General features: G+C 45.1%; 107 protein-coding genes, 4 tRNA genes, 2 rRNA genes and 1 riboswitch. Of the genes, 46 read left to right on the top strand and 67 right to left on the bottom strand.

The window, feature by feature from the left end; genetic code table 11:
- The 8 genes from HRQ85_RS24570 to HRQ85_RS24535 form a co-directional block, all read right to left on the bottom strand.
- Window positions 1-891 (bottom strand): 23S ribosomal RNA (locus tag HRQ85_RS24570); the annotation flags it as partial.
- A gap of 368 nt (window positions 892-1,259) precedes the next feature.
- Window positions 1,260-1,335 (bottom strand) — tRNA-Val (locus tag HRQ85_RS24565).
- 33 nt (window positions 1,336-1,368) lie between these two features.
- Window positions 1,369-1,444: transfer RNA gene (locus HRQ85_RS24560), tRNA-Lys, on the bottom strand.
- A gap of 2 nt (window positions 1,445-1,446) precedes the next feature.
- Window positions 1,447-1,522: transfer RNA gene (locus HRQ85_RS24555), tRNA-Glu, on the bottom strand.
- Between the two features lie 121 nt (window positions 1,523-1,643).
- Window positions 1,644-3,198, bottom strand: a 16S ribosomal RNA gene (locus HRQ85_RS24550).
- Window positions 3,199-3,822: 624 nt separating this feature from the next.
- Complete coding sequence (locus HRQ85_RS24545; RefSeq protein WP_172380822.1) at window positions 3,823-5,076, bottom strand: HD-GYP domain-containing protein; 1,254 nt, start codon at window positions 5,074-5,076, stop codon at window positions 3,823-3,825.
- A gap of 83 nt (window positions 5,077-5,159) precedes the next feature.
- Window positions 5,160-5,567, bottom strand: coding sequence for a VOC family protein (locus tag HRQ85_RS24540; RefSeq protein ID WP_048605864.1), 408 nt, complete (start codon window positions 5,565-5,567; stop codon window positions 5,160-5,162).
- A gap of 244 nt (window positions 5,568-5,811) precedes the next feature.
- A tRNA-Leu gene (locus HRQ85_RS24535) sits at window positions 5,812-5,896 on the bottom strand.
- Window positions 5,897-6,090: 194 nt separating this feature from the next.
- Between HRQ85_RS24535 and HRQ85_RS24530 the strand changes: the two genes are divergently transcribed.
- On the top strand, window positions 6,091-6,567 hold the full coding sequence (locus HRQ85_RS24530; protein WP_017058939.1) for an RDD family protein: 477 nt from the start codon (window positions 6,091-6,093) through the stop codon (window positions 6,565-6,567).
- Window positions 6,568-6,631: 64 nt separating this feature from the next.
- Here HRQ85_RS24530 and lptG read toward each other — a convergent pair whose 3' ends face one another.
- Window positions 6,632-7,702, bottom strand: coding sequence for an LPS export ABC transporter permease LptG (gene lptG, locus HRQ85_RS24525; RefSeq protein ID WP_017058938.1), 1,071 nt, complete (start codon window positions 7,700-7,702; stop codon window positions 6,632-6,634).
- A 3-nt stretch (window positions 7,703-7,705) separates the two neighbouring features.
- Window positions 7,706-8,806, bottom strand: a complete 1,101-nt coding sequence (gene lptF / locus HRQ85_RS24520; RefSeq protein WP_017058937.1) for an LPS export ABC transporter permease LptF — start codon at window positions 8,804-8,806, stop codon at window positions 7,706-7,708.
- A gap of 192 nt (window positions 8,807-8,998) precedes the next feature.
- Between lptF and pepA the strand changes: the two genes are divergently transcribed.
- The 5 genes from pepA (at window position 8,999) to HRQ85_RS24495 (ending at window position 15,716) form a co-directional block, all read left to right on the top strand.
- Window positions 8,999-10,519: a leucyl aminopeptidase gene (gene pepA, locus HRQ85_RS24515; RefSeq protein WP_017058936.1), complete on the top strand. Its 1,521-nt coding sequence runs from the start codon at window positions 8,999-9,001 to the stop codon at window positions 10,517-10,519.
- 99 nt (window positions 10,520-10,618) lie between these two features.
- On the top strand, window positions 10,619-11,068 hold the full coding sequence (locus HRQ85_RS24510; RefSeq protein WP_122082825.1) for a DNA polymerase III subunit chi: 450 nt from the start codon (window positions 10,619-10,621) through the stop codon (window positions 11,066-11,068).
- 102 nt (window positions 11,069-11,170) lie between these two features.
- Window positions 11,171-14,044, top strand: a complete 2,874-nt coding sequence (locus HRQ85_RS24505) for a valine--tRNA ligase (protein ID WP_172380821.1) — start codon at window positions 11,171-11,173, stop codon at window positions 14,042-14,044.
- Window positions 14,045-14,272: 228 nt separating this feature from the next.
- Window positions 14,273-14,677: a DUF2061 domain-containing protein gene (locus HRQ85_RS24500; protein WP_050643245.1), complete on the top strand. Its 405-nt coding sequence runs from the start codon at window positions 14,273-14,275 to the stop codon at window positions 14,675-14,677.
- Between the two features lie 133 nt (window positions 14,678-14,810).
- Window positions 14,811-15,716 (top strand): bifunctional helix-turn-helix transcriptional regulator/GNAT family N-acetyltransferase, encoded by a 906-nt coding sequence (locus HRQ85_RS24495; RefSeq protein WP_172380820.1) that lies wholly within the window; start codon window positions 14,811-14,813, stop codon window positions 15,714-15,716.
- Window positions 15,717-15,765: 49 nt separating this feature from the next.
- Here HRQ85_RS24495 and HRQ85_RS24490 read toward each other — a convergent pair whose 3' ends face one another.
- Together HRQ85_RS24490 and rraB are read right to left on the bottom strand one after the other, a co-directional pair.
- The gene (locus HRQ85_RS24490) at window positions 15,766-16,560 is read right to left on the bottom strand and encodes a glycosyl hydrolase 2 galactose-binding domain-containing protein (RefSeq protein ID WP_172380819.1); all 795 of its coding nucleotides are present in this window, start codon (window positions 16,558-16,560) and stop codon (window positions 15,766-15,768) included.
- Window positions 16,561-16,685: 125 nt separating this feature from the next.
- A complete protein-coding gene (gene rraB, locus HRQ85_RS24485; protein ID WP_017058930.1) occupies window positions 16,686-17,102 on the bottom strand; it encodes a ribonuclease E inhibitor RraB in 417 nt (138 codons plus the stop codon).
- Between the two features lie 586 nt (window positions 17,103-17,688).
- Between rraB and arcA the strand changes: the two genes are divergently transcribed.
- The 5 genes from arcA (at window position 17,689) to HRQ85_RS24460 (ending at window position 22,288) form a co-directional block, all read left to right on the top strand.
- Window positions 17,689-18,909, top strand: coding sequence for an arginine deiminase (arcA, locus tag HRQ85_RS24480; RefSeq protein ID WP_172380818.1), 1,221 nt, complete (start codon window positions 17,689-17,691; stop codon window positions 18,907-18,909).
- A gap of 157 nt (window positions 18,910-19,066) precedes the next feature.
- On the top strand, window positions 19,067-20,071 hold the full coding sequence (locus tag HRQ85_RS24475) for an ornithine carbamoyltransferase (protein WP_048612610.1): 1,005 nt from the start codon (window positions 19,067-19,069) through the stop codon (window positions 20,069-20,071).
- 287 nt (window positions 20,072-20,358) lie between these two features.
- Complete coding sequence (gene pyrB / locus HRQ85_RS24470; protein ID WP_172380817.1) at window positions 20,359-21,288, top strand: aspartate carbamoyltransferase; 930 nt, start codon at window positions 20,359-20,361, stop codon at window positions 21,286-21,288.
- Window positions 21,289-21,300: 12 nt separating this feature from the next.
- The gene (gene pyrI, locus HRQ85_RS24465) at window positions 21,301-21,762 is read left to right on the top strand and encodes an aspartate carbamoyltransferase regulatory subunit (RefSeq protein ID WP_017058927.1); all 462 of its coding nucleotides are present in this window, start codon (window positions 21,301-21,303) and stop codon (window positions 21,760-21,762) included.
- 136 nt (window positions 21,763-21,898) lie between these two features.
- The gene (locus HRQ85_RS24460) at window positions 21,899-22,288 is read left to right on the top strand and encodes a RidA family protein (RefSeq protein ID WP_004735319.1); all 390 of its coding nucleotides are present in this window, start codon (window positions 21,899-21,901) and stop codon (window positions 22,286-22,288) included.
- 125 nt (window positions 22,289-22,413) lie between these two features.
- On the opposite strand, the gene HRQ85_RS24455 is transcribed toward HRQ85_RS24460, so the two are convergent.
- The 8 genes from HRQ85_RS24455 to mlaF form a co-directional block, all read right to left on the bottom strand.
- Window positions 22,414-23,139 carry a 1-acylglycerol-3-phosphate O-acyltransferase gene (locus HRQ85_RS24455; RefSeq protein ID WP_017058926.1) on the bottom strand — a complete coding sequence of 242 codons (726 nt, stop codon included), beginning with the start codon at window positions 23,137-23,139 and terminating at the stop codon, window positions 22,414-22,416.
- Between the two features lie 152 nt (window positions 23,140-23,291).
- Window positions 23,292-24,557 (bottom strand): UDP-N-acetylglucosamine 1-carboxyvinyltransferase, encoded by a 1,266-nt coding sequence (gene murA, locus HRQ85_RS24450; protein ID WP_172380816.1) that lies wholly within the window; start codon window positions 24,555-24,557, stop codon window positions 23,292-23,294.
- Window positions 24,558-24,565: 8 nt separating this feature from the next.
- The gene (gene ibaG, locus HRQ85_RS24445; protein ID WP_017058924.1) at window positions 24,566-24,820 is read right to left on the bottom strand and encodes a BolA family iron metabolism protein IbaG; all 255 of its coding nucleotides are present in this window, start codon (window positions 24,818-24,820) and stop codon (window positions 24,566-24,568) included.
- Window positions 24,821-24,833: 13 nt separating this feature from the next.
- Window positions 24,834-25,142: an STAS domain-containing protein gene (locus HRQ85_RS24440; protein ID WP_019821470.1), complete on the bottom strand. Its 309-nt coding sequence runs from the start codon at window positions 25,140-25,142 to the stop codon at window positions 24,834-24,836.
- Entirely contained in the window at window positions 25,142-25,771 is a 630-nt protein-coding gene (locus HRQ85_RS24435; RefSeq protein WP_120459707.1) for an MlaC/ttg2D family ABC transporter substrate-binding protein, read from the bottom strand. The genes HRQ85_RS24440 and HRQ85_RS24435 overlap by 1 nt, the downstream gene beginning before the upstream one ends.
- 52 nt (window positions 25,772-25,823) lie before the next feature.
- Entirely contained in the window at window positions 25,824-26,315 is a 492-nt protein-coding gene (gene mlaD, locus HRQ85_RS24430) for an outer membrane lipid asymmetry maintenance protein MlaD (protein WP_046224439.1), read from the bottom strand.
- 2 nt (window positions 26,316-26,317) lie between these two features.
- Window positions 26,318-27,097, bottom strand: coding sequence for a lipid asymmetry maintenance ABC transporter permease subunit MlaE (mlaE, locus tag HRQ85_RS24425; protein WP_172380815.1), 780 nt, complete (start codon window positions 27,095-27,097; stop codon window positions 26,318-26,320).
- A 1-nt stretch (window position 27,098) separates the two neighbouring features.
- Complete coding sequence (gene mlaF / locus HRQ85_RS24420) at window positions 27,099-27,893, bottom strand: phospholipid ABC transporter ATP-binding protein MlaF (protein WP_172380814.1); 795 nt, start codon at window positions 27,891-27,893, stop codon at window positions 27,099-27,101.
- 265 nt (window positions 27,894-28,158) lie between these two features.
- Here mlaF and HRQ85_RS24415 point away from each other — a divergent pair, with 265 nt between their 5' ends.
- From HRQ85_RS24415 to mgtE, 12 genes are all read left to right on the top strand, one after another.
- Window positions 28,159-29,124, top strand: coding sequence for a calcium/sodium antiporter (locus tag HRQ85_RS24415; RefSeq protein ID WP_050622165.1), 966 nt, complete (start codon window positions 28,159-28,161; stop codon window positions 29,122-29,124).
- Window positions 29,125-29,158: 34 nt separating this feature from the next.
- Complete coding sequence (gene kdsD, locus HRQ85_RS24410; RefSeq protein WP_172380813.1) at window positions 29,159-30,130, top strand: arabinose-5-phosphate isomerase KdsD; 972 nt, start codon at window positions 29,159-29,161, stop codon at window positions 30,128-30,130.
- A complete protein-coding gene (gene kdsC, locus HRQ85_RS24405) occupies window positions 30,130-30,687 on the top strand; it encodes a 3-deoxy-manno-octulosonate-8-phosphatase KdsC (RefSeq protein ID WP_017058916.1) in 558 nt (185 codons plus the stop codon). The genes kdsD and kdsC overlap by 1 nt, the downstream gene beginning before the upstream one ends.
- Window positions 30,684-31,247 (top strand): LPS export ABC transporter periplasmic protein LptC, encoded by a 564-nt coding sequence (lptC, locus tag HRQ85_RS24400; RefSeq protein WP_046224443.1) that lies wholly within the window; start codon window positions 30,684-30,686, stop codon window positions 31,245-31,247. Before kdsC ends, lptC begins: the two co-directional genes overlap by 4 nt.
- Complete coding sequence (lptA, locus tag HRQ85_RS24395) at window positions 31,228-31,722, top strand: lipopolysaccharide transport periplasmic protein LptA (protein ID WP_048605896.1); 495 nt, start codon at window positions 31,228-31,230, stop codon at window positions 31,720-31,722. Before lptC ends, lptA begins: the two co-directional genes overlap by 20 nt.
- A gap of 2 nt (window positions 31,723-31,724) precedes the next feature.
- Window positions 31,725-32,450 (top strand): LPS export ABC transporter ATP-binding protein, encoded by a 726-nt coding sequence (gene lptB / locus HRQ85_RS24390; protein ID WP_004735304.1) that lies wholly within the window; start codon window positions 31,725-31,727, stop codon window positions 32,448-32,450.
- A 52-nt stretch (window positions 32,451-32,502) separates the two neighbouring features.
- Window positions 32,503-33,963: an RNA polymerase factor sigma-54 gene (locus HRQ85_RS24385; RefSeq protein ID WP_172380812.1), complete on the top strand. Its 1,461-nt coding sequence runs from the start codon at window positions 32,503-32,505 to the stop codon at window positions 33,961-33,963.
- A gap of 62 nt (window positions 33,964-34,025) precedes the next feature.
- Window positions 34,026-34,313: a ribosome hibernation promoting factor gene (gene hpf / locus HRQ85_RS24380; RefSeq protein ID WP_009847742.1), complete on the top strand. Its 288-nt coding sequence runs from the start codon at window positions 34,026-34,028 to the stop codon at window positions 34,311-34,313.
- Between the two features lies 1 nt (window position 34,314).
- Window positions 34,315-34,773 carry a PTS IIA-like nitrogen regulatory protein PtsN gene (gene ptsN, locus HRQ85_RS24375; protein WP_048605899.1) on the top strand — a complete coding sequence of 153 codons (459 nt, stop codon included), beginning with the start codon at window positions 34,315-34,317 and terminating at the stop codon, window positions 34,771-34,773.
- A 4-nt stretch (window positions 34,774-34,777) separates the two neighbouring features.
- The gene (rapZ, locus tag HRQ85_RS24370) at window positions 34,778-35,647 is read left to right on the top strand and encodes an RNase adapter RapZ (RefSeq protein ID WP_172380811.1); all 870 of its coding nucleotides are present in this window, start codon (window positions 34,778-34,780) and stop codon (window positions 35,645-35,647) included.
- Between the two features lie 2 nt (window positions 35,648-35,649).
- Window positions 35,650-35,925, top strand: a complete 276-nt coding sequence (locus HRQ85_RS24365) for an HPr family phosphocarrier protein (protein ID WP_017066670.1) — start codon at window positions 35,650-35,652, stop codon at window positions 35,923-35,925.
- Between the two features lie 148 nt (window positions 35,926-36,073).
- Window positions 36,074-37,429, top strand: a complete 1,356-nt coding sequence (gene mgtE / locus HRQ85_RS24360; RefSeq protein WP_048605905.1) for a magnesium transporter — start codon at window positions 36,074-36,076, stop codon at window positions 37,427-37,429.
- Between the two features lie 127 nt (window positions 37,430-37,556).
- On the opposite strand, the gene pmbA is transcribed toward mgtE, so the two are convergent.
- Entirely contained in the window at window positions 37,557-38,900 is a 1,344-nt protein-coding gene (gene pmbA, locus HRQ85_RS24355; RefSeq protein WP_017058910.1) for a metalloprotease PmbA, read from the bottom strand.
- 118 nt (window positions 38,901-39,018) lie between these two features.
- Between pmbA and yjgA the strand changes: the two genes are divergently transcribed.
- Complete coding sequence (gene yjgA / locus HRQ85_RS24350; RefSeq protein ID WP_017058909.1) at window positions 39,019-39,543, top strand: ribosome biogenesis factor YjgA; 525 nt, start codon at window positions 39,019-39,021, stop codon at window positions 39,541-39,543.
- Between the two features lie 108 nt (window positions 39,544-39,651).
- On the opposite strand, the gene thiQ is transcribed toward yjgA, so the two are convergent.
- From thiQ to mpl, 5 genes are all read right to left on the bottom strand, one after another.
- Window positions 39,652-40,356: a thiamine ABC transporter ATP-binding protein gene (gene thiQ, locus HRQ85_RS24345; protein WP_017071293.1), complete on the bottom strand. Its 705-nt coding sequence runs from the start codon at window positions 40,354-40,356 to the stop codon at window positions 39,652-39,654.
- Complete coding sequence (thiP, locus tag HRQ85_RS24340; protein ID WP_172380810.1) at window positions 40,356-41,969, bottom strand: thiamine/thiamine pyrophosphate ABC transporter permease ThiP; 1,614 nt, start codon at window positions 41,967-41,969, stop codon at window positions 40,356-40,358. Before thiP ends, thiQ begins: the two co-directional genes overlap by 1 nt.
- 82 nt (window positions 41,970-42,051) lie before the next feature.
- Window positions 42,052-43,044, bottom strand: coding sequence for a thiamine ABC transporter substrate binding subunit (gene thiB / locus HRQ85_RS24335; RefSeq protein ID WP_172380809.1), 993 nt, complete (start codon window positions 43,042-43,044; stop codon window positions 42,052-42,054).
- Window positions 43,045-43,097: 53 nt separating this feature from the next.
- A riboswitch (TPP riboswitch) is annotated at window positions 43,098-43,217 on the bottom strand.
- 43 nt (window positions 43,218-43,260) lie between these two features.
- Window positions 43,261-43,884, bottom strand: coding sequence for a flavin prenyltransferase UbiX (locus HRQ85_RS24330; RefSeq protein WP_016787846.1), 624 nt, complete (start codon window positions 43,882-43,884; stop codon window positions 43,261-43,263).
- A 38-nt stretch (window positions 43,885-43,922) separates the two neighbouring features.
- Window positions 43,923-45,281 (bottom strand): UDP-N-acetylmuramate:L-alanyl-gamma-D-glutamyl-meso-diaminopimelate ligase, encoded by a 1,359-nt coding sequence (gene mpl / locus HRQ85_RS24325; RefSeq protein WP_172380808.1) that lies wholly within the window; start codon window positions 45,279-45,281, stop codon window positions 43,923-43,925.
- Window positions 45,282-45,552: 271 nt separating this feature from the next.
- Between mpl and fbp the strand changes: the two genes are divergently transcribed.
- Entirely contained in the window at window positions 45,553-46,563 is a 1,011-nt protein-coding gene (gene fbp / locus HRQ85_RS24320) for a class 1 fructose-bisphosphatase (protein ID WP_017097551.1), read from the top strand.
- A 92-nt stretch (window positions 46,564-46,655) separates the two neighbouring features.
- Here the strand turns inward: fbp and HRQ85_RS24315 are convergent, their stop codons facing one another.
- The 4 genes from HRQ85_RS24315 to tamA all read right to left on the bottom strand — a co-directional run bounded on the left by HRQ85_RS24315 (window position 46,656) and on the right by tamA (window position 52,937).
- A complete protein-coding gene (locus HRQ85_RS24315) occupies window positions 46,656-47,012 on the bottom strand; it encodes a DUF2799 domain-containing protein (RefSeq protein WP_048618645.1) in 357 nt (118 codons plus the stop codon).
- 82 nt (window positions 47,013-47,094) lie between these two features.
- Window positions 47,095-47,451, bottom strand: coding sequence for a gamma-glutamylcyclotransferase family protein (locus tag HRQ85_RS24310; RefSeq protein ID WP_172380807.1), 357 nt, complete (start codon window positions 47,449-47,451; stop codon window positions 47,095-47,097).
- 18 nt (window positions 47,452-47,469) lie between these two features.
- On the bottom strand, window positions 47,470-51,228 hold the full coding sequence (gene tamB / locus HRQ85_RS24305; RefSeq protein ID WP_172380806.1) for an autotransporter assembly complex protein TamB: 3,759 nt from the start codon (window positions 51,226-51,228) through the stop codon (window positions 47,470-47,472).
- On the bottom strand, window positions 51,225-52,937 hold the full coding sequence (gene tamA, locus HRQ85_RS24300) for an autotransporter assembly complex protein TamA (protein WP_048605926.1): 1,713 nt from the start codon (window positions 52,935-52,937) through the stop codon (window positions 51,225-51,227). The genes tamB and tamA overlap by 4 nt, the downstream gene beginning before the upstream one ends.
- A gap of 195 nt (window positions 52,938-53,132) precedes the next feature.
- On the opposite strand from tamA, the gene msrA reads away from it, so the two are divergent.
- A complete protein-coding gene (msrA, locus tag HRQ85_RS24295; protein ID WP_017058899.1) occupies window positions 53,133-53,762 on the top strand; it encodes a peptide-methionine (S)-S-oxide reductase MsrA in 630 nt (209 codons plus the stop codon).
- A 110-nt stretch (window positions 53,763-53,872) separates the two neighbouring features.
- Here msrA and HRQ85_RS24290 read toward each other — a convergent pair whose 3' ends face one another.
- The gene (locus HRQ85_RS24290) at window positions 53,873-54,073 is read right to left on the bottom strand and encodes a DUF1107 family protein (RefSeq protein WP_019821424.1); all 201 of its coding nucleotides are present in this window, start codon (window positions 54,071-54,073) and stop codon (window positions 53,873-53,875) included.
- A gap of 253 nt (window positions 54,074-54,326) precedes the next feature.
- On the opposite strand from HRQ85_RS24290, the gene HRQ85_RS24285 reads away from it, so the two are divergent.
- The 7 genes from HRQ85_RS24285 (at window position 54,327) to HRQ85_RS24255 (ending at window position 60,089) form a co-directional block, all read left to right on the top strand.
- Window positions 54,327-54,878: a YtfJ family protein gene (locus tag HRQ85_RS24285; RefSeq protein WP_172380805.1), complete on the top strand. Its 552-nt coding sequence runs from the start codon at window positions 54,327-54,329 to the stop codon at window positions 54,876-54,878.
- 90 nt (window positions 54,879-54,968) lie between these two features.
- On the top strand, window positions 54,969-55,259 hold the full coding sequence (locus tag HRQ85_RS24280; protein WP_172380804.1) for a DUF2607 family protein: 291 nt from the start codon (window positions 54,969-54,971) through the stop codon (window positions 55,257-55,259).
- A 41-nt stretch (window positions 55,260-55,300) separates the two neighbouring features.
- The gene (gene zrgA / locus HRQ85_RS24275) at window positions 55,301-56,023 is read left to right on the top strand and encodes a zinc uptake protein ZrgA (protein ID WP_172380803.1); all 723 of its coding nucleotides are present in this window, start codon (window positions 55,301-55,303) and stop codon (window positions 56,021-56,023) included.
- 140 nt (window positions 56,024-56,163) lie between these two features.
- Entirely contained in the window at window positions 56,164-56,880 is a 717-nt protein-coding gene (locus tag HRQ85_RS24270) for an ABC transporter ATP-binding protein (RefSeq protein WP_172380802.1), read from the top strand.
- Window positions 56,877-58,136, top strand: a complete 1,260-nt coding sequence (locus tag HRQ85_RS24265) for an ABC transporter permease (RefSeq protein ID WP_048605937.1) — start codon at window positions 56,877-56,879, stop codon at window positions 58,134-58,136. The genes HRQ85_RS24270 and HRQ85_RS24265 overlap by 4 nt, the downstream gene beginning before the upstream one ends.
- A gap of 14 nt (window positions 58,137-58,150) precedes the next feature.
- Window positions 58,151-58,666, top strand: a complete 516-nt coding sequence (locus HRQ85_RS24260; RefSeq protein WP_017058892.1) for a DUF3299 domain-containing protein — start codon at window positions 58,151-58,153, stop codon at window positions 58,664-58,666.
- Between the two features lie 514 nt (window positions 58,667-59,180).
- Window positions 59,181-60,089 carry a TIGR03899 family protein gene (locus tag HRQ85_RS24255; protein ID WP_172380801.1) on the top strand — a complete coding sequence of 303 codons (909 nt, stop codon included), beginning with the start codon at window positions 59,181-59,183 and terminating at the stop codon, window positions 60,087-60,089.
- 163 nt (window positions 60,090-60,252) lie between these two features.
- On the opposite strand, the gene cysC is transcribed toward HRQ85_RS24255, so the two are convergent.
- From cysC to cysD, 4 genes are all read right to left on the bottom strand, one after another.
- Entirely contained in the window at window positions 60,253-60,873 is a 621-nt protein-coding gene (gene cysC, locus HRQ85_RS24250) for an adenylyl-sulfate kinase (RefSeq protein WP_172380800.1), read from the bottom strand.
- A 24-nt stretch (window positions 60,874-60,897) separates the two neighbouring features.
- Entirely contained in the window at window positions 60,898-62,622 is a 1,725-nt protein-coding gene (locus HRQ85_RS24245; RefSeq protein WP_017067554.1) for an SLC13 family permease, read from the bottom strand.
- 65 nt (window positions 62,623-62,687) lie between these two features.
- Window positions 62,688-64,118, bottom strand: coding sequence for a sulfate adenylyltransferase subunit CysN (gene cysN / locus HRQ85_RS24240; protein WP_172380799.1), 1,431 nt, complete (start codon window positions 64,116-64,118; stop codon window positions 62,688-62,690).
- Between the two features lie 19 nt (window positions 64,119-64,137).
- The gene (gene cysD / locus HRQ85_RS24235) at window positions 64,138-65,082 is read right to left on the bottom strand and encodes a sulfate adenylyltransferase subunit CysD (RefSeq protein ID WP_258954156.1); all 945 of its coding nucleotides are present in this window, start codon (window positions 65,080-65,082) and stop codon (window positions 64,138-64,140) included.
- 414 nt (window positions 65,083-65,496) lie between these two features.
- Here cysD and HRQ85_RS24230 point away from each other — a divergent pair, with 414 nt between their 5' ends.
- From HRQ85_RS24230 to HRQ85_RS24180, 11 genes are all read left to right on the top strand, one after another.
- On the top strand, window positions 65,497-67,473 hold the full coding sequence (locus HRQ85_RS24230; RefSeq protein WP_052880340.1) for a bifunctional 2',3'-cyclic-nucleotide 2'-phosphodiesterase/3'-nucleotidase: 1,977 nt from the start codon (window positions 65,497-65,499) through the stop codon (window positions 67,471-67,473).
- A 283-nt stretch (window positions 67,474-67,756) separates the two neighbouring features.
- Window positions 67,757-68,344, top strand: a complete 588-nt coding sequence (locus tag HRQ85_RS24225) for a DedA family protein (protein WP_172380798.1) — start codon at window positions 67,757-67,759, stop codon at window positions 68,342-68,344.
- The gene (locus HRQ85_RS24220; protein ID WP_052880338.1) at window positions 68,341-69,474 is read left to right on the top strand and encodes an ATP-grasp domain-containing protein; all 1,134 of its coding nucleotides are present in this window, start codon (window positions 68,341-68,343) and stop codon (window positions 69,472-69,474) included. The genes HRQ85_RS24225 and HRQ85_RS24220 overlap by 4 nt, the downstream gene beginning before the upstream one ends.
- Window positions 69,475-69,493: 19 nt before the next feature.
- Complete coding sequence (locus tag HRQ85_RS24215) at window positions 69,494-70,036, top strand: hypothetical protein (RefSeq protein ID WP_048618622.1); 543 nt, start codon at window positions 69,494-69,496, stop codon at window positions 70,034-70,036.
- A 2-nt stretch (window positions 70,037-70,038) separates the two neighbouring features.
- Window positions 70,039-70,788 carry an NRDE family protein gene (locus HRQ85_RS24210; protein WP_052880337.1) on the top strand — a complete coding sequence of 250 codons (750 nt, stop codon included), beginning with the start codon at window positions 70,039-70,041 and terminating at the stop codon, window positions 70,786-70,788.
- Between the two features lie 12 nt (window positions 70,789-70,800).
- On the top strand, window positions 70,801-71,238 hold the full coding sequence (locus HRQ85_RS24205; protein ID WP_052880336.1) for a YHS domain-containing (seleno)protein: 438 nt from the start codon (window positions 70,801-70,803) through the stop codon (window positions 71,236-71,238).
- Between the two features lie 10 nt (window positions 71,239-71,248).
- On the top strand, window positions 71,249-71,692 hold the full coding sequence (locus HRQ85_RS24200) for a hypothetical protein (protein WP_052880335.1): 444 nt from the start codon (window positions 71,249-71,251) through the stop codon (window positions 71,690-71,692).
- A 12-nt stretch (window positions 71,693-71,704) separates the two neighbouring features.
- Window positions 71,705-73,459, top strand: coding sequence for a lysophospholipid acyltransferase family protein (locus tag HRQ85_RS24195; protein ID WP_172380797.1), 1,755 nt, complete (start codon window positions 71,705-71,707; stop codon window positions 73,457-73,459).
- A gap of 71 nt (window positions 73,460-73,530) precedes the next feature.
- Window positions 73,531-74,097, top strand: a complete 567-nt coding sequence (locus tag HRQ85_RS24190; RefSeq protein WP_004735262.1) for a Crp/Fnr family transcriptional regulator — start codon at window positions 73,531-73,533, stop codon at window positions 74,095-74,097.
- A 57-nt stretch (window positions 74,098-74,154) separates the two neighbouring features.
- The gene (locus HRQ85_RS24185; RefSeq protein ID WP_172380796.1) at window positions 74,155-74,607 is read left to right on the top strand and encodes a GNAT family N-acetyltransferase; all 453 of its coding nucleotides are present in this window, start codon (window positions 74,155-74,157) and stop codon (window positions 74,605-74,607) included.
- Window positions 74,607-75,455 carry a DMT family transporter gene (locus HRQ85_RS24180; protein WP_172380795.1) on the top strand — a complete coding sequence of 283 codons (849 nt, stop codon included), beginning with the start codon at window positions 74,607-74,609 and terminating at the stop codon, window positions 75,453-75,455. The genes HRQ85_RS24185 and HRQ85_RS24180 overlap by 1 nt, the downstream gene beginning before the upstream one ends.
- Window positions 75,456-75,514: 59 nt before the next feature.
- Here HRQ85_RS24180 and HRQ85_RS24175 read toward each other — a convergent pair whose 3' ends face one another.
- Window positions 75,515-76,099: a LysM-like peptidoglycan-binding domain-containing protein gene (locus HRQ85_RS24175; protein WP_172380794.1), complete on the bottom strand. Its 585-nt coding sequence runs from the start codon at window positions 76,097-76,099 to the stop codon at window positions 75,515-75,517.
- Window positions 76,100-76,312: 213 nt separating this feature from the next.
- Between HRQ85_RS24175 and HRQ85_RS24170 the strand changes: the two genes are divergently transcribed.
- Together HRQ85_RS24170 and HRQ85_RS24165 are read left to right on the top strand one after the other, a co-directional pair.
- Window positions 76,313-76,933 carry an FKBP-type peptidyl-prolyl cis-trans isomerase gene (locus HRQ85_RS24170; protein WP_008220519.1) on the top strand — a complete coding sequence of 207 codons (621 nt, stop codon included), beginning with the start codon at window positions 76,313-76,315 and terminating at the stop codon, window positions 76,931-76,933.
- Between the two features lie 133 nt (window positions 76,934-77,066).
- Complete coding sequence (locus HRQ85_RS24165; protein WP_050643269.1) at window positions 77,067-77,561, top strand: DUF2780 domain-containing protein; 495 nt, start codon at window positions 77,067-77,069, stop codon at window positions 77,559-77,561.
- Between the two features lie 313 nt (window positions 77,562-77,874).
- Here HRQ85_RS24165 and rplQ read toward each other — a convergent pair whose 3' ends face one another.
- From rplQ to HRQ85_RS26510, 31 genes are all read right to left on the bottom strand, one after another.
- Entirely contained in the window at window positions 77,875-78,255 is a 381-nt protein-coding gene (rplQ, locus tag HRQ85_RS24160) for a 50S ribosomal protein L17 (protein WP_004729812.1), read from the bottom strand.
- A gap of 24 nt (window positions 78,256-78,279) precedes the next feature.
- Window positions 78,280-79,272, bottom strand: coding sequence for a DNA-directed RNA polymerase subunit alpha (locus HRQ85_RS24155; RefSeq protein ID WP_004729813.1), 993 nt, complete (start codon window positions 79,270-79,272; stop codon window positions 78,280-78,282).
- A gap of 22 nt (window positions 79,273-79,294) precedes the next feature.
- A complete protein-coding gene (gene rpsD / locus HRQ85_RS24150) occupies window positions 79,295-79,915 on the bottom strand; it encodes a 30S ribosomal protein S4 (protein ID WP_004738777.1) in 621 nt (206 codons plus the stop codon).
- Window positions 79,916-79,946: 31 nt separating this feature from the next.
- On the bottom strand, window positions 79,947-80,336 hold the full coding sequence (rpsK, locus tag HRQ85_RS24145; protein WP_004738778.1) for a 30S ribosomal protein S11: 390 nt from the start codon (window positions 80,334-80,336) through the stop codon (window positions 79,947-79,949).
- Between the two features lie 19 nt (window positions 80,337-80,355).
- A complete protein-coding gene (rpsM, locus tag HRQ85_RS24140; RefSeq protein WP_004738779.1) occupies window positions 80,356-80,712 on the bottom strand; it encodes a 30S ribosomal protein S13 in 357 nt (118 codons plus the stop codon).
- 148 nt (window positions 80,713-80,860) lie between these two features.
- On the bottom strand, window positions 80,861-80,974 hold the full coding sequence (gene rpmJ, locus HRQ85_RS24135; RefSeq protein ID WP_000868186.1) for a 50S ribosomal protein L36: 114 nt from the start codon (window positions 80,972-80,974) through the stop codon (window positions 80,861-80,863).
- A 41-nt stretch (window positions 80,975-81,015) separates the two neighbouring features.
- Window positions 81,016-82,350, bottom strand: a complete 1,335-nt coding sequence (secY, locus tag HRQ85_RS24130; protein WP_004738781.1) for a preprotein translocase subunit SecY — start codon at window positions 82,348-82,350, stop codon at window positions 81,016-81,018.
- A 20-nt stretch (window positions 82,351-82,370) separates the two neighbouring features.
- Window positions 82,371-82,805: a 50S ribosomal protein L15 gene (gene rplO, locus HRQ85_RS24125; RefSeq protein ID WP_004736758.1), complete on the bottom strand. Its 435-nt coding sequence runs from the start codon at window positions 82,803-82,805 to the stop codon at window positions 82,371-82,373.
- Window positions 82,806-82,810: 5 nt separating this feature from the next.
- A complete protein-coding gene (rpmD, locus tag HRQ85_RS24120; protein WP_004736756.1) occupies window positions 82,811-82,987 on the bottom strand; it encodes a 50S ribosomal protein L30 in 177 nt (58 codons plus the stop codon).
- 7 nt (window positions 82,988-82,994) lie between these two features.
- Window positions 82,995-83,495 (bottom strand): 30S ribosomal protein S5, encoded by a 501-nt coding sequence (gene rpsE / locus HRQ85_RS24115; RefSeq protein WP_004736754.1) that lies wholly within the window; start codon window positions 83,493-83,495, stop codon window positions 82,995-82,997.
- Window positions 83,496-83,509: 14 nt separating this feature from the next.
- A complete protein-coding gene (gene rplR / locus HRQ85_RS24110) occupies window positions 83,510-83,863 on the bottom strand; it encodes a 50S ribosomal protein L18 (protein WP_048605977.1) in 354 nt (117 codons plus the stop codon).
- Window positions 83,864-83,872: 9 nt separating this feature from the next.
- Window positions 83,873-84,406: a 50S ribosomal protein L6 gene (rplF, locus tag HRQ85_RS24105; protein ID WP_017063712.1), complete on the bottom strand. Its 534-nt coding sequence runs from the start codon at window positions 84,404-84,406 to the stop codon at window positions 83,873-83,875.
- Window positions 84,407-84,416: 10 nt separating this feature from the next.
- A complete protein-coding gene (rpsH, locus tag HRQ85_RS24100; RefSeq protein WP_017061309.1) occupies window positions 84,417-84,809 on the bottom strand; it encodes a 30S ribosomal protein S8 in 393 nt (130 codons plus the stop codon).
- A gap of 29 nt (window positions 84,810-84,838) precedes the next feature.
- A complete protein-coding gene (gene rpsN, locus HRQ85_RS24095) occupies window positions 84,839-85,144 on the bottom strand; it encodes a 30S ribosomal protein S14 (RefSeq protein ID WP_004738789.1) in 306 nt (101 codons plus the stop codon).
- Window positions 85,145-85,160: 16 nt separating this feature from the next.
- Window positions 85,161-85,700 (bottom strand): 50S ribosomal protein L5, encoded by a 540-nt coding sequence (rplE, locus tag HRQ85_RS24090; RefSeq protein WP_004738790.1) that lies wholly within the window; start codon window positions 85,698-85,700, stop codon window positions 85,161-85,163.
- Between the two features lie 24 nt (window positions 85,701-85,724).
- On the bottom strand, window positions 85,725-86,042 hold the full coding sequence (gene rplX, locus HRQ85_RS24085; RefSeq protein WP_004738792.1) for a 50S ribosomal protein L24: 318 nt from the start codon (window positions 86,040-86,042) through the stop codon (window positions 85,725-85,727).
- Between the two features lie 11 nt (window positions 86,043-86,053).
- Window positions 86,054-86,425: a 50S ribosomal protein L14 gene (gene rplN / locus HRQ85_RS24080; RefSeq protein ID WP_004736740.1), complete on the bottom strand. Its 372-nt coding sequence runs from the start codon at window positions 86,423-86,425 to the stop codon at window positions 86,054-86,056.
- A 162-nt stretch (window positions 86,426-86,587) separates the two neighbouring features.
- Window positions 86,588-86,842, bottom strand: a complete 255-nt coding sequence (rpsQ, locus tag HRQ85_RS24075; RefSeq protein ID WP_004736739.1) for a 30S ribosomal protein S17 — start codon at window positions 86,840-86,842, stop codon at window positions 86,588-86,590.
- Window positions 86,842-87,033, bottom strand: coding sequence for a 50S ribosomal protein L29 (gene rpmC, locus HRQ85_RS24070; protein WP_004736737.1), 192 nt, complete (start codon window positions 87,031-87,033; stop codon window positions 86,842-86,844). Before rpmC ends, rpsQ begins: the two co-directional genes overlap by 1 nt.
- Entirely contained in the window at window positions 87,033-87,443 is a 411-nt protein-coding gene (gene rplP / locus HRQ85_RS24065) for a 50S ribosomal protein L16 (protein WP_004736736.1), read from the bottom strand. The genes rpmC and rplP overlap by 1 nt, the downstream gene beginning before the upstream one ends.
- An 11-nt stretch (window positions 87,444-87,454) precedes the next feature.
- On the bottom strand, window positions 87,455-88,153 hold the full coding sequence (gene rpsC, locus HRQ85_RS24060; RefSeq protein WP_004736734.1) for a 30S ribosomal protein S3: 699 nt from the start codon (window positions 88,151-88,153) through the stop codon (window positions 87,455-87,457).
- 18 nt (window positions 88,154-88,171) lie between these two features.
- Window positions 88,172-88,504, bottom strand: a complete 333-nt coding sequence (gene rplV, locus HRQ85_RS24055) for a 50S ribosomal protein L22 (protein ID WP_004736732.1) — start codon at window positions 88,502-88,504, stop codon at window positions 88,172-88,174.
- A 10-nt stretch (window positions 88,505-88,514) separates the two neighbouring features.
- Window positions 88,515-88,793: a 30S ribosomal protein S19 gene (gene rpsS / locus HRQ85_RS24050; protein WP_004736729.1), complete on the bottom strand. Its 279-nt coding sequence runs from the start codon at window positions 88,791-88,793 to the stop codon at window positions 88,515-88,517.
- A 19-nt stretch (window positions 88,794-88,812) separates the two neighbouring features.
- Complete coding sequence (rplB, locus tag HRQ85_RS24045; RefSeq protein WP_017076297.1) at window positions 88,813-89,637, bottom strand: 50S ribosomal protein L2; 825 nt, start codon at window positions 89,635-89,637, stop codon at window positions 88,813-88,815.
- Between the two features lie 14 nt (window positions 89,638-89,651).
- Window positions 89,652-89,954 (bottom strand): 50S ribosomal protein L23, encoded by a 303-nt coding sequence (rplW, locus tag HRQ85_RS24040; protein ID WP_004736765.1) that lies wholly within the window; start codon window positions 89,952-89,954, stop codon window positions 89,652-89,654.
- Window positions 89,951-90,553, bottom strand: coding sequence for a 50S ribosomal protein L4 (rplD, locus tag HRQ85_RS24035; RefSeq protein ID WP_004738803.1), 603 nt, complete (start codon window positions 90,551-90,553; stop codon window positions 89,951-89,953). The genes rplW and rplD overlap by 4 nt, the downstream gene beginning before the upstream one ends.
- A 16-nt stretch (window positions 90,554-90,569) precedes the next feature.
- A complete protein-coding gene (gene rplC, locus HRQ85_RS24030; protein ID WP_004736763.1) occupies window positions 90,570-91,199 on the bottom strand; it encodes a 50S ribosomal protein L3 in 630 nt (209 codons plus the stop codon).
- 14 nt (window positions 91,200-91,213) lie between these two features.
- A complete protein-coding gene (gene rpsJ, locus HRQ85_RS24025; RefSeq protein ID WP_004736761.1) occupies window positions 91,214-91,525 on the bottom strand; it encodes a 30S ribosomal protein S10 in 312 nt (103 codons plus the stop codon).
- A gap of 424 nt (window positions 91,526-91,949) precedes the next feature.
- Window positions 91,950-92,432, bottom strand: coding sequence for a bacterioferritin (gene bfr / locus HRQ85_RS24020; RefSeq protein ID WP_048605981.1), 483 nt, complete (start codon window positions 92,430-92,432; stop codon window positions 91,950-91,952).
- Window positions 92,433-92,513: 81 nt separating this feature from the next.
- Window positions 92,514-92,702, bottom strand: a complete 189-nt coding sequence (locus tag HRQ85_RS24015; RefSeq protein ID WP_017629804.1) for a (2Fe-2S)-binding protein — start codon at window positions 92,700-92,702, stop codon at window positions 92,514-92,516.
- A 314-nt stretch (window positions 92,703-93,016) separates the two neighbouring features.
- Window positions 93,017-93,552 (bottom strand): EF-Tu/IF-2/RF-3 family GTPase (locus HRQ85_RS26510; protein WP_253918880.1); only part of this gene is annotated, 536 nt, incomplete at its 5' end.

Genomic DNA, 93,552 nt, shown 5'->3' with positions numbered 1-93,552 from the left:
GGGTTGGTAAGTCGGGATGACCCCCTAGCCTTAACAGTGCTCTACCCCCAGTAGTATTCGTCCGAGGCGCTACCTAAATAGCTTTCGGGGAGAACCAGCTATCTCCAGGTTTGATTGGCCTTTCACCCCTAGCCACAAGTCATCCGCTAATTTTTCAACATTAGTCGGTTCGGTCCTCCAGTTGATGTTACTCAACCTTCAACCTGCCCATGGCTAGATCACCTGGTTTCGGGTCTAATCCTAGCAACTGTACGCCCAGTTAAGACTCGGTTTCCCTACGGCTCCCCTAAACGGTTAACCTTGCTACTAAAATTAAGTCGCTGACCCATTATACAAAAGGTACGCAGTCACACCACGAAGGTGCTCCTACTGCTTGTACGTACACGGTTTCAGGTTCTATTTCACTCCCCTCACAGGGGTTCTTTTCGCCTTTCCCTCACGGTACTGGTTCACTATCGGTCAGTCAGTAGTATTTAGCCTTGGAGGATGGTCCCCCCATATTCAGACAGGATATCACGTGTCCCGCCCTACTCGTTTTCACTGATGATGAGATGTCGATTACGGGGCTATCACCCTTTATTGCGGCACTTTCCAGAGCCTTCATCTGTCTCATTAAAAGCTTAAGGGCTAATCCAATTTCGCTCGCCGCTACTTTCGGAATCTCGGTTGATTTCTCTTCCTCGGGGTACTTAGATGTTTCAGTTCCCCCGGTTTGCCTCCTGTTGCTATGTATTCACAACAGGATACTTACTTATGTAAGTGGGTTTCCCCATTCAGGAATCCCAGACTCAAAAGGCTATTACTACCTAATCTGGGCTTATCGCAAGTTATTACGCCTTTCATCGCCTCTGACTGCCAAGGCATCCACCGTGTACGCTTAGTCACTTAACCATACAACCCGAAAGGGTCTTAGCGTATGGCAACTAACCAAGGTTTTTGGTTGTCATCAAGAAGGGTTAATTCCTGATAACTGTTTGCCGGACTCAATTGTGAATCAAACTAACGTTTGATTCGAATACAAGACACTTGAATGTGTTTGTTGTGTTTATCTAATGAAAGATAAACATTGAGAACTTTTAAATTTGATTGAATTACTCGTAAGTAAATCAATCAGTCAGCTTTCCAAATTGTTAAAGAGCATGAGATTTTAAGAACTAATGTTCTAAATTCACATTTTCTAAAGACTCTCACAGTCGAAAAATCCAACCAGCGACATAAGAAGTGGTTTGGAGGTTTAACTTCCAAGAATATTTAGAGAATGGTGGGCGATACCGGGCTCGAACCAGTGACCCCCTGCTTGTAAGGCAGGTGCTCTCCCAACTGAGCTAATCGCCCACTAAAAGTTTTAATTCCTTCGTGGAGAAAGAATGGTGGGTCGTGCAGGATTCGAACCTGCGACCAATTGATTAAAAGTCAACTGCTCTACCAACTGAGCTAACGACCCAATGGTATCCCGTAGGGGAGTCGAACCCCTGTTACCGCCGTGAAAGGGCGGTGTCCTAGGCCTCTAGACGAACGGGACACTGCAATTCATCTCTACTTTAAAAGTAGAAACAAACTTCGAAGAACTTGGGAGTTCTTCATCTCTTTGCTTTTCTAAACCTRATCAATCTGTGTGGGTACTCATCAAAGATATCTTCGTATAAGGAGGTGATCCAGCCCCAGGTTCCCCTAGGGCTACCTTGTTACGACTTCACCCCAGTCATGAACCACAAAGTGGTGAGCGTCCTCCCCGAAAGGTTAAACTACCCACTTCTTTTGCAGCCCACTCCCATGGTGTGACGGGCGGTGTGTACAAGGCCCGGGAACGTATTCACCGTGACATTCTGATTCACGATTACTAGCGATTCCGACTTCATGGAGTCGAGTTGCAGACTCCAATCCGGACTACGACGCACTTTTTGGGATTCGCTCACTATCGCTAGCTTGCTGCCCTCTGTATGCGCCATTGTAGCACGTGTGTAGCCCTACTCGTAAGGGCCATGATGACTTGACGTCGTCCCCACCTTCCTCCGGTTTATCACCGGCAGTCTCCCTGGAGTTCCCGACATTACTCGCTGGCAAACAAGGATAAGGGTTGCGCTCGTTGCGGGACTTAACCCAACATTTCACAACACGAGCTGACGACAGCCATGCAGCACCTGTCTCAGAGYTCCCGAAGGCACWCCTGCGTCTCCGCTGGMTTCTCTGGATGTCAAGAGTAGGTAAGGTTCTTCGCGTTGCATCGAATTAAACCACATGCTCCACCGCTTGTGCGGGCCCCCGTCAATTCATTTGAGTTTTAATCTTGCGACCGTACTCCCCAGGCGGTCTACTTAACGCGTTAGCTCCGAAAGCCACGGCTCAAGGCCACAACCTCCAAGTAGACATCGTTTACGGCGTGGACTACCAGGGTATCTAATCCTGTTTGCTCCCCACGCTTTCGCATCTGAGTGTCAGTATCTGTCCAGGGGGCCGCCTTCGCCACTGGTATTCCTTCAGATCTCTACGCATTTCACCGCTACACCTGAAATTCTACCCCCCTCTACAGTACTCTAGTTCACCAGTTTCAAATGCAGTTCCGAGGTTGAGCCCCGGGCTTTCACATCTGACTTAATGAACCACCTGCATGCGCTTTACGCCCAGTAATTCCGATTAACGCTCGCACCCTCCGTATTACCGCGGCTGCTGGCACGGAGTTAGCCGGTGCTTCTTCTGTTGCTAACGTCAAGAGATAGCGCTATTAACRCTACCCCCTTCCTCACAACTGAAAGTACTTTACAACCCGAAGGCCTTCTTCATACACGCGGCATGGCTGCATCAGGCTTTCGCCCATTGTGCAATATTCCCCACTGCTGCCTCCCGTAGGAGTCTGGACCGTGTCTCAGTTCCAGTGTGGCTGATCATCCTCTCAGACCAGCTAGGGATCGTCGCCTTGGTGAGCCATTACCTCACCAACTAGCTAATCCCACCTAGGCATATCTTGACGCGAGAGGCCCGAAGGTCCCCCTCTTTGGCCCGTAGGCATTATGCGGTATTAGCCATCGTTTCCAATGGTTATCCCCCACATCAAGGCAATTTCCTAGGCATTACTCACCCGTCCGCCGCTCGACGCCCATTAACGCACCCGAAGGATTGTTARTGTCGTTTCCGCTCGACTTGCATGTGTTAGGCCTGCCGCCAGCGTTCAATCTGAGCCATGATCAAACTCTTCAATTTAAGATTTTGTGACTCAACGAATACTGACTTCAAAACTAATATTCATGTAAATATGAACATGTAATTCTAAAGCTATTACCATTCCAACAGAATGGTAATGAATTGACTGTGCCAAATAACCCCTCTCTATAAAGAAAGTAATTATTCGTATTGGTCACTCAGTTCATTGAAATCAATTTTGTTACCGAAGTAACTGTTATTACGCTCTTTCGAAAAAGAACCAATAACGTTTTGATATTCATCAACGAGTGCCCACACAGATTGATAGGTTTAAATTGTTAAAGAGCTTCTCTTCGTTGTGACTTGCATCACTTCGGAAGAGGCGGCCATTCTAGCGATTTAATTCTCAGTGTCAAACACTTATTTGGAATTAATTCCTACTTTCTAAAAGTAGAAGCGAATCATCGCTTAAAGCTAGTTGCCTTACTAACATTCTTCGCTGAAGCCTTGTGGCGTCTGCCGTGTCAGTGAGGCGGCATTATAGAGATGCCGCTCATATTGGCAAGCAATAAATGCGTTTTTTATTGAAAAAAGCGGTTAAGCGAAGACATTTCAACCAAGGGCTTATTTATACCACTTTCACCCCAAGTTTCGAACAAATTACCCACAACGACCTGTGGATAACTACTCTCCACTATCAAAAAAGTAAGATAAACGAGCCCTAGGGTTTAGATACTCTCGAACTTGTTCAGGTAATTTGCTTGGATGAACGGCATTAACGATTTTGATCTCTTTAATAAAGAGGTCAATGATCGGGGCTTGGGTTCTTGGCACGCTAGGATCATAGATAAGTACATTTGGATAAAGCATATGTTTAGCGTTAACGGATATCACAATCCCAATCGAATCATTTGAAAGCTGTACTACGGTTCCTGGTGGGTAGACTCCCATGAACTTAACCAACAGCCCCAAGTTATCTTGGCTATATAGATGCTTGCAGCTCTTATATAAGTGGGACAGTGCCAAATACGGGATCATTTGTTGAGATTGCGCTTTACCATGACAAAGGTTATCAAATGCATTAGCCACAGCGACTATCTTGGCAAACTCATCAATCTCATGTTCTTTTAAGCCCTCGGGGTAACCAGAACCATCATTCATCTCATGATGTTGAGCGATTACCTTTTTAGCGTTTTCCGGAAAGTCATCAATCCCCGCAACGATATCCGCACCGTATTTGGTATGAAGCTTCAGGTAGTTCTCTTCAGGGATTGTCAGGGCGCTCTGCTTTCTTAGTATCGCGACTGGTATTTTGATCTTGCCTACATCGTGAAACAACGCTGCGAATGAGAGGTCTTTCAATTGCTGTGTGTTATAGCCTTTGGCCTTACCTATCATCAGTGCAACAACCGAAACATTTAGAGTATGAAAGTAAATGTCTTCGAAATCCGCTTTAGCATTCATAAGGTGCAAGGTGACGTTATCATCGCTCACTAGAGTTTCAACGATATCATCAACAAGAGCCTTAACCTCCCCTACCGCATCTAAAGGTCTGTTACGGATCTTGGTCATCACAGATCGCATTCGAGCAAGCGAACGTTCAAACTCTCTCTCACAATGACTCACCCTGCGGCGGTAAGAGCTAAGGGTTTCGATACGCTCATGCTTATCTTTCCACATTCTTTCCGCTTCAAGGCTTACCTGTGAATCAATATCGACTTCTTGTTCACCTACGTGATTAACAGGTAAAGGTGAGGTATCACTTTGACTCAGGTTTATATAGACGTGCTTAATCCCAAGATGTCGAATTACTTTTACTTGAGCGTCATCTTTGATTTTAAAGCTGTTGAATAAAAATGGGTGTTCATTCCATTTTACGGGGAGTCGTATATGCAGACCGGGCTGAATGCGATCTACGGTAATCTTTATGCTGCCCATTTTTATATATAATATTGATGATTATTCTCTATTTATAATTCTAATAAAACCAAGCAGCAATTTCACTATCCAATTTCACAGGTTCAACTTAAAGAGTCGCAGTGCACCATCCAGCGTATACCGAATTTATCTTCTACTTTGCCAAATCGAGCCCCCCAAAACGTATCTGCGAGTGGAGTCATTATCCGCCCTCCTTTCTTAAGCTTTTCAAAAATTTGTTCTTGAGTCGCGGTATCTTCAGTTACAAGAGAAAGAGCGAGATTGTTGCCTTCGAGTTCTTTTGCCTTAACACCATCAGACATCATCAGCTTCATACCAAACGCTTCGAACTCAGCATGCATAACCCAATCAGGTTGAGCTCCCTCTATTACCTGTGGTGCATCACTAAAAAGTTGCTTAGATAAAACCACACCACCAAAGCACTTGTGATAAAAATCCAACGCTTCACTACAACGACCATCAAAAAATAAGTAAGGGGTTACTGTCAGCATATTTCTCTCCTCTGTTAGTCCTTTAAACATAGACAATAGAATAGAGAATGACAGGTAACATAATGATTTAAGATGATTAATTCATTATCAGATCGAATAGCGAAGGGAAATTATGGGATTTAGGAATGAAACATCAAGATCTGTCTGATTAAGAAGCTTTCCTGCCCTGCCGCCACCGCGACTCTTCCTATATCCCAGATACAACAAAGCCCCGACCATTTCTGATCAGGGCTTTATCTAAATATGGTACCGGTAGGCGGACTTGAACCGCCACGCCCGAAGGCAACGGATTTTGAATCCGTCGTGTATACCAATTTCACCATACCGGCATTATCTTGGGGCATTGCCCTTTCGATGTTTGGCATTATACGTATGCGAACTGATGTGGCAAGTATAAAAACTTGAATTCATGTGTGTTTGCCGATAATTTCGCCACTAAGTCATAAGCTGTGCGTCATGTCTCTTTTCAGGCTAAGCCTTAAACTATATTCTGACGCCTCAATTTTTAAAGAAGTAATAACACATGACATCAACAAACACTCTGCCACCAGCAGGAGTCATGCGCCGATTTGGTGCCTTGTTCTACGACGCTCTGATCGTAATCGCTATTGAAATGTTAGCGGCTGGCGTCATTGTCGCTCTGCTGCATGCGCTCATGGCTCTCGGCATTTTTAACCACAGCGGGTATGCCGATGTTAGTGACTTCTTAACCAACCATCCGATTTGGAGCCCTGCATACACCTTTTACTTAGTGGCCGTTTGGGTATATTTCTTCGTCTTCTTCTGGACTAGAGCTGGTCAGACTCTCGGCATGAGAGCTTGGAAGCTGCGCGTTCAAAACAAAGATGGCTCAGCTATCACAGTAACTCAGGCGCTGATTCGTTTAGGTACTTCAGGTTTTGGATTGGCGAACCTATGTGTTCCATTCGATCCTGAAAAACGCGGCTTTCACGATATCTGGGCAAAGACCGAAGTCGTTGTGTTACCACAAGCACGATAATGTGATTTAAGTTAGCTCCAATCAAGATCAAAAAAGGAAGGCGTTATGCCTTCCTTTTTTATATTTACAGTTTCCGCCTCAAGAGCATGATGGCAATTCCAAGGAACACCACGCTCGGGGCTATTGCGCCAAAGGCGGGCGGTATTTGATAAACCAAACTCACTGGACCAAAGAACTCACTGGATATATAGAAGGTAAAGCCGGCAATAACACCTGACAGAATCCTCGCACCCATGGTCACACTACGCAAAGGACCAAAGATAAACGACAGTGCCATCAACATCATAACCGCGATCGAAATTGGCTGGGTTATCTTTCTCCACAGCGCCAACTCATAGCGTGATGCGTCTTGCTCTGACGCCTTCAGATAAGAAACATAATCATACAACCCACTTAACGACAGCTCTTCTGGTTTAACCGTTACTATCGCCAACTTGTCTGGGGCTAATGATGTTTCCCAAGAGTAAGTTGGTAGGCTTTCTTTGGTAATTTGAAGTTCGTTTTCAAAAGACGTGATCTCTACATCCTTCATCGTCCACACGTTGTCTCCAACGTAATCAACTTCGTCAGAATAAATAGCTGTTTTCAGTGCCTTGTTTTCATCAAAGCGCCACATGTTCATTCCATATAACTTCTGATCATCGATTTTGACAATGAAGATGAAGTCATTGGCATCACGAGCCCAGACACCACTTTGCGTCGAAATAATATTACCACCAGCAATCGAGATGGTTCTTAAATCACGAGCCATTTTCTGCGCTTGCGGCGCTCCCCATTGACCAAGCAATGTCACCACGATCATCAGTGGGATAGCGGTTTTAAGTACCGAGAGGCCGATATCCAACTTAGAGAAACCAGCTGCCTGCATAACGACAAGCTCAGAACTTGCAGCAAGCATACCAAGTCCAATCAACGCGCCAAGCAATGCAGCCATTGGAAAGAACATTTCGATATCACGAGGGATACTCAGTAAAACAAAGTACAGCGCTTGTAATAGATCATAAGTACCACGACCAACCTTTCTCAGTTGCTCTACGTACTTGATAATCCCAGAGAGACCAACAAACGTCACCAATACCAGTGACGTCGTTGCGATGATGGTTCTGCCTATATATAAATCGAGAATCTTAAACACGGCTTAAGCCAACCTCTTATTCTTGAATTTTTCTTTCAAACGCCTTACTGGCACGCTATCCATAAAGTTTGCACCAATCGCGACAAATAACAATAACGCATTGATTGGCCACATGCCGATTACCGCAGGAATGCTCCCCTCTTCGATTGAAGACTTGGTTGCACTAATTGCTAAGAAATAGGTGAGATAAATCAGTATTGCTGGGCCGATTTTCGCAAAACGACCTTGTCGAGGGTTAACCGCAGAAAGTGGCACGACAAGCATGGTCAACAATGGAATACAAAGTACCAAAGAAATACGCCACTGCAACTCTGCTTTCGCACTATTGTTCGAGTTACCAATGAGTTCAAGTGTAGGAATAGCTTCCCAGTCTCGACCTTTCTTCTCAACTTCACGCTGACCAATCAGGCCTTCGTATTCTTCAAAATGCGTCACCCTGTAGTCAAGGCGAGTCGGAATGCCTTCATGACGAGTACCATCGTACATTACGATCACTTGGCGACCATCACTGAGCTCTTTTACATCACCTGACTTCGAGAACATCACACTTGGCAGTACAGAATCACGCGGACGCATTTGAGCTACGAACACGTTTTCTAATTTATTACCGTCGATATCATCAATAAACACAACAGAAGAACCATCCGGCGTACCTTCAAACTTACCTTTTGGTAGCAAATCAACGCTGTTCTCTGCAGCTACTTCTTCATACATTTGTTCAACTTTGTCTTGTGACCAAGGAGATAACCAAAATGAGTTAAAGGCTGCAACAGATGCCGTAATTAAAGCGAGGTAAAGCGCAGATTGGATCAGGAATTTATTACCGATACCGGTGGCGTTCATGACCACTATTTCACTTTCAGCGTAAAGGCGGCCAAAAGTAAGCAAAATACCAATATAGATACTGAGTGGAAGCATCAATAGGCCCATCGCTGGCATATTTAAGCCAACAATCGACAATATAAGACTCGCAGGGATATCACCATCAGAGGCGTCCGCTAAAACACTGATGAATTTTTGGCTGAGAAACACGAGAAAGAGAACAAAAAAGATCGCAAATTGGCTCTTGATTGTCTCGCGGATCAAATATCTAACAATAATCACGCTCAAATTACCTATACAAAACTTGTTTTTTTGATTGAATCACTATAATTTCCCGTTGAACCTTTTATTTTTTTAAATTTTTAGCTAAGTGTTAGCGTTCTTCTTTAAGGTTAGTTCCATTATAGGATCCAACAAGTAAGAACCCATTATCTAACATTTAGTTTGATTTGTCTTCAGGATGTAGGAGTACGCATGGAGTTCAGTGTAAAAAGTGGCAGCCCAGAGAAACAGCGCAGCGCATGTATCGTTGTCGGTGTATTCGAACCGCGCCGCCTTTCTCCAGTAGCCGAGCAATTAGATAAGATTAGCGATGGCTACATTAGTTCACTGCTTCGTCGCGGTGATCTAGAGGGTAAACCTGGCCAGATGCTACTACTGCATCAAGTACCTGGTGTACTTTCAGAACGTGTTCTACTGGTAGGCTGTGGTAAAGAACGTGAGCTAGGCGAGCGTCAATACAAAGAAATTATCCAAAAAACCATCAGCACACTAAACGAAACAGGTTCTATGGAAGCAGTATGTTTCCTTACAGAACTTCACGTTAAAGGTCGCGACACTTATTGGAAAGTTCGCCAAGCAGTAGAAGCGACTAAAGATGGTCTTTACACATTCGACCAATTCAAGAGCAACAAACCAGAGACTCGTCGCCCACTACGTAAATTGGTATTCAACGTACCAACACGTCGCGAATTGAGCCTAGGTGAGAAAGCAATCTCTCACGGCCTTGCTATTGCTTCAGGTGTAAAAGCGTCTAAAGATCTAGGCAACATGCCACCAAACATCGCAAACCCTGCTTACCTTGCTTCTCAAGCTCGTCGTTTAGCCGACGATTACGAGACAGTGAAGACTAAGATCATTGGCGAAGAAGAGATGGAAAAACTGGGTATGACATCATACCTAGCAGTTGGCCGTGGCTCTAAAAATGAATCTATGATGTCTATCATGGAATACAAAGGCGCTCCGGATCCAGATGCGAAGCCGATTGTATTAGTTGGTAAAGGTCTAACTTTCGATTCAGGCGGTATCTCGCTTAAGCCGGGTGAAGGCATGGATGAGATGAAGTACGACATGTGTGGTGCGGCATCTGTATTCGGTACAATGAAAGCACTGGCTAAGCTTAACCTGCCTATTAACGTGGTTGGTATCCTAGCAGGTTGTGAAAACATGCCGGGCAGCAATGCTTACCGTCCAGGTGATATCCTAACGACAATGTCAGGCCAAACGGTTGAAGTACTCAACACTGATGCTGAAGGTCGCTTGGTTCTATGTGATGCTCTAACTTACGTTGAGCGTTTTGAACCGGACTGTGTTGTCGATGTTGCTACGCTAACTGGCGCATGTGTTATCGCTCTAGGTCACCACATCAGTGGCGTTCTATCGAACCACAACCCACTTTCTCACGAACTTGTTAATGCTTCAGAGCAAGCAAGTGACCGTGCATGGCGTCTACCTATGGCAGACGAGTACCATGAGCAGCTAAACAGCCCATTCGCTGATATGGCGAACATCGGTGGCCGTCCTGGCGGCACAATTACTGCTGGTTGCTTCCTGTCTAAATTCACTAAGAAATACCACTGGGCACATATCGACAGTGCTGGTACTGCTTGGAAGTCAGGTGCAGCGAAAGGCTCGACAGGTCGTCCTGTCTCAATGCTAGTCCAATTCTTATTGAACCGCAGCGGCCAAGAGACTGAAGAGCAATCTTCAAAATAATAAAAAGGGCCTACGGGCCCTTTTTTAATAAGCGCTATTTGTTAGACCCTGTTAACCAAGTAACATTGATATCCACGATTCTCAGTTCGAGTATTAAGTATGCAGACAGCTACATTTTACATTGTGCCTTCAGACAGCCCGCAAGCCAGCGAAGATGGTTTTGCTCACTATGTGCTGTTTCTTGCTCAGCACTTTGCAAAACAAGGCGCTAAACTTTATCTCAACTGTAATGACAAAGAGCATGCCGAGCGTATTGCTGAAGTTTTCTGGCAAGTCGATCCCAGTGAGTTTATTGCGCACAACTTGGTTGGCGAAGGCCCGAAGTATTCAACCAACATCGAAATTGGCTATCAAGGTGTAAAACATAATTGGAATCGTCAGCTAGTAATTAATCTGGCCGATAATCATACAACCTTTGCGAACGCCTTTGCTCAGGTGATAGACTTCGTCCCTTGCGAAGAAAAAGCTAAGCAACTCGCTCGAGAAAGGTATAAAATTTACCGTCAGGCTGGATATCAGCTACAAACTATCGAGATTCAACATCCATAGTCAAACCTCATAGTTAAAGCTATCTTTGGATTTAGATTCAAGAAGCTTCACTTATGAAGTTTGACCACGATTAACCATTCACAGCATCCGTTTAAGAGCACTATGGAAAAGACATACAACCCAACATCAATCGAACAAGCTCTGTATAAGACTTGGGAAGAGAAAGGCTACTTTAAGCCACACGGTGACACATCAAAAGAAGCTTACAGCATCATGATCCCGCCACCGAACGTCACTGGCAGCCTACACATGGGTCACGCGTTCCAAGATACGATCATGGATACGCTTATCCGTGCTCAACGTATGAAAGGCAAAAACACGCTTTGGCAAGTGGGTACTGACCACGCTGGTATCGCAACTCAAATGGTTGTTGAGCGTAAGATTGCTGCTGAAGAAGGCAAAACAAAACACGACTACGGCCGTGAAGCTTTCATCGACAAGATCTGGGAATGGAAAGGCGAATCAGGTGGCACGATCACTCAACAACTTCGTCGTCTTGGTGCATCTGTAGATTGGGATCGTGAGCGATTCACTATGGATGACGGCCTATCAGCTGCGACTCAAGAAGTGTTTGTTCGTCTTTACGAAGAAGACCTAATCTACCGTGGTAAACGTCTAGTAAACTGGGATCCTAAACTGCACACTGCAATCTCAGATCTTGAAGTTGAAAACAAAGACAAAAAAGGTTTCATGTGGCACTTCCGCTACCCGCTAGCGAACGGTGTTAAAACGGCCGATGGTAAAGACTACATCGTTGTTGCGACGACTCGTCCAGAAACCATGCTTGGCGATACTGGTGTTGCTGTTAACCCAGAAGATCCTCGTTACAAAGATCTTATCGGCAAAGAAATCCTACTTCCTGTTGTAAACCGTCTTATCCCTATCGTAGGCGATGAGCACGCAGACATGGAAAAAGGCACGGGTTGTGTGAAGATAACTCCAGCTCATGACTTTAACGATTACGAAGTGGGTAAGCGCAACAACCTACCGATGATCAACATCCTAACGTTCAATGCTGATATCCGTGATGCTGCTGAAGTCTTCACGACTAACGGCGAAGAAAGCGATGTTTACTCAACGGACATCCCTGCTAAGTACCAAGGCATGGAGCGTTTTGCTGCACGTAAAGCTATCGTTGCTGAATTCGATGAGCTTGGTCTTCTTGAAGAGATCAAAGATCACGACCTGACTGTCCCTTACGGCGACCGTGGTGGCGTGGTTATCGAACCAATGCTGACTGACCAATGGTACGTGCGCACAGCACCTCTTGCAGAGCCAGCAGTTAAAGCGGTTGAAGATGGCCAAATCCAATTCGTGCCTAAGCAGTACGAAAACATGTACTTCGCGTGGATGCGTGACGTGCAAGACTGGTGTATCTCTCGTCAACTTTGGTGGGGCCACCGTATCCCAGCATGGTACGACAACGATGGTAAAGTTTACGTCGGTCGCACTGAAGAAGAAGTTCGTGAAAAGAACAACCTAGCGCCTGTTGTTGTGCTTAAGCAAGACGACGACGTACTGGATACTTGGTTCTCTTCTGCACTTTGGACGTTCGGCACACAAGGTTGGCCTGAAGATACTGAAGCACTGAAAACATTCCACCCATCTGAAGTACTAGTATCTGGTTTTGATATTATCTTCTTCTGGGTTGCTCGTATGATCATGATGACCATGCACTTCGTGAAAGACGAAGATGGCAAAGCTCAAGTACCTTTCAAAACTGTTTACATGACGGGTCTTATCCGTGATGAAAACGGCGACAAGATGTCTAAGTCGAAAGGTAACGTACTTGACCCAATCGACATGATTGACGGCATCGGCCTTGAAGAGCTAGTAGAGAAGCGTTGTGGCAACATGATGCAACCTAAACTGGCTGCTAAGATCGAAAAAGCGACACGTAAGACTTTCGAAAACGGTATCGAACCATACGGTACTGATGCGCTACGTTTCACTCTTGCTGCTATGGCTTCAACTGGCCGTGACATCAACTGGGACATGAAGCGTCTTGAAGGTTACCGTAACTTCTGTAACAAGCTATGGAACGCAAGCCGTTACGTACTAATGAACACAGAAGAGCACGACTGTGGCATGTCACTGTCTGTAGAAGACCGTGCAAACATGGAATTCTCTCTAGCAGACAAGTGGATTGAATCTCAGTTTGAAGTTGCAGCGAAAGAGTTTAATGCTCATCTAGACAACTACCGTCTAGACATGGCAGCAAACACGCTTTACGAATTCATCTGGAACCAATTCTGTGACTGGTACTTAGAGCTAACTAAACCTGTTCTTTGGAAGGGTACTGAAGCTCAACAACAAGCGACTCGTTACACGCTTATCACGGTTCTTGAGAAGACTCTGCGTCTTGCTCACCCTGTTCTTCCTTACATCACGGAATCTATCTGGCAGAGCGTTAAGCCGCTAGTAGATGGTGTTGAAGGCGAGACGATCATGACTCAAGCACTGCCTCAGTTTAATGAAGCTAACTTCAATGCTGAGATTGTTGACGACATCGAATGGGTTAAGACTTTCATCACCGCTATCCGTAACCTACGTGCGGAATACGACATTGCACCAAGCCAAGGCTTAGAAGTAATGATTAAAGTAGCGGATGAGAAAGATGCAGCTCGTATCGAAGCAAACAAGATCGTTCTGACTTCTCTAGCTAAGCTAGACGATATTAAAGTTCTTGCGGACGGCGAAGAGACTCCAGCTTGTGCAACTAAACTGGTTGGCAAATCTGAGCTAATGATCCCAATGGCAGGTCTTATCGACAAAGATGCTGAGCTTGCTCGTCTAGATAAAGAAGTTGCTAAGACTCACGGCGAGATTAAGCGTATCGAAGGTAAGCTAGGTAACGAAGGTTTCGTTGCTAAAGCACCAGAAGCAGTTATCGCGAAAGAGCGTGAAAAGCTTGAAAGCTACCAAGAGACTCTTGTGAAGCTTGAAGAGCAAAAAGCGACAATCGCTGCGCTTTAAAACCGAGCGAACGAGAAGGCTTCAAACTTCTCACTCTAAATAGAAAGGTTGGTCTTGGTGACCAGCCTTTTTTTATACCTCTGATTCCAATATTCCAATGCTTCTCACTCTAGCCTCACTTATTGATAGGTTTCATCTATCAAATTAATCTCTACTTCCCATTATACTTAATCATAATAATTCTCAATAATAGACCTATCAAAACAACACAACGATTGAGTAATTATCATGAAAAAGACACTAACCTTTGCTGCATTACATTTTACTATCGCATTTAGTGTCGCTTATGTACTAACAGGCGACATCTTAATTGGTAGCTTAATCGCTATGATTGAGCCCTCTGTGAATACTGTTGCCTTCTATTTTCATGAAAAGGCGTGGGCTCAAGTTCCAGCGCTTAAAGCTCGTCAGTGGATGACCAAATTAAAAACAGCAAGCTTTGCTACCATCCACTTTAGTGTTGCCTTTACCGTGGTCTACTTGTTGACTGGAGATGCTTTCATCGGCGGTGTGATGGCCTTGCTAGAGCCAACTTTAAATACCGTTGCTTACTACTTCCACGAGAAAGTCTGGTTACGAAAAGCTGAAAGCCAAACACTACAAGCTCAGTTTTGCTTACATCAACACGCTTAATTTAAAGCTCAGTGAGCGATTGAAGTAACCTACATCGAAGAACAAAATTCAGCTTACCATTGACAAAGTTGCGCATCGCAATTAAATTAATTGCGGTGCGCAACTTTATTTCTTAATTCAAAGGTAGGTAGTTATGAATTCTCAACAGTTAAGAGACTATTCTCGTCAAACGGTTCGTTTACTTGGCATGCTTGATAAACAGTGTGGTGATGTCGACCTCACTCCAGTCCAGGCTCATACTCTTGGTGAAATCCAGTTGCAGCCAATCACCATCAACCAATTGGCACAGCAACTCAACGTAGATAAATCCAATGCTAGCCGCACTGTCACGGGTCTGATCAAGCTTGGTTTAGTTGAGAGCCTAGAGAACCCAACAGACAAGCGTAGCCAATTAGTCGCCCTGACCACTCAAGGTGTTGATGCGTTATCTCAACTCGACCAGCAGCAAAGCATCTTCTTTGAAAGAGTACTCTCGACACTCAATGGCAACGAACAGCAGCTACTTAAACAAGGACTTGAGAGTTACTTAAAAGGGTTAACGAAAGCATGTCAAGCCGATGAGTTTGTATTACGCCCACTCACAGAATCAGATAACCAACAATTGGCAGAAGTCATTCGCCAAGTTTCGGCTGAGCATGGGCTTACAGAAGATAAGGGTTATGGCGTGGCTGACCCAACACTCGATGATATGTATTCTGTCTATAGCCAAGCGAATGCAATGTACTGGGTTATCGAACACAACGGAAAGATCGTCGGAGGCGGTGGCTTTGCCCCTCTAGCAGGTAAACCCGATGTGTGTGAGCTACAAAAGATGTACTTCTTACCGCAAACTCGAGGGCATGGCCTAGCCAAGCGAATTGTTGCTTTGAGCTTAAAGCAAGCCAAGCAACTTGGGTATCAACACATGTATTTAGAAACGACGGAATGCTTAGGTGCTGCGGTCAAACTCTATGAGAAGCTTGGGTTTGAGCATCTTGAGTCAGCTTGGGGAGAAACAGGCCACGACGCTTGTGAGGTTGTCATGGCCAAGTCGTTATAAGCAGAATGCGCCGCTATAGCGAAAGAAGATAGCGCTAAAATATACGGAGTTAACGTAGAAAGTTACTGACGCAAGAGGTTGGGTTCAAGGCAACAAAAGAACTCTCTTCTTGCCCATCAAGTACCACTTCTAATGGGTATAGATGCTTAGGGTTAGGATTCTCAATATCAAAAATGATAGGAGCTTCGACCTGGAACACGACGCCAGTATGTTCAGCGCGCACATCGATCGGCATTACGAGAGTCATACCATTAAACTTGATGGATGCCGATACTAACCCCGCCTTTAGCGTTTGATAGATAACATCCACTTTAAACTCACAGCTACCACCGTGGTGCCAGATCTGCTCTGTGACAACTTGCTCTAGCTTGACGTTTCGAACGAACTGCAGGAATGGCGCTTGCCAAATCCCGATACGTGAATCAGATTTAGCGATAGCTTGTGAAGAGATAGACTCATCCATGTCTTCTTCAAGCAATAGGCTCTCCTCTTCTTCAAGGAAAAGGATCTCGAAACGGTTTCGGCCGGACTGCATATAAGGACGGATATCTTTACGGTATTCAGCTTGGCTACCATCGCAATCAAACACAGCCACACCATTAAGTCGAACTTCAGCAAAGTAATCGACCCCGGCCATCACCAACTCAACAAATGGACACGCCAACATAGCGTCATCTACTTCGATGTCGTGCATCAGGTGCCACTCTTGCTCTGCAATTTCATTTTCACTCAAGCTATCAGGTAGCTTTGAGCTTAACGGAGCCGGAAAAGTGATGTCATCTTGTGGGATAGAGAGATCCGTCAGTGGCGAAATTTGCCAAAGACCATCGAGAAGCAACCGCATATCATTCCTTGAGCTAGATCAATTTTGACCGCATTATAATGAATGAATGCATATAAAGACATTTATTTTTCTGAGGGTAAAAAAATGCCAGCTCGAGGCTGGCATTTTTTAAAATTGGGAAAGAATTACTCTTCGCCTTCATCATCTTCGTCTGGGTAGATAGCATCTTCACCTTCGTAGTAAGTGCCCCAACCGTCGTAGATAATGTCAAACTTCTCTGCAAGGTTTACAAGCTTCTCAACTTGCTCATCAATCGCTTCTGCATTCAGAGTACATTGCATAGTTGCATCACAACAAAGTAGCTTATTGCCATCTTCATCTTCTGTCTCTTCAGCTTCAAGCACTTCAAAGCCCATTTTGAATGCTTCAACAACCGCTTTCTCAAGCACATCGAAATCTTCAGCAAATAGGTGATGCTCGATATCGTATAGAGCTTCAGGATCGCTACCATCTTCAATTAATGCTGTAATGATGTCGCGAGTCTCTTCCTTTTGAAATTCAATTAATTCCGCTACTGATAGATATTCATCTTCGTGAGACATGTGTCTGCTCCAGAGTGTTGACTATGAAAAGATCAAATTTGATTGCCACGAAATATGGCACGGATCGTCCAGAAAAGCCACCCAGATCAGGCCTAGAAAGGTAAGTTTATCGCGAGATCGCAGCGCCAATATCAATTCAAAAGTGAAATCAAAATCACAGAAACAAATTTTCAACATTTTATTAACTGCGCCGTATTTTAGCATTTCGTTTTTGTGGCTACTTTAGAGCTTATTGAATAAAACTTGCGTGATTAGTCACGTTAGGTGCATACGCAAAACCGCTTTTGGGGTGCATAAATCCTCAGCTTGTTATCAAAAAGTGCATAATAGTGAATAATAGTGAATAAAAAATCACGATTAATAAGCAAAATTCAATTCTAACAAGCCACAAATTGAGCATAGATCCTCAAAAACGTTGTTCCGTTCGATAGCCAGTTAGTTGGAATTTAATCTGTATAAACTTAAAAATTACAGGTTTTATGACCAATTATTAGCCAAATACCTTGTATTAACTCAATCTACAAAACTTGCATATTACGGACAAGCTTGTCATAAATAGACGCTGGATTAATAGTAAGGATGCAAAATGAGTAAGCTGTACGTTGGCTCCGAAGTCGGTCAATTGAGACGAGTTCTCCTAAATAGACCTGAAAGAGCACTCACCCACCTCACCCCTTCAAACTGTCATGATCTTCTATTTGATGATGTACTTGCCGTTGAAGCCGCTGGTGAAGAACATGATGCCTTTGCAGAAACGCTGCGCAGCCAAGACGTAGAAGTGCTATTGCTGCATGACCTGCTAGTAGAAACGCTTGCCGTATCTCAGGCTCGTGAGTGGTTGCTGAATACTCAAATCTCAGATTTCCGTTATGGGCCGACTTTCGCCCGTGACTTAAGAAACTACCTTGCTCAAATGGATAATGAGCATCTAGCAACGATCTTACTCGGTGGCTTGGCCTACTCTGAGCTTCCTATCAAATCATCATCGATGCTGCCTAAAATGCATCGACCACTCGATTTCGTTATCGAGCCACTGCCTAACCACCTATTTACGCGAGATACTTCTTGCTGGGTTTACGGCGGTGTATCGCTTAACCCGATGATGAAACCTGCACGTCAACGTGAAACGAATCACCTACGTGCTATCTACCGCTGGCACCCAGTGTTCGCCGGTCAAGATTTCATTAAGTACTTTGGTGATGAAGACCTTCACTACGACAACGCTAACATTGAAGGCGGTGACGTACTGGTTATCGGTAAAGGTGCAGTACTAGTTGGTATTTCAGAGCGTACGAAACCACAAGGTGTCGAAAACCTAGCGGCTAGCCTATTTAGATCAGGCCAAGCGAGCGAAGTGATTGCGATCGATCTACCAAAACACCGCTCTTGTATGCACCTTGATACGGTGATGACGCACATGGATATCGACACGTTCTCTGTCTATCCAGAGATCGTGCGTAAAGACCTAGACACTTGGCGCTTAACACCAAAAGAAAATGGCGAAATGCGTGTCGAGAAAGCTGAAAACTACCTCTCAGCGATTGAAGGCGCACTGGACCTCGATCAACTGAAGATCATCACAACCGGCGGTGACAACTACGAAGCTGAGCGTGAACAGTGGAATGACGCTAACAACGTACTGACGGTGAAACCAGGTACCGTGATTGGTTATGAGCGTAATGTTTACACTAATGAGAAATACGACAAAGCGGGTATCGAAGTTCTAACGATTCCTGGCAACGAGCTAGGCCGTGGTCGTGGCGGTGCACGCTGTATGAGCTGCCCTATCGAAAGAGATGGTATCTAAGTCAAAGAGCTCAGTTAAACAGACTCAATAGTCTTATCTAGGCCAGTATTCATTTACTGGCCTTTTTTATCAAATTGATAAAATAAATATTCACAAATATAGCATTTTTATGTTTAACTAAGTTCTTCATTGATTCTATATACGCAAGGAGCGAGAGATGGCCTTTAATCTTCGCAATCGTAACTTTCTAAAACTTCTCGACTTTACTCCTAAAGAGATTCAGTTTTTACTCGACCTGTCTGCTGACCTAAAAAAAGCTAAGTATGCAGGTACGGAACAGAAGAAACTCAACGGCAAAAACATTGCTTTGATCTTCGAGAAAGCATCAACTCGAACACGATGTGCGTTTGAAGTGGCCGCCTTTGATCAAGGTGCTCAGGTCTCTTACCTTGGTCCTTCTGGTTCTCAGATTGGTCAAAAAGAATCAATGAAAGATACGGCGCGTGTATTGGGGCGTATGTACGATGGCATCGAATATCGTGGTTTTGGCCAGAGTATCGTTGAAGACTTAGGCGCTTATGCGGGCGTGCCAGTTTGGAATGGCTTAACCGATGAGTTCCACCCTACTCAGATCTTGGCTGATTTCCTCACCATGCTTGAGCATGGCCGCGGAAAACATCTGTACCAAATCAGCTTTGCTTATCTAGGCGATGCACGCAATAACATGGGTAACTCTCTGTTAGTCGGAGCTGCGAAGATGGGCATGGATATTCGCCTTGTCGCGCCTAAAGCATTCTGGCCAGAAGAGCAGCTTGTTGAAGAGTGCCAAGCTATCGCGCAAAGTACGGGTGCCAAAATCACTCTAACGGAAGACGTTGCTGAAGGTGTTAAAGGCTGTGATTTCCTTTATACCGATGTTTGGGTTTCAATGGGCGAGGCGCCAGAAGCTTGGGACGAGCGTGTTGCGGTTATGACGCCTTATCAAGTGAACATGGATGTTATTAAGCTCACTGGTAACCCTCAAGTGAAATTCATGCACTGCTTACCTGCTTTCCACAACAATGAAACCGTGATCGGCCAGCAAGTCGCAGATAAGTATGGAATGAACGGTTTAGAAGTTACTGATGAAGTCTTTGAATCGGATTACTCAATTGTGTTTGATGAAGCTGAGAATCGCATGCATACCATCAAAGCGGTAATGGTTGCGACACTGGGTCAATAGCGAATACTGAAAGTAAACAAAAGCTTGATGTAATCGCTTGCGCTCACAAATTGAAAGCGTATAATTCTCGGCAATTTGTCTGAGAGTAGTGAAAATGACGCCAACCAATATTGTGATAACACATAGTAATATTGTGATAACACATAGTAATATTGTGAAAACACCAAATATTGCTCGTAAGCTAAGATGCTTACCAGGCCGTCTATTCTGCTTTTCAGCACTTTTTTAAAGCCTCCCATTATGGGGGGCTTTTTTATGGCCAATACATTATTGTGGGGAAGAAGATCATGGCGAATTCGCTCTATCAAAAGCACATCATCTCAATTCCAGAGCTTTCTCGTGAAGAGCTAGAATTAATTGTTCAAACGGCAGGTCAGCTAAAGGCTGAACCAAATCCAGAACTCATCAAGAACAAAGTTATTGCCAGCTGCTTCTTTGAACCTTCTACGCGAACTCGTCTCTCTTTTGAAACTGCGATTCAACGCATCGGTGGTGATGTGATTGGTTTCGACAGTGGTGGTAACACTTCTTTGGCAAAGAAAGGTGAAACGCTAGCGGACTCGGTACAGGTTATATCTTCATATGTTGACGCTTACGTGATGCGTCACCCTCAAGAAGGCGCAGCGCGTCTGGCTTCTGAGTTCTCAAACGGTGTACCTGTTATTAACGCAGGTGACGGCGCAAACCAACACCCAACACAAACGTTATTAGACCTATTCTCTATCGCTGAGACACAAGACCGCCTCGACAACCTAAACGTTGCATTCGTTGGTGACCTTAAGTACGGCCGTACGGTTCACTCGTTGACTCAAGCACTAGCGAAGTTCGACAACATCTGTTTCTACTTCGTGGCTCCAGAAGCACTGGCGATGCCAGACTACATTTGCGAAGAGCTTGATGAAGCGGGCATCAAGTACCAACTATTGACGGACATGGAAGATGTGATTCCTGAGCTTGATGTCTTGTACATGACTCGAGTTCAAAAGGAGCGCTTCGATGAGTCAGAATACGCGCACATCAAATCCGCATACATCCTGACCGCTTCTATGCTGGAAAATGCACGCGATAACTTGAAGGTTCTGCACCCTCTTCCTCGCGTTGATGAAATTACTGTCGATGTTGATAAAACACCTTACGCTTACTACTTCCAGCAAGCAGAGAATGGTGTTTACGCCCGTGAAGCACTGCTAGCCCTTGTTCTTAACGAAACGCTGTAGAGGAGAGATATCATGTCAAAAGAGACTCAATTAAAAGTTGAAGCAATCAGAAACGGTACTGTTATCGACCATATCCCAGCCAATATCGGGATCAAGGTGCTAAAACTGTTCGACATGCACAATTCTCATCAGCGCGTGACGATTGGCCTGAATCTGCCGTCTTCTGCACTAGGCGGAAAAGACCTGCTCAAGATTGAGAATGTGTTTATCACAGAAGAACAGGCGAGCAAGCTGGCTCTTTACGCGCCTCACGCAACCGTGAATCAAATCGAAGATTACGAAGTGGTTAAGAAGCTGCCACTAGAACTTCCTGAGCAAATCAACGATGTGTTCGAGTGCCCAAACACCAACTGTATTACTCACAATGAACCGGTTGAAAGCAGCTTTAAGATCTTTGAAAAGAAAGAAGATATTCGATTGAAGTGTAAGTATTGCGAAAAAGTCTTCTCTCGCGAGATCGTAACAGAAAGATAACGTCATACGGCAAAGAAGACCGAATGTAAAAACTATCAAATACCTCGCCTGTGCGGGGTATTTTGCGCTTTACCTATCCAAAGTTTGAAGGCACACTGAAAATTGATTTTTATCTAATAACTGATGGAATAAACCAATGACTAAAGTACTTCACACAGAATCTGCTCCAGCTGCAATCGGCCCATACGTACAAGGCGTTGACCTTGGCAACATGGTACTGACTTCTGGTCAAATCCCAGTAAACCCAGCAACTGGTGAAGTATCTGCTGATATCGCAGAGCAAGCTCGCCAATCTCTAGACAACGTTCAAGCGGTTGTTGAAGCTTCAGGCCTGACTGTAAAAGACATCGTAAAACTAACGGTATTCGTTAAAGACCTAAACGACTTCGGTACAGTAAACGAGGTTTACGGCAAATTCTTCGATGAGCACGGCGTTGCAAACTACCCTGCACGTTCATGTGTTGAAGTAGCACGTCTGCCAAAAGATGTAGGTATCGAGATCGAAGCTATTGCGGTTCGCAAATAGGTTTTAATCTCTAGATTAAACACCTTCTAATAAACGACTTAGCGTAATGCTGAGTGTTTATTAGATACAAAAAAAGGTTGCCCCGTTGGCAACCTTTTTTATTGTTCATCGTTTCGCTTAGATAATTACTTTTTATTAAGCTCAACCACTTCTTTGTCTAACTCTTCAAGCTTAGCAGCCATCTGCTCACGAGCTAGGTTAGCCAGTTCACGAACATTAGACTTGTCGTAGCCTTCAGTGCTGATTGGTGGCAGCATTTCAACAATCACGTGACCATTGTTCCAACGGTTTAGCTTCACGCCACCTGTTGAGCTACACACGATAGGGATGATAGGCAAACCAGCACCAATCGCAGCATGGAATGCACCTGTTTTGAATGGCAGCAGACCACGGCCACGAGAACGAGTGCCCTCAGGGAACATCCAAACTGAAACATCGCTCTCTTTCAGACTCGTCACGACCTGATCAATCGTACCTACCGCTTTGCTGCGGTTAGCACGGTCAATTAGGATGTTACCCGTCAACCAGTAAAGCTGACCAAATAGAGGCATCCACACTAGGCTTTTCTTACCAACCGTCACCACTTTTGGCGTTACCGCAGATGAAATCGTGAATAGATCCCAGCTGTTTTGGTGGTTCGCTACATAAACATGTTGGCCGCGAGAGTAGGCATCTTCTGGGATGCGAAGCTCTAACTTCATGCCGAAGATCTTCGACATGCGACCGAAATAACGGCCAAAGGTAAATACGTGTTTCGGGTTGCGTGGACTTAATAGGCAGTAACCACAACCAAATACAAACATAAGAATCGCAAATATCGCCACTGCGAAAATACGTAATATTGCTATCATTTTGTTCCTCACCGACCGCCAAGTTGATTCATCTATTCGCGCAAAAATGAGCAATAGATTTACTTGCGGTAAATACAACTATAAAAAAGCCGAAACCAAGGTTCCGACTTTTATGTTTTCATCTTACTGATTCATGAATCCACTAACCTAAGTTAGCTCGACTCACGAAATCGTGTAATGTTTGCGCCTAAGGCTGACAATTTATCTTCAATCTTATCGTAGCCACGATCGATGTGATAAATACGGTCAACGATGGTTTCGCCTTGAGCGATACAGCCAGCAATCACAAGGCTCGCAGACGCACGAAGGTCCGTTGCCATTACTTGAGCGCCGCTCAGTTTTTCCGTTTCACCACAGATAGCTGTGTTGCCTTCGATTTCCGCTTTTGCACCCATTCGCTGTAACTCAGGAATGTGCATAAAGCGATTTTCAAAGATAGTCTCAGTGATAACACCACTGCCCTTCGCCATCATGTTAAGCAGAGTAAACTGTGCTTGCATGTCGGTTGGGAAACCAGGGTGAGGTGCCGTTACGATTTTCACCGCTTTCAGTTCACGACCCGTCATATCAAGGCTGATCCAGTCTTCGCCCGTTTCAACCTTCGCACCCGCTTCTTCAAGCTTCGCTAAGGCAGCTTCAAGAAGATGAGCGTTGGTGTTGCGACAAACCACTTTACCGCCAGAAACAGCAGCAGCAACCAGGAACGTACCTGTTTCAATACGGTCAGCAACCACAGAGTGTTGGCCACCACCAAGACGTTCAACGCCTTCGATAGTAATCGTATCTGTACCTGCGCCAGAAATTTTAGCACCCAGTTTGTTTAGGAAGTCAGCCGTATCAACAATCTCAGGCTCACGCGCTGAGTTATCGAGTACTGTTGTTCCTTCCGCTAGCGTTGCTGCACACATGATAGTAATGGTGGCACCCACACTTACTTTATCCATCACGATGTGCGCGCCTTTCAGACGGCCATCAACACTTGCTTTCACATAACCATCTTCCAACTTAATGGTCGCACCTAGTTGCTCTAGGCCGTGAATATGCAGATCAACAGGTCGAGCACCAATGGCACAACCGCCTGGAAGTGACACTTGGCCTTCACCAAAACGAGCGACTAGAGGACCTAAAGCCCAGATAGAAGCACGCATTGTTTTCACTAAATCGTAAGGCGCACAAAATTCATTAATTTCGCTGCCATCAACATGAACACTACCATTACGCGATACTTTTGCGCCTAAACGCTTAAGCAGTTCCATCGTAGTATCGATGTCACGTAGGTGAGGAACGTTACTTACTTCCACTGGGTCTTCAGCAAGAATTGAAGCAAATAAGATAGGTAGCGCTGCATTTTTTGCGCCTGAGATCGTCACTTCACCGCTTAGCGGCTTATCCGATCCAATAACTCGAAACTTTTCCATCATAAACCTTAAAGTGACATCAGTTTCTTATCACGTTCCCACTCTTCCGGCGTGAAAGCCTTAATAGAAAGAGCATGGATGTCATTGCGTTGAATGTATTCCATTAGTGGGCCGTAGATTAGTTGCTGCTTCTTAACTCGATTCATGCCGTCAAAACATGGATCAACCGCAACAACTTCGTAATGACTGCCTTCCCCTTTCACGAAAATTTCCTGAAGGTTCAGTGCTTCTGCTAATAATTCTTGTACTTTTGTGCTGTCCACAAATAGCTCCTGCCTAATTTTTTATGTGTTCTGCCATCATTGGCTGGATATTGCTCAATTGGAACAACGTTCGTAATTGTTCTGGCACGAAACTGAGCATTATATGACAGTTTTGATTTTTTGCATGCTCTAATAAGTGAATTAGCATCACCATTCCTGCTGAATCGACGCGATTTATATGGCTAAGGTCAATTTCAACGCTCGATTCCGTCGTTTGCCACTTTTCCAATATACGCCAGATTGCAGGAACACTGTCTCGGTCTAGATCACCAAGCAGCTGATATTCTTTAGAGCTTAGTGCTTGCCATTGAGAATGGCTCATTATTTGTTACTCTCAAAACGAATCGGTTGTGCGGCTAATTTCTCTAGTTCGTCAGCAACTTGTAAGATGCCTTCTTGACGAATCTTAGTATTCCACTCCGATTGCTTACTCGACAACAGGCTAATACCTTCGGCAACCATATCAAATGCTTTCCACTCGCCAGATTTCTTGTCTTTGCGAAGCTTAAATTCAAGCTTAATGTTTGGTCGCGGCGTATCGATGATATCAACCTTGATGCTCGTAATGCGGCTATCCGCTTTGATTTTTGGTTCTGGACCAAATTCAATCGTCTGATCTGTGTATTGAGTCAGCACTTGGGCATAAGAAGAAACCAGGTATTTACGGAATGAATCGATAAACACGCCCACGTCTTTTCTATCCGCGCCTTTTAAGTTTGGTCCAAGTAGCTTAAGAGCTGCATACTGTGCATTTACATAAGGCATCAACTCTTCTTCCACAATGACCTTCAATAGCTCAGGGTCTTGATGGATGTTGTCTTGTTCACTCTTCAAACGCTCAAATGCCACTTCGGCAACTTGAGTCATCATCTGGTAAGGCTGAGTACGATCAATCGATTCTGCAGCAAAGGCTTGGGTAGAAATAAGCAACGCCATTGCCGCCATAAACATTGATTTCAAGTAACCAATAGCTTTTAAATGACTAATAGTTTTCAACATCATCTTATTCCTTAGCTTCGCTGTCATTAGAACCACCAACGCTATACAGCACTTGGCCAATCAAATCTTCTAGTACTAATGCTGACTTGGTGTCTTCAATTGCATCACCATCGACCAGCATCTCTTCATCATCAAAAATGAAGCCTGGAACCAGACTAATGTACTGCTCACCGATTAAGCCAGACGTTAAAATTTGAGCGCTAGAGGTATCTGGAAATTGTGAGTATTTCCCGTCAATAGACAGTTCAACCACAGGCAGGTAGCTCTCGGTATCAAGCTCAATGCTTTTAACTCGTCCAACAACGACGCCACCCACTTTCACTGGAGAACGAACTTTTAGGCTGCCAATGTTGTCAAAGGTCGCTTTTAGATTGTAAGTATGGTTCGAACCTATGCCTTTTACGTCAGCGACTTGAAAGATCATGATTAAGATTGCGCAAATTCCGGCAATAACAAAGGTGCCGACCCATAATTCTAATTTTCGAGTTTGTTGCATGATTAATTCCCAAACATCAATGCGGTAAGAACAAAATCTAGCCCTAGTACCGCTAGAGAAGAGTGCACTACAGTGCGTGTGGTTGCCTGACTGATACCTTCAGAAGTCGGTACCGCATCATAACCATTGAAAAGAGCGATCCAAGTAACGGTGATAGCAAAGACCATGCATTTGATCATGCTGTTACCAATGTCTCGACCTAGCTCAACAGAAGACTGCATTGCAGACCAAAAACTACCGTGGTCAATGCCTTTCCAATCAACACCGACTAACTGTCCGCCCCAAATACCGACCGCCATGAAGATCATCGCCAGCAGCGGCATAGAGATAAGCCCAGCCCACAAACGTGGTGCGATAATGCGTTTTAGAGGGTCTACCGCCATCATTTCTAAACTGGAAATCTGCTCCGTTGCTTTCATCAAGCCGATTTCAGCCGTCAGTGCAGAACCCGCGCGACCTGCAAACAGCAGCGCTGTGACTACTGGGCCAAGCTCACGTAACAATGAAAGCGCGACCATCTGACCAAGGTTGCCCTCCGCACCGTAGTCAATTAACACGACGTAACCTTGTAGGCTCAATACCATGCCAATGAACAAGCCCGAAACTAAAATAATAGCCAATGACTGAACGCCAACGCTATAAAGTTGTTTTACTAATAAAGGGAAGTTTTTTAGTCGCGGGATGCCAAACAAAGCCCCAAATAACATCAGGCTTGCTCGACCAAATGACTCACAGATCGCAAGTGTTCGCTTACCGACACCTGCAATAGTTTTACCAACCATATTAAAACAAATCCTTTTCAAGACTTTGCGCTGGGAACCTAAATGGCACAGGGCCATCTGCTTCGCCTTGCAAAAATTGCTGCACTCTCGGATCGTCATTGTTGTACAACTCTTCCGGTGACCCTGCCGCAATGATTTTGCTATCAGCCATGAGGTAAACCCAATCAGCGATACTCATCACCTCAGGAACATCGTGAGAAACAACGATAGACGTTAAGCCCAAGGCTTGATTGAGGTTGCGAATGAGCTCAACCAAGACACCCATTGTAATTGGGTCTTGGCCCACAAACGGCTCATCGTACATGATGAGTTCTGGATCCAGTGCAATAGCACGCGCCAATGCGGCACGCCTAGCCATTCCGCCAGACAACTCACTCGGCATTAACTGCGCTGCCCCACGTAATCCTACCGCTTCAAGCTTAAGTAACACGATGGTACGAATGAATTTTTCGTTAAGTTCAGTGTGCTCTCGCAGCGGAAACGCCACATTATCAAAGACATTGAGATCCGTAAAAAGCGCACCCGATTGGAATAGCATGCTCATTTTCTTACGTGCTTGATATAGCTTTCGACGTGATAATGCAGGGATATTGTCGCCATCAAACCAAACTTCGCCTTCATCTGGCGGCAGTTGCCCACCAATCAAACGCAGTAAAGTCGTTTTGCCGATCCCAGACGGCCCCATGATTGCGGTTATCTTGCCTTGAGGTACCTCTAAACTAATGTCATCAAAGATAACGCGCTCACCGCGTGAGAAGCTGAGGTTCTTAACTTTCACAAGCTCAGTGTTCAACATATTTTTGTTGTTTCCTTGCTTTAAAAAACGCCAATTATGGCTGCAATAATAATGAGTCTACTTTAGAATTAAAAGCACTGTTCAATTAATTCATATTAAACAGGAATCTATGCAGGGATTTGAAAGCATTAGAAAATTATCTATTGAGCTCTCTTTCTTGCCTGCTAACTGGTAATTAATTTGCCGAGTGACTTCCCTTTTATCTAGCAACAGGTCAAAATTAGCGGTTAATTCTCCGTTTTTTATTAATTTTTTAGGAATCATCATGCTTGAAGCGATTGCGTTTCTTATTATCGGTCTAGGTTTTTTGGTGTGGAGTGCAGACAAGCTGGTTTACGGCGCCGCTGCTCTTGCTCGAAACTTCGGTATTTCACCACTAGTTATCGGTATGACGATCTTAGCAATGGGGTCTTCGGCTCCTGAAATGATGGTTTCTGCGACAGCAGCTCTTGATGGCAAAACAGATACCGCTGTCGGTAACGTATTAGGCTCAAACATCGCTAACATTGCGCTGATTTTAGGTATTACTGCCCTAATCAAGCCACTATCGATTAGCTCTGGCGTGATTCGCCGTGAACTACCATTAATGATTGGTGTCACTTTATTAGCTGGCGCACTGCTTTGGGATAACCATTTAGGTTTCTATGAAGGCGTGTTGTTGTTTGTTCTTTTCGCCGCTTTCTTATTTGCCATGCTACAAATCAGCCGCAGTGAGAAGAAGAACGGTGATGCCTTCCTTGACGAGCAAGAATCTGAAATCCCTGAGGGTGTAAGCAACCCTAAAGCAGCAATGTGGGTCGTGATTGGTCTGATCATCCTGCCTTTGGCTGCTGATATGCTGGTTGATAATGCCGTAATCATCGCGAAATACTTCGGCATGAGCGACCTTGTCATTGGCCTAACCATCATTGCCGTTGGTACTAGCTTGCCTGAACTTGCAGCATCACTTGCCGGCGTTATGAAGGGTGAAGATGATATGGCAGTGGGTAATATCATTGGTTCAAACGTATTCAACATCCTTGCTGTTATGGGTATCCCGGGCATCCTGAACCCTTCGATCTTGAGCGAATTCGCTATGGGTCGTGACTTCTGGGTAATGCTAGGCGTATCGCTACTGCTTGTTGTGATGGCACTAGGAAAATCTCGTAGTGTGAATCGCATTGAAGGCGGCGTGTTAATTGTGACGTTCGTGGCCTACCAAGCTTACCTACTAATGAACATGTCGGCTTAATTGTTGATTTAACTTCCCGTACTTGGAGTATTTGATGTCTCAGCCATTTGATTACCGCAGCGTTGCAAAACAAGTTTTGGAAACCGAAGTTGCAGGTCTCACTCAATTAGACCAATATTTTAATGATGATTTTTGTAAAGCTTGCGACCTTATCCTGAACAACAAAGGCAAAGTCGTTGTGATGGGCATGGGTAAATCAGGCCACATTGGCAACAAAATCGCAGCCACATTGGCAAGTACCGGTACATCGGCTTTCTTTGTTCACCCAGGTGAAGCAGCGCATGGCGACTTAGGCATGATCGAACCTGGCGATATTGTGATTGCAATATCCAACTCAGGCGAATCGGGAGAAATCCTCAGCCTGTTCCCGGTATTAAAGCGTTTGAACATCAAGATCATCAGCATGACGGGTAAGCCAGCATCGAACATGGCAACTTTGTCTGATATCCATTTACAAATTTCAGTACCGGAAGAAGCTTGTCCACTGGGCTTAGCACCAACAACCAGTACCACGGCGACTTTGGTCATGGGTGATGCATTAGCCGTTGCACTTTTGCAGGCTCGAGGCTTTACCGCTCAAGACTTTGCATTGTCTCACCCTGGTGGCGCTTTAGGTCGTCAACTGCTGTTGAAACTGGACGACATCATGCACACAGGTGACGCACTCCCTGTTGTGGCACCGGATGCGCTAGTTCGAGACGCTCTATTAGAGATTTCGCAGAAAGGCTTAGGCATGACAGCCATCGTTGGTGAAGATGGCCACATGGCCGGTATTTTTACCGATGGTGATTTACGTCGTATCTTAGATAAACGCGTTGATATCCATAACACACAGATCGGCGATGTGATGACGCTAAACCCGACGGTAGCCGAGCCAAACATGCTCGCGGTTGAGGGCTTAAACTTGATGCAAGCGAAGAGCATCAATGGCCTGATGTTGTGCCAAGAAGGTAAATTAGTCGGAGCGTTAAACATGCATGACTTACTGAAAGCAGGAGTAATGTAATGACACAGACAGTCGAAACTCTATACGGCACTGTTAACTCAGATGTATTTGCAATCGCAAAAGAGATCAAACTGCTAATTTGCGATGTCGATGGTGTCTTCTCTGACGGTCGTATCTACATGGGTAACAACGGTGAAGAGCTGAAAACCTTCCACACTCGTGACGGTTACGGCATAAAATCACTGATGAACGCTGGCATTGAAATCGCGATCATCACGGGTCGAAAATCTCAAATTGTTGAGAATCGTATGACCGCTCTAGGCATTAAGCTTATTTATCAAGGTCAAGACGATAAAGTTAAGGCATACCAAGATATTTGCGATAAGCTTTCTGTAAACCCTGAAAATACAGGTTACATCGGAGACGATCTGATTGACTGGCCTGTAATGGAAAAAGTTGGCTTGAAGGTCTGTGTGGCAGATGGTCACCCGCTACTTGCGAAGCGTGCAAACTACGTGACAACCATTAACGGTGGTCATGGCGCAGTACGCGAAGTCTGCGACCTGATTTTACAAGCAAGAAATGAACTCGACGTGCATAAAGGTTTAAGCATATGAGTTTTACTCGTATTATCTATTTAATACTCATTTTTATTGCCTCTTGGTCGACCTATTACCTGTACGACAAAGAGCAAACATCAACGATACAAGTAGCTCCAAATTTGGAGCTGCCCGCGTTTAGTGGCAAAAGCCTGAACAACATTAGCTACGACGAAAGCGGTATTCGCAGCTACCAGGTTGAATCGACGTATTTAGAACACTACTCAGTGGTTGGCGATACGCACTTTCAAAACCCAGTTCTTTCGGTATTCCGTGAAGGGCATACGATTGAATGGCAAGTCACCGCTGATCGCGCGATTATGGATGAGAATCAAGTTGTCACTTTTTATGACAACGTCGTGGCAAAGAACCTGTTGCCAGAAGCCAGCTTCGATACAATGACCACTGATAAAATGGTTGTTGAGTTGCCTAGCCGAGATTTTTATTCAGATACTCCGGTCCATATGATCGGTACATTTTTTGAAACTGAGGGACAAGCAATGAAGGGTAACTTCGGTACCAACAATGCGACCCTCTTTAATTCTGTTCAAGGTAGATATGAAACTCTTACACCTTAGTTTATTCGCTTTGACCCTTGCGGCACCTAATGTCTATGCTCTGTCTTCGGATAGCGAGCAACCTGTCTACATTGACTCAGACAGCCAGCAATTGGATATGAAAAGTAACCAAGTGACTTTCCTTGGTGATGTGAACCTTAAACAAGGCAGCATCAATATCAATGCCGATAAGGTTATTGTTACTCGTAACGCCGTAAATGGTGAGATTGAAGAAATTCAAGGCTTCGGTAAGCCAGCAACCTTCTCTCAGCTTACTGACGACGGTAAGACACTCTACGGTGAAGCTGATGACCTACATTACCAGCTTATTGCCGACCGACTGATCATGACCAAAAATGCGATGCTATCTCAAGATGGCAGCATCATTCGCGGCTCTAAGATCACTTACCAGATCGGTTCTCAGAAATTAGTCGCTGACAGTGGTGAAAACAAACGAGTGTCAACGGTTTTACAACCAACGGAAGTGAATAAGTAACGATGGCTGTTCTTAAAGCAAAAAACCTAGCGAAAACCTACAGTAAACGTAAGGTTGTGACCGATGTAAGCTTACAGGTAGAGTCAGGCCAGATCGTCGGTCTGCTTGGGCCTAACGGTGCCGGTAAAACCACGTCTTTCTATATGATTGTTGGTCTGGTTGCGCGTGATGAAGGTACCATCAGCATTGATGACCGAGACATCAGTATCTTGCCAATGCACAGCCGTTCTCGTCTTGGTATCGGTTACCTGCCTCAAGAAGCATCGATTTTCCGTAAGTTATCTGTAGAGAACAACATCATGGCGGTTTTACAAACCCGTGATGAGATGACCAACGAACAACGCCAAGATAAGCTGGAAGACCTGCTAGAAGAGTTCCACATCCAACATATCCGCACCAGCAATGGTATGGCTCTGTCAGGTGGTGAGCGTCGTCGTGTAGAGATTGCTCGTGCACTCGCAGCAAACCCGCAGTTCATTCTATTGGATGAACCATTCGCTGGTGTTGACCCGATCTCAGTAATCGATATCAAAAAAATCATTGTTCACCTGCGCGATCGCGGCTTGGGCGTTTTGATTACCGACCACAACGTTCGTGAAACATTAGACGTGTGTGAAAAAGCTTACATCGTAAGCCAAGGACACCTGATCGCTGAGGGTACTCCTGAAGATGTTCTCAATAACGAACAAGTTAAACAAGTTTATCTAGGCGAACAATTCCGTCTATGATTATATAGAGTATCGAGAGTTCTAAGAATAATAACTAGGTAAGTCACACTGAATGAAACCCTCATTACAACTTAAGCTAGGCCAACAGTTAGCAATGACTCCTCAATTGCAGCAAGCGATTCGTTTGTTGCAATTGTCTACTTTAGATTTGCAGCAAGAGATTCAAGAAGCACTTGAATCTAACCCACTACTCGATGTCGAAGAAGGCAATGAAGATACGCCAACATCGGAAGAAAAACCTAGCAGTGACGAAAAAGAAGCAGTTGACGCCACAGAGCAAGACTTACCTGATAGCTCAGACTTAATCGAAAAATCAGAGATTGGCAACGAACTAGAAATCGACACAACTTGGGAAGACGTCTACAGCGCAAACACCGGTAATACGGGTATTGCGATTGATGACGACATGCCGGTTTATCAAGGCGAAACAACTCAAAGCCTGCACGATTACCTACTTTGGCAACTCGACCTAACACCATTCACTGACACCGACCGAAGCATCGCTTTTGCACTAATAGATGCCATCGATGACTATGGCTACCTCACTGTAACTTGTGAAGACATCCTTGAAAACTTCGACAATGAAGAGATCGAGCTTGATGAAATTGAAGCCGTACGTAAACGAATTCAGCAGTTTGACCCGCTAGGTGTTGGTTCAGTCAATCTGCAAGATTGCTTGTTACTGCAACTGGCAACCTTCCCCCAAGATACGCCTTGGCTCAACGAAGCTAAGTTAGTACTTACTAGCCATATCGACCAACTCGGCAACCGCGATTACAAACTGGTTATCAAAGAGACCAAGTTGAAAGAAGCAGAACTACGTGAAGTTTTGCAACTGATTCAACAGCTGGACCCTCGCCCTGGCAGTAAAATTACGCCGGATGAAACTGAGTATGTGGTTCCAGATGTATCTGTCTTCAAAGACCTTGGCAAATGGTTAGTGACCATTAACCCTGATAGCGTTCCTAAGTTGAAAGTGAATCAGCAGTACGCTGATCTGGGCAGTAAAGGCAACAGCGCCGACAATCAATACATCCGCTCAAATTTGCAAGAAGCAAAGTGGCTAATTAAAAGCCTAGAGAGCCGAAATGAGACGCTACTCAAAGTTGCGCGATGCATTGTTGAACATCAGCGTGATTTCTTCGAACATGGCGAAGAAGCGATGAAGCCAATGGTTCTTAATGATGTTGCGTTAGCTGTTGATATGCACGAGTCCACGATCTCTCGTGTGACGACTCAAAAATTCATGCATACGCCACGTGGCATCTTCGAACTCAAATACTTTTTCTCAAGCCATGTCAGCACTGACAATGGCGGTGAATGTTCATCTACAGCAATTCGCGCACTCATTAAGAAGCTTGTCGCAGCGGAAAATACCGCGAAGCCTCTAAGTGATAGTAAGATTGCTGCTTTACTGGCTGACCAAGGAATTCAGGTAGCTAGACGTACCATAGCGAAATACCGTGAGTCTCTGGGCATTGCCCCATCGAGTCAGCGTAAACGCCTGCTATAAGCTCATTTAGTCGCTAGTTACTTAGCAACTATAATCAGGCAACCAACTGAAAAGGAAAGTCTATGCAAATCAATATTCAAGGCCATCACGTTGATCTTACCGATTCAATGCAAGACTATGTTCACACCAAATTCGACAAACTTGAGCGCTTCTTTGATCATATCAATAGCGTTCAGGTTGTTTTAAAAGTTGAGAAAATCAATCAAATCGCAGAAGCTACCCTGCATATAAATCAGGGGGAAATCCATGCGACAGCAACAGATGAAAGCATGTATGCCGCGATTGATTCATTGGTTGATAAACTCGTCCGCCAACTCAACAAGCACAAAGAAAAGCTAAGTAGTCACTAACATGCAATTAAGCGAAGTACTTTCATTGGACTGCACCAAAAGTGCAGTCCAATGCACAAGCAAAAAAAGAGCCCTTGAGCTCATCAGTCAGATCGCAGCAGAAAGCTGTGGTCAAGATTCAACAGAACTGTTTGAGTGCATGTTGAGCCGTGAGAAAATGGGCAGTACTGGTATTGGTAATGGCATTGCTATTCCCCACGCTCGTATGAATGTCAGTGATAAAGCGATTGCTGTATTACTGCAATGCCAAGATCCCATCGAATTTGATGCGATTGATAATCGTCCTGTCGACCTACTATTTGCCCTGCTTGTTCCAAGTGAACAGTGCAAGGAGCATCTAAAAACCCTTTCTTGTATGGCAGAGCGACTAAACGACAAGCAGACTCTTAAACAGTTGCGTAATGCTCAAAGCGATCAAGAGCTTTACGACATCATGATTCAAGTGCCAACTTGCGAGTAATAACATGCGATTAATCGTTGTTAGTGGCCAATCGGGGGCCGGTAAGAGTGTTGCGCTGCGAGTCCTTGAAGACTTGGGGTATTACTGTGTCGATAACCTTCCTGTAAACCTGCTCAACGACTTCGTCGAGTCGGTACGTGAGATCAATCAAAACGTCGCCGTTAGCATTGATATCCGTAACCTCCCGAAAGAGCCTCAGTTAGTCACAGAGATGCTAGAACAGCTAGACTCTGCCACTAATATCGATGTGAACGTCTTGTTCCTAGATGCGAGCAAGCAGACGTTACTCAAGCGCTACAGCGAAACACGCAGAATTCACCCTTTATCGATCGGCCAAGAAAAGCTCTCTCTTGAGCAAGCGATTGATTTAGAAAAGACACTCCTGACACCTCTCGCAGAGCATGCCAGCATTGTGATCGACAGTAGTGACTGCAACCTCTACGAATTGAGTGAAAAGGTTCGTTTTAAAGTTGAAGGCAAAGAGAAGCAAGAGTTGATCATCGTCTTTCAATCTTTCGGTTTTAAGTATGGCTTACCAAGTGATGCCGACTACGTGTTTGATGTTCGCTTTTTGCCGAACCCTCACTGGGAACCCGCACTACGACCACTAACCGGTCTAGATGCTCCAATTCACTCTTTTCTTGAAGAGCACCCAGAAGTTCTGGAGCTCAAGCAACAGATCCAAGGCTTTGTTGAACAGTGGTTACCAATGTTAGAGAAGAACAATCGCAGCTACCTAACGGTCGCGATTGGCTGTACTGGCGGCAAACACCGCTCGGTTTATCTAACCCAGAAAATTGGTGAGTACTTCGAACAACTTGGCCATCAAGTTCAAATCAGACACGCCTCCCTAGAGAAGCACCAACAGGGCTAACCATGGAATTAACTCGAACTGTACTGATCCAAAACCGCTTGGGTCTTCACGCTAGAGCAGCCGTAAAGTTGGTTGAGCTTGCACAAAGCTTTGATGCAACCATCACTATCCATAGCGAAGAAGATAAAACAGCGACAGCAGACAGCGTAATGGGGCTACTTATGCTGGAATCAGCGCAAGGACAACATATTACTATTCAAGCTGCAGGCACCGATTCACAGCAAGCACTGGATGCCGTCTGTCATCTCATTGAAGACAAGTTTGATGAGGGTGAGTAGCGAAAACGCTTCACTCGCAACGCCTAAGACTCAAACAACGAACCAACCAATATTAAATCTTAGTTCTAGCTAAGTTTATGATTTAAATAAGCCCCAGAATTAAGTTACTATTCCAACCATTGTTAAAATAATGAGATAGGAGGAAAATATGGCAGAGCAATTAGAATTCGACCAAGCTCACCAAACCCTCCAAGAAGTCAGCGAAGCCCTAGAAAACGGCCGATTTGTTCACGTACGCCGACAACTTCAGGACATGGAGCCTGAAGATATTGCACACCTTTTAGAAGCCTCCCCTCGCAAAAGTCGTGACGTACTCTGGCAACTCACCGATCCTGAAGACTACGGTGAAATTCTTGATGAACTAAACGAAGACGTCAAAGATGCTCTTGTGTCGAAAATGGCACCGGAGACCTTAGCAGAAGCAACCGAAGGCATGGAAACCGATGACGTCGCGTACGTACTTCGAAGCCTACCCGACGATGTTTCTCGTGAAGTCCTTTCTCAAATGGACTCCGTCGATCGTGCATTAGTTGAAACTGCCCTGTCGTACCCTGAAGATTCAGCGGGTGCGATAATGAACACCGACGTAATCACGATTCGTGGTGATGTCGATGTTGACGTTGTATTGCGCTACATGCGTATGCGTGGCGAACTGCCCGATGCAACTGACGCTCTGTATGTTATTGATGAAGAAGAACGTCTTATCGGTAACCTATCGCTTACTACACTGGTAACGACTCAGCCTGATGTGGCAGTTTCCGAAGTGATGGAGGATGCCGATGAAGCGATCGCGGTTGAAACCAGCGCTTCCGATATTGCGAGCCTGTTCGAACGTCGTAATTGGGTTTCAGCGCCAGTAGTCGATAGCAATCAACACCTTGTTGGTCGTATCACCATCGATGACGTGGTTGATGTTATCCGTGAAGATGCCGAGCACTCAATGATGAGTATGGCGGGTATGGACGATGACGAAGATACCTTCGCACCAGTCGTAAAATCCGCTCGTCGTCGTAGTGTGTGGCTTGGTGCTAATGTTCTTGCTGCGCTGGCTGCCGCATCAGTATCGAATATGTTTGAAGCAACGCTCGACCAAATGGCAGCGATTGCAGTACTGATGACCATTGTACCTTCGATGGGTGGTGTTGCCGGTAACCAAACCGTTGCTCTGGTGATTCGTGGGTTAGCACTCGGTCATATCGGTGACAGTAACAAACGCGAATTACTACTCAAAGAGGCGGCCATCGGCTTCCTAAACGGCGTGTTATGGGCTGTTATCATTGGTGGTATTGTGGTTGCTTGGAAAGGTAACTGGATACTGGGAGGCATCATATCAGCTGCAATGATGACCAACTTGATTGTCGCAGGTATTGCTGGTGTAACTATCCCAGTGATGTTGAAGAAGATGAATATCGATCCAGCCCTTGCTGGCGGTATGGCACTGACCACAGTAACCGATGTTATTGGCCTATCGGTGTTCTTAGGCTTAGCAACCATACTTATCTAGCTTGATTACCGACTCGGTAAATACAAAAAGGGAGCCATTAGCTCCCTTTTTAATGCATCAGATTTTAGCTTCAGGTCTAAATCCCATATTTAAACCTCATGTTTAAACTGAAGCAAATTAGGCAAAATTACTCACCCGCGACTTTCATCGACTCAAGTAAGATAGAACCCGTTTGAATTTGCGAACGTGTTTCTACGTCGTTACCCACAGCAACAATCTGAGTAAACATGTCTTTTAGGTTACCGGCGATTGTGACTTCTGATACTGGGTATTGGATCTCTCCGTTCTCAACCCAGAAACCCGCAGCGCCACGAGAGTAATCACCCGTTACGGTATTAACGCCTTGGCCCATCACTTCAGTCACTAGGAAGCCTGTGCCCAACTCTTTTAGCATCTGCTCAAAGTTTTGGCCGGTCGATTTAACGAACCAGTTATGAATACCACCCGCATGGCCTGTTGGTGTCATGTCCATTTTACGTGCTGCGTAACTCGTCAGTAGATAAGTCGCCAGAACACCATCAGTGATGATTTCACGATCTTGAGTGAACACACCTTCGCTATCAAATGGGCTTGAAGCCAAACCACGCAAGATATGTGGTCGCTCAGAAATGTTAAACCAGTCAGGTAGGATTTTCTGACCTAAATGATCCAATAGGAACGATGATTTACGGTAAAGATTACCGCCACTGATTGCCATCACAAGGTGACCAATCAAGCCAGTAGCAACATCGTTAGCGAACATAATTGGGTATTGGCCTGTTGGTAGCTTTTTCGCATCCAAACGGCTAATGGTCTTTTCTGCTGCTTCTTGACCTACGCGCTCAGGCGTCCATAGCTCATCACGGTGACGTGCAACGGTGTAGCTGTAGTCACGCTCCATCTCACCGTTAGCGCCTTGCCCAATGACACAGCAGCTCGTGCTATGACGGCTTGAAGCGTAGCTTGCTAGTAAGCCATGGCTGTTACCATAAACCTTAACGCCATAGTGGCTGTCGTAGCTTGCGCCATCACTCTGTTTGATCTTGTCGCTATAAGCTAACGCTTGCTTCTCAGCAGCAATCGCAATCTCAGCAGCATAATCAGGGTTTGGCTCATCAGGGTGGAAAAGATCCAAGTCTGGAATTTCTTTTACCATGTATTCTTTTGCTGCAGGACCTGCAAATGGGTCTTCAGACGTGTACTGAGCGATATCAAGTGCAGCCGCGACTGTTTGAGCAATAGCCTTTTCACTCAGATCAGATGTAGATGCGCTGCCTTTTTTCTGGCCGCGATAAACAGTAATACCTAGCGCACCATCACTATTAAATTCAACGTTTTCCACTTCACACATGCGTGTTGAAACACTTAAACCCGTTGACTTCGTAATAGCGACCTCAGCTGCGTCTGCACTCACTGATGCCATATCCAACGCTTTAGCTACTGCGGCTTCTAGCTCAACTCTTTGCTGGGCGACTTGCTGTTTTACATCCATATCTATTCTAATTTTTTAGGTCAATATTACGTAGGATAACAAGAATTTCGCTTTCTCCCCAAGATTCTTGCTAAAATAGGCAATATATTCGTTTGAGATAGTGACATAGGCAGAAAAGATGGCTCGCAAAAACCAAAAAGCCCCATGGGAACCAGAAGAAGAAATCATCTGGGTAAGTAAGACAGAAATGAAAACGGACATGGATGCCCTGCAAAAGCTGGGAGAAGAGCTTGTTGGTCTAAAGCCTTCTGTATTAGACAAATTTCCGCTGTCTGAAGATTTGGCACAAGCGATTAAAGATGCACAACGCTTTAAAAATGAAGCGAAGCGTCGTCAACTTCAATACATTGGTAAAGTAATGCGTAATGTCGATCCTGAGCCAATTCAAGCGGCTTTGGATAAAGTACGTAACAAACACTCACAAGCAACAGCTGAGCTACATAAGCTTGAACAACTGCGTGATCGTGTTGTTGCTGAAGGTGATGCGGCTATTTCAGAAGTAATGGAAATGTACCCTGAAGCAGACCGTCAGCGTCTTCGTCAGCTAGCTCGCCAAGCTAACAAAGAGAAATCAGCGAACAAGCCTGCGAAGTCTTCTCGTGAGATCTTCCAAATCTTAAAAGAGCTAAAGCTAGAAGACTAATCGTTATCTCGCTTTACTCATAGAGTGAATAAAAGACCTAGCGCATGCTAGGTCTTTTTGTTTTCTACGTACTCAATATCAGAGAGATTAAACAAGAGTGATGAGTTGTCACTCACCTGCTTTAACAAATGAGCTTAATTCTGTCTGTGGATGATCCGCCGTCAGTGCCTCTATCGAGTCTTCAACCAACACCTTACCTAGCGCCACAAACACAAACTTATTCGCGATACTGCGTGCGTCACCTAAATGGTGAGTCACCATCAAGACAGTAATATTTCGCTCTGCCGCTAATCGCTTCACTAAGCTAAGCATCTCTTCACGCAGCAAAGGATCAAGCGCAGAGAAAGGTTCATCAAGCAGCCAAATATCATGAGGTTGGACAAAACAACGCGCTAACGCAACACGCTGGCGTTGACCGCCTGATAAGTGCTCAGGCAACCTATCCAAATACTCAGCGACGCCAACTTGCGCTGCGGCTTGTTCCACAGCTTGCTTTTGGGTTGCAGTAAGTTTTAAACCTGGATGCAGACCTAAGCCAATATTTTCTCGCACCGTAAGGTGAGCAAACAGGTTGTGCTCTTGAAACAACATCGCCAATGGGCGCTGATGTGCTTCTTTACCAATAAGCGATTGCCCAGCCACTGAGATCTCACCCGATGTAGGCTCGATGAACCCCGCAACTAGCGCCAACAGTGTAGATTTACCCGCACCACTCGGCCCCATAAGCGCAACAATATCGCCCTGCTCAGCTTGAAAATCAAAGCTAAACAACTCTCTGTGATAGTGGTAGTCCACATCTTTCATCACTAACATCATCGGTTCCTCAACTCTTTAGCATCGAGCTTAGATCTTCGAGTAAATAAAAATTCTATTAAGCTAAAACTGCCGACACTCAGTAACAGTAAGCTCACAGAAACTACCGCCGCCGCTTCCATTTGATAGCTGCCTAACAATTGGAATAGGTACAAAGGCAGAGTTCTAAAATCTTGGCTACCAAACAAAGCAATCGCGCTTAAGTCACCCATCGCCAACATAAAGCTGATCGAAAACGCTTGTGCCATCGGCTTACGCAATGCGCGCCACTCCACTAGCCTAAAACGCGTGAAACCTGTCATACCCAAGCTTGCACACACATACTGGTACTGCTGAGATAAGTGCAGCATAGGTTGAGCCAAGGTTTTAATTACGTAAGGCAGCGCCATTAAACTATTGACGGCAATCACGATAAAGAAAGCTAAACTGAATACATCGGTGAATGAACGCAGTAATAAGAAGATACCCGTACTGATCACCAGCCCCGGAGTCACTAAGATAATAGTGCCAATCAGCTCGATTTTATCGGCTCGAAAATTCTTGTTCTGTAAACGCCATGCTCGGCTAGTCAGCAGTATGGCGATACCAATACCAACTGCGATAACACTTGCTAATGACGCGACTTTAACCGAGGTCATTAACGCCGCCCAAAGCGGCTCGCTGCTGAGTACGGTTAATGCCTGCGAGTTAATTCCACTGACGATAACCATAGCTAATGGCGGCAATACCAGCATTGAGACTATGATGATCCAAAAGCTATCCCAAGCTTTTGACCACCAGCTGTCCTTAACCAAATATTTCTCTTCCGACAGCTGACTAGCCGTCACTGAAATAGGTTTCGATAGGCGTTGAATGCTCACCGCTAGCACACCACACAGCAGCATTTGCCATATCGCGAGCAAGGCACCAGCTTGAAGGTCAAAGTCGAATTTAATCGCCTGATAAATAGCGAGCTCGATAGTGGTTGATTTAGGTCCACCGCCTAGCGCCATCACGGTAGCAAAGCTGGTAAAACACAACATGAAGACTAAGCCACACACATGTGGTAATTGCTGTCTTAAGCGAGGCCATTCAACCCATCTGAATTTGTTCCAATGACTCATACCCAAGTGAGCACAAAGCTTGTGTTGCTCGGCAGGCACCGTATCTAAGGCTTGTAAAAGTAAGCGACTGGCATAAGGCAAGTTAAAGAAAACGTGCGCCAGCAAAATACCATTCAATCCGTATATGGAAAATGGTAATTCAATATCGAAGTTCGCCAAAAACTTAGCTAACCAACCGCTATTACCATAGATCGCAAGTAAGCCAAATACACCAACTAACACCGGCAGGACTAAGGTCGACGCGAACAGCCTTAACAACAAAGCGCGTCCAAAAAATTGTCTACGACACAGCGCATGCGCAATAGGTATAGCAAAGCCAACACTCAGCACTGTTGAGAGTGTCGCTTGATAAAAACTGAATTTCGTTACATGCCAATAGTAGGGATCGGACCATACTTGGCTGATATCAAGAGAAGGGGCATTGCTAAGCAATGCCCCAACTGCTGAAACCACGAAGGCGGTAATGAGTGTCGCTACCCAAATCCCAACCTTAGGTGTTTTCTTTATCATAAATTGATTTTTACCGTAAACAGTTCACTCAAAGTATATCGAACGAACTTTTAAATACAGAAAGCCTATTTTTTAAAGTAAGTTAGAAAGTAAGTGCACTCTGCCATTCACGAATCCAAAGCTTACGCTTCTCGGCGATCTCTTCTGAGCTAAAGCTCAGCGCTTTCTGAGGAACCGTAAGTTGCTCGAACCCTTTTGGAAGCTCAATATCGGTCACTGGGTACATCCAGTTACCTGTTGGCATCGCCGATTGGAATTCATCACTTAGGATAAACGCCATAAACTCATCAGCAAGCTTTTCGTTCTTGCTGCCTTTAACCTTAGCGGCCACTTCCACTTGAGTGTAATGCCCTTCTTCAAAGCTTGCTGCTGCGTACTTAGAATCGCTCTCAGCAATAATGTGGTAAGCCGGCGACGTTGTGTAAGACAAGACTAAATCCGACTCGCCTTCTAGGAACATTGAGTAAGCTTCAGACCAGCCTTTGGTTACAGTCACTGTTTTCTGAGCAAGCTTCTTCCATGCTGCCGTCGCTTCATCACCGTATACTGATTTCATCCAAAGCATCATGCCTTGGCCTGGTGTTGATGTACGTGGGTCTTGGTAGATAACCTTGAGATCATCACGCTGCTCAACCAACTCTTTAAGGCTCTTCGGTGGGTTTGCCAACTTCTCTTTGTTGTAAACAAAAGCAAAGTAGCCAAAGTCATAGGGTACAAAAGTGCTGTCGTTCCAACCATTAGGCAGTGTTACTGATGAAGTATCAACATTATGCTCAGCCAATAAACCCGTCGCTTTCGCTTCAGCCATCAGGTTGTTGTCGAGACCTAGCAAGATATCGGCTTTGCTGTTGCCGCCCTCAAGACGTAAACGGTTCAGAATAGACACGCCATCTTCTAGAGCGACAAAATTCACATCACAACCACACTTCTCTTCGAATGCTTTTTCAACGGCAGGACGAGGGCCCCAATCCGCAGCAAAAGAGTCATAGGTGTATACAGTCAAAGTGTTGTCTGCAGCAAAGGCAGAAAAAGAAATAGCTGTAGTAACAGCAAGGGTAGTTAATGTGAATTTCACTGGACGCTCTCCATGGTCTGAGCGGCACAGGTTTGAGAGAGGAGAACGGTAGAGGTTGTTCCTAACTCAATTCCTACGCCAGCATTATCTGGTTCAGGTTTACGGGTCCCAAGCGTGTGCTTGATCTCAGCTGGCATTCATTGTTTGAATGGTTCGCTCCCCGATGAGTGTTCAGAATTGTAATTCGAATTTTAACAATAAGCTATCAAGTTTGGATCAATTACGTTGATCGTAACCCCAACGTGGCACTAAACCTTGCTCGATACCAAGATGATCCAGAATGCGCGCCACCATAAAGTCGACCAGATCTTCGATCGACTTAGGTTGGTGATAAAAACCCGGAGCCGCTGGCATAATCGTTACGCCCATGGTCGAAAGCTTGTGCATGTTCTCTAGATGAAGCGTCGAAAATGGCGTCTCACGAACCACCAACAACAGTTGGCCTCGCTCTTTCATGACCACATCTGCTGCTCGCTCAATCAGGTTATCCGACAAGCCATGTGCAATCGAAGCCAAGCTTCCCGCTGAACATGGACACACTACCATCTGCTTCGGCGCTGCTGAACCAGAGGCAACTGGCGAGAACCAATCATCTTTGCCACACACCACCAGCTTTTCAGGGTCGCAGCCAAGATGTTTAACCAAAGCTTGTTTCGCCGCATCTGGCCCAGCAGGTAACTTAAGTTCATGCTCGGTCGCCAATACCACTCGCGCTGCCGATGAAATCAGCAAGTAAACCTGATAATCGGCTGCCAAAAGGCATTCAAGTAAACGCAGGCCATAAGGCGCACCGGATGCGCCAGTGAAAGCAAGAGTTATCGCTTTATCGTGTTTTGTCATGTTCTCAATTACTTCAAATTATAAGGTCGTGGATGCCGCTAGCCTTTGAGTGCCAATCCATCCAACAGTTTTTGGTGAATGCCACCAAAGCCACCATTACTCATTACCAAGATTTGGTCGCCAGCTTGCGCCTCTGAGACAATTTTAGCAACGAATGCATCCATGTCATCACTCACGTGTGCAGGTTGGTGACAAGCGTCTGCAACATCTTGAACTGACCAATCAATGTTATCCGGTTGGAATAAGTAGGTAGAATCCGCCTGCTTCAACGAATCAGCCAGGATTTCTTTGTGCACACCACGTTTCATGGTGGCAGAGCGAGGCTCTAAAACGGCAATGATTTTCTTAGTGTCGACCTTATTACGTAATCCGCCGAGCGTAAGTTCAATCGCCGTTGGGTGATGAGCAAAATCGTCATAAACAGAAACACCTGCCACCTCGCCTTTAAACTCCAAACGACGCTTAGTATTAATAAAGGTAGCTAGCGATTCACAAGCGAGGTCTGGTGTTACGCCCACGTGTCGTGCAGCGGCAATCGCCATCAAGGCATTATTTACGTTGTGGTCGCCCACTAAATCCCAATTTACCGTTCCAACACATTCATTTTGGAAGTAAACCTCAAATTGAGAGCCATCTTTGACCAGTTTCTTGGCATCCCAGTCGCCTTGCTCGCCACTCGATTCAGTTTCGCTCCAGCAACCGCGAGCTAAAACATCTTGAATAGCAGTATCTTGCTTAGGTGAGAATATACGGCCATTGCTCGGCACAGTGCGCACCAAATGATGGAATTGACGCTTAATCGCTTCAAGATCGTCAAAGATGTCCGCATGATCGAACTCTAGGTTATTCATCACCAAGGTTCTTGGGTGGTAATGAACGAACTTAGATCGTTTATCGAAAAAAGCACTGTCGTATTCGTCAGCTTCTACCACGAAGAACATACTTTCACCAAGGCGAGCAGAGATACCAAAGTTACCCAACACTCCGCCAACTAAGAAGCCCGGTGCATAGCCACAGTCTTCCAAGATCCAAGCCAGCATACTTGATGTCGTGGTCTTACCGTGCGTTCCCGATACCGCTAACACCCAACGGTCATGCAGCAGGAACTCTTGCAACCACTGAGGGCCAGAGGTGTATCTAAGGTTGTTATCCAACACATACTCAACACACGGATTACCGCGGCTCATTGCGTTACCGATAACCACGAGATCTGGCCTTGGTTCTAATTGGCTAGGGTCGAACCCTTCAATAATTTCAATCCCTTGTGATTCCAACAAGGTGCTCATTGGTGGGTAAACATTCGCGTCACTACCCGTAACCTTGTGACCTAATTGACGAGCCAATACCGCAGCACCACCCATGAAGGTGCCACAAATTCCTAAGATATGAATATGCATAAATTGCTTCCAAACGCTTGGCTAAATAAACGATGCCTAATTAAAAACGGCTTGCACTCATTATCATTAAATGGCGATTAAAAGCGAGCGGCAATGCAAAACAAATTGAGTCGACATAGTAAGTGAGATCTGTGTCGCTTAGTTCATTACCATTAAAAAGATCTAACCTTTAGAATTTAGGTAAGCGTCTAGATGAATAAAGCCCACTCAAGAGGCCGAATCTACAGTGCTCAAATCCCCCCTAATATTGAGAGAAGTTTAAGGAAATAACATGTCTGAGATGCGCACCCTTGGTGAGTTCATTGTTGAGAAACAGAGTGACTTCCCCCATGCAAGCGGTGATCTATCATCCCTTTTGTCGTCTATTCGACTTGCTGCAAAAATTGTTAACCGTGAGATCAACAAGGCTGGCCTAGTCGACATCACTGGCGCTGTTGGTACAGACAACGTGCAAGGTGAAGAGCAGCAAAAGCTAGACCTTTACGCGAACGACAAATTTAAAGCGGCTCTAGAAGCTCGTGACCAAGTTTGTGGTGTTGCAAGTGAAGAAGAAGACGAAGCTGTCGCCTTCAATAAAGAGCTCAACAAAAACGCAAAATACGTTGTACTGATGGATCCACTTGATGGCTCTTCAAACATCGATGTGAATGTATCGGTTGGTACAATTTTCTCTATCTACCGTCGAGTATCACCGATCGGTACTCCACCAACACAAGAAGATTTCCTACAGCCAGGACACAAGCAAGTAGCCGCGGGTTACGTGATTTACGGTTCTTCAACCATGCTTGTATACACAACAGGTGCTGGCGTAAATGGCTTCACCTACGACCCATCACTGGGTACCTTCTGCCTATCTCATGAAAACATGATGATTCCAGACGAAGGTAAGATTTACTCAATCAACGAAGGTAACTACATCCGCTTCCCTACGGGTGTTAAGAAGTACATCAAGTACTGCCAAGAGAATGAGCCAAGCGACAACCGCCCTTACACATCACGTTACATCGGTTCTCTAGTATCAGATTTCCACCGTAACCTGTTGAAAGGCGGCATCTACTTGTACCCAAGCACGCAAAGTCACCCTCAAGGTAAACTGCGTCTGCTTTACGAATGCAACCCAATTGCTTTCCTTATGGAGCAAGCGGGCGGTATCGCTTCAGACGGTGCTCAACGTATCATGGACATCAAACCAACTGAACTGCACCAACGTGTACCTTTCTTTGTTGGCTCAACAGACATGGTTCGCAAAGTAGAAGAGTTTCTTGAGCTAAACCGAGACTAAACCCCTCGTTCATTTCTCAAAATAGCGTCATTAAAAAAGCCAGCATTCACATGCTGGCTTTTTGTTGTTCGCTGAATTAAACAATCACCGAATTATTGAACGCTATATTTTGATTCAGCACCACGTTCGTAATTAAAACGGAACCATTTATCGACGTCATCGCAAATGCCAAGGTAGGTCTCACCGCGGCGTCCTAGCGCTCGCGGGTTCTGCGAACAGTACTGAGTTTTACCCACTTCATAGCCTTGGTCGTAAGCCGCATACAAATCGGCATCAATAGACGGTGAAGACGCAGCTTCTGCCAAACTTGCTTCAGTCTGTTTGGTTTTTCCTTTTAGCGCCATTTCTTCGCCAAAGCTCTGCCAATCGGTCGTATTCATTGATGTTGGTGGCGGAGTTTGCGCACAACCAAATAGCATTACTGATAGCACCAATAATAGATATTTCATAATTTCCTCCTGATGGAAAAAGACTAGCCTGTACATTGAGACTTTTAGCTATTACGTCAGAATGCTTCCAGTAGTTCATTCACTATAGCGGGTTGTTCCGCTTACACCAGTTACCCGAAAGTATTTCTTTATTAGCTGTTAGATCAAGCTGATACAAATATACCCATGCTAATCCAAATATAGTCTCTATTTGCTCGCGACGATACTCAACAGGAACATCTTCTAGCCGATCGAGCGACTCTAAAATTTCGTCGTTAATGATATAGACCTCACCAGCGACACTTTTCTTTCCCAAAATCATCGCCGGATAGGCACCTAAATCAAATAGTGCGTATTCCTTAGGTGTATCAAACTGCCCTAATAAATCGCAGCCCTGCAAATAATGGTGATTGGACTGACCTTGCTTCAAGGTTCCATAGACAAAAACAAGATGCTGCATATGCCCTCCCATACGGCTCTACTCGAACTCAAATTGATACAGAAGGTCCACAGCACTGTCTAGGCCAGAAACAGCTTCAACATAGAGATCCTGCATCAATCGATAACGAACAGTAAACTCACCGAGCGAGTTGAAGATACCCACACCATACTTCACCTGTAAGCCTGGCAGGATGTAGCCACTTACCGTCACCTGAGAGTCATCGCCAGAGCCTGCGGTATCCAGTTGCAAATCTTGTACACCAAAGGCTTCACCAATTTCGCCGACAACCTTACCACTCTTCGCCAAACTCAAACCGATTAAGGTCGTTGTCATCGAACCGCTCGACTCACCGTCGATATCTTGGCCACGCAAAATATAAGACAGCGCGTTCGCTTGTGGCATTGCTGGATCAGAATAAATCTCGATGGTCGGCTCTGTCGCAGGGCCTGTCACTCGAATACCTGCGGTCACGTCATCCTGAGTATTATCAGGATTACGAATCGCGTTGATGGCTACATACGGCTGATCCGGTGGTCCATTCATTAGAATCTTACCCTCTTCGATCAACAGGTCTTGACCGAATGATTGGTAAGTACCATCGACGATGTTCACTTCACCTGTAATAAATGGACCTTGATCTTTTTGAGCCACGTTGAGCTTACCGACCAAATCACCCTCAAGACCGAAAGCAGACAATTTAAAGTCATCACCAATGGAGATATTAATATTCGTCATCACGTTGAATGGGATCGTATCTTCGTTTTCTGGCTCTAGATCTTTATTCAGAATAACCTGATCAGAAGAGACGCCAACCGCTGACGGTGGTAAGTCTTCAACAACAATTCGTCCCCATGGTAATGCAATATCACCGGTAATTTTCGCCAGCTCTGGTGTGACATCAATGGTCATATCAGGCACGACCTTGACCTTGACCATCGGTGGGATATCAACCATCAACTCATCAGCGAAAACTCTAACGTTAGAGTGCCATGCTTTAAGATCTTGCCAATCTCCGGTTCCCTCAATATCAAGGTGACCATCAGGCGTTTCGACATTCGCATCCAGTTTTGCACTATAACCATCAAAGTCGAGGTCAATGCGGCCATCTTTAACATCAACAGGCGTAACGTCGCCTTTCACTTGAATACCATCAACAGAGAATTGACCAAAGACTTGAGGGTGCATCAAAGAGCCTTTAACTTGAAGATCACTCTCAAGGTCGGCTTTCAATAAGCTGTATTCACCTAGAATTGGTTGTAAGAAATCAAGATGGAACGTGGTCAGCTTAATTGCCGCATCGACCATTTTGTCTTCGGCAAGAATATTCGGTAACGACACCGTACCAGACAGGTCACCATTGTCGGAAACATCCAACTTAAAATCGGCATCCAGTTTGTTGTCTTTCAGTTGAGCATTCAATGCAACGCTTTCCCAGCCCAGTGTGATTGGCTCACCCACTTGTTGAACAACCTGACCTTTCGGCATATCAACGCTTACCGTGACCTCAGGCTCACCTTGTTCAGACCACTTAGCATGAGCGGTTGCATTGACTAAGCCCTGTAATTGCGTCTCTTTAGGCACAAAGGCTTTAATCTGCTCGAAATCGAATTGATTGATGGCCACTTTGGCCTCACCCGATTTTCCGACACGAACGTCTTCATCCAAACACACGCTCGAACCCGATTGTTTCCAACAGTGCGCTTGCACATCGGCAAACTGTTTATCGACATCCGCCTTTATCGCGACAGGTTGATCTAACACCCAAGGACCTTGCTGAGTGGTGATTTTGACTCTGTCTAACGATCCATCCCAAATAATAGAAGGCTTTTGAATCAACTCACCAGAGATGGCCAAACTTGTCGACACGATGTCGGATATCACATCAAGTGTCACTGTGTGTTTCTTCTCGCCACCACTCACCGTGAGATCAATGCTTTCCACGCTTTGCTCTTGATAGGTTAAGTTCTTAGCTTTTAGTACAAGTTCGGCTTGAGCCTCAGGTAATGGCAGAGGAACCACAGAGCCATTAAGCGACAAAGATTCGAGTGTTGCTTCGTTATTCCAATCTACCTTATCCACATTTAGAGCGAGATCGACTTCAGGCTCTTTCGTTGGACCACTTAGCTGGATGTTACCAATCACTCTGCCTTTCAAATCAGGGACACTTTTTGCAAGCTCAGGGAAGAAGATCTCAACGCCCATGTCCCATTGCTTATCAAGTTGCCCCTGTGCCTTAATCGAGTTAACACCATGAGCCAAGCTCAAACCGCTGGTTTTCAGCTTTGGTTCACCGCTCGCGCTGCGATCTGACGCTGACAATTGTCCTTCGATATCCAGAGGGTATTCTCGCAAGATCCCTTCAATCTCCAATTTAGGCAGTTCAATCGCCCAGCCGCCCGCTTCCGTCAACTCACCTGAGGTGACGATGCTTCCGCTAATGTTGCCCTCGGCTTCTGGCCACTGCAGACCCGGTTGAATATCTTTGAGTGTCACGTCAGCTTGCCAGTTAACGAGACTCTTCCAGTTCGCTTTAACGACACCGTTAAGTTCACCGCCTAGCGTGTTCAGTTTTAGACGCTCGAGCTCAATCTGTTCTGTCGTGCCTTTACCCTGTAGATCGATGGCTAACTCAGGAATGTCCTTACCATCGGCTTCACCTTTAAGTAGAACATTGAAACCATCTAGTGAGCCATCAGCTTTGAATTGCTCAATTGTCGCTTGGTAATCGCTTTTTCCGGTAAGGGGCCATTGCGCTTGCCCGCCCTCTAAAAGAAGGTCAAATGGGAAAGTCGGCTCTAAGGGTTCGATATCCCCAGACAACTTTGCCTCAATCAGCTCAGAAAATTGGGAATCTAGGTTTAGCTTAGCCACGCTGCCTTGTGCTTTCAGAGACAACTTCTGACCAGCAAGGTCGGTTTCTTTCACTAACGCATCCAAAGAAAGCTCTAACGGATAACCGCTCTTGAGCTCAACCTTAGTCGTTAGGTTTGCACTGGCTTGTGGCATATCGAGTTCGAGAGTTGAAACATCAACCGTGTGTTTGCCCGCGCGAGCTTCTAGCCCAAGGTGGTTCACAACGATTGGTGTTTCTTGTTCTAAGGTGAAACGGTTAAGATCAAAACGCTCCAACACAACCTGTAAAGGAATCCAGACTTCCGGCAATTCAATAGCCGTTTTCTCGGTAGCTTCTGGCTCAACCTTTTCTGCTTGCGGTTCTTCTGTCGACTCCGCGAGTTTAACCTTAAGATCATTGAATAAGGTTGGCGATACCGTTAGCTTCTCGCCCTGCATGCTCAAAGCCGTAGAGAACAGGCTCCATTCAATTTCATGCCCTAAGATATTCAACTTGATATCAGATAAAGCGATACGGTTGATTACGATTGGCAGCGGTGTTTTTACCGATGTTACGGGCGGAGTCGGTTCTGTTTCTTCTGTAGAGGCAGGAGGCAGCTCAGTAAATGCGAAGTCCAACCCTTGAATCGCTAAACGATCGACACACAGCTTAGGGTCGAGCAGACAGCGAGGATTAATAGCCAAGTTCAGCTTTTTAACCTTGGTGTCGATATGAAGGCTATCATCTTTGAACTGGACATTATTAAGCGTAAAACTTGGAAAAAGTGCCCCTTTGGTGCTTTCCACTTTAAGTTGTGGCAATGCTTTTTCAGCACCCCACAGCACAGTGTTCAACCCTGGGTTGGTGAACAAAACAAAACCTAGCAGGGCTACCAACAACAGCAAAATAGACGTCAATGAGATCGACGTCCACTTAATGAATTTGCCCATCACTTTGATCATAATTCTGGCCCTAAACTAAAGTGTAACTGGAACTCATCACCTTTTGCTGCATCTAGACCCCAAGCAAAATCTAAACTCACTGGACCAACAGGTGACGCCCAACGAACACCGACACCAGTGCCGTGTTTCCATTCAGGTTTATCATTAAATGCATCACCAATGTCGTAGAATGCCGCTCCCCACCAGTTTCCAACCAAGCGGTATTGGTATTCAAACGAACTGGTTGCCATGAATTTTGCACCCGTTAGTGCACCACTTTCATCTCGAGGAGAGATCGACTCATAACCATAACCACGAATGCTATTGTCACCACCAGCAAAGAATCTTAGGGAGGGAGATAGCTTATCAAACTCGTCAGCAAAGTTGCCGCCAAATTGAAGTCGAGTTAAGCCTCGGTGATTGTCGCCAATGCTTCGAATCCAAGCGGTTTGACCTTGAAAACGGACAACCTTAGTTGCAGATAACAAGGTATCATCAGCAGCTTCAAACATAATAGTTTGTTTGTCGCCCCACATCGGCATCGAACCACCTCGTGTTCGAGTGCGTGAGAAAGCAATACCCGGCAGCACAAATTGCGCCAAGTCATCCTGCAAACCTTGCTCATAGTTTTCGACCAAGTATCGAATGAACACCGTGCGTTGCCAGCCATTATCCAGACGCCAATATCTTTCTAGCGCTAAGTTTGATTCCAAACTCTTGGTATCACGATTATCCAAATTCTTCATACCATACTTAACTTGGTAGTAGTCATTAAGTACGTCATCCAATGGGATTTTATAAGCAGCCGTGATCGTCTGCTCAGGCTTCGAGATCGACAAGCTACTATTAAAGCTATGGCCTCGATCATTCACCCAAGGTTTTTTCCATTTGAGAGTGCCTTTCACACCAAGGTCGGTTGAGACACCGATACCGGTTTCGATTTGGTTACGAGCTTGCGGAGCAAGGCTAACCTTCATCGGGATTTCTCGGCCTTCGCCTAACTGGCTTAAATCTGGTTCAACAAATACCGAGGAGAACCAATCCGTATTAGACAGGTTTTGGTTGTACTCACCGACTTTGGTGATTGAGTAAGGTTCGCCATCCTCAAATGGTTTAAGTGACTGCACCTTATCTTCTTCTATCTGGCTACCAGTAACCTGAGTAGTACCAAAGTGATAGCGGATACCACTGTTATAATGAAGACGAACATAAGCGCGATTCAATTCAGGAGCCACTTCTAGCTTACTAAGATCATAAGCACCATCGAAGTAGCCTTTCGCTAAGCCAAGGTTGCGGATCGACGATTTCAAAGAGTCATAATTACCATGATTCAGAGTCGAACCTTTAGACAAGCTACTCTTCGCTATCAAGGCTAAAAAGTCTGGGTCATCTTTGGCTTCACCCGTCAGAACGATATCTGAAGTATAAATAACAACAGGCTCTCCCGGCTCAACCGTAACGGTCATTTCGGTATCATCTTCGGAGTGAGTAAATGTGATTTTAGGGTGGTAGTAGCCTAACGCATTCAGAGCTTCTTTAATCATAGATTCCAAGCGGGATTGGAATCTTAGTGAAACCGAATACTCTTCTTCAGGGATCGCACTCAGATAAGCATCAACATTATCCTCAAGCGCTCCATCTAGCCCTTTGATTTCAAGGGAAACGTCAGCGAAAGCGAGCGTCGATGACAATAGAGTGCCAATCAGAACTGGTAAAGTTTTTCTTATCATGTTTAATTGGTGAAGAAGTTATCAATACGTTAATAAGTGAAAAGAAATAATACCGCTAAATAGGCATTGAGTCTGTAATAAATCCTGGAATAACACGGTCTAATTTAAAGACTTATTCAATATTGACCAACAGTTAATATGAACCCACGTTAAATAAAAGCCAGCGCGGTAAACGTATGCGAAAAGGAATATAACATGCTAAACAAACAACAACTGGTTTCTGCAGCAACCGCACTACCGGGAAATGCTGATCCAATTCGAATCACTGAGCGCCATTTCGTCAATCAAACCGACCTGCTCGATGCGCCTACGGGCTCTCAACAAGAAGTCCTGTTTGGTATGGGATGCTTCTGGGGAGCTGAGCGCTTGTTTTGGCAATTGGATGGCGTTATTTCAACATCCGTTGGTTACGCTGGCGGTTACACGGTTAATCCCACTTATGAACAAGTATGTACTGGGCAAACCGGCCATACCGAAGTCGTTCGTGTCATATTTGATAGTGAACAAACCTCTCTAGCTCGAATACTTGAGACCTTTTGGGAGCGTCATGACCCAACTCAAGGAATGCGCCAGGGCAACGATTTAGGGACTCAGTACCGTTCTGCGATTTACACCTTCAGTGAAGAACAACAGTCTATCGCTGAGCACTCTAAACGTGAATATCAACGAGCAATGACTGAATCTTTAGGCAACGAGATCACGACGGAAGTTCTGCCTGCTGGAAAATATTTTTTCGCAGAAACCTACCACCAGCAATACCTAGCTAAAAATCCGAATGGGTATTGCGGGTTGGGTGGAACAGGTGTCTGCTTCCCTCCACAATAAAGGGCCGTTCGACATACCAGCGAGAACGACACGCATTAAAAAAGGGCTTCCAATTAGGAAGCCCTTTTCATTGTTAATCTATTCGGTGCAAACAAATCGATAAAGCGCAGTTACACCGGCAACGCTGCAATCGTGCCGTTAACTTCTTTAAAAATAGTGAGCTTTTGTTTGTCTGAAACTTCAGGAAGAAGCACCTTGCCTTGGTCGAAGCGAAACTCTCCAACACCTTCAATAGCAAATTGGCCTTTGAACAAGACTTTAACGAAACGCGCCACCTGATGTGGACGGTAAGTAGAAAATTTTCTTAACATAATACAACCTCAATTCCATTTGAGTACTTCAGTCACATACCTGAACAGCGTCGCTGTTCAAAGCACATTTAATCGCTAATTCCTTTAGCAAACAGCAAGATAATCTATTGTTCATCTCGATATTGATGCATTATACCTTTTGGTAACAAGCCTGCAACTTCTTTCTACGTCGTACGATAAAAAAGTTAAAGAGGCATTTTTCAAATTTCATATTATACTTCCTGTGCAAACCAATAAGCGGAACAAAAATATAATGAAAAACAAAACTCTACTGGCTTTTCTAGCCGCAGCCTCTCCACTCTTCGCCAATGCTCACAACCTATCAGTAGGCACTACCCTGCCTGCCGTCGATGTGAGTAACTACGGTGAGATTGTTCTAAACGACGGAAATACTGGATATCAAGCTTGGGCAACCAATGATCTTCTAGGTAAAGTTCGCGTCGTTCAAGCTATCGCTGGCCGCAGTAGCTCTAAAGAGCTCAACGCACCACTGATGGCAGCCATTACCGCATCGAAATTCTCAGAAGATAGCTACCAAACCACTACCATCATCAACCAAGATGATGCGATTTGGGGTACTGGGTCTTTTGTTAAGTCGTCTGCCGAAAGCAGCAAAGAAGAATTTCCATGGTCTTCTATGGTCCTAGATGAAGACGGTGCCGTTGCGTCATCATGGGCTCTAAAAGAAGAAAGCTCAGCGATTATCGTTCAAGACAAGCAAGGTAAAATCTTGTTTGTAAAAGAAGGCGCATTAAACGAATCAGAAGTCACTCAAGTCATTGAGTTGATTAAAGCGAGTCTTTAATAAGATATTCGCGTCTTTTTCGAGACCTAACCAAAGGATATTGTTATATTGTAACAGTATCCTTTTTTAATTCTGTGGTTAATTATCCTGATGTGGCAAAACACACCCAACAATGTGAAACGCAAAACCTGCTTTTTGCTAGGGCTGATGCTTATGCTAAGCCTGTTAGCCGCAACACATATTGTGGATATTCACCCAGAACACCACACTTCGCATCAATGTGAGCTGTTTTCACTTAATCAGTTCATCACAGCGCATTCACTACCACAGATTCCAGAGTTCCATTCGGAATTTACTGTCGCTATCACAGAGTCAGTAACTTCACTACAGCGGCTATATTTCGCGTATTTAGCTCGCTCACCTCCTGTAAAGATCGCTTAAATACTACTACTTTTTAATTAACCTTTATTCAGGAAAAACACATGAAACCTACTATTTTAGCCGTTGTTATCGGCATGACTGTCTCTACAAATGTTCTAGCTAACGAAGAATTCCGCTCTCATGGCGCACATGTACATGGTCAAGTTGAAGTAAACATCGCGCAAGATGGGCAAGAACTGCTTGTTGAAGTAACAGCTCCTGGCGCAGATGTGGTTGGCTTTGAACATGCTCCAGAAACTGCAGAACAGAAAAAAGTGTTTGAGCAGGCTATCGCACAATTAAACAAGCCAGAAGAGCTGTTTAGTTTTAACAATGCGAGTTGTACTCTGAAGTTCAAGTCAGTGGCAAACACCTTAGAAGGCGATCATGACGACCATGAAGGCCATGACCATGCGGAACACGGCCATGACGACCACGAAGGCCATGACCACGCTGAGCACGATCATGACGACCACAAAGACCATGACCACGCTGAGCACGATCATGACGACCACAAAGGCCATGACCACGCTGAACACGATCATGATGACCACGAAGGTCACGACCACCACGATCATGAAGGTCATGACCACTCTGAAGGTGGCCACGGTGAGTTCACTGTTGAGTACCACTATGAATGTTCAGACGTTGCTAAGCTAGACACAGTTAGCACTCAGTGGTTCTCTAAGTTCAGCAACACTGAAAAAATGACGGTGAACCTACTAACAGACACAGCTCAAGTACAAGAAGTGCTTAACGCAGAGCGTATTAGTTTCCGATTCTAATCACTCCTAGATCGGATTAAACGTAAATAAGCAGCCAAGTAAGTACCTACTTACTTGGCTGTTCAAATCGGTGTGCTCTAGGGAATTTATGCTTCTAATTGCTGTCCAGTAGATACACCGCTTTAATTATTGGAGCTCGCATGTCTTCTGACAGTTCATCACTTGTGGTCAAACTCGAAAATATCAGCTTTCGTTGGAAGCCTGAATTACCACCAACACTAGAGATCCCTTCTCTGCACATCCAAGCTCAAGAGCACCTTTTCATAAAAGGGCCAAGTGGTTGTGGCAAATCTACATTGCTAGGGCTGCTGACTGGAATCAACCAAGCCGAGCAAGGTGAAGTTTCTATCCTTGATCAAGACCTCACTCAGCTTACACCTCGTCAAAGAGATAAATTCAGAGCCGATCATATTGGTTATATTTTCCAGCAATTTAACCTGCTTCCTTATCTATCAGTTATCGATAACGTGACGCTTCCTTGCCAGTTTTCACAGATTCGTAAACAACAAGTCGCTGAAGGCCAGAAAAGCTTACAAGAGACGGCTCGAGAGTTGTTAATCCGATTAAAGCTACCTCAAGCTTTAATGGACAAGCCCGTTACCGAGTTGAGCATCGGTCAACAGCAACGTGTTGCTGCCGCTCGCGCTTTGATCGGCCAACCCAAAATCATTATTGCCGACGAGCCAACCTCAGCTTTGGATCATGACAACCGAGAAGCTTTTATCGAACTATTGCTAGAACAAGCCAACCAGGCAGGTTCTACTCTTATCTTTGTTAGCCATGATCCAACATTAGAAAAGTTGTTCACTCGAACCATAGATTTAAAAACCGTTAACCAAGCTAAGGTTGTCGTATGAAAGTAATTACTCACTTAGCCTTAAAAAGCGTACTCAACCGTAAAGCCACGGCTATTCTCACTATTCTCACGGTAGCGGTATCTGTCATTCTCTTGCTCGGCGTAGAACGCGTTAGAACCGAAGCAAAAAGCAGCTTCGCCAATACGATTTCAGGTACTGACCTTATCGTTGGTGGCCGTTCTGGTCAGGTCAACCTGCTGCTTTACTCAGTATTCAGAATCGGTAATGCGACCAACAACATCGACTGGAAAAGCTATGAAGAATTTAGCCAGCACAACGCAGTAAAGTGGGCGATACCAATCTCATTGGGCGATTCACACAAAGGCTTCCGTGTAATGGGTACAAACCATAGTTACTTTGAAAACTATCGCTATGGAAGTAAGCAACCACTTACTTTCCAGCAAGGTAAAGAGTTTAATCAACTATTCGACGTAGTGATTGGTGCCGATGTTGCGAAGAAGCTAGATTACAAAATCGGTGATCAAATCATTCTTGCGCACGGTATCAGTGATGTTGCGTTTAGCCGTCACGATAATCTGCCCTTCAAAATTGTCGGAATACTGGCACCAACCGGGACACCAGTAGATAAAACCGTGCATGTTTCGTTAGAGGCTATTGAAGCGATTCATGTTGGCTGGGAGTCAGGTGCCAACCTAGGACACACACCGGATGCCGAAACCTTAAAGACTTTTGATTTCCAACCGAAGCAGATTACCGCGATGATGCTCGGGCTGAATTCGAAGATTCAAACCTTCGCACTGCAACGAGAAATCAATAACTACCGCCAAGAACCTTTAAGCGCCATTATGCCGGGCATTGCGCTTCACGAATTGTGGGGAATGATGGCTGTAGCAGAACAAGCACTACTGATTGTTTCAGGGTTTGTCGTCGTCGCCGGTTTATTGGGCATGCTCAGTAGCCTACTCACTAGCTTGCAAGAAAGGCGTCGAGAGATGGCTATCCTACGTGCGATGGGCGCAAGACCTCGTCATGTGTTTGGTTTACTTATCAGTGAAGCCAGTGCGCTAACCTTCCTTGGCATTACATTAGGTGTTGCGGTGTTGTTTGCGCTGATCGCAGTGGTTGCTCCTATTGTGCAACAAAGCTATGGTATCAACATATCGATATCCGCAATCACACCGCATGAGTGGAAACTGCTTATGCTGGTACAAGTTGCCGGAATCATTATCGGCTTTATTCCCGCTTTCAGGGCTTACCGCCAGTCATTGTCTGATGGCATGACGATTCGAATCTAAAATAGGAACCTACGATGCAACGCAAATTCCTACTAATACTTGGGCTACTTCTGTTCCCATTTATCAGTACAGCTCACGCTGAAACCACTCAGAATGACGAATCGGTATTAACACTTGAATGGATTGATTTGATTCCGGAATCAGAGCGCGCTCAGCTAGATTCATTTGGTATGCCGATGGTTGACCACAATAGTATGGACAAACCTCAACAATCGACACTTGGTGCTGTTCGCCCAGAATTGAATGGCAGCACAGTAAAGATTCCTGGCTTTGTGATTCCATTGGAAGGTGATGAGAATATGATCACTGAGTTTCTGCTGGTACCGTACTTTGGCGCATGTATCCACGTGCCACCGCCGCCACCGAACCAAATTATCTACGTGAAGTTCCCGAAAGGTGCACCAATACAGCAGTTATGGGATGTGATCTATTTGGTCGGAACGCTGAAAACTGAGTCGATCAGCCATGACTTAGCGCAAACCGGTTATCTTATTGAAGGTACTGCGATTGAAGAATATGACGACATGTAGTCGTTAGAAGGGTGGCTCAAGGATGAGCTGCCGTCACTGAACGAGTGTGATCATTCAATAACAGTTTAATAACTATAATTTTATTCTGAATTACGCGATGTAATTAGACAAGTAAGCTAGAACAGCGACATAAGTCGCGAGTAATAACCCTATACTAAGCTGTTTCTTCAGCTTGTTATCATTGACTTGATTCATAACTCCTCCTTGAGAATTACAACAAATTTAACATTTTATTATCATTAGCAAAAGTAAAATTTTGTTGAAACCTTCAACTCTGCACGCAAAATCTAGCCACCAATAAAATAAAGAGTTACATTTTAGACAGTTATACCAATCACAATAAGTAAGTGTTCAGAAATAGCGTAGGAAAAAGGCTTGAGAACAAGGCGGAGCTTTTTGATAAGTAGTTATTCTACAATCAAAAATTCTAACGCAGTTATCGAGCGTTTTAACAAGCTAGAGCGAGCCATTATTTACTACGATTGGTCTTGAGTCGTCTCCTAACGGTACTCTTATGTCAGAAACCAAACAGCCAGTGATCATTGAGCATGCTAGCGATACACAGCAAAAGCATGAGAAAAAGCCTCATATTGCCGACAGTGCCAGCAGAATGCTGCACATCGCACAAAGCTTCGGCCTCGACGCCTTAATTAGTCATAGTGCAAAGCCAAACGATAAAGCAGAGAGTACGCTTATCGAACGGGCACTATTGCGAGAGAAAAAACGTAGAGAACTTCGCCAAAAAAACCTAGAACAGATTCTAAAGTTGGCGCACTCTTCGTGTAAAGATGAAGCGGCTGGAGACCCGGATCAGGACTGGCTATATCGTTTCTTCGACATGGCACAAGAGATCCACAATACATCCATGCAAAGGCTATGGGCTCAAGTACTGAAACGAGAAGTCACCAACCCAGGCTCGACTTCGATGAAGGCACTGCAAATATTAAAAGACATGACGCCAAAGGAAGCACTGACCTTACAAAGAGCAGCTTCATTAGGCTGCAGTTTTGGTAGCGATAACAGCAGAAAGCTCTTACTCGGCTTTAAATCTCATGCTGGGCTATTCAGCTTTGGTAAAAGGGATACCACCAACACCATCAACCTTGGTGGGCACAACCTGCCCTACTCTAGCTTACTCCACTTGATAGAGCTCGGGATTATTCTGGGCACAGAATTAGAATCAGGAGAGATTGATTTCGATCCAGCCCTGCACCTAACCTATCAAGGTAAGAGCATGTCACTGGCACCATTATCAAAAGGCGTGAAGCTGGTTTACTACCGATTCAGCCCTACAGGCAATGAGCTTTGTACCTTGCTTGGCAACAAGCCAAACACGCAATATTACGACCAACTGATTGCACTATTGAGCCAGAAATTCACAGTACAGACAGAAGTGAAAAGCAGCGTAAATTACACCGTCTAGACACTCGACGGAGCTAAAATAGACGGTGTAAAAAGTGAAGTATTGAGAGGAATAAAGAGAATCTAGAGGATAGGTTTCTTGTCTCGGTAAACCAAGGCTGTACTACTTATCAGTCATGAATAAGTCGATAAGTAAGTGGACAGCCTTAGTCATACCAACGATCTCAATTGGCTAAAATATTACGCTTCTCCAACGCATCAATACACAGTTCGACCAATTCATCGAGTGTCTTCTCACCTGCGGGTAGATCAATTTCAGGATCCTGAGGCGCTTCGTACACTGAACTAATACCTGTAAAATTCGGGATCTCTCCAGCACGTGCTTTCTTATACAGACCTTTAGGATCACGCTGTTCGCAAACCTCTAATGGCGTATTGACGAACACCTCAAGAAACTCACCTTCCGGCAATAAATCTCTCACGAGTTGCCTTTCAGCTTGGTGCGGAGAAATAAAAGCTGACAGCACAATTAAGCCTGCATCTGCCATCAATTTAGCAAGCTCACCAATACGACGGATGTTCTCTCGACGATCTTGCTCAGAGAAGCCAAGGTCACTACATAATCCATGACGCACATTGTCGCCATCCAATAAGTAAGTATGGTAACCAAGCTGTGCCAAGCGATTTTCTAATGCGCCAGCGACTGTCGATTTACCAGAACCAGACAACCCCGTGAACCAGAGCACGGCTGGCTTTTGTGATTTCAGATCCGCGCGAAATGTTTTATCAATCGAGTGTTGATGCCACACAACATTCTCATCTTTGGGTTTGAGTACTGCGGTCATAATTAGTCCTTTAAATAAACAGCATTAAAATGGGAAAAAATAAGGAATTAGGGTCAGCACCAAGCCCGAATATACAATCGAGATTGGAATGCCGATACGTAGGTAATCCGTTAAATGGTAATTACCTACGCTATAAACAAGTAAGTTGGTTTGATAACCGTATGGAGAGATAAAACTGGCACTGGCACCAAACAGTACCGCCATGATGAACGGCATAGGGTCAACGCCATAGCCTACTGCCATACTGTAGCCAATCGGAAATGAGAGTGCTGCCGCCGCATTATTGGTCACCAGTTCAGTTAACACCAAGGTCATGAAATAAGTCGCGACTAATGCCCCGAAGACACCCCAACCATTAAACGCCTCCATGAACATCAGCCCCATCCGCTCAGACAAACCCGATGAAATCATCAGTTGAGCAATAGACAGAGCAGAGCCCACGATCACCACAATATCGACTGGGAAACGGCGGCGGAGCTCACCCAGCTGTACCACGCCAAATGCCACCAGCAACAGTAGAAAACCAGCTAAGCCTTTGATAATCGGTACTGCATCGATAAGGGCTAAACCAATCACACTGGCAAAGCCGAGCAACACGAACGTCGATTTGTCGGCATCAAGCTTGGCACTCGAATCTAAGTCATTCATCAACACAAACTCTTTGTTGTGTTGTTGGCGCTGTTCTTCAAAGCGTTTGCCGGGAACCAAAATTAAGGTATCACCAGCGGTCAATGTGATGTTACCAAGGCCACCTTCAAGGCGTTCATGGCCACGACGAATTGCAACCACAACCGCATCGAAACGGTCTCTAAACTGGCTAGTTTTCAGGGTTTTGTTACAGAAGCTTGCCGATGAACTCACCACAACCTCAACAAAGCTCTGGCCGTTAAGGTGGTGCTGGCCAAACAGAGTCAGTCCTTGGATTTCTTGCAGTGTCGCCACACTCTCGACATCGCCACAAAACAGCAGTCGGTCACGAGCTTGAAGTATGAAGTCAGGGTCTATAGACGCTGTTGTTTTACCGTCTCGAATCACTTCCGCTAAGAACAATTTTCTCAGAGCTCTAAGATTATTTTCGCTGACGCTGCGACCAACTAACGGTGAGCCGGGCTCAACTCTCGCTTCTAGAAAGTAAGGCAAATCATCTTGGGAACCATCATCGTAGCTTGGTAAGAAGTAACTCAGAGGGATAAGGATCAAAACACCACCGACCAAGACAGCTAAACCGATCAAGGTCGGTGTGAAAAAGTTTAAGCTCGGCAATCCCGCATCTTCAACAAAGCTATTGATGATCAAGTTAGTTGAAGTGCCGATCAATGTCAGCGTTCCACCTAAGATGGCAGCGTATGACAAAGGGATAAGTAGTTTAGATGGCGCATGTTGCTGATTACGTTTGATCGCTCCGATCAAAGAGACAACCACCGCCGTATTATTGGTAAAAGAAGAAAGTAACGCTGTGGAAATACCCAACTTCGCAACCACGGTGCCTAGCCTACCCTCAGAGATATTGCGGCTAACCCAGCTGATTAAGCGAGTTTTCTCCAACGCACTTGATGCGAGGATCAGAAGAATTAAAGTCAGTAACGAGGAGTTAGTGAAGTTATTGGCTAAGCTCGACAAGTCGATCATGCCAGCCATAAAAGCAATAAACGCCGCGCCAGCAAAGATAAAGCTTGGCTTAATACGGGTAACGAGCAGGCAAGTAATGATGCCGAGCAAAATCGCTAATACAAATCCTTGTTGCCACATATACCCGTCCTTTATGGCGGAAACGATCGGTTTCCGCCTGATTCAATAAGCTGTTACTTGGTCGTTTATGACTTGAGTAGTTGGCTTAGATCTTTGGCATCCCAATGAGGGAAATGTTTGCGAACCAATGCGTTGAACTCAAGTTCAAATGCAGAGAAGTTACCGACTTGCTGTTCAACAGAGTCCAAACGGTCTCGAATCAAACCCGCGCCAACCGTCACGTTGGTTAGTCGGTCGATAACGATGAACCCACCGGTATCGGCACTCTCACGGTATTTATCCAGCGCGACAGTCTCGTTCAGTGACCATTCACACAAACCAATGCCATTCAATGGCAACTCATCGACAGCGTGAGTCGACAGGTTATTGATGTCATATTGGTGACGAACAGTTTCAACCTGACCGACGGTTTTCTTGCCTGCGATCTTGATGTCGTAAGCTTTGCCCGGTTGCAGTGGTTGCTCTGTCATCCACACAATGTCAGCCAATACGTGGTTAGTAGATTCAATTTGCGCGTTTTCCAACACAATCAAATCACCACGACTGATATCAATCTCATCTTCAAGGGTTAGCGTTACCGCCAAGCCCGCTTGCGCAGATTCCAAATCACCATCAAAAGTCACGATGCGTGCAACCTTAGAAGTTTTGCCTGACGGCAGTGCTTTGATTTCATCACCGGCACTGACACGGCCAGAAGCGACTGTGCCTGCAAAGCCACGGAAATCTAAGTTCGGACGATTCACATACTGCACAGGGAATCGGAACTCACCCGCAGAACGTTTTTGATCGATGTCGACGTTCTCTAACACTTCTAGCAGAGATGGGCCTTCGAACCATGCAAGCTCTTTACTTGGTGCAGCAACGTTGATGCCTTCAAGTGCCGAAACTGGCAAGATTTGAATGTTAGTTTCACCTTCTAGGTTTTCTGCAAACTCTAGATACTGATCGCGAATCTCTTCAAAACGATCTTGCGAGTAATCCACCAGATCCATCTTGTTTACAGCAACAATGAAATGCTTCAAACCAAGTAGGTTAGAAATAAACGAGTGACGACGTGTTTGATCCAGCACGCCCTTACGAGCATCAATCAAGATCACCGCTAGATCACACGTTGAAGCGCCTGTTGCCATGTTGCGCGTGTACTGCTCATGCCCTGGGGTATCAGCAATAATGAATTTGCGTTTTTGCGTCGAGAAGTAGCGGTAAGCTACGTCGATGGTGATGCCTTGCTCACGTTCAGCCTGCAGGCCATCAACAAGCAGTGCCAAATCAGGTTTCTCACCTGTGGTACCCACTCGTTGGCTATCCGAGTGAACCGCCGCTAGCTGATCTTCATAAATCTGTTTTGTATCATGGAGCAAGCGACCGATTAGCGTACTTTTACCATCATCTACCGAGCCACAAGTTAAAAATCTAAGCATAGATTTATGCTGATGCTGACTTAGATAACCTTCAATCCCTAGTTCAGCCAATTCGGCTTCTACTGCACTATTCATTTTTTCTTTCCTTAGATTCTTAGAAATAACCTTGGCGCTTTTTCAGCTCCATAGAGCCCGACTGATCATGGTCAATCGCTCGACCTTGACGCTCACTAGACGTCGCCACCAGCATCTCTTCAATAATGCCTGTTAGCGTATTCGCCTCAGATTCAACCGCTCCGGTTAGTGGGTAACAGCCTAAAGTACGAAAACGAACGCTTTTCTCTTCAATCACTTCACCTTCTTGCAGCTCCATGCGGTCATCATCAACCATGATCAGCATGCCATCACGCTCAACAACTGGGCGTTTATCAGAAAGGTAAAGCGGAACAATATCGATGCTCTCTAGGTAGATGTATTGCCAAATATCCAGCTCAGTCCAGTTTGATAATGGGAATACACGAATGCTTTCGCCCTTATTCACCTGACCGTTGTAGGTGTGCCACAACTCTGGACGTTGATTTTTTGGATCCCATGTGTGGTTCTTATCACGGAAAGAGTAAACACGCTCTTTCGCTCGAGATTTCTCTTCATCACGACGCGCGCCACCGAAAGCCGCATCGAATCCATACTTGTTTAACGCCTGCTTAAGGCCCTGAGTTTTCATGATGTCTGTGTGTTTCGAAGAACCATGTACGAATGGGCTACAGCCCATCTCGATACCTTCAGGGTTCTTATGTACCAAAAGGTCAAAACCGTACTTTTCTGCTGTGCGGTCACGAAACTCAATCATCTCGCGGAATTTCCAATCCGTATCAACGTGTAATAATGGGAATGGAATCTTGCCTGGGTAAAACGCTTTGCGAGCTAAATGAAGCATCACAGAAGAATCTTTACCGATGGAGTACATCATCACTGGGTTATCAAACTCAGCCGCCACTTCACGGATAATATGAATACTTTCCGCTTCGAGCTGTTTTAGGTGGGTTAAACGTTCTTGGTCCATTTCAGTGCTTCCTTTAAGGCTCGCGTTACGAGCAATTCATTACTTGGTCTTGCCAAGCATGGGATTTAACTCATCCACTTGAGTGAATGGGAGTATTGGCACTAGAAGAAAACAGAAGCTTCGTGTTGAGCTATCCTTGCTATTCGTCTGCCTGATACGTCCTTGATATAGGCATTATGACGAGCCTCTCATATTACTGGAAATTCTAAAATTTCATTTTTTATTCGAAAAGCTGATAAGGGATTTAATTTATCGATAAGCAGGTGAAATGAATGGACTAATATTATCGATATCAGTTGCGCATCGATTAAGCAGGTTTGGGAGGCGTCTTGCAGAACACCATAAAGTAATCGATCTAAGTCACGAATTCACATTCGTTGTAATCATTGTTTCATTCCATTTTGTTACATTACGCAACGAATTTTCTACTATCCACTTTGGAGCTACAAAATGAAAGTTGCAATGAAACCTTTGTCATTGGCTGTACTTGCGGGTCTTGGTTTGACTCTAGCAGGCTGTACAACAACACCAGATACCGATGAAGTGATTAAACTACGTGTCGTAGAGACAACGGACATCCATACCAACCTAATGGATTACGACTACTACAAAGACAAGCCATCGAAAAAAATCGGCTTAGCACGTACTGCAACTCTAGTAAAAGAAGCTCAAAGCGAAGTAACCAACAGCGTATTAGTTGATAACGGTGACTTGCTGCAAGGTAGCCCAATGGGTGACTACATGGCAGACAAAGGCATCGAAGCGGGCGAAGTTCACCCTGCATATAAAGCAATGAATCAACTAAGCTACGACGCTGCAAACCTAGGTAACCACGAATTCAACTACGGTCTTGAGTTCCTAGAAGAGTCGATCAACGACGCTGATTTCCCATACATCAGTGCTAACGTTTACGACGCAGAAACTAAAGAACACTACTTCACACCTTACATCATCAAGACGCACACGTTTGAAGATACTGCTGGCGTAAAACATGAAGTAAAAGTCGGCTACATCGGTTTTGTTCCACCACAAATCATGACGTGGGATAAGAAGAACCTTGAAGGCAAAGTGATCGCTCGTGACATCATTGAGACAGCTAACGAGTTAGTGCCTCAAATGAAAGCGGAAGGCGCTGAAGTAATCGTTGCTATCCCTCACTCAGGCGTATCAACTGACCCGTATAAAAATGGCGAAGAGAACTCAACGTTCTACCTATCTGAAGTAGACGGCATTGATGCAATCGCATTCGGCCACTCTCACGCAGTGTTCCCAGGTAAAGGTTTTGATGACATCCAAGGCATCGACAACGAAACTGGCACAATGAACGGCGTTGCGGCAGTAATGCCAGGTCGTTGGGGTAGCCACGTTGGTGTTATGGATCTAACACTTGCACAAAAAGACGGTAAGTGGGAAGTCGTTAAAGGCCAATCAGAAGCACGCCCTATCTACGACAAGATCGAGAAGAAATCTCTTGCTGCGGCTGATGAGGGCATCGTAACAGCACTAGAAAAAGACCACGCAGGTACTCGTGAGTTTGTTAACCAACCGATTGGTAAAGCAGACGATGTGATGTACAGCTTCCTATCTCTAGTGCAAGACGATCCAACAGTACAAATCGTTAACCTTGCACAGAAAGATTACGTTGAGCAGTTCATCCAAGGTGACCCAGACCTAGATGGTACGCCAGTACTTTCAGCAGCTGCACCATTCAAGGCCGGTGGCCGTAAGAATGACCCAGCAAACTTCACTGAAGTTGAATCTGGCCAACTGACATTCCGTAATGCAGCTGACTTGTACCTTTACCCGAACACGCTAGTCGCGATGAAGGTAACAGGCCACGAAGTAAAAGAGTGGCTTGAGTGTTCTGCTGGTCAGTTCAACCAAGTGGATGTTAACTCAACAGCACCACAACAGTTGATCGAGTGGGATAACTTCCGTACTTACAACTTCGATGTTATCGACGGTGTTGATTACCAAATCGACGTAACTCAACCTGCGAAATACGATGCGAACTGTAAAGTGGTTAACCCTGATTCACAGCGTATTGTTGGCCTAACTTACCAAGGTAAGCCAATCGACATGAAGCAAGACTTCCTGATCGCAACCAACAACTACCGTGCATACAGCGCTAAATTCCCAGGCACAGGTGAAGACTTCATCGCATTTGATGCACCCGATGAGAACCGCACTGTTCTTGCAAACTACATCTCTCGCGTAAGCAAAGAGCAAGGTCAAGTAAGCCCAACGGCTGACAACAACTGGTCATTTGCACCAATCAAAACAGATAACAAACTAGATATCCGCTTTGAAACGTCGCCAAGCGAGAAAGCAGCAGAGTTCATCAAAGAGAAGGGTCAATACCCGATGAAACGTGTTGCGACTGACGATGTTGGTTTCGCTGTTTACCAGATTGACCTAACTAAATAGATTGCTTAAGTAATCCATAGTTAACCTTCTAAAGGCTGAGTTTAACAACTCAGCCTTTTTCTTTTCTTCTCAATATTCACTCCAAAACCTTACGTTTCTAACCCTTTAACATCCTCTAATTCTGCACCGAAACCGCAAAGTTCAAACCACTCATTGCATCCAATCAACACAAAAAAGCGCTAATTGTCTGTAAGTTTTTCTCTGCTCCTCGTGTCTATTTAATTTACTACACTCAATGAATGGTCATTAAGCCATTCATTTATAGGATAGATAAGGACATTTGATGAGCACCGTCGAGAGCATTCAAGCATGGTTAAATACAGGAGAGGAATCGCTGCTATGGCTGATGCTTGGCATTATTGCACTTTCTTACCTGCTTGAAGATCTGGCGATTGTTACCGCTGCAGGCTTAGCCACTCAAGGGATCATGCTTCCTCAATATGCATTGCTTGCCATTTTCATCGGCATTGCCACAGGTGATCTCGGTCTCTATTACTTAGGCAAATCAGGACGTTATTTCCGTGGCGTTCGATATAAAGCCCTCACCAATAAGTACTTTCGTTCGTTTCGTACCAAATTACGCCAAAACGCATTCAGCAGCCTTTTTGTTATCCGCTTTATTCCTGGGCTACGCACCGTTGGTTTTACTCTGAGTGGCTTTTTCGCCATCCCACTGCCTACTTTCTTGTTTGCCGTCATCAGCGCAACTGCGCTCTGGACTGGCATTGTCTTCTCTGCCATCTACTATTTAGGGACATCAGCGTGGCTGCAAGCCTCTGAATATCAATGGATCATCATCCCGTGTGCCATCGTTTTGCTGTTTATCGGCAATCGATTAATGAATAAAACCTACTCTAGAGGGCTATCATGAGTTCACCGCAAGATATTCGCATCATTCCCGCACATCAAATTAATGCAGGCATGCCTCTGCTTGAAAAAGATACCGTGCGCAGTGTCTCTCCTTATGAGTTTCTTCCGACTTGGTTCTTCTACACGCCAGTGGTCATTCAAAGCCTGATGCAAGGGTTACGGCACTTTGACTGGGCACTTCCGCTCATCGCCAATCCAAGCATTAAGTTAAGCGGCATGGTCGGCGAATCAAAACATGAGATATTGAGCCTTGCCGGGTCTTCAAGTCAGCGTTGGATCTCACCGTTTATAACCCTAACCAAAACCGATCTCAGTAGTAAAAAACAAGCCGAAGACGCACGCAGCGCACTCATACAATCAGATCTTGATTTCCCTATCGTGGCAAAGCCGGATCTTGGCTGTCGAGGTGTTGGCGTAAAGCTGATCAACACACAAGATCAACTTGAGCAGTATGTTAAATCTTTCCCAAATAATGCTCGCTTTCTACTGCAGAAAAAGGCGCCTTATCAAGCGGAAGCGGGTGTTTTCTATGTTCGTTATCCAAACAAAAAGCAAGGTGAGATCATCTCGATCACACTCAAATATGCGCCAATGGTGATGGGTGATGGCAAGTCGACACTCAAACAGTTAATTGAAAACAGCCCGCGCGCAGGGCAACTCAGCCACCTCTATTTGCCAAGGCATGAAGATAAATTGGATCAAGTTCTCGCAGAGGGCGAAGAGTTCCAACTCGCGTTTGCAGGCAGCCATAGCCGTGGCTGTATCTTCCGCGATGGTAATCAATACATCACTCAGGCTCTAACAGAACGCTTAGACGAGATATTCGACGACTTCGATGGCTTTCACTTTGGTCGACTAGACGTCAAGTTTAAAGACATGCACAGCCTAATGAACGGTGAGGATTTCACGATTCTTGAGGTCAATGGCGCAAGCAGTGAGGCTGGACATATCTGGGATCGCAACACCCCATTACGAGAGATATTTTCTACGCTACTCCTGCAATATCGCATTCTTTTTGATATTGGCGCTCAGCAAAAACAACGAGGCCACCAATCCCCTTCTTTCAAGAGCTTATTTGCGGCGTGGCAAGAAGAGCGACGTCTTGTTCAACAATATCCGACTACCGACTAACTTTGCACGAGGATCATGAATGAACCCCATAGCCCAACCGAGCGCCCTTACTTCTTTCTCTCCTAGCATCAAGGGAGCGGTAGAGATATTGAATCAGGGTCTAGAGTTTTTGTTAGCGATTTCTGACAGCGATTACCTAACACGAGCAAAGCCACACGTTACAAGCTCTATCGGTGAACATACTCGTCACACACTGGATCTTTTTCACGCCTTGATTTTAAAAGAGGATGAGACCGTTGATTACAACACTCGTCGTCGTGGTCATCCTGTCGAATACGACCGCTCTATTGCAGTCAAAGAGATCCACTATGTGATCAACTGGCTTGAACGATTAGACCGTCGAGATCTCGAAGCGCCTATCATGATCCAAACCGAAGTTTCGATGGACGCTCAAGTATTCGCAAGCCTGCCTTCAACGCTCGAAAGAGAGGTCACCTTTGCCGCACTGCATGCCAATCATCATTACGCGATGATCAAGGTGATCACCACCTTCCTAGACGTCGAGACCTGCAACACCTTTGGTTATGCCCCAACCACCAACAGCTATCTGAGGGAGCAATAATCATGTGTTCAGTATCTTGGCTGCTTGAAGAGAATGGTTATCAGGTCTTTTTTAATCGTGATGAACAAAAAACACGAGCACTGGCAATGCCGCCTAAACAATATCGAGTCAACGGTGTCGATATCATCATGCCACTCGACCCAACTGGCGGTGGTAGCTGGATAAGTATTAATGAGTTCGGGCTTTCACTATGCCTACTCAATAACTATCAAGGCATAGTGCCCGTTGGGCCTTTAGTCAGCCGCGGTTTGCTACTTAAAAACCTATCATCGAGTCGTAATATCAGTCAGCTCTCTGAAGCATTTCACAAGCTAGACCTACACTCTTTTGCCCCATTTACCTTGCTGGCTTTCGCGCCCAACCTAACCCAACACAATGGTCTGGTTATCGCCTACATGTGGGATGGTATTCAACAGAAAATAGTCGACACTGATTCTCCACTCTTCTCATCCGGTGTTGATTTAGAGCGAGTGCAAGCTTACCGACAAGCAAAATACGATCAGCTTATGGCAACAGGTAAGAATCAACAGAACTTACTTAAGTTTCACTCTCACCATCACAACGAACAACCTCATTTAGCGACCTGTATGCATCGCGAAGACGCACATACCGTGAGCTTTACACACTTACGTAATCTGCATGGCCAAGCCTCGATGTTTTATGCACCCGGCTCACCATGTGAACCCATTAAACCATGCCAGATAAATCAGCAGCGCTTTACCTTTGATTTATCACCCGCAATCAATCTATAGATGGAGTCCATCATGAGAAAACTATTAACCATGGTTCTGCTACTTGTTAGCCCGTACGTATTTGCTGCCGATGAAATCTACACTGGCTTCTTTAGCAGTAAGGCGCTCGATGGCTACGATACCGTCGCTTATTTCACTTCCGGTAAGCCCGTTGAAGGCAGTAAAAAATTCAGCACTGAGTACAAAGGGGCGGATTGGTATTTCTCTTCTGAAAAGAATCTGACTTTATTTGTTAATAATCCTGAAAAATATGCCCCTCAATATGGTGGCTATTGCGCTTGGGCAGTATCAGCGAAGAGTGATTTTGCACCGGGTGACCCACATCAATGGACGATTGTTGATAACAAGCTTTACCTCAACTATGACCAAGAGATTAAGCAGCGCTGGGAACAAGACCAAGCACAACATATTCAACAAGCCGATAAAGTTTGGCCGCAACTGATTAAGTAAGGGAATAACGATGACATTCACTCCAGCCAAACATATCCCTGCGGCATTTATCGCGTTTGTGTTTATTCAGTCGCTGTTCTTTAAGTTCACTGGCTCATACGAGACAGAGCATATCTTTGGCACACTCGCGACATGGTCAGGGCTCAGTTGGTTCGGCTCGTTTGGCGGTTACTTGATTGGATTCGCTGAATTGATTGCGGCCATTTTGCTGTTCACACGTTGGCATGGCCTGGGTGCCATTATGAGCGTGGGAATTATGAGCGGAGCGATATTTTTTCACCTGTTTACGCCGCTCGGTATTCAGATGCCTGAGTTCAATGCAGCGGGTGAAATTATCGGTTACGACGGCGGATTATTGTTTGGCATGGCATGCCTAGTATGGTTATGCGGTGCGTTTTTAAGTGTGAAAGATTTCAAGAATCAAGACGGTTTCCTAAACAACTTTATTCAATAAGGTAGCTTCATTATGATTGATAGTCCTTTTCGTTTACCACGTTACACGCCTTTTGGTTTAGGTGAGTCTGTTGTCGAGTGGGCAACTGGGCTATCTAAGCTAGACCGACTCTATCAAGATCGGCCAAACGAGTTATCTAGCTTTGAATTCATGCATCACACCCTGTCGGCGCTCAATATCGACTACTCGGTTTCATCTGGCACCACAGAGAATATCCCAGAAGAAGGGCCAGTGGTGATTGTGGCTAACCATCCGCTTGGCGCCATTGAAGGCGTGATCCTTGCCGATCTCGTAGGATCAGTAAGGAAGGATGTGAAGGTGTTGGCGAATGAGTTACTTAAGCGCCTGCCTGAGCTGGATGATCTTTTCATCGGTGTCGATGTCTTTAACAGTAAAGAATCAAAACGCACCAATGCCAAAGCGATTCGAGATGCCAATCGTCATTTGGCTGATGGTGGGCTTTTGATTGTATTCCCAGCAGGTGAAGTATCGAGCTACCGTAAAGGGGCGAAAACACTGACAGACATTGAATGGAGTAAATCAGTCGCGAAGTTCGTTAAACGTCATCAAGCCACCACGGTGCCTATCTTTATCAATGGTAAAAACAGCGAGCTTTTCTACCAAGCAGGACGAGTTCATCCACTATTACGAACCGCTCTACTCGGCCGTGAACTTCTGAATAAACAGGCGACGACTATCTCTATCTCGATTGGCTCTTCGATTCCGTATTCAGAGATAAAATCGTTTGAAAAAGAGATGGATATCGTCAACTACCTACGACTCAATACCTACCTAATGAGTCAACAAGACAGCCGGAGCACGCCAATCCACGCGCCCTCTTTCGATACCCAAGTGATAGCACCTATTACGCCAGAAGTGTTGGCAATAGAGGTCGATTCTCTTCCGGAAGAGATGAAGTTACTTGAGCAAGGGGACTTCGAGGTCTACTGCACGCCTAGCCAATCTATTCCTAACTTAATGCGCGAGATTGGTCGAGTAAGAGAAGAGAGCTTTAGAGAAGTCGGAGAAGGCAGCGGGCTAGCCTGTGATTTAGATGAGTATGACCTTTACTACCATCAACTGTTTGTATGGAATAAAACCAAGGCAGAACTGGTTGGCGCGTATCGACTCGGTATGGTCGACAAACTCATCGCTGAGCACGGGCTTGATCAGCTCTACTCTCGTAGCCTGTTTAACTACAACCAAGAATTCATTGATACTCTAGAAAACAGCATTGAGCTTGGGCGTTCAGTGGTAAGTAAGCCTTACCAAAAGAGCCTGAACTCACTGTTACTATTGTGGAAAGGCATCGCGACCTTCGTGTCTCGTCACCCTCAATACACCCATCTGTTCGGCCCTGTCAGTATCAGTAATGATTACAGCCACAATGCGCGTCTGTTGATCGCGACCACCTTATCAATCCACCATTATGATGAAGAAAAGGCGAATTTGGTTTCACCTTCGTCACCACTCAATACCAGCAGTCATGTGTTCTGGCAAAATCACCTACTCTCTTCATTAGCAAGTGTGCCTCTGCTCTCTAAAGTGTTAGCACGCATGGAGCAAGGTAAAGGCCTGCCGGTGCTGCTGCGCCAATATCTAGGGATGAACGGCAAACTAGTCTGTTTTAATGTCGACCCATCATTTAATGATGCCTTGGATGGCTTGATTGTGGTGAACCTTAAAAAGGTACCACTGAAGACTCTGGGTAAATACATGGGCAGAGAGCTTGCTCAAGATTACCTAGAGCAACACGCACGACGTTGATTTATCCCGCTCTGTACCTCTCTCCAAATAAGTGCGATGATTTCGGCACTTATTTGGGTTAGGTTATTTTCATGCACACCTCTTTTATCGAACAACTGCAAAGCTTCGACTTCTCTGAAAGCCAGATTGAATCTCTACTCGCTGTCGCAAAGCCCCTTGAGCTGCCAACCAGACACATCCTGATCAATCAAGGTGAGATGGCGAGTTCAATCTACTTTGTACTTGAAGGCTTGTGCCATGCCTGCTACTTGACCAATGACGGCAAGCAATACAGTAAAGAGTTCTATTGGGAACAAGATTGGATCATCGGCTTTGAGAGTCTGATAAAGAACCAAGCCTCCCCTTACCTATTAGAAACGCTGACACCCATCACCATGTTAGAGCTGCCAATGAATGCGGTTATCGAGTGGCGAGCATCAAATAATCCTTTGTATTTAAAGCTGTTAGAAACACAACTGATGCATAAGGAAAACAAAGAACGCTTCATGCTGCTCTATACACCAGAGCAACGCTATCAGCTGTTCTGCGAGCACTATCCCGACCTTGAGCAGCGCTTGAACGACAATCAAATTGCAGCCTACCTAGGAATAACCGCAATCAGCCTGAGCAGAATTAAAGGTCGAATTAACAATAGTTAATGCCAACAATCATCGCGCATAGTACATTCAGAGTATCGACAATCTCTGGATGTAAACATGATCACTTGGCGCTCAATTCCGTTTTCTGAACTCTCAACACAACAGCTTTATCAACTACTTAAATTAAGAGTCGATGTATTTGTGGTGGAGCAAACTTGTCCTTATCCAGAACTCGACGGTAAAGATACATTCGCAGGTGTTGAGCACCTGCTTGGCTATTCTGATGAAGAGTTGGTAGCGTGTGCACGTTTATTACCACCAGGTACCTCTTACGACAACACCAGCATCGGCCGAGTCGCAACCAAGCAATCAGCAAGAGGTGATGGCTTGGGGCATCAATTAATCAAAGAAGCACTAACACGCTGCGAGGCTCTTTGGCCAAATACGGCCATTGATATTGGCGCGCAGCAACACCTAGAAAACTTCTATGCGAGCCACGGCTTCAACACCATCTCGGATATGTACCTCGAAGATGACATTCCTCATATAGACATGAGATTAGAAAAATAATGACGAATATCACTGCCGGTATTCTACTGTTGGTTGCAGGTAACTTGTTTGCCTCGCTTTCCGACGTAGCGGTAAAGCTGTTAAATGGCGAAGTACCGCCCTTACAGTATATTTTTTTCCGACAGTTGATATCTCTGCTCATCATCACCCCTTTGTGGCTACAGCAGAAAAAAGAACAACGGCGCTTACAGCAGGCTAAGGTAACCTTCATTCGAGGTCAGTTAATTCTGATCGGCAGTGGATGCATGGTGGTCGCGATCACTCACTTGTCTTTGGCAACCGCCAACGCAGTATTTTATGTCGCGCCTTTACTGATGTTGCCGCTCTCAATGTTGCTATTGAAAGAGCAACCGGCACTCGGCAAGGTTATCGCCACAACCATAGGTTTTATTGGTGCATTGATTGTCTTGAGACCATCACAATTTCATTGGGCAGCACTGTTTGCTTTGGGGACAGCACTCACTCTCGCACTATTTAATGTACTCGTAAGAAAGCTTCCTAGTGAGCAAACGGTGGTCACTACGCTGTGGTGGACAACCCTCTTCTCTATCCCAGCCTCGTTAATACTGTGCTTATTGTATTGGCAACCGGTGTCTTTAGAACATCTTGGATACATAGCATTGAGTGCGACGCTCATACTGAGTTACAACGGGCTTGCCGTGGCGGCCTACCAAAAAGCGCATTCAAGCCAGATTGCTCTCGCTGAATATTCAGGATTGGTGTTTGTCGCGCTAATAGGTGCAATATGGTTCGATGAGATTCCGGATACATTAACCTTTATCGGAATCATGCTTATCATCTTGCCACTCGCCCCTTTCAAGCGACCAAAAAAAAGAGCTAATGTTTAGCTCTTTTCTTTCGTTTATCTGTGTCTAGTGAAGCGCTTTAACTCAGGCTTACTGTTCATCTACTTACTGCGACCAAAGCCACCATCGGATAAGCGGAAGAACATCACCGAAGTATCGCCTTTCTCTAGCTGAAGAATGTCCAACTGCCCAGTTTCAGCAAGTTTGAAACGAACCAGTTGGCCTTTACGAATCTGACTGAGTGGCTTATCTGCACCTTCAATACGCACTAACGCATTCAAGTCAGACAAAGGTAAGTCGTTGTTTCGAAAAACCTGCGCTAACGTGTCCCCTTGCTTAACAAGGTACTCCTGCCAATTTTTGTTACTCGATTCTGATGAACTGCTCTTGGCATTTTGCTGTTCACTTAAGCCGACTGTGTTTATTTCAAGCTCAACGCGCGATGTTGTTGGAGCTGTGTCTACTTTAGGTTCTGGTAGCGGCACAAAAAGTAATATCAGTACGATCGGAGAAATCACCATCAACAGTCTTTGGTGTAACTTCGGCAATGAGCCCCAAGTTTGCGCTGTCGAGGTTTTCAATTTCTTCACATCGATCGAACTCAATTTCTCTTTGACCTTATTCAGTCGATCCTTGAATTCTGCTAAGTGGTCAACTTTCTGTTTTTTCTTTTGACGACGATTCATACCACTGCGTCCTATACATTGAATAACTACAGTATAAAAACCAAAGTACCAACAGTATAGATCTTTCCGTCACAACAAGGCCCAAAGCGAGAAAATTGACATGGCTGTGATTTGGGCACGGTAAAGCGCAAGTGATCAGGGACTAGCCGTTTCTTCACGCTGCTAATACTGGTATTCTTACCCTTTTCGTACTGACAAAAAGAGTGACTTTTCATGTCTGAAGTAAAATTTGAAACTGTAGAGCAAAAAGCTAGCTACGGTATCGGTCTACAAATGGGCCAACAACTTGCTGGTTCTGGTCTTGAAGGCCTAAACGTTGACGCAATCGCTGCTGGTATCGCAACAGCTCTAGTTGGCGACATGCCAGCTATCGAAGTTGACGAAATCAACAACGCACTACAAGAGCTACACACTCGTGGTGAAGCTGCACGTCAAGAACTAGCTAAAGCTGCTGCTGCTGACGGCGAAGCTTTCCTAGCTGACAACGCTCTTCGTTCAGAAGTAACGGTTCTTGAGTCTGGTCTTCAGTACGAAGTACTAACTGAAGGTACTGGCGAAATCCCAACTGCAGACAAGCAAGTACGTGTTCACTACCACGGCGAACTAACTGACGGTACTGTTTTCGACAGCTCTGTATCTCGCGGTCAACCTGCTGAATTCCCAGTAACTGGCGTAATTCAAGGTTGGGTACAAGCTCTACAAATGATGCCTGTTGGCTCTAAGTGGAAGCTATACATCCCTCAAGATCTAGCATACGGTGAGCGTGGCGCAGGTGCTGCAATCCCACCATTTGCTGCTCTAGTATTTGAAGTTGAACTTCTAGCTATTCTTTAATTTTTATAAAAACCTTTAGTAAAAAAAATACTATAGGCAAATAAAATTGAAATAATCCAACGGCGATGTGACTACATCGCCGTTTTTCGTTTATAGTGAAAGAGTAAATTACTTTATTACTTAAGGACGAATAATGAAGAAAGTACTCATCACAGTTTTAAGCAGCCTTGCTGTTGTCTCTTGCGCTAGCACGAGCGACTCTGAACAAACCAGTTCATCATCAGATACCAACTATTCCCAACTATCACAAACTGCACTAATGGCCGCAGTGAATATGTGGTCTCAGCAGAACGAAACAACACCGCTTGTGGATACGGTAGCTGACCAAGCTTCTGTTACCAGCGACCAAGCAGTTGGCGGTATTGGTTCAATGTTAGCCCTTGCACAAAACTCACTTGGCACAGCCGACAACAAAGAACTCGCGACACTTATTCCGGGTATGTCGAGCCTTGAGTCTACGGGTCTATCATCGCTATTAAGCTCACAAGGTGCCGTTGAAAGTGCATTTTCTGGATTAGGTATGGATCCATCAATGGTTACAACATTTGCGCCAATCATTCTTCAAGCACTGCAGTCACAAGGTGCAACGAGCGGCCTGATGGATTCGCTTGCAGCTGTTTGGCAATAGCGTTAGTTATTAATAGCTAGCTAAAAATCTGATAAGGGCACTTCGGTGCTCTTTTTTGTGCGTGGAAGAAAAGATATTTGAGATACGAGATACGAGATACGAGATACGAGATACGAGATACGAGATACGAGATACGAGATACGAGATACGAGATACGAGATACGAGATACGAGATATTTTTGAAAAATGGCGCAGACAAGACAAGCAAAAAGTGCCAAACATCATGGTGCAATTTCTATTATCTTATCCTTGTTCTACAGACACAAAAAAGCCGAGCTAATGCTCGGCTTTTGTATTAAGAATCTAGTATAGATTACTCAGCAGCTTCTTCAGCAGCTGGGCGGTCTACAAGCTCAATGTAAGCCATTGGAGCTTTATCACCAGTACGGAAACCACATTTAAGAATGCGAGTGTAACCACCTTGGCGAGCCGCGAAACGCGGGCCTAGTTCATTAAATAGTTTTGCCACAACTTCGTTATCACGAGTGCGAGCAAATGCAAGACGACGGTTAGCAACACTGTCTGTCTTAGCTAGGGTAATCAATGGCTCAATTACGCGACGTAGTTCTTTTGCTTTAGGCACGGTAGTTTTAATAACTTCGTGACGAACAAGAGAGCTAGCCATGTTGCTGAACATCGCTTTGCGATGACTGCTGTTGCGGTTGAGTTGACGACCACTTTTACGATGGCGCATGACCTAATCCTTCTAACTTTTCGATTAATCTTCAGCGATTGACGCTGGTGGCCAGTTTTCTAGACGCATGCCTAGAGAAAGACCACGTGAAGCAAGCACATCTTTAATCTCTGTAAGAGATTTCTTACCAAGGTTTGGCGTTTTAAGTAGCTCAACCTCAGTGCGCTGTACAAGATCACCGATGTAGTGAATCGCTTCTGCTTTCAAACAGTTAGCAGAGCGAACTGTTAGTTCAAGATCGTCTACAGGACGTAGTAGGATAGGATCGAATTCTGGCTTCTCTTCCTTCTCCTCAGGTACACGTACATCACGAAGATCTACGAACGCATCCAGTTGTTCAGCTAAAATAGTAGCTGCACGACGGATTGCTTCCTCAGGTTCTAGAGTACCGTTCGTTTCCATATCGATAACAAGCTTGTCTAAATCAGTACGTTGTTCTACACGTGCCGCTTCTACAGCGTAAGCGATTTTATCAACCGGGCTGTAAGTAGCGTCAACTAGTAGACGACCGATAGGACGCTCATCTTCTTCAGTATGGATACGAGCTGAAGCTGGAACGTAACCACGACCACGTTCTACTTTGATACGCATAGCGATCTCAGCGTTGTCATCCGTTAGGTGACAAATTACGTGCTCAGGGTTAGCGATCTCTACATCACCATCGTGGGTGATGTCACCTGCAACAACAGGGCCTGAGCCTGATTTGTTCAGTGTAATAAACACTTCATCTTTGCCTTCAGCAACGCGTACAGCCAAACCTTTAAGGTTTAGAAGGATTTCCAGGATATCTTCCTGAACGCCTTCTTTAGTGCTGTATTCGTGTAGCACACCTTCAATTTCAACTTCTGTTACGGCACAACCCGGCATAGAAGATAGAAGAATGCGGCGAAGAGCATTACCTAGAGTGTGGCCGAAACCGCGCTCTAATGGCTCAAGAGTTACTTTCGCGTGTGTCGTATTGATCTGTTCAATGTCAACAAGACGCGGCTTAAGAAATTCTGTTACAGAACCCTGCATTGTGTCCTCTCTTTTTTTAACCTTACTTAGAGTAAAGTTCGACGATCAAGTGTTCATTGATGTCAGCTGATAGGTCAGAACGCTCAGGCATACGCTTGAATGTACCTTCCATTTTGCCAGCATCTACTTCAATCCAAGTTGGCTTTTCACGTTGTTCAGCAACTTCTAGAGCCGCTTTAATACGAGATTGCTGTTTAGCTTTCTCGCGGATAGAAACAACGTCGTTTGCCGCTACTTTGAAAGAAGGAACGTTTACAACTTTACCGTTAACTAGAATAGACTTGTGGCTAACTAGTTGACGAGATTCAGCACGAGTAGCGCCAAAGCCCATACGGTAAACTACGTTATCAAGACGACCTTCAAGAAGCTGAAGCAGGTTTGCACCTGTGTTGCCTTTAAGACGTGCAGCTTCTTTGTAGTAGTTGCGGAATTGTTTTTCTAGAACGCCGTAGATACGACGAACTTTTTGCTTCTCACGAAGCTGAACGCCATACTCAGATAGACGACCGCGACGAGCGCCGTGTACACCTGGTGCGTTATCAATTTTACACTTGGTATCGATCGCACGGACACCAGACTTAAGGAATAAGTCAGTACCTTCGCGACGGCTAAGCTTCAGCTTAGGACCCAAATATCTTGCCATGATCTTTCTCCAATATTCCTAGAAACGAAACTTAAACGCGACGTTTCTTAGGTGGACGACAACCGTTATGAGGGATTGGTGTCGCATCAACAATGTTAGTGATACGGAAACCAGCAGCGTTCAGTGCACGAACAGTAGATTCGCGACCTGGACCTGGACCCTTAACCATAACTTCCAAGTTCTTTAGGCCATATTCTTTAGCCATTTCACCACAACGCTCAGCTGCAACTTGTGCTGCGAACGGAGTAGATTTACGAGAACCACGGAAACCTGAACCACCTGCTGTAGCCCATGCAAGAGCGTTGCCTTGACGGTCAGTGATAGTTACGATTGTGTTGTTGAAAGAAGCATGAATGTGCGCTACGCCATCAGCTACTTGCTTGCGTACGCGCTTACGCGCGCGAGTTGGTTGTTTTGCCATTGTACTCTACCTTATCCGACTATTTCTTGATCGGCTTGCGCGGACCCTTACGGGTGCGAGCGTTGGTTTTAGTACGCTGTCCACGTAGTGGTAGACTGCGACGATGACGAAGACCGCGGTAACAGCCAAGGTCCATAAGACGCTTGATGTTCATCGATACTTCACGACGTAGATCACCTTCTACAGTGTACTTAGCTACACCATCACGCAGTTGATCGATCTGCTCTTCAGTTAGTTCACTGATCTTAGCATCTTCAGCAATACCCACTTCAGCTAGAATAGCTTGAGAGCGAGTTTTACCGATACCGTAGATTGCAGTAAGTGCAATTACAGAATGCTTATGATCAGGAATGTTAATGCCGGCTATACGGGCCATTATTCACTCCTAAGGGGTTCATAAAAGAATTATCCGCAGCAAAGCCCGTTATGGATACGCTGCGGCATACTACTTCTTTTGCACGCAAAAGGTAGGCCGAGGAATATACTCGACTCTACCTTGTATTTCAAGTAAAAATTTCTGCTAATTAGCCTTGGCGTTGCTTATGCTTTGGCTCACTGCAAATCACGCGAACGACACCGTTACGCTTGATAACTTTACAGTTACGGCAGATTTTTTTAACGGAAGCACGAACTTTCATTGCTAAACTCCGTAAATGGAATCGAAATTGTTACCACCGAATTAACGGCCGTAACCCTTCAGATTCGCTTTCTTTAACACAGAATCATACTGTTGTGACATCAGATGAGTCTGTACCTGTGCCATGAAATCCATGATAACTACCACTACGATTAGTAGTGATGTGCCGCCAAAGTAGAAACGAACGTTCCACGCGACCATCATGAACTCAGGAATCAGACATATAAAAGTAATGTATAGAGCGCCCGCAAGGGTTAGTCTAGTCATCACTTTATCGATATATTTCGCTGTCTGCTCACCTGGGCGGATACCGGGTACGAATGCACCAGACTTCTTCAAGTTATCAGCTGTTTCACGTGGGTTAAACACCAACGCTGTATAGAAGAAACAGAAGAAGATTATAGCTGCTGCATAAAGCATTACATACAAAGGTTGACCTGGGCTAAGAGCTAATGACACGTCAGTTAACCAACCGAACGCGCTGCTTTCACCATTTTGACCAAACCACTGCGCTAATGTTCCTGGGAACAAAATAATACTTGATGCGAAAATCGCTGGAATAACACCTGCCATATTAATCTTAAGAGGCAAGTGCGAGCTTTGTGCTGCAAAAACTTTACGACCTTGTTGACGTTTCGCATAGTTAACGACGATACGACGTTGACCACGTTCCATGAAAACTACGAAGTAAATAACAGCAAAAGACAATACAGCAATCAACAGCAGAAGAAGCACATGCAATTCACCTTGACGCGCTTGCTCGATTGTTTGACCGATTGCAGAAGGCAATCCAGCAACAATACCTGCAAAAATCAGAATGGAAATACCATTACCGATTCCTCGCTCAGTGATTTGTTCACCTAACCACATTAAGAACATGGTACCAGTTACTAAACTCACGGTAGCAATAAGCGTAAACATGGTTTGGTTGATAACAACCAGATTGTCGACCATGTTTGGTAAGCCTGTTGCGATACCAATAGCTTGGAATGTTGCAAGTACAAGCGTGCCGTAGCGTGTATATTGGCTTATCTTACGACGGCCTGCTTCACCCTCTTTCTTGAGTTCCGCTAACGCTGGATGAACTACAGTTAGCAATTGGACTACGATCGATGCCGAAATGTACGGCATGATACCCAATGCTAATATAGATGCACGCTCAAGAGCACCACCGGAGAACATGTTAAACATTTCTACGATGGTACCTTTTTGCTGATCGAACAAATCGGCAAGTACAGCTGCGTCAATACCAGGGATCGGCACAAAAGAGCCGGCTCGGAATACTAAAAGTGCACCAATTACGAATAATAAGCGCGACTTTAGTTCACTTAAGCCGCTCTGAGCACTACGAAAATCTTGTCCTGGTTTCTTAGCCATCTGTACCTCGTTCCTCGAGATTATTCCTCGATTTTACCGCCTGCAGCTTCGATTGCAGCTTTAGCGCCTTTAGTCACGCGTAGACCTTTAACAGTCACAGCTTTGCTTAGGTCACCAGAAAGAACGATCTTAACAAACTCGATGTTCTTAGTGATAACGTTAGCAGCTTTAAGGCTGTTAAGATCAACTACGTCACCTGTTACTTTCGCTAGCTCAGCTAGACGAACTTCAGCAGACACTAGACTCTTACGAGAAGTGAAACCGAATTTAGGTAAACGTTGTTTTAGAGGCATTTGACCGCCTTCAAAACCTGGACGAACAGAGCCGCCAGAACGTGACTTTTGACCTTTGTGACCGCGGCCACCTGTTTTACCAAGGCCAGAACCGATACCACGACCTACACGCTTCTTAGAAGGTTTAGAGCCAGCAGCCGGTGATAGAGTATTCAAACGCATTCTGATTACTCCTCAATCTTAACCATGTAGTAAACCTTGTTGATCATACCGCGTACGCACGGTGTATCTTCAAGTTCTACTGTATGGTTGATGCGACGAAGACCTAGACCTTTAAGACACGCTTTGTGCTTAGGTAGGCGACCAATTGAGCTTTTAGTTTGAGTTACTTTAATAGTTGCCATCGTGTGCTTACTCCGAAATAGATTCAACAGTTAGACCACGTTTAGCAGCAACCATTTCTGGTGACTTAACGTCTACTAGAGCACCAATCGTTGCGCGAACAACGTTGATAGGGTTCGTTGAACCGTATGCTTTAGAAAGTACGTTATGTACGCCTGCAACTTCAAGTACGGCACGCATTGCACCACCGGCAATAACACCTGTACCTTCAGCAGCTGGCTGCATGTAAACTTTAGAGCCCGAATGACGACCTTTCACCGGGTGGTGAAGAGTGCCTTCGTTAAGCGCAACAGTAACCATGTTACGACGCGCTTTTTCCATTGCTTTTTGAATCGCAGCAGGTACTTCACGAGCTTTGCCGTAACCGAAACCTACACGACCATTACCGTCACCAACTACTGTTAGTGCAGTGAAGCTCATGATTCGACCACCTTTAACCGTCTTAGATACACGGTTAACTGCGATCAGCTTTTCTTGCAAATCATTAGCTTGTTGTTGTTCTTTAGCCATCTTCCAACCCTACCTTAGAATTTCAGACCAGCTTCGCGAGCAGAATCTGCTAGCGCCGCTACTCGACCGTGGTATTGGAAACCAGAACGATCGAATGCAACTGAAGCTACGCCTTTTTCAAGAGCGCGCTCAGCAACAGCTTTACCAACTGCTTTAGCTGCATCAACGTTACCAGTGTTCTTAACTTGCTCACGGATCGCTTTTTCTACAGTAGAAGCAGCTGCGATAACCTCAGAGCCGTTTGCCGCGATAACTTGTGCGTAAACATGGCGAGGAGTACGGTGTACTACCAGGCGAGTTGCACCAAGTTCTGCAATCTTACGACGTGCACGTGTAGCACGACGGATGCGAGATGCTTTCTTATCCATAGTGATACCTTACTTCTTCTTAGCTTCTTTAGTACGCACATTTTCATCTGCGTAACGAACACCTTTGCCTTTGTAAGGCTCAGGAGCACGGTAAGAACGAATGTCAGCCGCAACTTGACCTACTACTTGCTTATCGCAACCAGTAATGATGATCTCAGTTTGGCTAGGGCACTCAGCTTTAATACCTTCAGGTAGAGCGTGCTCTACTGGGTGAGAAAAACCAAGAGTTAGAGCTACAGAGTTGCCTTTCATAGCAGCACGGTAACCAACACCCTTAAGAGTTAGCTTCTTAGTGAAGCCCTCAGTAACACCCACAACCATGTTATTAACTAGAGCGCGAGCTGTACCAGCTTGTGCCCATGCGTTAGTAACACCTTCTTTCGGACCGAAAGTTAGGTTGGTTTCTTCCTGTGCAATAACTACGGCGCTGTTAAGAACGCGAGTAAGCTCACCTTTGCTACCTTTTACAGTAACTTCTTGGCCGTTTAGTTTCACCTCTACGCCAGCTGGAATAGCGACAGGTGCTTTAGCAACACGAGACATAATCTACTCCTTAAGCTACGTAACAGATGATTTCACCGCCAAGACCTGCTTTACGAGCAGCACGGTCAGACATCAGACCCTTGGAAGTAGAAACAACTGCAATACCAAGACCACCCATCACTGTAGGTAAAGAGTCTTTATTTTTATAAACTCTTAGACCAGGACGTGATACACGCTTGATTTGCTCGATTACAGGTTTAGCTTGGAAGTACTTAAGAGTAACTTCTAGCTCAGGTTTTGCTTCGCTGTTAACAGCGAAGTCTACGATGTAACCTTCAGCTTTAAGTAATGCAGCAATTGCAACTTTAAGCTTTGAAGAAGGCATTTTTACAGCAACTTTGTTTGCTGCCTGACCGTTACGAACTCGGGTCAGCATATCCGAAATCGGATCTTGCATGCTCATAAGATTTACTCCAAATGATTAAGTGGCAATTACCAGCTAGCCTTACGAAGACCCGGAATCTCGCCTTTCATGCAAGCTTCACGAACCTTAATGCGGCTTAGACCGAATTTACGTAGGTAACCGTGTGGACGACCAGTTTGGTTGCAACGGTTGCGCTGACGTGATGCACTTGAATCACGTGGAAGAGATTGCAGTTTAAGAACCGCATTCCAACGATCTTCTTCAGATGCGTTTACATCGCTAATGATAACTTTTAGCGCAGAACGCTTTTCAGCGAACTTAGCTACTAGTTTTGCACGTTTAGCTTCACGTGCTTTCATTGATTGTTTAGCCATAACAGTAACCCTACCCTTACTTACGGAATGGGAAGTTAAAGGCAGCCAGCAGAGCTCGGCCTTCCTCATCGGAACCCGCAGAAGTCGTGATAGTGATATCAAGACCGCGGACACGATCGACTTTATCGTAGTCGATTTCCGGAAAGATGATTTGCTCGCGAACGCCCATGCTGTAGTTACCGCGACCGTCAAAAGACTTAGCGCTAACACCACGGAAATCACGTACACGTGGAAGTGCGATAGAGATTAAACGCTCTAAAAATTCCCACATGCGCTCACCACGCAAGGTTACTTTACAACCAATTGGGTAGCCTTCACGAATTTTGAAACCAGCTACAGATTTACGCGCTTTAGTGATAAGTGGCTTTTGACCAGAGATCGTTGCCATATCAGCTGCTGCGTTTTCTAGCAGTTTCTTATCGTTGATTGCTTCACCAACGCCCATGTTTAGGGTGATTTTCTCAATCCTAGGGACTTGCATGACGCTTGTGTAGCTGAACTCTTTGGTAAGCTCAGCGACTACAGACGACTTGTAGTAATCATGCAGTTTCGCCATAGTAGAACTCCAAATTACTTCTAATTAGTTAGAAACAGTTTCGCCGTTAGATTTGAAGAAACGAACTTTCTTGCCATCTTCGATACGGAAACCGATACGGTCTGCTTTACCAGTAGCCGCGTTAAAAACAGCAACGTTAGAAGCATCAATAGCTGCTTCTTGTTCAACGATGCCACCTTGTTGACCTAGAGCCGGAACCGGCTTTTGGTGTTTCTTAACAAGGTTGATGCCTTCAACGATAACTTTACCAGTTGTCAGAACCTTAGTTACTTTACCTTTCTTGCCTTTATCTTTACCAGCAAGAATGATTACTTCGTCATTACGACGGATTTTAGCTGCCATATTGCCGCTCCTTACAGAACTTCAGGTGCTAGTGATACAATCTTCATGAATTTCGCGTTACGAAGTTCACGAGTCACAGGACCAAAGATACGTGTGCCGACTGGTTGCTCAGTAGTGTCATTTAACAATACACAAGCATTACTGTCGAAGCGAATGACAGAACCGTCTGGGCGACGAACGCCTTTACGGGTGCGCACTACTACCGCCTTCAGAACATCACCTTTCTTTACTTTACCGCGAGGAATCGCTTCCTTCACTGTAACCTTGATGACGTCACCGATATGTGCATAACGGCGGTGAGAGCCACCCAGAACCTTAATACACATTACCTTGCGCGCGCCAGAGTTATCTGCTGCGTCAAGTGTACTTTGCATCTGGATCATTGTTAGTGCTCCGCTAAATATTAAAACTAGACCCTCTCGGGTCGGGCTGCCTCTTTAAAAGGGACGCGAATTGTACCACCCTTTTTTTAAATTGGGTAGACAAAAAACAAGCGGCTCCAAAAAATTATTTGGAGCCGCTTATAAGTTATAGAATTACAAAGATTAAATCTTCGCTTTTTCTAGAACTTTAACCAATGTCCAAGACTTAGTCTTAGACAGAGGACGACACTCAGCGATTTCAACTTTGTCGCCTAGGCCACAAGTGTTGTCTTCGTCGTGTGCGTGTACTTTAGTCGTGCGTTTGATGAACTTACCGTAAATTGGGTGTTTTACAGTGCGCTCAATAGCAACAACGATAGACTTGTCCATCTTGTCACTTACTACACGGCCTTGCTGGATGCGGTTAGTTTCGCTCATTATGCGCCTGCCTTTTCAGTCAAAACAGTTTTCACACGTGCGATGTCACGGCGTACAGCTTTTAGAGTATGAGTTTGCTGTAGTTGACCAGTTGCAGCTTGCATGCGCAAGTTGAACTGTTCACGTAGCAAATTCAATAGCTCAGCGTTAAGCTCTTCAACGTTCTTTTCGCGTAGATCTTGTGCTTTCATCACATCACCTGCTTAGTTACAAAAGTAGTTTTAACAGGCAGTTTACGTGCCGCTAGGCGGAACGCTTCACGTGCCAACTCTTCAGGTACGCCATTCATCTCGTACATAACTTTGCCTGGTTGGATTTGAGCAACCCAGTACGCAACTGAACCTTTACCTTTACCTTGACGAACTTCAAGAGGCTTTTCAGTAATCGGCTTGTCTGGGAATACACGGATCCAGATTTGACCTTGACGCTTAATGTGACGTGTCATAGCACGACGTGCCGCTTCGATTTGACGTGCAGTCAGACGACCACGGCCAACAGCTTTAAGACCGAATTCGCCGAAGCTTACTTCAGTACCTTTAGCTAGACCACGGTTACGACCAGTCATAACCTTGCGGAACTTAGTACGTTTTGGTTGTAGCATCGTTCGACTCCTTACTTACGGCCTTTACGCTGCTTCTTAGGCTTATCGCCTTTTGGCTCTACTGCGTTAGCAGCTGGCATACCGCCTAGAATCTCACCTTTGAAGATCCAAACTTTAATGCCGATCACACCGTATTGAGTGTGAGCCGAAGAAGTTGCGTAATCAATGTCTGCACGTAGAGTGTGTAGAGGCACACGGCCTTCACGGTACCACTCAGAACGTGCGATTTCAGCACCGCCAAGACGGCCGCCTACTTGTACTTTGATGCCTTTAGCGCCTAGACGCATAGCATTTTGTACCGCACGCTTCATTGCACGACGGAACATAACACGACGCTCTAGTTGAGACGCGATGCTATCAGCTACAAGCTGACCATCTAGCTCAGGCTTACGTACTTCAGCGATGTTAATTTGCGCTGGTACACCTGCGATTTTAGCTACAGCTGCGCGTAGCTTCTCTACGTCTTCACCTTTCTTACCGATAACAACGCCAGGACGAGCAGTGTGAATAGTCACACGGATGCTCTTAGCTGGACGCTCGATAACGATACGAGATAATGATGCTTTTTGTAGTTCCTTTGTAAGGAACTGACGTACCTTGAAGTCGCCGTCTAGGTTGTCAGCGAATTCGTTGGTATTAGCAAACCATGTAGCATTCCAAGGCTTAACGATGCCAAGACGAATACCATTAGGATGTACTTTCTGACCCATTGCTTACTCTCCTAGTCTTTAGCGATCTGCTACAACAATAGTGATGTGGCTTGAACGCTTCAAGATACGATCCGCACGACCTTTAGCACGAGGCATAATACGCTTCATGATAGGGCCCTCATCTACGAAGATTTTAGCGACATTTAGATCGTCGATATCTGCACCTTCGTTATGTTCCGCGTTAGCGATAGCTGACTCAAGAACCTTCTTAACTAATACAGCAGCTTTTTTGTTGCTGAAAGTTAGAATTTCTAGAGCTTGGTCTACCGACTTACCGCGAATTTGGTCTGCAACTAAGCGAGCTTTCTGTGGAGAAATACGAGCAAAGTTATGTTTAGCTAAAGCTTCCATCATCTACTCCTTATTTCTTCTTAGCTTTCTTATCTGCAGCATGACCGCGATAAGTACGAGTTGGTGCAAATTCGCCCAGTTTGTGACCGATCATTTCTTCGGTAACGAAAACTGGAACGTGCTGACGACCATTATGGACAGCGATGGTCAAACCAATCATTGTTGGGATGATCATTGAGCGACGGGACCAAGTCTTAATAGGCTTTTTGTCTCCGCTTTCCACCGCTTTCTCTACCTTCTTCAGCAAGTGTAGGTCAATAAAAGGACCTTTCTTGAGAGAACGTGGCATGGCGATTCCTCTTTATAAATTATTTAGTGCGACGACGTACGATGTACTTGTCAGTGCGCTTGTTCTTACGAGTCTTGAAGCCCTTAGTAGGAACGCCCCAAGGAGAAACTGGGTGACGACCACCAGATGTGCGGCCTTCACCACCACCATGTGGGTGATCCACCGGGTTCATTACTACACCACGTACGGTTGGACGTACGCCGCGCCAGCGTGAAGCACCAGCTTTACCAAGTTCACGTAGCATATGCTCAGAGTTACCAACTTCACCGATCGTTGCACGACCTTCAGAAAGAACTTTGCGCATCTCACCAGAACGTAGACGGATAGTTACGTATGCACCATCGCGAGCGATGATTTGAGCATAAGCACCAGCCGAACGAGCTAGTTGAGCACCTTTACCAGGCTTAAGTTCAACACAGTGTACAGTAGAACCTACTGGGATGTTGCGCATCGGCAGAGTGTTACCTGCTTTGATTGCAGCATCTACGCCAGATTGAATCTGGTCGCCTGCGTTAACACCTTTAGGTGCAATGATGTAACGACGCTCACCGTCTGCGTACAGAACTAGAGCGATGTTAGCACTACGGTTTGGATCGTATTCTAGACGCTCAACTTTCGCTGGGATGCCATCTTTAGTACGTTTGAAGTCAATCAGACGGTAATGGTGCTTATGACCACCACCGATGTGACGTACTGTAATACGACCGTTGTTGTTACGACCACCGTTCTTAGAGTTTTTCTCTAGAAGTGGTGCGTATGGCTTACCCTTGTGTAGGTCAGCGTTAACAACTTTAACGACGTGACGACGACCAGGGGAAGTCGGCTTACATTTAACAATAGCCATTTTTACTACTCCTGTTATTCCGCGCCGCCAACGAAGTCAAGATCTTGACCTTCTTTCAAAGTAACGTAGGCTTTCTTAACGTCTGAACGACGGCCTTCACGCATACCTTGACGTTTGGTCTTACCCTTTAATACAAGAGTATTTACAGACTTAACTTCAACTTCAAATAGCTTTTCTACAGCTGCTTTGATCTCTTTCTTAGTTGCATCTTTAGCTACTTTGAAAACGATAGTGTTCGCTTTCTCAGCTGCCATAGTTGCTTTTTCAGAGATGTGCGGAGCACGTAGAACTTTTAAGATACGCTCTTCAGTGATCATGCTAGCATCTCCTCAACTTGCTTAACTGCGTCAGCAGTCATTAGAACCTTGTCGAAAGCGATTAGTGATACTGGATCAACACCAGCAACATCACGTGCATCTACTTTGTATAGGTTACGAGCAGCTAAGAATAGATTTTCATCTACTTCGCCAGTCACAATCAGAACGTCGCTTAGCTCAAGCTCTTTAAGCTTAGCTACAAGTTCTTTTGTTTTTGGTGCTTCTACAGAGAAGTTATCAACAACGATTAAACGCTCTTGACGAACTAGCTCAGAAAGAATGCTCTTCATAGCACCGCGGTACATTTTTTTGTTTACTTTTTGGCTGTGATCTTGTGGTTTCGCAGCAAAAGTAACACCACCTGTACGCCAGATTGGGCTACGAATTGTACCAGCACGTGCGCGGCCAGTACCTTTTTGACGCCATGGCTTAGCGCCACCGCCAGATACTTCAGAACGAGTCTTTTGAGCACGAGTACCTTGACGAGCACCTGCTGCATATGCAACAACTACTTGGTGTACAAGAGCTTCGTTGAAGTCACGTCCGAAAGTAGTCTCGGAAACAGTTAGTGCATCAGCACCTTTAACCATCAATTCCATTACTTACTCCTAGACGTTATGCTTTAACAGCAGGTTTTACGATCACGTTTCCGCCTGTTGAGCCCGGTACTGCACCTTTAATAAGGAGTAGATTGCGCTCAGCGTCAACACGTACGATCTCTAGGTTTTGAGTCGTTACACGCTCAGCACCCATGTGACCTGCCATTTTCTTGCCTTTAAACACGCGGCCTGGAGTTTGACATTGGCCAATTGAACCCGGTGCGCGGTGAGACAAAGAGTTACCGTGAGTCATATCTTGAGTAGAGAAGTTCCAACGCTTGATAGCGCCTTGGAAGCCTTTACCTTTAGATGTACCAGTAACGTCTACTTTTTTAATTTCGTTGAAAAGTTCTACGTTTAGCTCAGCGCCAACTTCAAACTCTTCGCCGTTTTCTAAACGGAATTCCCAAAGACCGCGACCTGCTTCTACACCCGCTTTCGCGAAGTGACCAGCTTCAGGTTTAGTTACACGGTTAGCTTTCTTAGCACCAGTAGTTACTTGGATTGCTGCGTAGCCATCAGTCTCAAGAGTTTTAACTTGAGAAATACGGTTCGCTTCAACCTCAACAACAGTTACTGGGATAGAAACGCCTTCTTCAGTAAATACGCGGGTCATACCCACTTTACGTCCGACTAGACCAATCATTATTCTTATCTCCCTTAACCTAGGCTGATTTGAACATCAACGCCAGCTGCAAGATCAAGACGCATTAGAGCATCAACAGTTTTATCTGTTGGCTCAACGATGTCGATCAAACGCTTGTGAGTACGAATTTCGTACTGGTCACGTGCATCTTTGTTGACGTGTGGAGAGGTAAGAACAGTGAAACGCTCTTTACGAGTAGGTAGTGGAATAGGACCACGAACCTGTGCGCCAGTACGTTTTGCTGTTTCAACGATTTCCGCAGTTGAAGCATCGATTAGCTTGTAATCAAACGCTTTAAGGCGGATACGAATACGTTGGTTCTGCATGAGACAGAGCTCCAATTATTAAAAATTACACAAACAATATCGCCACTCAAACCCGATAAAACGAGAGAATGCCGATTGATTTATGTGAAACCGTAGCATCCAAAATTAGGACGCATTGTCAGTTAACTTTTGAAGCAAACAAGAAGTTTACTATTTTTATTAACCGCGAACATAAGCTGAGTATACATTACTAGGTAAGACCTACTCCTCAGTGCTCATTGGTTCACAACCAGCGTTAGCCAGTGCGATGCATTATACAGATCACACTTTAAGTTGCAAGCGGTGTTTGAAAAATAAACGCAGAATCTATTTACGGGGATAACTGGGGAGTTTGTATTGTACGGTAGTGCCCTACCGCTGGAAATTGAAAGCAAGGTAACAGCTCGGTTAAGCCTCAGCTGTTACCTCTTTTATTTATGGTATTTTAACCGTCATCTTCATCCACATATTGAGCTTGTAGATAATTTTGGATCCCAGTCATTTTGATTAAACCAAGTTGAGTTTCTAACCAATCGACGTGATCTTCCTCATCTTCTAAGATGTCTTGAAATAGATCTCGCGATACATAGTCGTGAATATCTTCTGCGTACGCGATGGCATTTTTCAAATCAGGTATAGCTTCCATCTCAAGAGATAAATCACACTGAAGCATCTCTTCAGTATCTTCACCAATTTTCAACTTACCCAAATCTTGAAGGTTTGGGAGGCCTTCTAAAAATAGTATGCGTTCAATTAAATGGTCAGCATGTTTCATTTCGTCGATAGATTCGTGGTATTCCTTATCGGCCAGATGCTTTAAACCCCAATCTTTGTACATGCGAGCATGCAAGAAGTATTGGTTTATCGCGACGAGTTCGTTACCAAGAATTTTATTGAGATGTTGAATGATGATTGGATCGCCTTTCATGACATTGCCCTCCTCTTTGGCTCTTCTAACTGTAGAACCAAATCGAGAAGTGTCAAAAAAGCTAATGCCCTTTGGGCAAAACTAGCTTGCCTGTTTGAACAGGTCTTTCGCAGTATCGTTAATGACTTCTTTTGCTGAACGTACACACTTGCCGCATTGACTGCCAAGTGCTGTACATTTTTTAATTCCTTTGATGTCAGTAATGCCCTCTTCTATCACGAGCTTGCGGATTTTTTTATCCGAAACCCCATGGCATAAACAAATGTACATACTAAAACCTAAACCTTTAACTTAGGCTTAAATATAAAAAGGAATCATTCTTATTACCAGTTATATTTACTGTTTGGTTATATCGATTGGTTATAGTGTTTTGCGAGTAATTAGAAAAATTGGCTGTGAAGGTTGTATAACGGAAATGCGTGATCAAAGTGGGTCAGTAAATAACTGTATTTAAATTGGAATATAGTTAACTGTTATAAAGTGCGATGAATTTCCCTTATAACCAAAATAAAAAAGGGAAGCCGAAGCTCCCCTTTTCAGATGCGTGCTCTTCTAATGAAGAGTGTGCAAAAATCTAAATGCTATTAAGCGAAGATTTTAGCTACAACACCAGCACCAACTGTACGGCCACCTTCGCGGATTGCGAAACGTAGACCTTCGTCCATTGCGATTGGAGCGATTAGCTCAACAGTCATTTGAACGTTGTCACCTGGCATTACCATTTCTACGCCTTCTGGTAGAGTGATGTCGCCTGTTACGTCAGTTGTACGGAAGTAGAACTGTGGACGGTAACCTTTGAAGAAAGGAGTGTGACGGCCGCCTTCGTCTTTAGAAAGTACGTATACTTCAGACTCAAACTTAGTGTGTGGGTTGATAGAACCTTTCGCAGAAAGTACTTGACCACGTTCAACGTCATCACGCTTAGTACCACGTAGAAGTGCACCAACGTTCTCACCTGCACGACCTTCGTCAAGCAGTTTACGGAACATTTCAACACCAGTACAAGTAGTAAGAGTAGTCTCTTTGATACCAACGATTTCTACTTCGTCACCTACACGTAGGATCTGTCTCTTATACACATTGACGCTGCCGACGAATAGAGAGGTGTAGATCTCGGTGG

Source organism: Vibrio sp. Vb339 (assembly GCF_902751245.1).
Lineage (GTDB): Bacteria > Pseudomonadota > Gammaproteobacteria > Enterobacterales > Vibrionaceae > Vibrio > Vibrio coralliirubri.
The sequence above is the reverse complement of the archived record's forward strand: the minus strand, read 5'-3'. Positions and strand labels throughout refer to the sequence as shown.

What these genes read in the sequence shown, in the direction of transcription:
- HRQ85_RS24545 (WP_172380822.1), bottom strand. Translation starts at nt 5,076, where the DNA reads ATGGGCAGCATAAAGATTACCGTAGATCGCATTCAGCCCGGTCTGCAT.
- HRQ85_RS24540 (WP_048605864.1), bottom strand. Translation starts at nt 5,567, where the DNA reads ATGCTGACAGTAACCCCTTACTTATTTTTTGATGGTCGTTGTAGTGAA.
- HRQ85_RS24530 (WP_017058939.1), top strand. Translation starts at nt 6,091, where the DNA reads ATGACATCAACAAACACTCTGCCACCAGCAGGAGTCATGCGCCGATTT.
- pepA (WP_017058936.1), top strand. Translation starts at nt 8,999, where the DNA reads ATGGAGTTCAGTGTAAAAAGTGGCAGCCCAGAGAAACAGCGCAGCGCA.
- HRQ85_RS24510 (WP_122082825.1), top strand. Translation starts at nt 10,619, where the DNA reads ATGCAGACAGCTACATTTTACATTGTGCCTTCAGACAGCCCGCAAGCC.
- HRQ85_RS24505 (WP_172380821.1), top strand. Translation starts at nt 11,171, where the DNA reads ATGGAAAAGACATACAACCCAACATCAATCGAACAAGCTCTGTATAAG.
- HRQ85_RS24500 (WP_050643245.1), top strand. Translation starts at nt 14,273, where the DNA reads ATGAAAAAGACACTAACCTTTGCTGCATTACATTTTACTATCGCATTT.
- HRQ85_RS24495 (WP_172380820.1), top strand. Translation starts at nt 14,811, where the DNA reads ATGAATTCTCAACAGTTAAGAGACTATTCTCGTCAAACGGTTCGTTTA.
- HRQ85_RS24490 (WP_172380819.1), bottom strand. Translation starts at nt 16,560, where the DNA reads ATGCGGTTGCTTCTCGATGGTCTTTGGCAAATTTCGCCACTGACGGAT.
- rraB (WP_017058930.1), bottom strand. Translation starts at nt 17,102, where the DNA reads ATGTCTCACGAAGATGAATATCTATCAGTAGCGGAATTAATTGAATTT.
- arcA (WP_172380818.1), top strand. Translation starts at nt 17,689, where the DNA reads ATGAGTAAGCTGTACGTTGGCTCCGAAGTCGGTCAATTGAGACGAGTT.
- HRQ85_RS24475 (WP_048612610.1), top strand. Translation starts at nt 19,067, where the DNA reads ATGGCCTTTAATCTTCGCAATCGTAACTTTCTAAAACTTCTCGACTTT.
- pyrB (WP_172380817.1), top strand. Translation starts at nt 20,359, where the DNA reads ATGGCGAATTCGCTCTATCAAAAGCACATCATCTCAATTCCAGAGCTT.
- pyrI (WP_017058927.1), top strand. Translation starts at nt 21,301, where the DNA reads ATGTCAAAAGAGACTCAATTAAAAGTTGAAGCAATCAGAAACGGTACT.
- HRQ85_RS24460 (WP_004735319.1), top strand. Translation starts at nt 21,899, where the DNA reads ATGACTAAAGTACTTCACACAGAATCTGCTCCAGCTGCAATCGGCCCA.
- HRQ85_RS24455 (WP_017058926.1), bottom strand. Translation starts at nt 23,139, where the DNA reads ATGATAGCAATATTACGTATTTTCGCAGTGGCGATATTTGCGATTCTT.
- murA (WP_172380816.1), bottom strand. Translation starts at nt 24,557, where the DNA reads ATGGAAAAGTTTCGAGTTATTGGATCGGATAAGCCGCTAAGCGGTGAA.
- HRQ85_RS24440 (WP_019821470.1), bottom strand. Translation starts at nt 25,142, where the DNA reads ATGAGCCATTCTCAATGGCAAGCACTAAGCTCTAAAGAATATCAGCTG.
- HRQ85_RS24435 (WP_120459707.1), bottom strand. Translation starts at nt 25,771, where the DNA reads ATGTTTATGGCGGCAATGGCGTTGCTTATTTCTACCCAAGCCTTTGCT.
- mlaD (WP_046224439.1), bottom strand. Translation starts at nt 26,315, where the DNA reads ATGCAACAAACTCGAAAATTAGAATTATGGGTCGGCACCTTTGTTATT.
- mlaE (WP_172380815.1), bottom strand. Translation starts at nt 27,097, where the DNA reads ATGGTTGGTAAAACTATTGCAGGTGTCGGTAAGCGAACACTTGCGATC.
- mlaF (WP_172380814.1), bottom strand. Translation starts at nt 27,893, where the DNA reads ATGTTGAACACTGAGCTTGTGAAAGTTAAGAACCTCAGCTTCTCACGC.
- HRQ85_RS24415 (WP_050622165.1), top strand. Translation starts at nt 28,159, where the DNA reads ATGCTTGAAGCGATTGCGTTTCTTATTATCGGTCTAGGTTTTTTGGTG.
- kdsD (WP_172380813.1), top strand. Translation starts at nt 29,159, where the DNA reads ATGTCTCAGCCATTTGATTACCGCAGCGTTGCAAAACAAGTTTTGGAA.
- kdsC (WP_017058916.1), top strand. Translation starts at nt 30,130, where the DNA reads ATGACACAGACAGTCGAAACTCTATACGGCACTGTTAACTCAGATGTA.
- lptC (WP_046224443.1), top strand. Translation starts at nt 30,684, where the DNA reads ATGAGTTTTACTCGTATTATCTATTTAATACTCATTTTTATTGCCTCT.
- lptA (WP_048605896.1), top strand. Translation starts at nt 31,228, where the DNA reads ATGAAACTCTTACACCTTAGTTTATTCGCTTTGACCCTTGCGGCACCT.
- lptB (WP_004735304.1), top strand. Translation starts at nt 31,725, where the DNA reads ATGGCTGTTCTTAAAGCAAAAAACCTAGCGAAAACCTACAGTAAACGT.
- HRQ85_RS24385 (WP_172380812.1), top strand. Translation starts at nt 32,503, where the DNA reads ATGAAACCCTCATTACAACTTAAGCTAGGCCAACAGTTAGCAATGACT.
- hpf (WP_009847742.1), top strand. Translation starts at nt 34,026, where the DNA reads ATGCAAATCAATATTCAAGGCCATCACGTTGATCTTACCGATTCAATG.
- ptsN (WP_048605899.1), top strand. Translation starts at nt 34,315, where the DNA reads ATGCAATTAAGCGAAGTACTTTCATTGGACTGCACCAAAAGTGCAGTC.
- rapZ (WP_172380811.1), top strand. Translation starts at nt 34,778, where the DNA reads ATGCGATTAATCGTTGTTAGTGGCCAATCGGGGGCCGGTAAGAGTGTT.
- HRQ85_RS24365 (WP_017066670.1), top strand. Translation starts at nt 35,650, where the DNA reads ATGGAATTAACTCGAACTGTACTGATCCAAAACCGCTTGGGTCTTCAC.
- mgtE (WP_048605905.1), top strand. Translation starts at nt 36,074, where the DNA reads ATGGCAGAGCAATTAGAATTCGACCAAGCTCACCAAACCCTCCAAGAA.
- pmbA (WP_017058910.1), bottom strand. Translation starts at nt 38,900, where the DNA reads ATGGATGTAAAACAGCAAGTCGCCCAGCAAAGAGTTGAGCTAGAAGCC.
- yjgA (WP_017058909.1), top strand. Translation starts at nt 39,019, where the DNA reads ATGGCTCGCAAAAACCAAAAAGCCCCATGGGAACCAGAAGAAGAAATC.
- thiQ (WP_017071293.1), bottom strand. Translation starts at nt 40,356, where the DNA reads ATGTTAGTGATGAAAGATGTGGACTACCACTATCACAGAGAGTTGTTT.
- thiP (WP_172380810.1), bottom strand. Translation starts at nt 41,969, where the DNA reads ATGATAAAGAAAACACCTAAGGTTGGGATTTGGGTAGCGACACTCATT.
- HRQ85_RS24330 (WP_016787846.1), bottom strand. Translation starts at nt 43,884, where the DNA reads ATGACAAAACACGATAAAGCGATAACTCTTGCTTTCACTGGCGCATCC.
- mpl (WP_172380808.1), bottom strand. Translation starts at nt 45,281, where the DNA reads ATGCATATTCATATCTTAGGAATTTGTGGCACCTTCATGGGTGGTGCT.
- fbp (WP_017097551.1), top strand. Translation starts at nt 45,553, where the DNA reads ATGTCTGAGATGCGCACCCTTGGTGAGTTCATTGTTGAGAAACAGAGT.
- HRQ85_RS24315 (WP_048618645.1), bottom strand. Translation starts at nt 47,012, where the DNA reads ATGAAATATCTATTATTGGTGCTATCAGTAATGCTATTTGGTTGTGCG.
- HRQ85_RS24310 (WP_172380807.1), bottom strand. Translation starts at nt 47,451, where the DNA reads ATGCAGCATCTTGTTTTTGTCTATGGAACCTTGAAGCAAGGTCAGTCC.
- tamB (WP_172380806.1), bottom strand. Translation starts at nt 51,228, where the DNA reads ATGATCAAAGTGATGGGCAAATTCATTAAGTGGACGTCGATCTCATTG.
- tamA (WP_048605926.1), bottom strand. Translation starts at nt 52,937, where the DNA reads ATGATAAGAAAAACTTTACCAGTTCTGATTGGCACTCTATTGTCATCG.
- msrA (WP_017058899.1), top strand. Translation starts at nt 53,133, where the DNA reads ATGCTAAACAAACAACAACTGGTTTCTGCAGCAACCGCACTACCGGGA.
- HRQ85_RS24290 (WP_019821424.1), bottom strand. Translation starts at nt 54,073, where the DNA reads ATGTTAAGAAAATTTTCTACTTACCGTCCACATCAGGTGGCGCGTTTC.
- HRQ85_RS24285 (WP_172380805.1), top strand. Translation starts at nt 54,327, where the DNA reads ATGAAAAACAAAACTCTACTGGCTTTTCTAGCCGCAGCCTCTCCACTC.
- HRQ85_RS24280 (WP_172380804.1), top strand. Translation starts at nt 54,969, where the DNA reads ATGTGGCAAAACACACCCAACAATGTGAAACGCAAAACCTGCTTTTTG.
- zrgA (WP_172380803.1), top strand. Translation starts at nt 55,301, where the DNA reads ATGAAACCTACTATTTTAGCCGTTGTTATCGGCATGACTGTCTCTACA.
- HRQ85_RS24270 (WP_172380802.1), top strand. Translation starts at nt 56,164, where the DNA reads ATGTCTTCTGACAGTTCATCACTTGTGGTCAAACTCGAAAATATCAGC.
- HRQ85_RS24265 (WP_048605937.1), top strand. Translation starts at nt 56,877, where the DNA reads ATGAAAGTAATTACTCACTTAGCCTTAAAAAGCGTACTCAACCGTAAA.
- HRQ85_RS24260 (WP_017058892.1), top strand. Translation starts at nt 58,151, where the DNA reads ATGCAACGCAAATTCCTACTAATACTTGGGCTACTTCTGTTCCCATTT.
- HRQ85_RS24255 (WP_172380801.1), top strand. Translation starts at nt 59,181, where the DNA reads ATGTCAGAAACCAAACAGCCAGTGATCATTGAGCATGCTAGCGATACA.
- cysC (WP_172380800.1), bottom strand. Translation starts at nt 60,873, where the DNA reads ATGACCGCAGTACTCAAACCCAAAGATGAGAATGTTGTGTGGCATCAA.
- HRQ85_RS24245 (WP_017067554.1), bottom strand. Translation starts at nt 62,622, where the DNA reads ATGTGGCAACAAGGATTTGTATTAGCGATTTTGCTCGGCATCATTACT.
- cysN (WP_172380799.1), bottom strand. Translation starts at nt 64,118, where the DNA reads ATGAATAGTGCAGTAGAAGCCGAATTGGCTGAACTAGGGATTGAAGGT.
- HRQ85_RS24230 (WP_052880340.1), top strand. Translation starts at nt 65,497, where the DNA reads ATGAAAGTTGCAATGAAACCTTTGTCATTGGCTGTACTTGCGGGTCTT.
- HRQ85_RS24225 (WP_172380798.1), top strand. Translation starts at nt 67,757, where the DNA reads ATGAGCACCGTCGAGAGCATTCAAGCATGGTTAAATACAGGAGAGGAA.
- HRQ85_RS24220 (WP_052880338.1), top strand. Translation starts at nt 68,341, where the DNA reads ATGAGTTCACCGCAAGATATTCGCATCATTCCCGCACATCAAATTAAT.
- HRQ85_RS24215 (WP_048618622.1), top strand. Translation starts at nt 69,494, where the DNA reads ATGAACCCCATAGCCCAACCGAGCGCCCTTACTTCTTTCTCTCCTAGC.
- HRQ85_RS24210 (WP_052880337.1), top strand. Translation starts at nt 70,039, where the DNA reads ATGTGTTCAGTATCTTGGCTGCTTGAAGAGAATGGTTATCAGGTCTTT.
- HRQ85_RS24205 (WP_052880336.1), top strand. Translation starts at nt 70,801, where the DNA reads ATGAGAAAACTATTAACCATGGTTCTGCTACTTGTTAGCCCGTACGTA.
- HRQ85_RS24200 (WP_052880335.1), top strand. Translation starts at nt 71,249, where the DNA reads ATGACATTCACTCCAGCCAAACATATCCCTGCGGCATTTATCGCGTTT.
- HRQ85_RS24195 (WP_172380797.1), top strand. Translation starts at nt 71,705, where the DNA reads ATGATTGATAGTCCTTTTCGTTTACCACGTTACACGCCTTTTGGTTTA.
- HRQ85_RS24190 (WP_004735262.1), top strand. Translation starts at nt 73,531, where the DNA reads ATGCACACCTCTTTTATCGAACAACTGCAAAGCTTCGACTTCTCTGAA.
- HRQ85_RS24185 (WP_172380796.1), top strand. Translation starts at nt 74,155, where the DNA reads ATGATCACTTGGCGCTCAATTCCGTTTTCTGAACTCTCAACACAACAG.
- HRQ85_RS24180 (WP_172380795.1), top strand. Translation starts at nt 74,607, where the DNA reads ATGACGAATATCACTGCCGGTATTCTACTGTTGGTTGCAGGTAACTTG.
- HRQ85_RS24175 (WP_172380794.1), bottom strand. Translation starts at nt 76,099, where the DNA reads ATGAATCGTCGTCAAAAGAAAAAACAGAAAGTTGACCACTTAGCAGAA.
- HRQ85_RS24170 (WP_008220519.1), top strand. Translation starts at nt 76,313, where the DNA reads ATGTCTGAAGTAAAATTTGAAACTGTAGAGCAAAAAGCTAGCTACGGT.
- HRQ85_RS24165 (WP_050643269.1), top strand. Translation starts at nt 77,067, where the DNA reads ATGAAGAAAGTACTCATCACAGTTTTAAGCAGCCTTGCTGTTGTCTCT.
- rplQ (WP_004729812.1), bottom strand. Translation starts at nt 78,255, where the DNA reads ATGCGCCATCGTAAAAGTGGTCGTCAACTCAACCGCAACAGCAGTCAT.
- HRQ85_RS24155 (WP_004729813.1), bottom strand. Translation starts at nt 79,272, where the DNA reads ATGCAGGGTTCTGTAACAGAATTTCTTAAGCCGCGTCTTGTTGACATT.
- rpsD (WP_004738777.1), bottom strand. Translation starts at nt 79,915, where the DNA reads ATGGCAAGATATTTGGGTCCTAAGCTGAAGCTTAGCCGTCGCGAAGGT.
- rpsK (WP_004738778.1), bottom strand. Translation starts at nt 80,336, where the DNA reads ATGGCAAAACAACCAACTCGCGCGCGTAAGCGCGTACGCAAGCAAGTA.
- rpsM (WP_004738779.1), bottom strand. Translation starts at nt 80,712, where the DNA reads ATGGCCCGTATAGCCGGCATTAACATTCCTGATCATAAGCATTCTGTA.
- rpmJ (WP_000868186.1), bottom strand. Translation starts at nt 80,974, where the DNA reads ATGAAAGTTCGTGCTTCCGTTAAAAAAATCTGCCGTAACTGTAAAGTT.
- secY (WP_004738781.1), bottom strand. Translation starts at nt 82,350, where the DNA reads ATGGCTAAGAAACCAGGACAAGATTTTCGTAGTGCTCAGAGCGGCTTA.
- rplO (WP_004736758.1), bottom strand. Translation starts at nt 82,805, where the DNA reads ATGCGTTTGAATACTCTATCACCGGCTGCTGGCTCTAAACCTTCTAAG.
- rpmD (WP_004736756.1), bottom strand. Translation starts at nt 82,987, where the DNA reads ATGGCAACTATTAAAGTAACTCAAACTAAAAGCTCAATTGGTCGCCTA.
- rpsE (WP_004736754.1), bottom strand. Translation starts at nt 83,495, where the DNA reads ATGGCTAAAGAACAACAACAAGCTAATGATTTGCAAGAAAAGCTGATC.
- rplR (WP_048605977.1), bottom strand. Translation starts at nt 83,863, where the DNA reads ATGGATAAGAAAGCATCTCGCATCCGTCGTGCTACACGTGCACGTCGT.
- rplF (WP_017063712.1), bottom strand. Translation starts at nt 84,406, where the DNA reads ATGTCTCGTGTTGCTAAAGCACCTGTCGCTATTCCAGCTGGCGTAGAG.
- rpsH (WP_017061309.1), bottom strand. Translation starts at nt 84,809, where the DNA reads ATGAGCATGCAAGATCCGATTTCGGATATGCTGACCCGAGTTCGTAAC.
- rpsN (WP_004738789.1), bottom strand. Translation starts at nt 85,144, where the DNA reads ATGGCTAAACAATCAATGAAAGCACGTGAAGCTAAACGTGCAAAACTA.
- rplE (WP_004738790.1), bottom strand. Translation starts at nt 85,700, where the DNA reads ATGGCGAAACTGCATGATTACTACAAGTCGTCTGTAGTCGCTGAGCTT.
- rplX (WP_004738792.1), bottom strand. Translation starts at nt 86,042, where the DNA reads ATGGCAGCTAAAATCCGTCGTAATGACGAAGTAATCATTCTTGCTGGT.
- rplN (WP_004736740.1), bottom strand. Translation starts at nt 86,425, where the DNA reads ATGATCCAGATGCAAAGTACACTTGACGCAGCAGATAACTCTGGCGCG.
- rpsQ (WP_004736739.1), bottom strand. Translation starts at nt 86,842, where the DNA reads ATGAGCGAAACTAACCGCATCCAGCAAGGCCGTGTAGTAAGTGACAAG.
- rpmC (WP_004736737.1), bottom strand. Translation starts at nt 87,033, where the DNA reads ATGAAAGCACAAGATCTACGCGAAAAGAACGTTGAAGAGCTTAACGCT.
- rplP (WP_004736736.1), bottom strand. Translation starts at nt 87,443, where the DNA reads ATGCTACAACCAAAACGTACTAAGTTCCGCAAGGTTATGACTGGTCGT.
- rpsC (WP_004736734.1), bottom strand. Translation starts at nt 88,153, where the DNA reads ATGGGTCAGAAAGTACATCCTAATGGTATTCGTCTTGGCATCGTTAAG.
- rplV (WP_004736732.1), bottom strand. Translation starts at nt 88,504, where the DNA reads ATGGAAGCTTTAGCTAAACATAACTTTGCTCGTATTTCTCCACAGAAA.
- rpsS (WP_004736729.1), bottom strand. Translation starts at nt 88,793, where the DNA reads ATGCCACGTTCTCTCAAGAAAGGTCCTTTTATTGACCTACACTTGCTG.
- rplB (WP_017076297.1), bottom strand. Translation starts at nt 89,637, where the DNA reads ATGGCTATTGTTAAATGTAAGCCGACTTCCCCTGGTCGTCGTCACGTC.
- rplW (WP_004736765.1), bottom strand. Translation starts at nt 89,954, where the DNA reads ATGATCACTGAAGAGCGTATCTTAAAAGTTCTACGTGCTCCGCACATC.
- rplD (WP_004738803.1), bottom strand. Translation starts at nt 90,553, where the DNA reads ATGGAATTGATGGTTAAAGGTGCTGATGCACTAACTGTTTCCGAGACT.
- rplC (WP_004736763.1), bottom strand. Translation starts at nt 91,199, where the DNA reads ATGATTGGTCTAGTCGGACGTAAAGTGGGTATGACCCGCGTATTTACT.
- rpsJ (WP_004736761.1), bottom strand. Translation starts at nt 91,525, where the DNA reads ATGCAGAACCAACGTATTCGTATCCGCCTTAAAGCGTTTGATTACAAG.
- bfr (WP_048605981.1), bottom strand. Translation starts at nt 92,432, where the DNA reads ATGAAAGGCGATCCAATCATCATTCAACATCTCAATAAAATTCTTGGT.
- HRQ85_RS24015 (WP_017629804.1), bottom strand. Translation starts at nt 92,702, where the DNA reads ATGTACATTTGTTTATGCCATGGGGTTTCGGATAAAAAAATCCGCAAG.